Consider the following 82,196-nt stretch of genomic DNA (forward strand, 5'->3'; position numbering starts at 1 on the left):
TGACCCGGAAGTCCGCGTGATGTGTGGGGCGACCGACAGAACCGGAGCGGAGCGGTTGGCGGAGCTTATGAGCATAGCATAAGCTGGGCCAAACGCGGAGCGGAGGTGGAGAGCAGCGCACCACTCTCGGCAGAACCTCAGCGGTGCACTGCGGTCGTGGTTCACGACGAAATCTCACCGGAATTCACTTGAGGAATCCTGACACTTTATACGAGCAGTGCTTTCTCTTTCTATCAGCGGGATTTTCTGTCTTTTCTGAAGTAGTCATTTATCTGAATTGCTCTGCTTCTGCCTATTCCGGGGATCTCCATTATTTCGTCAACTGTTGCGGCGGCTATTCTGTCGGCGCTTCCGAAGTGTGTAAGCAATCTGATTCGTGTCGCGGAGCCTATTCCGGGAATATCGTCAAGCACGGATCTGAGGCTTCCTTTTGACCTTTTCTGCTGATGGTAATGAAGCACGAACCTGTGAGCTTCATCCCTGATGCTTCTAATAAAAGTAAGTGGAGTGGAATCCATAGGCAGCCTTATTTCCCTTTCCGTTATGCCCTCAAGAAGCAGTTCCTCCCTTTTTGCTATTGAGATGAAGCGGATTTGTTTTGACCACTCCTTTCCCGCTGCGCCTACAGCCGCTCTCAGCTGGGTTATTCCGCCATCTATGAGGAACATATCAGGATGCTCATTCTCCTCCAGTGATGAAAGGTACCTTTCTACCGCTGAGGCTATCATTGCCGGGTCGTTTCTGCTGATTTCATCCGGCATTGAGAAACGTCTGTACCCCGATTTATCAGGATACCCGTCTTTGAAGCTTACAATCGCAGCTACCGGCCATGATCCCTGAATCGTGGAGGCGTCAAGACATACTATCCATCCAGGTGGTTCTTTCAGACTGAGAATATCGGCAAGGCTCTCGAGGGCTGCTTCTACCTTTTCTTTTCCGCTTGAAGGATGCTTCCAGCTCAATTTGATAAGGAACTCATCAAGGTTCTTCTGAGCAAGTTCAAGCACCTCCCTGTTACCGCCCCTTTTTGGTACGATCATTCCCACGGAACCGCCACGTTTACCGGAGAGCCATTCTATAAGAGAATCTTCGTCATCCGTTTCTTCCTGTACTATGATTTCGCCCGGTATATCGTCTGTCTGTGAATAGTACGATTTCAGGAGTATGGCAAGTCTTTCGGACAGCGGGGCGAGTTTCCATCTTCCATCGAACGGCATTCTAACGACGCATGTGAACCTTCCTCCCCTTATCCGCATAATGACACCCCAGTTCTCCTTTACCGCCGCTACGTCCCTGCTGACCCTGTCACGAACGCTGTCTGGTGCCGGCCAGCCGAAACTGCCCAGCCGGGAGATCAGATCGCGCAGCCTTCCTGCTTCTTCGTAATCCATGCTCTCCGACGCGTCTTTCATCAACTGATCCAGACGGCTTCTCGCCCTGTCCCAGTCGCCCTTTAGAATTCCAAGTAATTCATTTACGTTTTTCCGGTATTCCTCCGGGCTTATTCCTCCGATGCAGGGGGCCTGGCAGCGTCCCATCTGTCCCATAAGGCATGATCTTGTTGCTGCTGGAGGTTCCGTTCCGCTGCATCTTCTCAGTGGACAGGTATCGAGAAGAAATTCCACAAGTTTCCTGAGATTCCTTGAATCGGGATAGGGGCCGAACCTTGGACGTTCTTTAGGGTTGCTCCGCTCCCTGGTTATCTGGAGCCTGGGAAAGGTTTCATCCGTGGTTATCTCAAGGTAGGGGTATCTTCCCGAAGATCTGAGGCGGACGTTAAGAGGTGGTTTTCTGATTCTTATGAGCTCGGCTTCGAGTATCAGAGCCTCAACTTCGGTTCTTGTAATCGTCCATTCAACCGAGACTGATTTCTCAAGGAGAAGCTCATGGCGGGCGTCTCCTGGATTCGAAAGGTGCCCTTTCAGTCTGTTTCTGAGATTCTTGGCTTTACCGATATATAGTACGTTGCCATCTTTAGTCAGGAAACTGTAGACACCTGGAAGAACCGGCGCCCGGCTTATCGAATCCTTAAGACTTCCTGATACGGCCACGTCTGAATGCCAATGAGAATACCGATCTGGCGCCTTTTCCCCCGGCAAGGGCGAATACAGTGAGGAACAGTGCAATAGCCGCAATCGAGACACCGAGGATGGCAAGAATGCCTCGGAAAGTTGAAGTCGATGAAGTGGCTATTACCCAGGGTGAAGTCACAAGAAGCAGCACGAAAGAGGCGATACCGGCAGGTATCATGGAGAGCCATGCGGTAGCGGACGACTGTACAACAGCTCCAATTTTACTTTTCAGGGCAATTCTGAGAAGGAAGAAATTCACAATTGCGGAAATGCTGGTCGCCAGAGCAAGGCCGGCAAGGGGTTCTGCAAAACCGGTTCTGATGAAAAATAGTGTAAATACGATGTTGAGTATTATGTTAAGCCCCATGCAACTGATCGCTATCTTCACCGGAGTTTTAGTATCCTTCATCGCATAGAATACCGGGACGGTGATCTTCACGGCTCCGTAGAACAGTAATCCTGCCGAGTAGTAGATGAGGGCTGAACTTGTAAGTAATGTTGATTCCGCTGTGAAAGCTCCCCTTGCCAGTAGAACATGGACTACAGGCCTGGCAAGGAAGATCATGCACAGGGAAGCGGGTATCATGAGAGCGGCAAGAGCAAGCGTGGCCTTGCCAAGGGTTTTCCCCGCGTCATCGAGTTTCCCCCCGGCTGCCTGCCTGCTGAGGGTTGGAAGTAGAGCCGTGGCAAGAGAAATGGCGAAAACTCCCTGGGGGAACTGCATTATCCTGTTACCGTAGGCAAGAGCAGCCACACTTCCGGGGGCCAGCATTGATGCTATCATCTTGTCCACGATTACGTTGACCTCTGCCGCAAGCAGTCCGACAAGAGCAGGAAAGGCAAGCATGCCGATCTTTCGTACCTTTGCGTTTTTCCAGTTGAAATCCAGTTTAAAGCGGAAACCTTTTTTTCTGAGAGCTGGAATCTGGATGAGAAGCTGCAGAAATCCTCCGAAGAGCACTCCTATGGAGTATCCCCATACTGGCTGCTGCGGGAATAACCACCGTGACAGAAGAAGAATACCCGCCAGTGCCGAGATGTTGAAAAGGATGGGCGCAGTTGCGGGGGCCATGAAATGCCTGTGTGCATGTAGTATTCCACCAATCACGGCTGCGCATCCAACAAACAGTATGTAAGGAAACAGGAGTCTGAGAAGGCCGGTGGCGAGTTCCGTTTTTCCAGGGATTTCTGAAAATCCGGGGGCGAATATCCTGATTATCAGCGGAGAAGCTACCATTCCAATGATGACTATGACAAGAAGGATGGCACCAGCAAGTGATAGTATCCTGCTTCCAAGAAGGAAAGCTTCTTTCTTACTGTCCTTTCCGAGTGTTTCTACGTACGTGGGAACGAATGCGGCGCTGGTTGTGGATTCACCGAAAAGCCTTCTGAGAGTATTTGGGATAATGAAACCAAGGGTAAATGCGTCCGCTGCCATTCCGGTTCCAAGTATGGCGGCCTGAGCGATGTCTCTGAGCAGACCGAGTATCCGGCTTGTTACGGTAAGGCCTCCCATGAGACCTGTAGCCCTTGCGATACGGGAAGCCTCCTGGCGCGGCGTTCCGAGATCATCGAGACTGTCAGCGTTCTCAATTCCTTGTTCAGGATTCATTGAAACATGTTCCTTGGTTCGGTTCAATGGTTTTCCGCATGCTCAAGTATTGGCATCAGCTCGTCACGAAGCAACGGGTTCAATAATATAGCTCTTCGCGCTGCTTCAATGGAGTTACCGTGTCTATCGTTGGCCCATAGGGATATTGCGTAGTTTTTCCAGAGTGTTGGAGAATTCGGGGCAATCTCAAGAGCTTTCTCGAATTCATTAAGCCCCCTTTCAGTATATCCTGAGAGTGAAAAAAGCACTGCCTTGACATTATGAAAGTCCGCCCCGTAGTACCCCCTTTCTTCAGCATCCTTTAGATATTCAGCCGATTCAGTCAGTTCACCGGAGTCTAGAAAGTGTTCGGCGGACAGCATTGACGTCAGTCCGGATCTCTCCTTCCCGGGGTAAGTTACGAACAATGAGATGATAATGATTCCAGCTGCTGGAGCCAGTGCTGTCCTGAGTATTTTCCAGTCGGGAGTGATCGAAGCTGCAAGGAACCAGAATGCGGGCAGAATTGCTGTTCTGAATCTTGCTGAAGGAAAGAAAATGAATGCTGAAGCGATACCGCTGCAGATAATCGCAACAGCGATAAGCTGCCAGAAGTTCTTCTTTCTTCCGAAACCTGCGGTCAGCCCAACTGACATGGCAAGAAGTGTAAGAGGCAGCAGTATGAAAAGCCATGTTTTTTGAAGCATCCAACCTGTTTCGAAGTTCCTGCCAGGCCCCGGAAGGGTAAAGAACGCGAGTACTTTGCTTCCCCCCATTTTCAACCATTCAACAGGTGTTTGAGTAATTGAGTTGAACGCTCTGTCAAGAAAGACCGAATCCCCTCCCGATTGGCTGTCTCCCGTTGAGACAAGCTGCTCGAATTCAGTGCCGGGGGGCGTGGTAACAAGCTCCCAGCTGGTTCCAAACCATAGGTTCTCGCCTCCGTTTGAAGCTATGACCGGCCCTGCGCCTGCCAAAAGGTTAAGAACTATCACCGGAACTACTGCAATAGCTGTAAAGCCGGTGAATATCATCCATTTCCTGAAATGACTCCTGTATGTAAAGGCAAGCAGGAATATCGGAACAAGAACAAGTTCCGCCCTGAACAGGATGGCGATTCCTGCGAGGAACCCGGCAAGGGCTGTTTTTTTTCTGTTCGCAAGCAGTAGTGTAAATGAGACAAGTGCCGCCGCGGGAATTGCAGGCATGATCTGAATGCCGTACAGTACCATGAATGGAGAAAGGGCAAGCCCCGCAGTGCATACATATAGCCAGATTCCACCTTTTTTTCTGAAAGTAAGGTATAGAGCCAGCGCGGGAAGCATCGAAAGGATCGTTATTGCTATTCTTGAGGCCGCTGTGTTGTGCGAAACGTTCATGAGCATGGCAGCTATGAACATGGCGGGAGGTCTTGAGAAACCCTCAACACCGGGGACAAACGGACTCCTTGAATAGGTTACCTCGTCAACGTAAAGCCCTTTCAGGGGCAGCAGGCGGTTTACCGAAGAGAATGTCCAGATCCGAAGGCAGATTGACGCAAGCACAATCGCTGTCAGTACAGCCGTTTTTGAAATCCTCATTCGGTAACCTTGAAAATAATCGGCAATGGGTTGTTTATCCCCGATGTGTCAGTAAGAATTACCGTATCGTTAAGGATCTCCATGATGAGAGGGAACGAAGAATGGACATCCATAGTTCTCAACAGGGCCCATGTTCTGATAGTTTCATCAGTTACGTTCTCCGGTTTCGACCAGTCGAAGAGGGGAAGGTATTCAGCAGCAAGAGAAGCGTCTATGGGTATCCACAATTTTCCGTAAACGGATAGGGTCATATTCGCACCGAGGTCGAAAGGATCTGATACTGTAAGAGAATCTGGAATGATGGTCCTTCCACTCAGCCATGACCATTCGGACAGCGTTAACAGCATTTCTTCGCTGGAAAGCCCTGCAAGCATTCTTCGGAGCATTATGTCGTACCAGCCGCTGCATTCCATCTTAAGGCTGAATGTTCCATCAGCGCAGTCTATATGCCATTCTTCACTGCTTCTATTCTCGCGGGGTTCATTGGGAGGCATGGTTCTGAGATTTCCATTCTCGATGATATACAGTGTATCAGGGCGGTAGATAAAAGATGCTGAGGTAAGGAATGCTGAAGGTTCCATGAACCATTCTTCGCCGTAGTCTGATTCGAGTTTTACAAGGAACCTGTTCCATCCTGCTGGGACCGGGATTCCATAATCAATGCCGCTGGCTGGAATGATATCTGCTTCAATGCCCAGTTCCCTGCACATTGCGGCAAAGACCAATGCCATTTCAAGTGCCGTTCCCCTTCTCTGGTCAAGTATCTCCTGAAGATCCTGAACAGCGCTCACATCCCTCCCCTGTACAGCAGAACAAGGATTGAAACTGTTGCACAGCAGGCTTCTTGCCCGTTCGGTCTGAGCGTGCTGATCGGCCCCGGCAGATGTTGCCTGTAGCGCAGCTTCCCTTAGATCGGGCGGATACGGCGAGTCGAGAGTAACGATGGCCTCCCTCATTACGAAAATCGAAAGCTCACCGTAAGTGCTGAAGGGCGATATAACAAGAATTCCGGAAGAATCGGTAGCGGTGAATTCAATTGTTTCACCTCTCCTGGATATCTCGTATCCTCTGCCCTGCCAGTTCAGCTTTTCAACCATGTCTCCACTTACTGAAAAGTGGCAGGTGTCGGGGCTGATGCCTTTAACGGATGGTGATAGAACTGCCCATGCGCCATTTTCCCAGTTTCCACTCCAGTCTGTTACAGCAATTCTGTAATCAATTGTCATGCCTTCACGGAGAGCGGGAAATGCCGTGACGAGTGCAAGCTGCCAGCCATCATTGCAGCTAAGAGTATCTACAGCCCACTCCGGAATCGGACCGGTTTCACCTTCAGAAACGCCGAAAACGGCCCTTTCAAGTAAGACGGACTGGGTTTCGGGATTGAATCCGCGGGTAATCCTGCTGAGCAGGCGGTCGCTTCCCTGAATGCCCCTGATATCGATAACTCTTCGCAGAGTGTCCTCCTGCAGTGAAATAGATACCGAATAGTATGATACCTCTGATGGAGCCGAGACGACAGGCGTTGCAGCGATAAAGCAGATAATGGCAAGGAGTATCTTTATCATCTGAATATTACCGTTCTGAAGGAAGCTGAAAGATCGGCCAGAAGCCCCTGCCTGATTTTCGCAAGTTGGTTGGTGTCAGGTTCCGCGGGTTGAAGTGAAAGGTATTCATCCATTATCAGTATTCCGTTGTCAACGCTGAATACAAGTACGGTTGGGGGAGTTCCGGAATTCCAGCTGGAAGATTACCGATAATCATCCTCAGGTGCCCTGTGTATGGAGTTTCAATACATATGTCTTTTCTGAAATGCGGCAATATGTAAGCTGCCGATCTTGAACTTACCACATCGAGCGTCGAAAGACCCGGGATTATCAGACAGACAGCCTCGCCGGTGTTCACTATTCCGCAATCCCATCTCCCGCTTCCATTGATGTTAAAGGGTGTGTTTGTGGTTGAAGGATTCCCCTCAAGGGTCAGTTCTGCACCGGGAAGAAGACCAAGCAATCTTTCAATGAGCAGTATCCTGTTCGAAGGATCCACACCAGCCAACATTGACCTGAAAAGTTCTTCCGCGGCTCCGGAAAAGCGTACTGAGATATTGCCTGAGATAATGGATGAATCTTCATTGACAGAACCTTCGATGAAAATCGAGAGAGTATCACCAGAGGAATCATCAGGGAAGTATCGCAGTAGCGATCCGGAAGGTGTCAGCGGCAGGTATCCCGTGCCTCTGAGGGTATAGGTGTATCCCTGTGGAGAGAAATAGTTCGTTGGATCAAGAAATACCGTTTCACCGAAGGAGTCTTCAAGTGCAACAAACATATGATCGAAGCTCCGAGAGCCTGGATAAGCCCTCAGTATGCCGGAGGACGATGTAAGTATCGCGCTGGGATTGTATCCTGCTCTTCGCAGAAGCCAGAGAAGAAGAACCGTTCTATCTCTGCATACACCTGAGCGTTCTTCCAGTGTTTCAACAGGATTTCGCGGGGAATAGCCCGGATCATCTCCCCAGTCGCCACTGAGGTATTCGATTTGCTCTGAAACCCAGCCGCAGAGATCTTCCGGTCTGTTTCCAGCGGTTGCAATGATTGAATCTGCCAGAACTGAGTAATCAACCATGCAGTTTCCGTCCAGAACAGGAAAAAGCCCACTGCTTACTTCTTCGGGAAGGTGGCTTGCCACGTTGACAAAGGGGCTTAAAGCGGCAGCATCGCGGGAGAAAGGCAAATTCGGAACCGGATCACATGGACCGGATTCCCATACCATGCATTCCGTTCGGTCATCAAGGGAATATGCCTGTTCTTCGAAATTCCCTTCGGACATTATGTATATTTCGCGAGAGGAAGGCCATAATACCTTGAAAGTACCGTGGTGAATACTGTCCCTTGAGGCTGCATGGAAGGTGTAAGAGTAGAAGTCAGCCATTGGAAGGTGTTCGATATTCCGGATGATTTCAACCTTCAGTGTATCACCAATCTCGATGCCCGGAAACGCAATTGAAACTTCCCTTAGAGAACTCTCCAGTCTTCCGCCTGATAGAAGCGAGCTGTGCGGGTCTTCCCTTATTATTGCGCTTTCATCCCTCCTTCCAGACCGCCAGTGGCTGATGGAAGCGGTGACTTCAAGTGATTCCCATGTATTCCGATAGGAGGCGGATATTTCACTGTAACGCCGTACACCTCTAGCGTTTAGGGGAATTACAACTTCGTTTGTGATTTCAATGTAACCCGAGTCGGGAGAGGAACAGTCAATCGTTACATGATGTTCAAGGTAGACTGCATCGGGCGCTGAAATGATCAGGAGAAGAAAAAGGGTCAATATCAGATTCCCCCGTCTGTCAGCTCCAGATCGGGTGGGATAGCGCTGGAAGTCCTGTTGGAATCCAGAAGGGTAAGGCTGACCATTGTTTTACTGAGAGCGTCAACATCCGAATCCAAAGGATCAACAACAGGTAGAGAACGGTATCTGTCGTAGGCGAACACCCTTCCAGGTTCAATATGCCTGAAGGATATATCGGCTGCGAAACGGGCCATCTTCGTCCATTTCATACCTGCTATTTCATCGTACTCAACCTCCGGTACGTTGATATTCAGAACTGTTCCTTCCGGTATTTTTTCAGCAATTCCTTGTTTCATAAGTGATTTTAGAACGGAAGATGCTGTTCTGAAGAAGGGATTCGGGTTGTTTGAGGTTACCCGAACACTGATGGCAATGGAAGGAATATCCCATAGCGCGGCTTCTGTAGCGGCAGCAACTGTTCCGGAGTAGAAGATGTTATTCGCAAGATTCGCGCCGGGATTGATTCCTGAAATAAGAAGATCCGGCGGATCGTCCTTCATTACTTCCATCAGAGAAATCTTAACGCAGTCGGTAGGAGTTCCTTCAAGAGCCCATTTACGAAAACCTTCCTCTCTCAGTTCCATTGAGGAGTAAAGACCCAGTGCATGGCTTGTGCCACTGCAGTGGTGAAGTGGAGCCACGACCCAGATCTCGTGATCATCCTTCAGCAGATTTTCAAGCTCAAGTAGACCGGGTTGATCGTAACCGTCGTCGTTCGTAAGAAGTATTCTCATTCCGTTACAGAGACTTCTGAAGGGTGAAGCGGTGTACAGTGCCCAGTGAGTAATCGGTAGGAACGTAAGCGTAGTCAAGCGTCCAGCTTCCGGCGGAGAGACCGATGCCCGATGTAAAGTCTCTTGAATCGTCGAGGAATCTCATTCCGAAGCGCAATTTCAACCATCTCTGCGGAGTGTATTCAATTCCGCTGCCGGCTGAGAGCGTGTTATCCAGAGGTTTTGATATTTCCGATGTTACAGCCGCATGACCGAATGGCAAACGAAAACAGTACCTGCCGCCAAGTCTCCAGGTGGCGGGAAGACGGAAATCCTGTTCAACCATTGTGATGGAAGGCCCTATATGCTGCAGTACGGCGGCCAGATCAAGACCATTTGCAGGATGTATGACGACACCTGCGTCAAAAGCAATTCCTGTGGCGCTTTCCATCCATATCTTTTCACGGAGGAGTTTCATGCCGATACCGAGGTCGAACATTCCCAGTCTGACAGCGGCAGCCGCATGAAAAGAAATATCCCATGAGGAAAATGTTGTGATTGGTTCGGAGGAGGCTTCCTCCCGCATTTCAAGGTTTCCAACGTATACGAATCGGGTTCCAAGAGAACAATATACGCGATCAAGGTTGAAATTCCATGAAAGAAAGCTCTGTGTCGCGTCCCCAAGCCACTGGTTATGACCGGCAGTTATACAACCAGTGTCCATTGACGCAAGCATGGCAGGATTCGTAAAACCAGCAAGGCTTCCGCTGTTAAGGAGGCCTGTTCCGCCGAGAGCTGCCGCCCTTGCGCCGGGGTCTATTTTTAGGAAGCTGAAAGCTCCCGCACCGGCGTCGCGGTAGACATCATCGGATGAAAAGGCCGGGAACACCAGAAAAAACACAACTGCAGCAAATAATATTGATTTCATTTATCACCATTCTGAATTAGCCGTTCAGTGTATTATTGTTATCTAGCTTCTACCGCGCAAATTGACAATAGTTCCAGTTTCGAAGAGGAAAATATAGGAACCGGAGGCACACTTGAAGGCTGCACATTTCTCTACCGGTAAACATGAAGGGGCCTGGAACATGGCATTCGACAGGTTGCTTATGGAGCTTGTCAGGGAAAACAGGTGGGATTTTGTTCTAAGAACCTACGGATGGGATCCTGCATGCGTTTCGATCGGCAAGCTTCAGTCAGTCCGTCGCGAGATTGATTCGGAGAAGCTTTTTGGCGACGGTTTCGGATTGGTGCGAAGACCAACAGGTGGCAGAGCGGTATGGCATGAAACGGAATTGACCTACAGTATAGTTGCCAGATTGGATCATCCGATGGTGTCAGGTTCCATAAGCGAAGCACTTAAGAAAACAGCCGCGCCTATGGTAAATGCCATGAATTCCCTTGGAATAGAAGTCGCTGTAAGTCCCCTTGAAGAGCACCGGGCGGGCGGCCCGAGAACCGCAAGTAATCCATGCTTTACTTCACATGGTAAATGGGAAGTCGGAACCACTGACGGAAGGAAACTGGTTGGCAGCGCACAGGCTCGAAGCCGTGGAGTATTCCTTGAGCATGGTTCCATCCTTTTTGAAAATGACCAGCTGAAGATGCTGAAGTATCTTCCTAAGGATACTCCGCAGCGGTTGAAAGAGATCATCAGGCATCACCTTACAAACGGTATAGCCTGTATACACGAGTTCAAACCAAACCTCGAAACTGCTGATATGGAAAACGCCCTTCACGATTCATTCAAAGCGATACTGCCGGTAGATCTCGAATATCTGTTCTGCGAACAGTTCGAGGAAAAACGTTTGAGCGAACTTGAATGCGAGTGCGTAAATGACTTATAAAAAGAAACCCTCATGGCTCAAAATGCCATCGCGAGGATCGGAAGAGGCAGCTGAAGTAAGATCGATCCTTAGAAAATACAATCTTAATACCGTTTGCAGACAGGCGAAGTGCCCGAATCTGGGGCATTGCTTTCAGCGTGGAACCGCGACTTTCCTGATTCTTGGTAATCTTTGTACCAGATCGTGCCGGTACTGTGCGATTGAGCATAACGAAGGCATTCTTGATCCGCCCGATGCCGGTGAGCCAGACAGGATTGCCGAGGCTTCAGCGGAAATGAACCTCAGGTACGTTGTAATTACATCGGTGACAAGGGACGATCTGCAGGATGGCGGAGCAGACCATTTCGGGAAAACCGTTGAAGCTGTAAGAAAAAAAATCCCTGGAGTGCGGATAGAGGTTCTCACCCCGGATTTTCTGGGAAGCGAAGATGCTCTCAGGACAATTGCGAATTCAAAACCGGATGTGTTCAATCACAACCTGGAAACCGTTGAGCGCCTGTTTCCCGATGTAAGGCCCGAAGCATCCTACGGAATGTCACTTGACTTGATTGAACTCTACGGCAGGCTTTCTCCGGATACCCCCCGCAAAAGCGGACTGATGCTGGGATTGGGAGAAAAGGAGAGGGAAATCAGGATTGCCCTTCAGGATCTCAGGAAAAGAGGTGTTACGATGCTTACTCTCGGGCAGTACCTGCAGCCTTCGCGGATGCACTGGCCCGTTGACAGTTACCTGACGCCGGATGAATTCAGCTCATGGAAAGATGAAGCTCTGAGAATGGGTTTTGTTTCGGTTGCGTCCGGACCACTTGTGAGAAGTTCTTTCCATGCTGATGAAAGCTTTCCCGCATCGGGTGCCGGGCCTGATATCTAAACATTTTTATTGTTACAAAAGTAACTAATGTTTAGATATCAGGCCCGGCACCTGACATCATGTTATCGATATATCTATTTGATTGCATTGATGTTAAGCTTTTTGTTAATCTAATTTCTTGTAGATATATCAGTTTAAATGTTTAGATGTTAGGCCCGGCACCTTATTCGAGTTTGTAGCTTCTTATTGAATGCACCGATTCACGGTCGAAGGTTAGAAGGCCGATTTCTTTTATCCATCCCTTTATTGGAAGATCGATTATATCCATGCAGGTATTAATCGCTTCCTGTACTTTTTCCGGCGGAAGCCCAAGGGTAAGTGAGCAGTGAGGTACCCAGGAGCCCGGTCTGTAGAGCCACTCAGAGAACTCCTTCATTTCGTTAAATATCCTGTACAGCTGATCGTGTACGATTATGAGTGACGGCGTGAAAACCGGACCGAGAAACACCGTTCCGCTTTCAGCCCCGAAAGTTGCTATAGAGGAGAAGGTGACCGGAAATGATCGGTGGGTTCTGGCAAAATCCTCAAGGTCATCGAGTATGAAGTCAGGTTCGAGTTCTTCCCATATCGCCAGTGTCAGATGCGGCTTCCCGCCGGACCGAAGAAGAGGTGATGAGAATCCTCTGGTTCGCAGGATGCTCCATGTCCTTCTAACGGCGCTTTCGGTTTCTTTGTCAAGGAAAAGACATACGTCACATGCCATTGTATTTCACTACCCTCAATTTTTCGATAATTGCCCTGCCGGTCATTCACTGAATATGTTTGCCTTCATGGGAAACAATGCTTTAACTGAATATACGCACGGAGTGGTCCTTGCGCCGATGGCCGGTTCCACCGATTCGGCGTTCAGGCGGATATGCCGCCGCATGGGGGCTACAGCGGTAGTGACTGAAATGGTCGCGGCCGCGGGATTATCAAGAAAATCGGTTAAATCACACAAGCTCCTTAATTTTCACGAAGAAGAAAAACCAATAGGGGTACAGCTTTTCGGGAGCAGACCCGGAGATTTTGAGGAGGCAAGCGAGATCGTCTCGGGGCTGGGTTTTGATTTTATAGATATCAATGCCGGCTGTCCGATGAAAAAAGTAGTCAGAAATGGTTCGGGTTCAGCACTTCTAAGAGATATTCCAACTCTGACCGCCATTGTAAGGGCTGTTTCATCGCGCACATCACTGCCTGTAACTGTGAAGATCCGCACCGGCTGGTCACCGGCGGAACCCGTTCCGGACAGTCTGCCTCGCATAATTGCTGATGATGGTGCTGCCGCTATTGCTGTTCATGGCAGGTACAGAACGGATATGTTCTCAGGAGAGGTAAGAAAATCGGAGATCGAGAGGATTGTCCGTAACTCGCCTGTTCCGGTTATCGCCAACGGTGATTCAGGAAATGTCTCCGATGCTCTTGACCTCAAAAATTCAACCGGGGCAGCGGGGTTGATGATTGGCAGAGGAGCTCTGGGCAATCCCTGGATATTCAGGGGACTTACAGGGAGTCCTGAAGATGCCTCTCCCCTTCAAGGGGAGGTCGTATCCGTAATACTGCAGCAGTACGAGATGATGAGCGAGTACATTCCGGAGTATCACCTTTACCATATTCTGAGGGGGCAGCTTCTGCACTACATTAAAGGTTTCAGAGGTGCTTCTGAACTTCGCAGAAAAGCGGTAGGGGTGGATTCCAGGGATGATTTGTCAGATATTCTGCATGAACTTGGGGAACTGCTTAACATTGAAAGGCAGAAGCGAAATGATCAAAGCAGCTGAAGTTCTTATTGTACTACATGTAATTCTGGCTTTATCCTGTGGAGTTTCAGAATCCGTTATTCTTCCTGATAATACTCAATTCATGGCTGATGAGCGCTGCACATATACATGGCAGGATAACGACGGATGGGCTTTCATGGCTTGGGCGATAGATATTGAAGGTGGAGCCGAGATACTTGCGATACAGTCAGGTTATGCTCCTTCAGAGAGACCGGAGACTGGAGAGGAAATAACATTGCCCATTCCGGAAGAGCTTTCCGAAGCCCTTGAGAACCGCCTTGAATCCGCACGAATGGTAAGGGAAGCAACCGTTGTAATTGAAACGGGAGATACGGCGCTGGTCAGGAATCTTCTTGAGGAGGCAATTGAAGAGGATCCTTCATGGTCTATTCCTGCTTATAACCTGTCTCTTATCCTACTAAGACAGGAAGGTCCCGGAGCTGTTCTTGAGCTGCTTCAGCCCATTGCCTATAAGTACGATGCGGCACTGATCCAATCGGAGATCTTCTGGAACAGCGGAGATTCTGATAAAGCGCTGAGACAGCTTGAGATATGCCTTATGGATGAATCTCCTCCCTTCGAAGTACTTGCGGCAGCTGCCCTGATTTACACAGTCACAGGTAATTTTTACCAGGCTTCTGGAATCTGGGGGGAGATACTTGCCAGTCCTGAAGCTGACTCATCAATCAGGCTCATGGCTGCAAAGTATGCTATTATTTACGAGCGGCGTAACAGATAATTAACCGTTATCTAAAAGACATCGATGAAAGCCATTTCGGTACCGTAGAAATACTGTGTTTCACCAATTGTGCTTACGATTTTCACATCCAGCATTGAATCATCGTTGTAATCGTTTATTTCAATGATATCAGGTATCCAGTTGATTCGGAATACACTTTCTCTTATAGCATATCCGGGCTCCTGCATCGATATTACGAGTTCTTTCATTTGATTGGAATCGAGTACAACTATCTTAACCAAGGTTCCGTCTATTTCCATTTCTTCGGTGAAAATAACTCTGTTTATCGCACAGGAAAAAACCTGAAAGCTTAGAAGAGATAAGATAATCGCGACGCAGAATATAGAGTTGCAATTCATAGTATTTCCAGAGTGTTTGAGTATTTCTGATTAAGATTATTTAGCAAACGGTATATAATGCTTCTTATCCGGATGTAGCAACCGCTATCAATCTTCCCGATTCCGAATCGTACGGTCCTCCTTCAAGGTTACCGTAAATCTCTACATTCGAAAACCCGGCTTCTTCAAGCATGCTTTTAAGCTCTGTTGCGCTGTATATCCAGTGTGAAAATTTCCACCTTCCGAGAATTCTCTCATTTTCAATCAGAAGCCAGTCATTTTCAATTCGATTCCAGCCATCAACGATTCTGTGTCTCTGGATAAGCAGCAGACCTTCATCCGTTTCCTCAACTGTTACCGGATGGAAAATGGAGGCAAGTGTTTCTTTGCCCATTATTTCTATTACGAGTACTCCATCCCGCCGCAGGGATTCGTTCAAATTCAGAAGGACTTTCATATTATCGGAATGTTTTTCGAAGTAACCAAACGATGTGAACATGTTCAGTGCAAGGTCGTAAACTCCTGGTCTACGGAATACCCGCATATCTTCATGTATCAGTTCGACATCGATTTCTTCAAGTAAAGCCCTGTTCCGGGCAATGTCCAGCAGAAAAGCAGTTGAGTCAACTCCTGTGACACTGAATCCCATTCTTGCAAGTGGAACGGAGAACCTTCCAGGACCGCAGCACAAATCGAGAATGTGCCCTTCGTTTATTCCAGACAGGTTAAGAACTGAAGGAATATCCTGCTCAGCCTTATCTATCCTGGTTTCGGGGAACATGAAAGGAAAGGTCAGTTCCCAGAAATCACTTTGTTCGAACCATTTCATTATTGCTCCTGAATTAAGGGATTGCATCTTCGGCAGAAATTACAGATACCTGTCCTTCTGGAGCCCGGGCTGCCCCAGGTATACCATGCATCGATTATCTCAACAGTAAGGAAAACAGGATCCAGTTCAATGTAACCGCAATGTCCGACCATCACCAAAGTGGAAGGGAGATCGGAATATTCACCACACAGCAGGGCTATTTCCTGATAGCCGGATTTATCCGGTGATATCACATAAAGATCAAGAGAAGCCACTGCAGGAAGACTGTCCATGGATGAGAGAATGAGTTCCGCCATCTGAAGATTGGATGTAGAATCATCTCCCGTTACAAGCAGGAGGCCAAACCTTGCAGGTGTTGCTGTATTATCAAGATCGATGAAACCCTCTACTGGTATAAACTGCTCCGGTATAAAAGCGGCTGATGCGAGAATAATAAATACAACTGTCATTCCATGAACCTTCCCACTGATACTATTCTGTTTGAGTAATATTCTTTTGAGAGTGACTCCCGTACAACTCCCCGGCTGGAAGAAGCATGGGCGAAGAAACCGTTGCCGATGTAGATCCCCACATGAGAAATGCCGGATCCGGATGTGTTGAAAAATATGAGGTCGCCGAACTTGAGAATCGAGGGATTAATGGTTTCTGCAGCGGCGGCCTGCTGGCTGGCGGTACGTGGAATTGTAATGTCTATGGAACTGTAGACTGCCTGCGTAAAAGCTGAGCAGTCAACACCTGAACGGTTCTCACCACCGTACAGGTAAGGTGTTCCCATCCATGAGTCTATTTCGTTCATCATCTTGTTATCGGTTGAGGTCCTGGGACTTCCCCCTGTGGAGGCAATTTCGGACCAGTCTCCGCCAGAACAATGTATGCCATCTCCCCTGTATACAGGAGTTGAACCGCAGGATGCAAACATCAGAACAGAAAACAGTGAAATCAGAGAATACAGTGTATTTTTCATAGTACTATCTTGATTATAGTATCCCTTGGAGGCTGCATGGTATTGGGGCAATCAAGGCTGTAATGCAGGCCTCTGCTTTCCCTTCTTCGCAGAGCGGATCTTACAATAGCTCTGCTTACAGTGCAGATATTCCGTAGTTCCAGCAGCTCAGTAACGGGAAGAAGAGACCAATAATCCTCCTCTATCTCATCTGCCAGGACATCTATTATCCTGAGGGCTCGATTTAGTCTTCTGTCGGACCTCACTATTCCTACATAATCCCACATGACGCTTCTTATGGCTGCCCATGCGTGATCAAGAAGCACGTTTTCCTTTAGTGGTTTAGCTCTGCCGAAGGACCAGTCTCTTGCGTGGAAATCACTCGAGTGTAAAAATGTGTCGGGAATAGATTCTGCTGCCTTAAGCCCCATCACGCCGGCTTCAAGAAGACTGTTACTGCCAAGACGGTTTGCTCCATGAAGTCCTGTGCAGGATACCTCACCTATCGCTCTCAGGCCGTTCATTGTGGTTCTGCCGTCGGTTCTGGCCTCAATTCCGCCAACGATGTAGTGGGCGGCGGGAACAACAGGTATTGGTTCTTCCCAGGGAATGATCCCGACAGAGGTGACGCCCTCGGTAACTTCGGGGAAGGAATTTGTCAGCCTCTCCCTGCCAAGGTGCGATGCGTCAAGCAGGACATGATCGTTGCCGAATCTTTTCATTTCCGAATCAATAGCCCTTGCAACTATATCCCTTGTAGCCAGTTCCATTCTCACCGGATCGAAGTTTTCCATGAATCTTTCACCATTGAGATTGATAAGCACCGCCCCTTCTCCCCTCAGGGCTTCAGTAATCAGGAAATTACGCTTATCAGGATGGAAAAGGCAGGTTGGGTGGAACTGATAGAATTCCATGTTCTTAAGGGGCAGTCCTGCCCGGTAGGCCATGGCTATTCCATCTCCCGTAGCGGAATCCTGATTGGAGGTATACCGGTATACTTTGCCCGAACCGCCGGTAGCAATTACAGTTTCTCCCGCAAGGACAGTGGTAATCGTTCCGTTGTGAAGAACATGAGCGCCTATGCATCTGTCCACGGCGCCTTCAACGAGCTCAGGCATCTCTCTGGAGGCGGTAAGGAGGTTAACCGCAAATGCCGGTTCAATAATCGTAATGTTTTTCCGTTTGGCACAGCATTCGCTCAGTGTTTCGCTTATGAGCTTTCCGGTTCTGTCTTTGTGGTGAAGTACGCGCCGTACACTGTGTCCGCCCTCTATACCTCCCTTCCCGTTTCCGTAAGAACCCTCAAGCTCTACGCCCCAGAGTGACAGTCGCCTAATAAGTTCCGGACCGTTGGATATGATATCCATTGCCACTGTTTCGTCTACAAGACTTCCTCCAGCACTTATCGTATCCTTCAGGTGCAGCTCAAAACTGTCATTTTCGGAAACTACTGCCGCAAGTCCTCCCTGCGCGAGGGAAGTACTGCCTGTGGGCATAGGTATTTTACTGATCAGAAGGATATCAATATCCTCCGGAAGGGCGAGAGCACATGTCAGCCCTGCCATGCCGGCCCCAATGATCAGAACATCGGTTTCTATGGCTTCATTATTCAATCTTGCTTCCTTATTTTCTATTCCTATTTCTGTACATATCTATATTATTTTGGATATCGTTCATCAGTTCCTGCACAGCTCCCTTGACCTCAAGATTCATGGTTTGTACGAGGATATCGCCGGTATCCGGGATGCCCTGAAGCTTTACGGCATCCTTGGCCGTTGTTATAAGCGCTGAAGCTCCTGTCCTTTGCATAACACACTTCAGATGCTCAATATCACTCTCTGAGTAGACATGATGATCAGGGAAAACCTCAAGATCCTCAAGCCTTATTCCGGCTTCCTCAAGGGAATTGCGGAAACTCTCCGGTTTACCTATACCGCAGAAAGCCAGAACCGTTCTCTCTGGAATATTCGTCAGAGCTTTTCCGTTTACAAGTCTCACTCCAGTATGTTTGATCCTGCTGAACTCAACGGGAGCCTTCCAGTTATAATCTAAGACCCGTCTCTTTATCCATTCCGCGGACATGCCGGAAGGTATGCGGTTTATCCAGATGTGGTCGGCCCTGGAGATGACAGATGGGAATTCTCTGAGTGTACCCGAAGGAATGATGCCTCCCTGACCGAAAGGACTCGAGAAATCGAGAACGAGGAGTTCAATATCACGGTAAAGCTGCAGATGCTGAAATCCGTCATCAATAATAATTATATCGGGTTTCTCACCGCGATAGGCTTTCAGCGCTGCTTCTGTTTTTGATTTTCCAGCGTATACGCTGCTCCTGCCGATAAGACTTTCGGCAAGGAGAAGAACCTCGTCGGTGAAATCGTCTCTGACCGCGTCGCTGTCCAGTCTAACCCTGCAGGCATGAGCGCGAATGCCGAAGTTCCGTGCTACTACTGATACATTGTACCCCATTCCCGCAATACGGTTGGCAAGCCATATGGTAACAGGCGTTTTACCGGTACCGCCCACTTCAATATTACCAACGCTTATCACAGGTACCGGAAGATGAAACTGTCTATTTCCGGATTCGTACCATCTTCTTCTTATGGAAGCAAGAAGACCGTAAAGCCATCCGAAAGGCATGAGAAACCATCCCGCCCATGCGTATCTGCCCTCCCTGGATACTATCTTCCCGAATAGCGCATCAGGTCTTTTCATCCGCTTTATCCATTTCTATAATTCCCGCTCGTCTGATCATCGATGCGAAGTCATCAAGTATGCTTTCTCTGATACTTTCGAATTCCGCTTTGACCGTGTTTTCCTTGATGATAAGTGTGGACAGCTTGACAAGTATATCGGTTATCTCTTCCTGTGATGAGGCGATGTATGTCATACCCGCTGCAGACAACTTATTCACGACTTCCATAAAATTGCTGTAATAAGGGCCTACGATCAAGGGTATACCACGCATGATCGGTTCAAGCACATTATGCCCTCCAATCGGGACGAGGGTACCTCCAACGAATGCCGCTTCAGCGACACCGTACATTTGAGCAAGTTCTCCATGAACATCTACCAGAACGCTGTCGAAATCAAGCGCTTCAAAAGATGATGCAGTCAATTCCGACCATTTAACCGGCTTGAAACCCATACCGGTCATCAGATTTTTTACGCTATCTATCCTGTCAAGGTGACGCGGCGCTATTACCGGGAAGTAACCTGCCGATTCGGCAGCCTTCAGAAGGATTTCCTCTTCACCTTTCCTGGTAGAGCCTGCGACAAGGACAGGTTTATCTGTATTCAGTGCGGTGCGCCATTCCAGCGGAGGGTCTCCATGGTCTGTCAATATTTTTGAATCCCCCGAAAGGTTCAGAATTCTCTCGTCGACACCCATCGAAATGTACCTTTTCATGTCGGAAGCGCTTCTCACGAGAATACCCGTGAAGCAGGACAGCAGTTTTCCGGGAAATGAGCCCAGAAAACGGTATCGCGCTGAACTTTTTTCGGAAAGCCTGGCGTTAATCATCATGCATGGAATTCCAGACTCAATCGATTTCAGAATAGTATTGGGCCATATCTCCGTTTCCGCCAGAATGAATGCCCTGGGACGTATCCGCTGGATGAACCGCTCCGCGAATCGAGAAACATCAAGAGGGATATAGCTTCCGTCCAGCCCCGTTTTATCTATGAAAGAACGTCCGGATGGCGTAAAACAGGTAATCCATACCGGTACGTTCTTCCCTTTAAGGAATTCCGCATAAGGAATGAGTCCGTTTAACTCACCGAGCGATGAACCATGAAGCCAAACGGGTCTGTCGGGGGACATTTTCACGTATCCTTTTCTCTCCTTCCGCTCCCTGTTCGGCCTGAATAAGAGAACTATGGATATTAATGGACGCAGAACGGTTCCCAGAAGTTTCAGAATACCGCTTGTGAACTTTGCGGAAAGCGATGCCAGAAGATCGGAAGAGGCAGTGACCCTGTTCAGTTCTGCCTCAATTCTTCCAGTCCAGTGCTGCAGATCGTCTTCCCTTTTCATCGGGGGTACAGGTCTGCCCTCAACAACATAGACCCGCGCGAAGGGCAGAGGAAGCATAAAACCATCCCAGGATGAGAATCGAAAAGCCGGCCAGGCGGAAGCTCCTACAGGTATTACCGGACGTTTTCCCAAACGCGCGATGTGGGCAATGCCGTTTTTTGCTTCCTCTGCAGGCCCTCTGGGACCGTCAGGTGTTATGACGCAATCGATACCGTTCCTTAGTAAAACTGCCATGGATCGAACAGCCTTCATGCCGCCTCTTGAGCTTGACCCTCTTACAGTTCTGAAACCCATGGAATGAAGAACATTCGCTGCGTACTGGCCATCCCTGTTGAGACTTACAAGTATTGTAATCCCCTCGTTTCTATGCGTATGGATAAGCGGCAGCTGTCTTGCATGCCATAGTGCGAAGAACGCGGGCATTTTTCTGGCTCTGCCGGCCCTTCCGGAAAGTGGTCTGATGTAACGTACCCTCCATGTGAGACCTTCCAGTCTGAAGAATATCCTCCCCAGAAACAGCGAAAGCTTAATCAGGTCAGGAGATTTCATCTGAAGTTTCTTCAAGTATGTACCGGGCTGCCCTTTCGGAGGAGCCTTCCGATCCAAGTGCTTCCCTGACCAGTTTCATCCCGCTTAGCGATCTTCTTCTGGCCTCAGTATCTTCAAGAAGCGGTTTTACATAGCGTACGATATTCTCAGGATAAACTTCTTTTTGAATGAGTTCCGCGGCTATCTCCGAACCCGCCACAAGATTGGCCATCCCTATCTTCGAAACGCCCCTGACGAGCATTCTGGCAAGAAAGTAGGTTAGCGGAGATGTCCTGTACGTTATTATGAAAGGTATTCCCCACATGGCCGTTTCAAGCGTCGCTGTGCCTGAACAGACTACAGCGGCGGACGCGTTTTCAAGGGCATCTCCAACAGAGTAAACCAGTTCTACGCCCTTAATGCTGCCCGCCGATTCGTAGAGGTCTGAAGGAACGTCAGAGGATACCGCAACGGTAGCGTTTGAAACAACCCCTGAGTCCCTTAGAATTATGAAGGAATCCATCATAGGTTTCAGGAGAAGCGAAATTTCCTGTCGGCGGCTTCCTGGTAGAAAGGCGATTTTCCTGCCCGGTTCGGATTCAAAATGTATCGGGATTGAATCAGCGAGTGGATGTCCGGAACAAAGAGCTCGAACGCCGTATCTTCTGTAGAAATCAACTTCGAACTTAAAAAGAGTGATCATCAGATCTACTGACTTTCGAATCTTCCTGACCCTCCCCCTCCCCCACGCCCAGAGTTGCGGAGAAATGTAATATACGACCCTGTAACCTCTTTTCTTTGCCCAGATGGCAAGGGGAATATTGAAACCCGGATAATCGACAAGAAGAACAATATCAGGATCGACTGCGAGAATATGCGATTTCATGCGACTGCGAAGACTGCGGAATTTGGCAAGAGAGGATATCACCTCAGCAAAACCCATGACAGAATAGTCGTAAAGACTGAAGATAATCTTACCGCCGGCTTTTTGAATATTCCTGCCTCCCAGCCCTGATACTTCCAGGGGAGTCATCTTCGTAAGCTCTTCAAGGAGTTCTCCGCTCCTGATATCACCGGATGGGTCTCCAGCTGAGATTACGATTCTCATCCGTCAGAAATATCCTTCATTACTTCATCCAGCGATTCCTTTATTCTGCCTGAGATAATTTGTGCTGATCTGAGGGCATTAAGACCATCCTGTCCCGTTACAGTGGGAGAACAGCCTGTTTCGCAGGAGGATCTGAAATCGTTCAGCTCGGCAGTAAGCGCGTCGCCTTCCGATACTGTTACCGATATGGGCATGATTTTCCTGTCAACCACTTTAAAGGCTTCAACTTTCCTTGACGCGAAATCAACTGATACGTAGTTCCTGTGCTGGAAGAACCTGAGCTTTCTGACCTGTTCCCTTGATATTCTGCTGGCAGTCATATTTACCACACAGCGATTCCGGAATTCTATCCTTGCGCTGGCGATATCAACATTATTGCTGAGTACCGGCACACCGGAAGCATGAACTGAAACAACAGGAGAACGGACGAAGGAAAGCACAAGGTCGATATCATGTATCATCAGATCCAGAACAACCGAAACATCGGTTCCCCTTGGATTGAAAGGAGCCATTCTGTGACCTTCCACAAACAGTGGTTCATCGATAAGTTCCGCAGCAGCCAGTATTGCAGGATTAAAACGTTCTACGTGGCCCACGGCAAGAATCAGATTTGCCTCTTCTGCGAGGTCAACCATTTCCTGCCCCTCTGCGGTCCCTGAGGCAATAGGTTTCTCCACAAGGACATGCACACCGGCCTTAAGGGTTTTCATCACAACCTGATAATGGCTTGAAGTTGTACAGGCAACGACTGCGGAATCACATTCCTCAAGAAAGGAATCCAGCCTTCTGAAGGGTCTGACGTCCAGTTCAGTGGAGAGTATTTTCATTCTCTCATTGTCAGTGTCGAATATGGGAACGGTTCTTCCAGTTATTTCTCCGAGAATTCTTGCGTGATGGTAACCCAGATGACCTGTCCCGATAACTCCTGTAATCATATTATCCTCCAAATGCCGACAGAATGTCGGCAGCGTACTTGACCGAACGTTCGGAAAGTGAAAGATGTGTGACGAATCTCAAATTGGATGGCGAAATCGCCAGACAACCTATTTCAAGGTTTGCAAGTGCATCTGCTATGAACCCGGCCTTGCCTTCCGGGGTTTCAGCTATAACTATGTTGGTTTGAGGGTCCGGATTCAGCATCTTCAGAATCGGTGAATGGGCTATACCCTTTGCAAGCTGTTTTGCGAAACGGTGTGTTCTGGAGAGCTGAGTGAGATTATGTTCGAGTGCGTAAAGACAGGCCGCTGCAAGAATGCCGGCCTGACGCATTCCGCCTCCATGCTGCTTGCGCAGGCATCGAACTTCATATTCATCCTCTGTCGAACATGCAAGTATTGAGCCAACAGGACATCCAAGCCCCTTTGAGAAACACATGGAGACCATATCGTAGCCTGAAAGTATTTCACTGAGTGTTTTTCCTGTTGCTGATATTGCATGCCATACCCTTGCGCCATCAAGGTAAACTGAAACGTTGTTCGCGCCGCAAATATCTACGATTTCTTTAACCTCGCTGTCCGGCAGTACAAGACCCCCCATGATATTCTGTGTATTCTCAAGCGCGACAAGTGTTCTTGGAGCGTAATGCTGGTCAATGCGTCTGGATAAAGCCTTTTCAACATCAGCAGGTGGAATGCAGCCACTTTCTGATTCATCTATCCTGTGCATCTGCAGGCCGCCCAGCATAGCGTATTGAGCTCTTTCGTAGAGATATACATGGCTTCTGCTGCCGCATACCACCTCGTCTCCCGCAGAAGTAAGAGCTCTTATGGCCACTCCATTGGACATTGTGCCCGTGGGCATAAACACAGCCCTGTCGAATCCGGTCATTTCAGCCATAACGCCTTCAAGATGATTAAGGGTAGGATCTTCGCCGAATACATCGTCTCCCACCTCTGCCCTGGCCATAGCGTTACGCATCGCGTGCCCTGGTGTGCTTACGGTATCGCTGCGAAGATCAACTCTAATTCTTTTCACGTATTCACTCAGGTTCCGCTGAACGGCGGTGATACCTGACAGCCTCATCAAGGATTCTGTTAATAACCTCTGAGGGACTTACTCCGGATGCATTCCAGAGCTTTGGGAACATGCTGATTTCTGTAAAACCGGGTATCGTGTTTATCTCGTTGAAGTAGAATTTACCATCTTCATCAAGAAGAAAGTCAGCCCTCGCGAATCCGCTTCCCTGAAGCAGCGCAAAACAATTTTCTGCACATGATCTTATCTTGTTTGAAAGAGTATCAGGAATAGGTGCGGGAATCAGTAATTCTGACCCTTCGCAGTTGTATTTCGCCGAAAAATCGTACCATTCATGACCGGGAAGAATTTCGCCTGCTACAGAAGAGGATATCGTACCTGATTCGGAAAGAAGGGCTACCTCAATCTCCCTCGCGTTCTCAAGTCCGTTTTCAATGAGAATCAGGTTGTCGAACCGAAATGCCAGATCAGCTGCATCCTGTAGAGTTTCAGGGGAATCGACTCTTGAAATTCCAACACTTGATCCCATCCTTGCCGGCTTTACGAAAACAGGATACAGCAAAGGAGGTAACGATTCAGGTGATGGAGGAGATTGAATGGTATAGCTCTTCCATGGCAGAACTGGAATATCGCGAGATGAAACCAGTTCTTTCGTTGTTATTTTATTCATCGCTAAGGCTGAAGTCATAACGTCTGCCCCGGCACAGGGCCATCCGGCCATACCGCATAGCCCCTGAACGGTACCGTCTTCACCAAATGGTCCGTGAAGAACCGGGAAGATCGCGTCAAAGGTGATTTCAGAACCGTTCCGCAGCAGTTTCCATACGGAATGTCCTGTTTTGATTTCAAGAAAAGCGCCTTCCAGAGACCACCGGCCGTCAATGCTGATCTCAACCGGGATTACTTCGTGTCCTGATTCCTCAAGTACGTTTCTGACGAAGGCGGCTGATACTAATGATATTTCACGTTCGGCGGATTTTCCTCCGGAAAGTTGAAGAATTTTCATAGTTCCTCCTGAACTGATCAGCCCGGTATGGGTCTTGACCGGACAATTCCCGTTGGTAGTTTTACCAGGACGTTTGTTGAATACTAATATACGATTACTTTGTATATCCGGCAGGGACACTTCACCGCAGATAAGCACCGGAGGCTTTATGAAAGTATTGATCACGGGGGGAGCCGGCTTTATAGGCTCCAATATCACTGATTACCTGATAGAAAAGGGCTGGGAAGTTCATGTAATGGATGACCTTTCAACAGGATTCATGGAAAATGTTAACGAAAAAGCTGTATTTCATAAACTGGATATAAGAAGTGAAGGGGCATTTGAACTGGTCTCAACCGGAAGCTTCGATATCGTATGCCATCACGCAGCCCAGATGGATGTCAGAAGGTCCGTAAGGGAACCTCTTTTCGACGCGGATGTGAATATTAAGGGAATGCTGAACATTCTTGAAGCTTCGCGAAAAGGTGGTGTAAAACGGGTTGTTTACGCATCTACAGGCGGCGCCGTTTACGGTGAACCTGATACCATTCCTGTTACCGAAGACCACCCGATCAATCCAATCTGCCATTACGGTATAAGCAAGCACACAGCTGAACACTACCTCTTCCTTTACAGGTACCTGTACAGTCTTGATTACGTTGTACTCAGGTATCCCAACGTTTATGGTCCAAGGCAGAATCCCTACGGCGAAGCCGGTGTTACAGCCATTTTCACACTTGCTTACCTCACCGGCAAGCCTCCGGTTATAAACGGGGATGGAATGCAGCAGAGGGATTACGTGCATGTAAGAGATATCGCGAGGGCCAACTGGATGGCGATGGACCTCTCAAGAGATGATATCTCAGGAGAGATATTCAATATTGGATTCGGTACCGGGAAATCCGTGATCGAACTGGACAGAATAATCCGAGGTTATATTGGAACTGACCTTTCCCCCTCTTTCGGTCCTGCCCTGCCGGAAGAGATAGTCAAAATATCTCTTGACAGTACAAAGGCCAACAAAATTCTTGGTTGGAGACCGGAGATCGAGTTTGAAACCGGATTAAGGGAACTGGTTGAATACCACCGCTCAAGACTGGCCATGGGCTGATGGCGGCAAAACCTGTTTACATTGACAGGGACGGGGTTATAAATATAAACAGAAGTGATTACGTTAAATCACTGGAAGAATGGATTCCCTTTCCCGGAGCTGTTGATGCCATCACGGATCTCAGTAATGCAGGGCATCCTGTAATAGTTATTACGAACCAGTCCGCAATTGCCAGAAAATATTGTCGTATTTCCGATGTCGAGGAAATACACAGGCACCTCATTTCTCTTGTCAGAAAGGCCGGGGGGATGATAACGGGCATTTACTACTGCCCTCACCATCCCGATGACGGATGCGATTGCAGAAAACCCCGTACAGGTATGGTAGATTCCGCAAGGCGCGAACTTGATCTGCCCGATGGAGGATACATCGTTGGTGATGCTAATTCTGACATGGAACTCGGCCGAAGAACCGGATTGAAGACAGTCCTTGTTCTCACAGGTCGCGGCAGGGATCAGCTGAAGAGAATAGTATCGGAATATCTGCCTGAACCCTGGAAAGTTACAGAAAACATCTCTTCTGCCGTAAAGTTAATCCTTGAGAATTCAGCGAATGACTGATCAGCTGTCCTCGATAATCTCGAGATTCTCAAGGTAATACTCCAGCTTATCGATACCTTCCTCGATTTTCCTTTTACTCTGTGATTTTCCAGCTTTTTCGAGGAAGGCTCCTATCAGTGTGATTCCATCGAACCCGTAGCCTGATCCAGAGCCTTTCATACTGTGACCGCATCTCTCGATATCTCTGTACTCACGCTTTTTAAGGAGATTGCGCAGTTTCACGATATCTTCCCTTCGATGACTGATATAGCCTGGAATCAATTCCATGAGTTCCGGGTCAACGATGACTTTTATTCCTTCTCCCGCTCGTTCAGGTAATTCAGCCGGGTCATCGTTTCTATCGTCAATGTTCTCAACCTCACCGGTTAGTTCTCCTATAAGTCTGATAAGAGCAACCTTGCTGACAGGTTTCGCAAGGTGAACATCACATCCGGCATCAAGACATCTCTTAATCTCAGTGTTTATAGAATGTGCGGTAAGGGCAACAATTGGTGTATGCTCAAGCTTATTCTCGCGTTCAATCTTCCGGATTCTCTCTGTTGCGCTGTATCCATCCATTATGGGCATCTGCATATCCATCAGAATAATATCCCAGTATTCCTGGAGATATTTCTCAACCGCTTCGCTTCCGTTCACAGCTTCGACTACAAGGCAGGGCTCTTTTCTGAGGAAGGCCTTAACCAGGAATCGGTTATCAGGTGAATCATCTACAAGCAGTATTCTAAGGTTTCTGAGGCTTTCCTTCGAAATCTCATACTGCTCCTTTGAAGCAGTTTTTGATTTCTTTTCATCAGTTGATTCACGATGAACACCAAACTCAGATGTAAAAGAGAATTTACTGCCCTGGTCAATCTGACTGTCGACTGTAATTGTTCCGTTCATAAGGCGTACCAGTTTTTTTGATATTGTCAGTCCAAGTCCCGTGCCGCCGAATTTTCTGGTTACCGAAGGATCAGCCTGGGCGAAACTGCTGAAAATACTCTCAAGTTTTGCGGGCGGGATTCCGATTCCTGTGTCAACAACTGAGAAACTAATAAGGACTTTCCCATCTGATATTCCGCTGTTTTCAATGAAGACTTTAATACTGCCGGATTCTGTAAACTTGATAGCGTTTCCTACCAGGTTGATAATTATCTGCATTAACCTGTTTGGATCACCCTCAAGGTATTCAGGTACATCGTTTCTGAACTCGCACGAAAGTAGAAGTTCCTTTTTCTCAGCCCGCAGTATAAAAGTATCTATCACCTTACGGAAAGTATCTCTGATATTGAAAGGGATGGTTTCCAGAATGACCTTTCCAGCTTCGATCCTTGAAATGTCAAGTATATCGTTTACAAGTGCAAGAAGGCTCTTTCCTGAGGATCGCATGAGTTCAAGATACTTTTTCTGTTCATCGTTCAGTTCCGTATCAGCCATGAGATCGGTGGTCCCTATTATTGAATTAAGAGGTGTGCGGATTTCATGGCTCATGTTCGCCAGAAATTCGGATTTCGTGCGTGATGCGTTCTCTGCGGCTTCACTGGTTTCAATGATCCTGTTTTCCGCATTTCTTCTTTCTGTAATATCCCGTATTATGCCTATCGCATGCCATTTACTATTCAGTTTAGTTGAGGATACTGATAGTTCAACCGGAAATATGTTGCCGTTCTTACGTTGGGCTTCTATTTCAAGTGTACGCCCCACCACGATTCCTTCACCTGTGTTTTTGAAATTTTCAAACCCCTTTCCGAAAGAATCGAGGTATTGTTCGGGAGCTATCATTTCGTGAAGGTTCCTCCCCATCATTTCATCTACTTTATAGCCAAACATTCTGCAGGCTGCCGAGTTCACAAACGAAATACTTTTTTCATCGTTCATCATGATGATTGCGTCCTGGATTGATTCCGTGATTACTCTGAATTTCTCTTCGCCGAACAAACTGGAGTCTATCTTGTTTGCATGATCTATATACTGATCAGTGTGCGTTTCCACACGTATTTCCTCTTCAGCCGTTTCCGGTAGCCTGATGAAGGAATGGATGAGGCCTTTATGTTTTCCAATAAAACACTCAGACGTTGAAATAATAACGGGGATTGTCCGGCCCCTGTATATTTTAAGGCTGCCGTGAACGGCTTCATCTGAAGGCAGAAGAGGTTTATTATCGGCCGATTTGAGGAAAAAACCGCAGAGTTTTCCGATCACAGCGGTTGCAGGCATTTCCAACATTTTCAAAGCTGCATTGTTGGCCTCAACGATTCCGGCGGAGGCAGAATCGGAAACAAATACACCTGCGCCCTGAGAATCAAAGAAAGTTTCACCCATTGTTGTCGCAGTACGCTCAATACCGCTTGAATCTGACATATGAAACTCCTTCGTATTCTACCTGTAGAATTATCAATGTATAGAATCTATTGTAAAAAGGGATGAATATGCAACAATGGTTTATTAGCCCGAATTTCAGCGTGAGTCTTATTGTTGTTTTCCTACGTATACCATATGTTACTATTAAGAATTTTAATGAAATGAAGGTATTATGGCACTAATAATGATAGTTGATGATGATCCTATGATAAGGGAAATGCTTACACAGGCATTCAAAAACGAAAATTACGATGTAATTGACGCCCCTGATGGCAAAACCGCGCTTAATAAATTCAGCACTGAAAATGTTGACGTTGTAATCACGGATATCATCATGCCGGATATGGAAGGTATTGAAACCATACGCGAGCTCCGGAAAATAAAACCTGACGCAAAGATAATTGCATTCTCAGGAGGCGGTTCTATCTCACCTGAAGGTTATCTTAAAATAGCGTCTTCAATGGGAGCGCAGTACACTTTTCAGAAACCGATATCCATCAAAGAACTCAGTGAAGCCGTAAAAGATCTTCTGGATTCATGAAAGTGAAGAGAACGATAATATTTAATAGATGATGAAAAAAAGACACAAAAACAAGTATCTGAAGTTTCTTGGTCTCGTGCTTCCATTTATCCTCCCAGCCGGCGTTTTTGTGTTATGGTTTTCTTCACAATGCGACGGACAGGAACAGAATCAACTTCACATTGTTGCCTCAATGAATCTTGAAGGCGGCAGAACCACAACATTTTCAACAATCCGGAGCGATGGCAACGAGGCAGTATGGGAATGCTCAAAGGGAACGTTCATAGAAACCGGTGATATTACTGCTGATGGAAGAAGTGTTACATGGCAGCCTACACCGGGTCTTGAGGATTCCGTCTCAATAATTATCACTACTCCCACTGTTTCAGACACGATCAGATTTCTCCCTGTAATTCCTGATGTTGTTCCATCCGTGACTGTTTCCGCTGCTTACCATCTTGCAATACTTGAACGAGCCAGAAGCATTCAGATGGCTCCCGGTATATACCGGGCAATATCAAGAGGAGATGCTCTGAGAGGTTACGATGGCCTTGTAATTCTCATAGTAACTTCAATGGGAAAATACCGCGAAGCCTACGGTATGCTTCCGGGCGATACACTCATGCTTACCCTTCCGCTTGGCGGGAGAATACAGGCTACAGGTCTTGATAATATGGAAGACGCCATGAACAACGAAGGCAATATCCAGATAGTTTTCGAGATACTTGAAGAAACGCCAGATACAACACCTGCAGAAGAAGATACATCACCGGAACCTGTGCCGGAAACCTCTTCTTCTGGAGAGGAACCATAAAGTAATAAGGCAGACTGGCCAGAGCCAGAACATCCATTCAAGAAACACTATCCTGCCGGATTTCAGAATCTCAAGAATTGCGAGCCAGGTGAATACGATCCATTCAGTCAGTATCGATGCGGCCGAAATAAATGGAAACAGCAGTGTCAAAAATCCTGTAAGCATGGTTCCGAGCATGAACGGGACCGAGATTACCGTTGCAATGGGAGCTACAGGCCTAATACCGCCGTATGTGAATGAGACAAGAGGAGCCAGCGCTACAGTCACAACGACTCCGGCATATGCGATAGACAGTATCCAGCCTGGCTTTCCCGCAAAATTCTTACCCAGAACTATAAGGCTTAATACCGCGCCAAATGACATCTGTGCACCAACATCGTTCAGAACACCTCCCGATGAGACGACAGTGAGAATCAGCACAGCAACCGACCAGACGAAGAGCAGATCAGGGGTTCTGCCCGATAAATGCAGAAGGACAAGTACAAGTAGAAGCATTACACCAGCCCTTACAGTAGATGCCCTTGCTCCCGAAACAAATACGTAGATGAAGGCTACCAGAATAACTGCGAGTATCGATAACCAGCCTTTTCCGAAAAGTTTGCGAAAAATCAGGAGCATTACAGTTGACAGAATTCCTACATGAAGTCCCGAAAGAGCCAGAAGGTGTGATGTGCCGGTTTCACTGAAAACATTGCGAACAGATCGCGGAAGATACCCCCTCTCTCCCACAAGAAGAGCTGAAGCCAGTGAACTGGTTTCTTTTGATGGTATACTCTCGGTGAGACTGAATGAAGAAGCCTTCCTGATACGATCATGAAGTGAAGTTGAGGGAATAGATCGAAACGCGGAGCTTTCGAGGAACGCACCATCAATAGAACCGATTATCACTACCGAATCACCCCTGCTGACCGATCGGGCAAGCCCTCTGTCAGATGACCAGACAGTATATCCCATTGGAGTAGTTAAGAGCGCCCCGGCGGTAGTAGTTGTTTCTACCCTGCAGCGCCACACACCGGATGTTGAATCTTTATATGAGGGTGGCTGTCTTTCATTATCGTCAAGGTATGAACCGGCAAGGACTGAGACGATACACAAAAGGATGATCCCGCATTTCCGGAAACCAAGGGCTGCCAAAGCCATTCCTGCGGGAATAGCCGCAAACCATATTTGAGAAGAGCAACGAAGTGGTGTATAATACCCTGCCAGAAACAAAGCAGTGAACAGGAAGAGCGTTTTGTTTAAAACCATTGTACCTACAGTTTACTCAGAATCTTTATGCAGTTCAAGTGGTATGCCTTTATTCATACTGGACAACCTGCGCAGCGCTTTCAATGTGGGATCGGTTTTCAGAACTGTAGAAGCTGTTCTTCCTGCCGCAGTATTCCTGACCGGAATATGCTGCAGGCCGGGAAACCGAAAACTCAGTCATTCCTCGCGCGGAACTCATGCAGTTGTTCCCTGGAGGTATTTCAATGAAGCCGCAGAAGCTGCTATATGGGCAAAAAACAGCGGAAGGATACTTGTGGCTGTAGAAAATTCAGAGGACGCTGTCCCAATCTGGGAAGCCAGTTTTGACCTTTCAAGCGCTTTCATGCTTGGTAACGAAGCGGATGGATTGAATCCTGAAATCGCTGAAATGGCTGATATCAGCGTCTATTTTCCACAGTCTGGAAGAAGGAAATGTATAAACGTATCGAGCACCGCAGCTATTGTCGCTTCAGAAATTCAGCGCAGGAAATGGCTTAAATTTGATGAAATAGCGGAATAACCCGCATTTATCAGCCTGTTCTTCAATAACACTATCTGATATATCCGATATCCCTGAGCTGGTGGTTTGCGGCTTCAGTGAAGGATACGCGCGGTGCTTCTGCGACAGGCGGTGTTGCCCAGTAGAACTCAGCAGCCTCTATCATCGCAGCGTCAGCGTCAGGAAGCGGGATCCGTTCACCGGGGTCCGATGAAAGGTTGTAGTACTCAACTCCGCTTCCATCGGAATTCCATATCACCTTTAAACTGTCTCTTCTTACCGAAGCCTGTTGTATTTCACACCAGAGAAGGTTGCTGGCCGGAATATAGAACTCCGTATATTCTGAGTTCAGCAGGTCTCGTCCGGAAAGCCCGTCGGGAATCTCAAGATTCAGGTACGAAAGGATTGTCGGAAGAATATCAATATGTGCTGCGGGTGCATCTATAGCAGCACCTGCGGGAACACCGGGTCCGCTGATAATAAGTGGTACATGAGTAACCTCCTGATACAGGGTTCTGCCATGTTCGATTCCCGAGTGTTCCAGGAATTCCTCCCCATGATCGGCTACTACAATTACAAGGGTGCTGTCGGTAAGACCGTTGTTTCTCATTTCATTGAGAAGTCTGCCAATTTCCGCGTCTGTGAACGCAATTTCACCATCGTACAGGTCTATCAGATATTTCAACCCTTCATTTGTGATCTCAGCGCTGTCATTGTTTACTGAACGCATAATACTCAGCTGCTGTTCACCGCTGCGGAGAGCGTAATTGAATGGATCAGCGTACAGGGTATCGTAAGGAGATGGCGGGTCGTAAGGCATGTGAGGATCATAAAAATGCAGTACAGCGCAGAAACGAGATTCATTATCGAGTTCGTCCAGCCATTCCAGCGCGTCATCAACCGTCTGGTCAGCCCGTCTGCATCCGATGTCTTCCGTAACGCCCCGGCAGTCAAAATGATCGAATCCTCTGTGAAACCCAAAATCCTCATTTAGAAAAATTACATTGAAAATACCGCAGGTCTGCCAGCTCCTGGAGTGAAGAATAGACTGCACCGTGGGAATGGAAGATGACAGTCCGTACATTTGACCGTGAGAAGATCCAGCGCTGTGCTCTCTTGGAGAAAGACCGGTCAGCATCGATGCTACGGAAGGAAGCGTCCATGAACTCTGTGCCTGTGTTTCCATCCATGCGGTACCTGAGGTGGCCAGGCTGTCAAGTGTTGGGGTAACATCTCTTTCGTATCCCCAGTAACCAAGATGATCCGCTCTCAGTGTATCTATAATTATCAGAAGCACGTTCATTCCAGAAACCGTATCATCAACCTGTCTGCCGCACGTTGGCAGTGTAAGGATGACAACGGACAGTGAAACTGTTTTGATGAGACCCATCAGTGTTGCGCCTCCATCCAGTTTCTGCCCCAGCCGGTATCAACGACCATAGGAATGCTCATTTCGAAGGCCGATTCCATCTCATCCCTGATTATTCCGGAAATTTCAACGGCGTACCTTTCAGGCGCCGTTGCCACAAGCTCATCATGAACCTGGAGAACAAGTCCGGCATTTATTTGCGAATGACGCAAACTGCGGTCAACGTTAAGCATCGCTATTTTTATGATATCCGCAGCGGACCCCTGAACTGTTGTGTTAATCACCATTCGTTCCATCGAATTTCTTCTTGCTCCCTTTGCCGATTTAAAACCCTTGAACTCGCGTCTTCTCCCGAGAATCGTTCTTGTTTCATTGTGTTCCTCAGCATATTCAACGCATCTGCTGAAAAAGGTTTTCAGTTCAGGATAGTTATCGAGGTATCTGTCAATGATACCCGCAGCTTCCCCTCTGCTGATGTTCAGCCTTTTACTCAGTCCCCAGGAGCTGATGCCGTAGAGTATTGAGAAATTCACTTCCTTGGCCTTTCTTCTGTGCTCGGGAGAGGCATCGCCAAAAAGGGCCTCGGCAGTGGAACTGTGGATATCCAGGTTCCGTTCGTACGCTCTTCTCAGGTTACCCGGACCGGCCAGATGCGCCAGAATGCGCAGTTCGATCTGGGAGTAGTCAGCCGTAATAAGAACATGACCGTCTTTCCCGGGTACGAAACACTTTCTCACCTCGCGGCCCCTGCTGGTCCTCACGGGAATATTCTGAAGGTTAGGGCTGCTGGAACTCAATCTGCCGGTTGCTGTGACTGTCTGGCTGAAACTGGTGTGTATCATGCCGTCTTTCTCGCAGACGTATTCAGGCAGTTTTCTTATATAAGTGTTAAGCAGCTTGGATAGTTCCCTGTGTTCAATTACGGTTTCTACGAACCTGTGCTTTCCCCTGAGTCTTTCAAGAACTTCCATACTTGAGGAGTTGGCTCCGGTTCCGGTTTTTCCCGCAGGAGTAAGTCCGAGACTGTCAAAGAGTATTCTGGAAACCTGCGCCGGACTGTTTAGATTGATAGGAAAACCGGCGGTTTCCGCGGCTTTCGCTTCAAGTTCTCTGATAGAATCGGAGAATTCTATTTCCAGCAGATGGAGTGACTCGATATCAAGGCCGATTCCCCTTTTCTCCATATTCGAGATTACTTTAACCAGCGGAAGTTCGAGTGTATCATATATTTTAAGAAGTTTCTCATCCTTCTCGAGCTCTTTTCTCAACACACCGTTCAGATTCAGTGCAGCCGCTGAATCGCAGCAGCAGTACTCAGCGACTGTTTCCGTCTTCACATCGGCCAGAGTTGCTGCGTTCCCAAGAACGTCGCTGTAGTCGATCATATGCCTTCCCAGCCAGGTTATGGAAAGGTTGGAAAGTGAATGTGACCTGAATTCGGGTCTGAGAAGATAATCCGCTATCATCGGGTCACCGCTCAACCCCCGTATTTCAAGGCCAATGGATTCAAGTATATGAATGTCGTACTTCCCGTTCTGAGCCACAATCAGCCTGTTTATAAGAATGGTTCTCAGAATTGTTACAACCTTATCTATCGGAAGGGCATCGGGGCCGGAAAGGGGAATGTAGAGTGCGCCGTCTTCCGATGTAGTCAGTGATATCCCGACAGGAATCGCCTGAAATGGAAATTTTGATGTGGTTTCTGTATCAAGCGCAAGAAGCTCATTCTCTGAATGGTTAAGGCAATATTCTTCAAGTTCGTTCAAACTTTTAATGATGGTTGTCGAACACCATTCCGTTGGAGATGTATTTCCCCATCCGCTGAATAGATCGGTTGCGGGACTGATACCCAGCTTTAAGAGAACGCTCTGCATTCCAAGTGAAGTGAGTAACTCGGAAGCAAGTTCGGCATCGGGAAGCTTCATTGAAAGGTCATCAAGATAAATATCCATTTTCTGAGCAGGTTTAAGGGATATGAGCTTTCTGCTGAGAAGTACCGTTTTCCTGCTGTTTTTAAGCTTTCTCCGAACAGAATCAGGTAATACATCATCGATTGATCCGTAAATGCCGTCAATACTCTGGAATTCATCAAGCAGTTTAACGGCGGTTTTAGGGCCTATACCCTTTGCGCCGGGAATATTGTCGGAAGAATCGCCTGTCAGTGAAAGAAGATCCGCAACCTGGTCAGCTCTTACACCCATGATACTATTTACATCGTTCTTCCTGACAATGGTTTCAGGGCTGTTTCCCCTGCCAGGCCGGATAATCGTCACACCGTCATCAGCAAGCTGAAGAAGGTCTTTGTCGGATGACAGAATTTCAACCGTATCACCTCTTGAAACAGCCTCCTGTGTAAGCCATGCTATAATATCATCGGCCTCAAGTCCCTCCTTCTCAAGAAGAGGGATTCCCAATGCAGGTATAAGTCTTCTGGCATACTCAGACTGGCTTCTAAGCTCATCCGGCATAGACGGACGGTTAGCTTTGTATTCGGGATACATCTCCGTGCGGAAAGTTGGTGACGGGTGATCGAATACAGCGATAGTAATAGTATCCGGTGAACGGGATTCTCTGTGGTCAATTATCTCCCTTACAAGGTGAAACAGACCACTGGTATTAGTTCCATCCAGAGCCCGCAGAGGATTCCGTAGCATCGCGAAATATCCTCTGTAGAGCAGCGCATGGCTGTCGATGAGAAAGTATTCTTTTTTAGTCATATGCGATCAGCCTTTTCCATTAGTTCCTCGCAGGCTGTAAGAACCACCTCAGAGGAAATATCGTTCAGACACTCAGGAATTCCATAGGGGCATCTGCGTTTGAAGCATGGTGAACATGCCCTGTCAGACGTAACTGTTTCAGTGAAACGCCCCAATGGAGCTGTCCATACCGGAGAGCTTGAACCGAATACGGTAACTGTCGGAATTCCGATCGCGGCTGAGACATGCACGCCCCCGGAATCGTTTCCAACCGTGAGAACAGCGGAAAGCAGATGGGAGACCAGGTCCGGAAGAGCGAGATCGGTTCTGACGCAAGCACCGGGTACTTCGGAGGAAACCGCGCGTAGAACATCATCCTCCTCACTGGAACCGTAAAATACGGCCGGAAGGTCTGTGCTTTCGCATAGGTGTCGAGCAAGTTCCGGAAATCGGGACCATCTTTTTGCGCTTCCATACCTTGCACCCGCAAAGTAAGCAATATGCGGAGAACCTTCAGCTTCAACCGATGGCTTTGGAGTCACGGCATTTCCGGTCGCGCCGGTTTCCGATGCAAGAAACATGTAATCATCGGAATGGTGATGACGGCGATCTGAAGGGTGGCTGATTGCCTTTGTCAGAAGAAGGCTCCGCATGTCTGTTCCGTACCCGATTCGTTCAGGTATCCCTGACATAAAGCCCTGTAACGCTGATCTGAAGGAATCGGTCATAAGAAGAAGGTTTGTGAATCCAGCCCCCTTTATTCTATTATCTGTATACAATTTCAGTGAAGGAAAGAAAACGGGAATTAGTCCCGATACCCTTGAATGACTCCATAAACTCATCTGTGGGTATTTTTTCTCGAGCAACGAGATCGAAGGAAGTGACATGACCAGATCACCTAGCCAGTTGGGAGTTCTGACTACCAGATTCAATTCACCATCCTTTTTTCAGCAGTTTAACCCAGGCCTCAACGAAATCACTCTCATTCGATGCCGGTTCTCCGCCTGTCCATTTGATGAAGCTGTTCGATTTATCAAGGCCTACAACGGGCACGCCGAATGCGCATGCGTCTCCCCAGATATCATCCGAATCGGTTATCACGGCGGAAGCGTCGGCGATAATCGCAGTCTTCACATCTCTGTCCAGTGTAGTGAAATCACAGTTCCTGCCGGATAGAGAAATCGTTCTCAGTGGTATTTCAGCCCTGCTCTTCTCAAGAATTGAAATTGCAGAAGATGTGGTGACTATATAAGGCAGCATCCTTCCTGAAACCGGAGCCATCATTCTTTCCGCAGCCTTTTCTACCTTTCTCGGAAGCGAAGGTTTCCAATTGGGATCGAATGTAATCCCTACAGCGTTGCACATCTCCAAAAGAATATCCGGATAAATATCCGATTCAGTCTTTATTCTGAAATTTATGTACGGCGACGAATGATTGACAGGAGCCATCCTTATTCCGCAGGAAGTACTACCCAGTAATCTTTCCATTTTACTGTTGACGTTCGCGTATGGGTATACGAGGACTGTTCCATCGGAAAAAGATTTGCCTTCTATCGTATCAGGTATTTCAGGGTGCCCTGAGTATGAATGAACTGAGGGGCGAAGCCGCAGCATGTTGAAAAGCTCATTGTCTCTTCTGCTGCAGATGACTGTGAGGATCTTTTTCGGAAATTCCGTCTGAAGAGCGTTTGCCATGTATACAGCCGGCCAGATGTCCGATTCCACGGTTCCCGCGATTAGCAGAAAACCGTCCGGATTAAGCAGATCATCGGGCAGGTGAATGATCCTGCTGTTAAGCTTTCTTAAGCTCAGCGGTTTTCCAAGTGTGTTTCTCAACAATTTTCCCATTGCGAGTTTCATTCCAGATCCTCCAGGAGTGTTGCGGCAAAATGCTTCGTAATTGAAGTGTATTTATCTCCCCCGTAAAGCGACTGCAGTACGGACATGGACTCGCCAAACCTGTTCTGCTCATGAAGGCTCAGGGCAAGGGAGATAACCGGTAAGCCTTCTCCGGGAAAGCAGCTGGAAAGAAAAACTGCTATATCCTCAGCCTCTTCGTATCTGCCGGTTTGTACAAGTGCAAAACTCAGATCAAGCGCGGAATAAAACCGCTGCCTGGTCGAAGCAGCAAGGTCAATGGAAAGCCTGAAGTACTCAGCCGCGCTGTTTCCGTTACCCCTGAACTGGGCGGCAAGCCCCTTTGCTCTGCTTTCCAGCCATCGGCTTCCATGAATGGAATCCAAAGTCATACAGGCGAATTCAGAAAGTCCGCAGTTCCAGCTCAATCGCGCATACCAGAAATCAAAGAAGGAGGATTCAATTGGAAAACACTCAAGCTGCAATAATAGATCAAAAGCATGAGTATTGCTGCCTGAATAAAGGGCTTCCTCAAGAAATCCAGTGAGTATTCTTGATTCACCTGCGGTGTCGTTATCTTCGAAATATGCACGTCCTGCTTCAACAAAATCGCCGGATAGTTCCAGTTCCGCTCCCGATGAAAGAAACAGTGAAAACAAAAGAGAATAGTATATAAGCATTGTTTACTCCAGAAATCGTGAAAGCAACCTTCTCAGTAGACGAAGATAACTGAGAAGGCCTGTAAAAGCTGATAGCAGAGCTATTATTGTCAGTGGAGTATGAAGTGATTGGAATATCTGCTTATGGGGGAATGCCAGCCTTCCGGCGGCTGTCATCAGAAGAAGGTAACTGAACAACACCGCGAGACGCTCACCCGTAGTGATTGTTACAACAGGAACATGAATACTCCAGGATATAGCCGAAAGTGAAAAGAGCAAAAGAAGATGATATCCGACCAGTATGCTGGCTACAACAGTATCAATGGCGCCAAGGGAGAAGGATAATGCTATCAGTGAAACGGAAATGAAAAGCTTGTCGGCCGTAAAATCCATGACCTTTCCGGGATAGGAGGTTTTTTTTAATCTTCTTGCAAGCCATCCATCAAGGTAGTCTGAAATACCACACACAAGAATGACCCAGAAAAGAAAGTCAAGGGACAACGAACCGTAAACCATCATAATTACCATGCCGGCTCCAAGAAAACGTAGCCATGTTATCGCTGCGGGAAGAATCGCGAAACTGTCGGCTATCTGCTGAGCTTTTTCCTGAACTTCCCGATTCAGTTGTCTCAGAAAAATCCTGTTCTTACCAGTTGCTGGATCAGTGTTCATCGATTTCTCTCCCTGGCGCCTGCAACAAAGAGGCTGTCAAGGGATTTTATTCCGATCCAGTCCCTTTCCCAGTGAAATGACACAGGGAAAAATTCATGCGAAACAAGTTCGAGTTCAGACGATCCCACAAGAAGGTTCGGATGAAAACAACCATCCGGTGAAGTGTTCATCCATCCCTTGTAAAGGATGGCGGCAATTGTAGGAGCGTAATCGTCGTCTTCGATGTCCGGAGGAATGCTGATATCTATGGATATTACGTTGTACAGATCGAAGCGTCCGTACCACGAAAGAGCTATTCCAAGATCCCTTCTTGTAACTGGCAATACTTCTCCCCGGCCCTCCATCCATATTTCAGCATCATCGATTCTGCCGGATGAGACGAAAAGACGCACAAGAGGGATTAGCGCTTTTCTGTTGCCATTTTTTAACTGCTGCAGAAGAAATATCTCACTCGTATACGTTGAAGTTACCGAATCACCCATGATTCCGTACCCTGAAGCCAGAAGCCAGAAATCCTGTTGGTCGTTAACTGAAGCTGTGACAAGAGAGCAGAACAGAAGAAGCGCGGAAAAGAGCATAAACATGGAGCGGGTAACGGGGGTCGAACCCGCGACATTCAGCTTGGGAAGCTGACACTCTGCCAACTGAGTTATACCCGCTCCGGACCGACGAGATGAATATGCTTTCATAAAGCTACCGTCAAGTCTTCGTTCGGGGGACTTTCAAGAACACCTTCGTATACTGTTCTTGCCTCACCCTGGAGCCACCATCCATGGCTGCTCTTTCCTACCTTCAATATTCTTCCGCTTCTTACGGTAATATTCAGTGGAAGGCACATTTTATGGATATTAGCAGCACAGATTGCTGAGGCTACCGCTCCGGTTCCACAGGCAAGAGTCTCTCCCTCAAGACCCCTCTCCCAGGTTCGGATTGAAAGATCCGACTTACCGGTTATCCATGCGAAATCGACATTGGCACCCTCTTTTCCGAAGAGAGCGTGATTTCTGAGAATCGGTGCCAATTCTTCAAAGGGGAACTCCTCTGATTCGGCAAACATGACAACGATATGAGGTACGCCTGTATTCAGAAATGATAATCGTAAACCTACGGAATCCAAATCGATGTACCGATCCAGATAATGTACTTCCGGGGCAGTCATCCATAGTCTGACGCTGTTCTGTCCGGTTATCTCAGCGAAATGAACTCCGGCATCGCTTCTGAAACGGAAAATGCCTCTATCAGGCACAATGCCTGCTGAAGCTGCGTATCCAGCTATGCATCTTCCGCCGTTCCCACACATTACAGCAGCTTTTCCATCGTTGTTATAGAACTTCATGCGAAATGCGTATTCAGAATCATCTTTAAGTTCCAGGAGACCATCGGCCCCGACTGACAGACCCCGTGCGCACAGTTTTCTGATAAGGTCAGGGGTTATGATATCGTCAAGCGATGAATCCATGTTATCAAGAAGTATGAAATCATTTCCTGCGCCGCTCATTTTCACGAATTTCAGTTTCATTCCATTTCCCTGTCGGTAATCATTTGAAGTTCTGCCTCCGCCTGAGTATTTTCGGGATCTTCTTCAAGTACAAGCACATATTCGATTACTGCTTCATTGAATTTGCCTTCCGACGCGAACAGCCTTGCTAGAAGAAGCCTTAATTCAGGTCTTTCACCGCGCCAGTAGATAAATGTCTCAATATCTTCAGCAAGATTATCTAGATCGTAACTGCACTGAATATACAACTGAATAAGGTCGTTGAGCATCTGTTCCGTAACATCCCGCGGGCCATCTCCGGATAAACCTATGAGAAGGGCGCCTGAAAGCATATCCGGATCGTTCATCTCGATACCTGTATCGGCAAGATACCCCGAGGCTGCCCTGGGATCTGCGAGAAGGGCTCTGGCTGAATCGTAACCGTCGTAGCAGTGCCTGTAACGGTCAACAAATAGAAAGCGCCTTTGCACAGGTTCCGCGTTTGCTTCTCCCAGTTTAAAAACGCGAAGAGATGAACCCTGAAAAACAGGTGTCAGTGAAGATAGCAGCTCCGGTGCGAACTGCATTTTCAGTGCGACCGCATCGTCCGGTACATCCTCAAGGCCTGCCAGATACAGAAGGCCGCAATAGCTGTCGTCCAGCAGGAAATCCGCTTGATAAACAACAAGTTCGCATTCCTTTTCTTTCATGAATGCAGTAAGGCTGTCCTCAGGCATGAACATTACACTGGCGAATCTAACGATGTTCCTTCTATTGCTTCTGTTTTCAAAGAAGGTATGTGTAATTACAGGTCGATGCGCATAGGCGGAAACGAGTCCCGAAATATGCCAGAAACTTAGTACCGCCTCATCACTGCCGGTTTCTCTCTGCATCCAATGAAGAAATGAATCCAGTTCAATGTCATTCAGTAATGATGAAGTATTCCTGAACTGAAGCCCGCTTTTCGAGATTATTTCCGCAACATTTCCCGGGATAATCGATTGCATCAGTAATAACGCAATGGCCGGGATGAATAACCATGTTTTACGAAGTGAGAGTGTAATCACCGGAATGAGAGCGATTACCAGAAATACAAGAAGCCTGTCGAAGAAAAGGTATCCTGCCAGTGAAAGAAACAGGAACCAGAATACCAGTCTGCCCTTCTTCTCCCTGAAAAACGCTGGCATTCCCGGAAGTGCAACAGCGACGGGAATACCGAAAACAAGCAGGAACTGCGCAGGAGTAGGACTGGTATATCCAGGAACCCAGAACAGTCTTGCGTCACTGGAAAGCAATGATGGGTCGGAAGGATGCGAGAACATGAAACGTATCTTCGCCGCAATTACCGCAGCAACATGCCCGCTGGAACCGGATCCTGCGAACACTGAAAGAACGGCTAGAATTGTTCCGCCAATTGGAACCCAGACATTCCTGAAGCGCGGAAGAACAAGAAGGACAGCCATTACTGTTGATGGGCTTAGAATGGCTCCATCGTGCCGCATATGAGAAAGCAGAACTGCGGCTGCAACCTGTGCGGCAGCAAATGAGATCCGGAGAGAAAAAGGAACATCACCATTTCTATAATTCCTCCAGAAAAGGTAAACCAGAAGGAAAAATACAATGAAGGCGGATACTTTCCAGGCGGCAAGTGTAAGAAAAAGAACAAGTCCTGCCGCGATTGATGTAATCAGTGCTTTCCTGTCAGTTGTTCCGTCCCGATGATCGTCCGAAAGAGCTATTTCTGTAAGCCAGGCAAGTGTAACCAGAAGCGGAAGCGCAACCGTCTCTCTATAGAATGATTCCCCTCTTGCTCTTAAAAGCGCTGGAAAGATAAAGGCATAAAGGGATGAACCCGCCAGCGCGAATCGAATGCTGTAATCGGCAGAGCGCATCCATAGGAACAGCGCAGGAATTGTGAGGAGAGGAAAAAGAAAACAGAAAGCTTTTATGAAATCATCAAAATCCCCGCCAATTATCCTGTGAATACCTCCGGCAAGATACTCCTCAAAAATGGAATTCTCGGATGTATTCATGCCTTCAGGATGCATCACGAGAGAATCTAATTCCGGAATACTACCATTTTGTGAAATCATTTTCGCGTACCTGTAGGATTGCGTTGTTTCTGTCTGCATCCTGATGGAAGGCGGCATGACCTTCCGCGCGAAGTATGTTCTGAAAAGAAAGCCTGAAGCAACGGCTGCAAGTAAAGCTGAAATGACAAGCGTTTTCTTCATTCCATTGGACATTATTCAGAAGAATCTTTCATCTGACAGGGAGTTTGCCCTGTGCTTTCAGGACAGCAGGCCCGAATGCTGCTTCGCGATTATGGAGGACATCATCTTAAGAGTTTCCAGAGGACCCGAACCCCCAATGGCAACCGATTCTATACCTGGCCAATCGTATCGGTTCAAAAGATTCTCCATATGTTCAACAGATGAGATTGAAGGAAGATCACGCTTGTTGAACTGAAGTATTGTCGGAATTCCGGAAAGCTCCAGCCCGTACGATTCAAGGTTGTTGTCGAGGTCTTCGATACTGTCCAGATTAGCATCCATACGTTCGGTCTGGCTGTCTGCTACAAAAACAAGCCCATCGACCCCGTCCAGTATCACCCTCCTGCTTAGGGAGTAATATGCCTGTCCGGGAACCGAATAGAGGTGAAGCCTGACTCTGTCATTTCCTATTGACGCGTAATTCACTGGAAGAAAGTCAAAGAAGACCGTTCGCTCTCCTCTTGTGCAGAGTGTTACAAGCCTTCCCCGGTGTTCCGGCGCAATAATGTCTCTGATCCTTCTCAGGTTAGTTGTTTTTCCTGAAAGACCCGGTCCGTAATAAACGATTTTATACGCTACCTCATTGACAGATCGATGCATTTATCCCCGTTTCAGAAATTCATTAAAAAACAAACTTAGAGTATATAATTACCATCTTCTCGACGATCAGCAAGGTCAAGCAAAATCTTCGAAGCAATTGCACCCGTAATCTTCACATTTCCCTGGACAAGATCGGGTGCCCCAAATAATTGTTCATCCAGTAGATAACTTAGTACCGGCCTTAGTCTCCTTGCCCCTATATCTTCGGTTTCATCGTTAAGGTAATTGGCGACTCTGGCGACTTCCAATGCAGCTTTTCGATTCAGTTTGAGTTCAACGCCGTCCGCCTCAAGAAGTGCAGTATACTGTTTGAGAAGAGAATTTTCGGGTTCAGTCAATATACGAAACAGGTCCTTTTCCGAAAGTGGATCGAGTTCGACTCTCATTGGGAAACGGCCCTGCAACTCAGGTATAAGGTCAGAAGGGCTGGATCCATGAAAAGCTCCCGCGGCAATGAAAAGTATATGGTCAGTATTCACTGGTCCGTAGCGTGTTGGTACGGTACATCCTTCCACAATCGGAAGCAGATCCCTCTGAACCCCCATTCTGGAAACCTCAGGTCCTTTGCTTTCACTTGTTCCGATGATTTTGTCGATCTCATCTATGAAGATTATCCCTTCCTCCTGGGCGAGTTTGAGACCCCTCGAGATATGATCGCTTCCTTCCAGAAGCCTTCTCATTTCTTCTTCGTAAAGACGTTCCCTGGCTTCAGATACGGTCAGCTTCTTCCTTTTTCGTCTGCTGCCAACCATTTTCTGCATGAGTTTCTTCAGGTTCTCGCCTGCTGGATTATCGAAGCCTCCCCCGCCTGGTATCAGTGGCATTATCTCCATCTGCGCGATGCTCTCCGGAAGTATCAGTTCGATCTCGTTATCGTCGAGAAGACCCTTATCAAGCATCCGGATAATTTCACTGTTTGATATGGAATCGAATCCGGTTTTTTTAAGTGTTTCAGCCAGTTTACTGCTTACAACGTCTCTTACCTGCTCCTCACGTTCTTTTGCAGCTTTTTCAGCCTCGATGTTCACTGCCTGACGGACAAGGGATCTGACCATTGACTCAACATCCCTGCCGACATAACCGGTTTCAGTATACTTTGAAGCTTCGACTTTTACGAAAGGGGCTCCTGTCATATTGGCAAGCCTTCTGGCAATCTCGGTTTTACCTATGCCTGTAGGTCCCATCATTATAAGATTACTTGGATATATTTCGGACTTGATCTCCTCAGCTGCTTCCCTTCTTCTGAAGCGGTTGCGAAGGGCTATAGCTACAGAACGTTTTGCGCTATCCTGGCCTATGACATGACGATCAAGCCATTGAACGATCTGTGCCGGGGTAAGATCTCTTTTCATCAGTGAAGCTCCTCGATCTGTATTTCTCCGCCTGTGTATATACATATCGATGAAGCTATTTTTAAACTCTCACGGGCTATTTTCGCCGGTCCCATTTTCGTATGTTCATCGAGTGCCCTTGCCGCTGCCATAGCGTAAGACTGACCGGAACCAACCGAAACAATTCCGTCCTCAGCCTCAACGATTTCTCCCGAACCTCCTATGAGCAAGGCATGCTTACTGTCAACGGCTGCTATAAGAGCCTGGAGTTGTCTGAGGTATTTATCGGTTCTCCATTCCCGAGCCAGTTCCACTGCAGCCCTGGGAAGATTACCTCTTGCTGCTTCGAGTTTCTCTTCAAGTCTTTCAACAAGGGCAAACGCATCCGCTCCCGTTCCGGAAAAACCCACAAGTACGGTATTGGAGTACAGCTTCCTTATTTTTTTTGCCGTACTCTTGATTACCGTTTCACCAAGGGTGACCTGACCGTCGGCAGCCATCGCGGCTTTGCCGTTACGGACTATCCCGAGTACGGTTGTTGCGTGAATATCTTCGATTATGATCCTCCATCAAGAGTATTGACCCAGGAATAACTTCCTGAGCCTCCGCCCGGTTCAGGCAAGGATTCAGCATACGATGCGGGATCCTGAAGAATTTCGGACAGGGTTAAATCAGAAACATGGCTGCTTCTACAGAGGGCTGCATACATTAAATAGGGTTTCCCGCCCCTGGCAGCCATCCAGGCCAGTGCTTCCGGAGATACCCTTCTGCCTTCAATAACGAACCATTCTGACCACCGCCTGGCCTCTTCAGGACTTTCTTCAAGCAGCATCAAGGCAAATCCCTCTACTGTCTCGGCTTCAGCTTCATCCTCAATATAGTCGGACAGGACAAGTCCCGCGGATATGGATGACATGATGCGTCCCCTTGAAGCCAGTTCAACCATAGAGTCAATAATATCTCCGGCGTTCGCGTCTTCTGTAAGGCTAATTCTATTTGAGCTGTCCTGACTGATGAATTCAAAGAATATTGACAGGCCGCTGTCACGGGGATTAACTCTTGCTCCCGTCCTTGAATTATCAAGAATATCCTCGAGCGTACTCCGTGCGAGCGCAGCCAGTTCAACCGATTGAAGGTTATGTTGCACATCCATCCCGTCGAGAATACTCCAGGCTCCAATATAATCGGAGAACATCAGTGATACTTCAATCTTCATCCATGCAAATGGTATTGAACCCTCATCGGAGGTTGTCCATTCAAATGACACTGAACTGTCATCAATAATGTTAAAAAGATTTCTGTACTCCATCTCCTGCCGGTATCCGAAAGTGTTCTCCGAACCTGTTGCCATGTTTAAAATCGAATAGGACAGCTGCAGGAGTTCCCGATTGCCAAGTCTCTCGGCAGCTTCCATCGCTTCGGCAGCAAGAATCTCTAGAGTATCCGCGGCAGCAGCAGGTCCGTGAAGACCATCGATCAGCTTACCAACTATCATGGCTCTGGACGGCAATATCTCAGCCCAGTCGTCGGGAAGTGTTAGTCCAGGGCCATCTGTACACTGTCCGGCTCTCCGGCTGCCATGTAATGATAGGCGAGCCTGTGATATGCTGAAACGTAGTTCTTCAGAAGCTGCACGGCCTGATCACATTTGAATATGGATGGATCTTCGATTCCGTTGAACTGATACTCGTTCATAAGCTGCCAGCCCCGAACTCCGTTGACGGCATCCACGACGGGATGATCTGTTATGCTGAATGCTATACCTTCCATTTCCTGGTAATGCTCAAGAAATCTCCGGCTTTCGGGGGCAACCGTGCCAGCGAAGTAAATTTCGCGACCATGAACAGGCCTGTTCTTGATCATGTTCAAAAGAACGAGATCCTGCATTGCAAGCGCGCCCTGATTGGATAAACCCTCTGTGGGCATAGCCATGGCCATAGAGCTGCTGGTTATTGCCCAGGGCCACACCTGGTTAAATGTTACCCGGAGAATCGCCCCGTCAATTGGTGATGATTCAGCCTGTCCGTTTTCATTCAAATGGAAATAGTGCGGACCCCATATGTAAACAGGATGCAGCGAATCAACAAGTCCATAGTCATCGTAATCAAGAAGGAGAGAATCCTTTTCTACAAGCTGCTGCACGTACCAGTTCGTGTTCATCAGGCTAAGGTTGCTTACAATGACATCTCTGCGTACTCCCAGAACTCCCTGCGCGAACCACAGGGGGAATGTGTCGTTGTCACCGTTGGTAATAAGAACAGCGTTCTGAGGACAGCTTTCCAGAAGATTTATACCGTAATCCCGCGGTCGCACCTGTATGAGTTCACACCAATTGATAAAGCGGGTATCAGCAATGTTACCCAGGCCAGTCTCGATTTGTTCGTAAGGAAATCTTTGAAAACGGAAACCAGCCCTATTCCCGAGAATATAGCAAAAAGGGCGAAGGAAGCTCCAAAGAAATAGTCCCTCTCCCTTACTTCTCCTAAAAGCGTAGCCTCTGTACCGGTTTTAAAATTGAGAATGAAGAAAATGAAGAGGATTGATGACATCAGAAATAGTAAACCCAGATATAGAAGCAGTTTAGGTCTATTCAAGCCCAGAACCACCAGTCCGTAAATCGCTCCGAAAATCAATAATATCCTTACGACCATGGATGCGGCTGAACCAGCCGTATCACCCAGATAACGATCCCATCCGTCATTCACCCTTCCGGACTGCCAGGATAGATATTTCATATAAAGCTTCATCTGATCGATGAACGGACCCTTCCGCTCAAGGATCGATGTTCTGCCGTACTGCTCTCGAGTGAAAGCCTTCTCAAAATCGGTCCAGTGGGAACTGTCACGTTCGTTTATTTCCGGATTCTGCACAGCGCGAAGGGGCATATAAAGATGAATACTGAAAGCCAGAACTACCAGGCCGACTATTGTAAGAACGAACCAGGATCGTTTCCATATATCCGTCTTCTTCCTGAAGGCGTAAATAAGGAACATCAAAAGTATAGGGGGGCCGGTAACGAACGGTACGCTGCCATGGTTTCCGACAGCAAGGATTATCAGATAGGAAATTAGAAGCAGATACCTCGCTTCTCCCCAGCCGCCATGATCCTTTTTTCCCTTTTCATGCTTTTTCTCTGCGTATTTCTCTATCCAGCAGTCGAATGACCACATTATGATAAATGTCAGCAGTAACGCCGTGGCGTAGGTTTCGGTGGCATTGCTGTTACGCCAGATGGTGTAGCTGAAAGCGGCAATAAATCCGGAAAGAACAGCCATTGGCCTGTACCAGTCCGGCGCGAAATCCATTCTGTTTCCCCATCGCTGAACGAGGCGGACAAGAAGGCCGATGGTGGCTGCTCCGGCCAATGCGCACAAAGTATTAACCCTTGCCGCCACTGCCGGGATAAAGGAAAACACGATAGTACTAAATCTTCCAAGGAGAACAAACAGGGGAACACCGGGCGGGTGTGGAACACCCGCAGTCCATGAACAGGTCACGTATTCTCCGCTGTCCCAGAAACTTACACTGGGAGCGAGAGTTAACAGGTATGCTAAAAGGGCAATCAGTCCTACTATTAAGGCAATTGACCTGTCAATTCTGATTCTTCTTATTTCTTCAATACTATTAGTCAATCTTCCCCCCTGGGATGTGCTTTCCTGTATGCCTTCCTCAATCGTTCCATTGTCAGGTGCGTGTAAACCTGGGTTGTAGAAAGAGTAGCGTGTCCCAGCATATCCTGAACCGCTCTCAGGTCGGCTCCATTATCAAGCAGATGGGTTGCAAAGCTGTGCCGGAAAGTGTGAGGCGTTGCTCCCGCTGCCCGGGCAGCTTTTTTCACTCCGCATGCAACAATACGCTGGATATCTCTGGGGTCAAGCTTTCTTCCATGGATGCTGATAAATACGGTTCCCGGATCAGCGGTAGAATCCACTGCAAGCTCACTCCTGCTGTCAATCCATAATTTCAGTGATCTGCAGGTTAATTCTGGAAGAGGTACTATTCTTTCTCTCTTTCCCTTACCCATGATTTTTATCTCTCTTGCCTGCAGGTTCAGTCCGGAAAGAAGTACCGAAACGGATTCTGAAGCTCTTAAACCTGCTCCGTAAAGAAGATCAACTACAGCTCGGTTGCGTCTGCCAAGAACCGATGATACATCGAAACTGTCGATTACCTGCTGCACCTCCCGGACGCTGAGAAACCCGGGTAATCTGGTTGCTGTTTTAGGCATTGCAATCAGTTTTGCCGGATTCGAGGGTAATCTTTCAGTTTCAAGCATCCAGTTCCCGAAGGTCCGCAAAGATGAAACCTCCCTTGCCAGAGATTTCGGATCAAGTTCTCTTGACGCTTCGTGTCGAAGAAATCCCCTCAACCCGTTCAGTGTAAAGCCATCAAGAATACTCTCGGATTTCTGCCAGTTATTGAATCTGTAGAGATCGGCTCTGTATGCCTTTATTGTGTTCTCGGAAAATCTCCGGCCAAAAAGCAGATCCCTGCAGAAATTTTCTATCAGTTCACAATTTTCTTTCTGCAACTGGGGCACCAGATACCTTTCTTTTTTTCGACCAGTATTGGAAAGCCACACCTGGGACAGGTTCTATCGACCGGCCTGTTCCATACTGCGTATTTGCATTCAGGGAACCTGTTGCAGGCATAAAAAAGCCTTCCCTTTCCGGATTTCTTCTCGACCAGTTCTCCACTGCACGTTTCCTCGGGACACATCACACCAGTTGGCACAGGTTCTGTATGTTTGCATTCAGGATGGTTCTTGCAGCTTAGATATCTTCCAAACCTGCCATTTTTAAGTAACAGGTTACCGCCACATATCGGGCACTTCCTGCCTGAGAATTCTGTTGAATTCTCTTTTTCAAGAGGGCTTGAGTACCTGCACTTGGGAAAATCGGTGCAGGCTTTGAATTTTCCATATCTTCCCCACCGAATGACAAGAGGAGAACCGCATTCAGGACATGTCTCCCCCGTATCCTGCTGCAGTTCATTCCTGTACTGATCGGTACTTTGCAGCGCCTTTTTCAGAGAGGATTCAAGTGGAAGGTTCAACTGTTCCAGAACATTCATATAGGATTCAGTGCCATTTGCAACCGAATCGAGGAGGTCTTCCATTTTTGCCGTAAAATCAACCTTGAAGATATGTGGAAACATTTTTGTAAGTATTCGCACAGTGGTTGTTCCGAGTTCTGTGGGCCTGAGGGTCTTTCCGTCCTTCTCTACATACTTTCTGTTTTTTAGTGTCTTTATTGTACTAACGTATGTAGAAGGTCTTCCAATACCTGCTTTTTTCATTTCAGCTACAAGCCTCGCCTCGGAGAATCTGGGAGGCGGTGCTGTGAACTTCTGTTCTTTGCTGAATGATTGCAGGGAAACATTACCCCTCTTCACTTCGGGAAGCCTGTTCTTTGTTTTAATGAATGCAGGATCGATTATCGAAAAACCCTGTTCAAGCAGTATTTCCCCGGTAGATTTGAATTCAAGGCCTGCTCCCGATACGCTTACAGTCGTATTCATTATTTCAGCATCTATAAGCTGAGTAGCCGCGAAGCGATTCCAGATGAGTCTGTAAAGGGAAAGCTCAGGTGTACTGAGAACAGATGTGAGTTCATCCGGTGTAAGCCGAATGTCGACAGGCCTGATGGCTTCATGGGCATCCTGTGAGCCCTTTGAACCTCTGTACCTTCTGGTTTTAGGGTACAGCAAACCCGAACCGTATCGTTCAGTCAGATATTTCCTGCAATCCTTCAGACTATCCGGACTCATTCTTACGGAATCCGTACGCATGTAAGTAATAAGCCCTTTTCTGGTGCTTTTACCGAAGGATATGCCTTCGTACAATTTCTGGGCAATTGACATTGTTCTTGAAGGAGAGAACGACAATCTGTTGGAGGCTGTCTGCTGAAGTGTGCTTGTAATGAAGGGAGGAGGAGGATTTACAGCCTTCTTTCTGGAATCTACTTTCGAGATTTCCCAAATGATATCTGGTTCATTAATTCTTTCAATGATATTCTCCGCTTCTTCTTCGCATTCCGGAAACTTTCCCGGTTTTCCCGATGTTTTTCCATCAATTTTATGAAGATTCGCGGTAAATGAATTCTTTCCCTGAGTAAAACGTGCGTCAATCAGCCAGTATTCAACAGGCAGAAAACTGCCGATGGTATCCTCGCGCTCCTGAATCATCCTGAGAGCTACAGATTGCACTCTTCCAGCGCTTTTGCCCTTCCCCATTATCTTTTGGAGCCACGAAGATATTTTGTAGCCCACAAGCCGATCCATAACCCTTCTTGCCTGCTGAGCGTCAACAAGCTGCATATCAATTGAACTGGGGTTTTTAATAGATTTAAGAACTGTGTCTTTCGTGATCGCGTTGAATCTCAGCCTGCTGAATACGACACCCTCTCGTTCCAGTATCTGCGAAAGGTGCCAGCATATTGCCTCTCCCTCTCTGTCAGGATCGGCTGCAAGATAGATTCTGGAGACCTCGCTGGCTTTCTTTTTAAGCATGGTTACAACTTTCCTTTTATCCGGAAGTATTGTATAGGAAGGTTTAAAACCTTTGCTTTCGTCAACTCCAAGGTAGTTCCTTGGAAGATCTCTTACGTGACCGTACGAAGCGATCACCTCGTAACTGTCACCAAGATAGCTGCGAAGACTGCTGGCCTTCGCAGGTGATTCGATAATTACAAGGCTTTTTTTCTTACTCATATATCCTTCATGATTATAAACTCTAATATGTGATATTGTTTTGGAGAATGTTCTCAAAAAGTGATTGATCAGTTCAAATCTGTCATCCAGTCGAAGATCCTGCCGGTGACCAACTCCGCTGTTTCAGGTATTATTGCCTGTTTCCTCTGAAGGAAATATGGGCTGCTGGATCCTGAAAGGATACTGAAACTGTCAGCGGTAAACGAGAATATATTAGTTTCGTAATACTGGTTTTCTCTGTAATACAGAACCATCTGGTCAACCATTGTCGAATCGAGAAGCATTCCCAGTTTTCCTATCAGTGCCGTTCTTTTTTCAGCAGGTTCAGGATGCAGTATTGACATAATAAGAATGTCAAAACCGTCATCAGTACTGACTAACGAAAAAGCATCGAACTTTATTGAATAAATCGCCGCAAGCTTACCCATGGGTTCGACCAGTAATTGTAAGGAATCGATCTGTATTTCTATGTTCGAAACGGGTGATGAAGTCAGCATCAAGGGAAGAGAATACTCTTCCGGCGTTCCGAGGGAATCGGGTATTGAAATGTCTCTCAGTGATATGTATCCGTTAACAATCAGGGAATCTGTAAGCAGAGAATCCTCAGAGGTGATGGTTGTATCCACAGAAAGAGTTGTGTCAGCAACTGCCACCGAATCCGATAGAACCGTGTCAGGCTCATGAATAACTGCGGTATCGGCATATACGGTTTCGATTTCATCAATGCTGTTATTTGATGAAACGAAAAGATTCAATGGATCGATAATAGTGAAGGCTGCAATAACAAGAACCAGTGCGATAATGACAATAAGTAAAGGAGAGATTTTTGAAAATAGCCCGGGTTTTGTTGTTCTTGCTTTTGTTTTTGGAGATACTTTTTTCGTCTCGGTGTGCTTGACCTTCTTTTTCTGTTCTGTGGGATGAGGCGCTGAGTCAAGCGGCTTGTCAACTACCCTTCCCTCAGAAGCGCATTTCTCGCATACGTGATATTTCCTGTTGAAACAATCTGAACAAGTAAGTTCTTCGCAAGTTCGACATGGAACAAGCTTCTGTCCGTTTGTCGGTGTTCTTCCACATATGTGGCATCTTTCGACTGACAGCATCTCTTCGGCAGCGGATGTAATTATAAGTGAATCATCATCGTCATCGTTGAAGTGCTTACGAGGATAATCATCATCTTTTACAGAACTCTGATCATGGTATATTTCACCAGAATCCTCGGTGTCAGGATGCAATTCATCTTCTTTATCCTCAACTACGGGAATATTATCGGTAATCAACTCGTAGGATGATTCTTCAGATCCGCTTTCTTGAACATCCGGGTTGACAGCATTATCGCCGTATTGTCTTGGGAGCAGGTCTACGAATGGATACATCCTGTCCTGGAGTATTCTGGCCTGCTCCATCTCAACGCCTTCGCTGAGAATGCTTGGAGAATTCTCAACATTATCCCTGGCTTCTTCGATGGACATTCCAAGTTCGCTTATAAGCAGTTCTTCTACCTTTTTCTTCTCTTCTTCCCTGCTTAATCTTACAAGAAGGAGATCGACCAGCCTGCTCTGATTCAATTCAGCCTCGCTTTTCATTAAGTGCAAGAGAGAATTGTCTATGCAATCTGTGCATTACAATTCGGCTGGCTTTTCTCAGAGTTTCAAAAACACCTGTACCTTCGGTAGCGACTGATTCAATACATGGGACCCTATCAAGACCAAGACGTTTCTGTATCACAGCCGTTGGAAAAATATCCGGAAGGTCTCTTTTGTTGGTTTGGAGTACAAGGCTGAACCCTTTTCGTTTCGTATTCCTCAGGTTATCCTTCAGATCGCGCAGGCTTGCTATGTTAGCGTCCATTCTGGCTCTCTGTGAATCGGCAACGAAAATGATGCCGTCAACGCCCTGAAGAATCAACTGACGGCTGTCAGTATACATTGCCTGTCCTGGAACACTGTAGAGGTGAAGCCTTACCTTGAAGCCGTAGATCGTACCTGTATTAATTGGAAGGAAATCGAAAAAGAGTGTACGTTCGTTACCTGTTGCGAGAGAAATGAGCTTTCCCCTGTCACTGGAAGGTATCTGGCTGTGAATATATTTGACGTTGGTTGTCTTCCCGGAAAGCCCAGGACCGGCATATACAAGTTTGCAATCGATTTCTCTTGAACTGTAGCTAACTGTCGCCATTCGTATTTTCCCCGTTTCCTGAATCTTCTTCGTCGTTATCCATGTCTGATATATCTTCTTTCATTCCTTTTCTGAACATATGCAGCGCCTGCCCCACTGACCTGGCGAGGTCCGGAATTCTTTTAGCTCCGAAAAGGAGTAGAAGAACAACAACAATCAGTATAATTTCACCAGTGCCCGGACGAAACATCATAATATCTCCTGCCTGCAGATCCTGTATCAGAACCAACGGTAAAGATAACCTACAAACATCAGTCCCGCAAAACTCATGAGATTCAGCTTGAAAGCAATCTCTTCAAGGGCGAACCTGAACACGATCAAATCAAATCCTATAGGACCCACTGAAAATTCAAGGGATCCGGCAAAAAACGACTTGAGAGCCATAGAAGATTCAGGAACTATTAATGCTATCGCTTCGCCAAACACGGTTCCTGTCATCATTCCGAGGAATGAGATGGTAATCCAGAATCCGGTCGAGCGAGAGTGAAGCAAAATTCCTCCAGTAATTGTAATCTATTCTGGCATACATGCCGAATCAACCCCCGGATTGTAGATCCAGGGAAAACCTCTCCTTAATAATACAGTAGCAACAATACCTGTTATAGTTCCAGAAAGGAAACCCCATATTGTAAGGGGCAATACAAGGTTCTCCGTAGGAAGTCCGGGAAGCAGCGCGGATGCTGTAAGCAGCTGTATTGAAAGACTGGAAAGACTGCCTGAAACGGACATCCCGGTAACCGAAAAACACTTCTTCGTACAACCCATTACCACAGCTGAGGCAATCCCCCCTGAAACGGAAAGAAGATATGTCGGAGTTGCGAGTGTTCCTATAAACAGAGCCGCGCCGGTGGATCTCAGTATATTCACCCTCAGACCTGTCCAGAAGCCGTATTTCGCTATTGCCGCAACCGTTATTACATTAGCCAGACCCAGTTTGATGAAAGGCAAAGGTCTGGGAATGAGATTCTCTATAACACCGGCACCGATTGCCAGTATTACTAGAAGTACTTCAATTCTTACGCAGTCTCCACGATATTTCTCAGTTGATTTCTGCATTGACTGCTTCTTCAAGAAGAGATTCTACCCTGGAAAACAGACGTTCGGCGTTGAAGTGGCATACCGCCCTTTCCAACGCTCCGGAGGAGAGCCTGGAATGCATATGTGGATCCTCCATCTTCTTCACCGCCTCTGTCATGGCGATGGAATCACCCGGCGGAATAACCAGACCTGATACATTATCAGAATTTACCCAGGGAACTCCGGTTGGAAGAGCTGTACTTATTACAGGAATACCGCAAGCCATGGCTTCGGTCTGCACCATACCGAATGCTTCGCTTCGCAGTGTTGATGGCAGAATAAGACACCTGGCCTGCTGATAGAGTTCTACAAGCTTTCGATCGTCCGGGTTACTGACAATCTCTACATTCAGGCTGTTCTCACGGATTATTTTTCGGACATCGCACTCGAGGGGGCCTCCCCCCACCATAACAAGTTTTCTCCGTGGAAATTTCTTCCAGGCATCGAGCAGTACTCCGATACCCTTGTACTTCCGAAACCTTCCTACAAATAGAAAATAATCGCTTTTCGGGGAAGCATCGGAAGGTCTGAAGACATCAAGATCTGAACCGATAGGAACAACTTCAGTATTATCAAGGTCTGAGAGATAGAGGGAAGTATCAAGATAAACAGGAGAAGTAGCTATTACCTTGCTCGCGCCTTTGAGAAACCTTTTAAGAAGCGGGCCGTAGAAAGGAAGGAATAATGCCTGTCTGACTATATCGCTATGGTATGTTACGATGTAAGGTGTGTTTCTTCGGGCAAGGAGCCATGCAATTACAGCAGATGGAAGTGGAACATGGAAGTGCAGTATATCGGCAGGAGTGTTTTGTAATATCCTTCGAAGTCCGGGGGATATAGGATTTGAAAGGATTCTGCATATACAGGGGTATTCAATGACATTGAATCCTGACACCTCCTTTTCAGAACATCCCCTGGCATTGCCTGCCACAAGAACACTGACTTCATGCCCTCTGCCGACGAGATACCTGGAAAGGTCGTGCAGATACCTTTCAATTCCACCCCTCACGAATGGATGGATATCCTTGTAAACCTGAAGGATATTCACGTTCCAAACTCCTCATACACTGTCAAAACCTGTCTTGCCATTCGTTCCGTTGAGAAATCTGAAGCAAAATTCATCAATGTGTCAGCGTCATGATCGGTATCAAGAGAACCAAGGATGGATTCAGAAATGGAATCGGGATCAAAGCCTCCCGCGACGGTCGATATCTCCGAGTAGATCTCCCTGAGTGCGGAAGCGGGAGTAACAACAGATGGAACTCCCGCTGAAGCTGCTTCAAGCGGTGGCAGTCCAAAACCTTCGTACAAAGATGGGTAAACAAGCAGTTCAGCGCCTGAAATGCAGCTTTTCAACATACTTTCCGGGAGGGATCCAGTAAGAAGAACACCTTCCGTAGTGAGAAGCTTTTTCCTGAGGGATTCCGGTCCCCAGCCCCACCTCCCAGCGATAACAAGAAGCATATCAGGATGAATCCTTCTCACATTCGCCCAGGAATCAACAAGAGCTGAAATATTTTTTCTTGGTTCTATTGTCCCGGCAAACGCTATATATCTTCCCCGGACGGAGAATACGCTCCTGAATTCGGAAGGATCAGCCAGAAAGGAATCTGTAGACAGGTAAACCTTTCTGATTCTACTCGCTTTTATACCCAGAAGCTCCTCCGCTTCACTTCCCGTTGACTCGCTGTCAACCATAACCACATCAGCTTTTCCAGCGACTTCCCTGAAATGAAGGCGGTAATAGACTGATTTCAAGAATGGAAACCATGACGGATTCCTGCAGAATGCCAGGTCATGAAGGGTAACCGCGCAGGGAACATCATGAGGCGCTCTGCCGGAAAAGGCGGGAAGATGTACTATGGAAGGTGAAATTGTTGCGACTGCTGAAGGCAGTGTAATATTCTCGTAAAATACCTTCCTGATACCACCCGCAGAATGCTGATAGCAAAGAGCTTCCGAAGGAGAGATCAGCTTCCCGCCGACAGCGGCAACAACGTTGGCTTTGGAACGAATGAATCCTTCAAGAAGTCTTTTAAGGTAAATACCTGTTCCGCCCCTGTTGGAGAGTGAATCAGCGTAAATAACTGCCGGTGCGGAGCGGTTCGAATATTCAGTACATTTATATTTCAATTTTGCACGAGCTGCCGGCGTTGATCCTCACAGCACTGCCCGATATGTCCGCTTCGTTACCGATTATTGAATCGTGGAGATTCACATTGATGAGTTTTGTTCCACAACCTACAATTGTATTACGGATGATGGAATCTCTAACTTCCGAACCGGATGCAATGGAGACGTAAGGTCCAACAACAGAGGATTCGATTGTTACATCATCATCAATGCTTACGGGCGGAATTATCACGGTGTTTCTCAATTCTCCTTCCGATGAACCCTTTTTCAGATCAAGGAGAATCCTGTTGGTTTCAAGAATGGTTTCCGGTTTACCGCAATCGTACCATCCATCAACCTCAAAACATCCAAATGGGTGCCCCTCCTCAAGCATAAGCTGCATGGCGTCAGTCAGCTGGAATTCCCCGCTGGTCTTTTTTCCGCTTTCTATCAGACGGGACGTGGCATCCATAAGTTCATAACCTGAAATGAATCCGTAAATACCGACTATAGCCAGGTCGCTGATGAATTCCTGAGGTTTCTCCACAAGTTCCTTAACTCCGTTGTTATCTTGCACGACAACACCGAATCTTCGTGGGTCCTTTACTCTCTTAACCGCTATCATGTTCGATTCACTATTGAGGGCCAGAGACAGGTCAGCGCTGAAAAGAGTATCTCCGAGAACCACAAGTGTCTGTCCGTCATTGGTCATTGGTGACGCAAGATTCACGGCTGCCGCGAGTCCATCCATCGTCTTCTGCATTGCGAAATCAACTTGAATTTCCGGATAGTTCTTCCTGGCCCAATCCACGATTTCATCTCCGAGGTATCCAACTACAAGTGTGATGTGATCTATTCCTGAAGCTGTAAGTTCATCTATGATATGTCCCAGCATGGTTTTTCCAGCAAGGCGAATGAGAACTTTGGGCAACGACCATGTGAGGGGCCTCATTCTTGTGCCTTTTCCTGCCACCGGGATTATGGCATGCATTCATTCACCTCCATCGTTTCTTTCCCGATGTATCTCGTCCAGTATGATCTCGGGATATCTGGATTTAACGTAATCAAAAACGAGATCTCTTATTTCATCTCCTGATTTCAAGGTCAAAGCTTTTTTTGCGATAGGCTCAACTTCACTCATGCGGATAACGCTTATCATTTCCTTGACGTCAGGGATGAGTGTAATAGGTACACTGAGTTCGTTCAGGCCGAATCCTACCAGAAGAGGAACTGATAACGGATCGTTGGCCATCTGTCCGCATAGGCCAACCCATTGTTTCACTTCCCTGCATTTTCTGGCGACGATATCGATCTGCCTGACAACTGCGGGATGCAGTGAATCAAACAGCTTGGATACGTATGGGCTGCCTCTGTCAACCGCAAGAGTGTACTGAGTAAGATCGTTTGAGCCAATTGATACGAAATCGGTATGGGGAAGCAGAAGATCAATGCCAAGAACGGCTGCGGGAGTTTCAATCATGATACCAAGCGGTGGAATGTCTCCTCTTGGAGTGCCTTCACGATCAAGTTCTCCGGCAATATCCGCAAGCATGGTTCTGACCTGAAGAATCTGATCGTATCCGGTAATCATCGGAAGCATTATCCTTCCGTTTCCGTACCTTGCCGCTCTAAGCAATGCTCTCAGCTGTCTGATGAATTTTTCCGGACGGTCAAGGCAGATTCTTATAGCCCTCCACCCTAGAAATGGATTTTTTTCCGTTGAGGGAATTGAATCCAGGAACTTGTCGCCCCCGAGATCCAGTGTCCTTATTATCACAGGATCAGGATTAAGAGTCTCGAGTACATGCCTGTAGGCTCTATAGTGGAAATCTTCATCGTCTTCCATCTCCGGTGTGAGAAGCCTTATGAATTCCGTTCTGAAAAGACCTATGCCATACCCTCCGAAACGGCGAACCTGATCGGCTTCCTGGGAGAATTCAATATTCGCCGAAAGTTCCACTTCTCTGCCATCTTCGGTTGCGGCAGGGCTTTCGGCGTTCATCGCTATCTCCGCCTCGGCTATGTTGTACCGATTTTTTATTCTGGAATAGTACTCAAGTTCATCGTCGTTGGGATCCAGTATTACATTGCCATGGATTCCATCGATAATTACAGTCTGTCCTGGAACCACATATTCCGCTACATCCTTAAGGGCAACAACGGCCGGAATCCCCATACTCCTGGCAAGTATCGCGGTATGTGAAGTTGAACCGCCAAGATCGGTAACTATTCCAAGAAGCTGTCTTCTTGACAGTCCCGCAGTTTGTGAAGGGTCGAGATCCCGCGATACAAGAACTACAGGATCAGTCAGATTTGACAGGGCTTCCTGCTCGGTACCCAGCAGATTTGCCATTATCCTTTTGCCTACGTCCCTTATATCGACAGATCTGCTTTGAATGTACGGATCCTTTATCAGGTTGAAACGTTCAAGAACCTCATAGAGAGCCATGCTTAAGGCATACTCGGCACTCACCTGTTCGTTCCGTATCCGCTTTTCAACCTCTGAGATCATGGCCGGATCGTTCAGAAGTAGGATATGAACTTCGATGAGCTGTTTACCCTCAATAATATCGCTGACCTGATCCGATATCTGCTCAAGTTCCACCCTCGTATGAGCAAGAGCTGCTTTGAATCGATCGAGTTCCGCTTCTACCTCTGCGTTGTTTTTCAGGCTTCTCTTCTTTACCCTTATCTCTTCGATGTTCAGCAGAAATGCCGGCCCTATAGATACACCGGGAGACGCAGGAGTACCTGTAAATCTAATGCTCAACTGTTCTATTCCTCTCCAAATCCGCCACGGATGATATCGACAATTGTTTTAACAGCCTCGTTTTCATCATCGCCTTCAGCTGTAACTTCGATTGTAGTCCCACGGCATGCCGCAAGCGTCATGACACCCATAATACTTTTTGCGTTAACCGTATCGCCATCAGCGGTCAGTGTGATATCGCAGTAAAATATTGAGGCAGCTTTAACTATCTTTGCAGCTGGCCGTGCATGGATCCCCAGTTTGTTTACTACTTCAGCATTTTCAGTTTTCAATAAAGTCCCCCAGCTTTTACTTTTTTCCCGATCTCAGCTCTTTTCTGATTATTCTATTGATCAGGTCTTTTTCAATCTCCTCAGGAACGTTTCTTCCCTTCTGAAGAAGAAGATAATTCATTACCGCGACTTCAAGAAGAAGTGTAAGGTTACGGCCAGGCAAGACAGGTATAATCGTTATGGGAATAGGCAGATCAAGTATAGTGCTGATCTTTTGAATAAGGCCTGTTCTATCGAAATCCTGATTGTGCCTTGACCATTCCTCCAGTTTCACTTCAAGGTTTATCTGCTGTCTGTCCTTTACCGATCTTATTCCGTAGAATGCTGAGACATCCACAAGTCCAAGACCTCTGATCTCCATATGATGCGCCATTCTGGAATCTCCAATACCGAAGAGCGCATTTCCAATTCTTCTTACATGTACTCTGTCATCAGCGATCAGCCTGTGTCCTCTTTCAAGAAGACCCAGTACGGTCTCGCTTTTGCCTATTGCGCTTCTTCCCGTACATAATACTCCTGCGCCGAAAACTTCTACGAGGCTTCCATACACATCGGTTTTAGGTGCGAATACCATATCAAGGAAACCGCAGAGTTTTCGTATCAGCGGCGTCGTGTCCATACTGGAACGAAAAAGAGCTGAGGAACTTGATTTGGAAAAACGGACAAGTTCATCGGGAGGGTCGAGACCCTTAGTTACAATAGAACAGTAGACAGGCAATTCAAAAAGCAGTTCCAGCGAAGCCTCTCTGCGCTTGGAAGAAAGTGAATCGATGTAAGATATCTCCGTTTCACCGAAGATCTGCACCCTTTTGTGCAGGAAATTATGAAGGTATCCGGTCAGCGCCATTCCCGGCCGGCTGATATCCTGGGATTGTACAAGTCTATCATGCCCGGTATCTTCGTTAATTGTCTCCAGTTCAAGACTTTTACTTAGTAATCTGAAAAGCTCACCTGTCGTAAGCTCTTCCCTGCCGGGAATGTATTCCATCGGGATAATCTCCGTTATTTCTGGTCTCTCACCAGTTCAACAACCTGTGTCTTGCCGTCCGGGGTTGTATATACAACACTGAGCATGCCGGTTTCCGTGTTCTGGAAAACAAAATGCTCGTCCTGCTTAATTTCGTAATTCATAATGGCGTCTTTAGTGTTCTGCCTCGGCATTATTTCCGAATCGTCGATGAGAATTCCATCAGCGAACTCGGATTCCCCCGCGGGAACGTAATAAGTTAAAGAAATGTCGTCTGAACCGTTACTTTCCCGGTGGGGATGATTGTGCATTCTGTCTTTGAATTTCCGAACCTGTGTTTCAAGCGAGTCGAATGCATCATCAAATGCTGAATAGATATCATGGGATTTTGATTTGGAATCCAGTTTTATATGATTTCCTCTAACCTGTATATGAACATGATTGGTTCCGGAGGTTACTTCGAGTATCACATGCACGTCATCTATTCCATTGTAGAATCTATCTACGGTTTTGAGTTTTTTCTCAACATGTTTTTTCAGAGCATCCGTTAATTGAAAGTGTCTTCCACTGATTTCAATATTCATTCAGAACTCCCTTCGGTTAATTGTCTATTTCTCAATGGAAACGGTGAACATGGATAAAAAATACTGTTCCACATATGCGATTGAGCATATCCTGAACAGTTAACGCTTACAAGTGTATTTATCACAGAACAATAATATTGTTCCTTTAGTGCGTGGTCAACACCATTAGAAAACCAATCCTTCCGCAGCTTTCTCTTTTATCGATTATTCCTGCCGATGAACTCCTCAACTTCAGGAATACCGCCCTGGAATATCAGATAGCCGTTATGTGGTTCTCTTTCTGTAATCTCACCCGCTATCGGTGTGAGCATTATCTTTTTAACCTCTTCCCTGTCATGGCTCTGACCAAGTGCCCAGCATAGTTTTACATATGCAACTTCCGGAAGCATATTGGAAGCTGGAATTACACCAAGATCCATGATATCCCGCCCGGTATCGTATACGAACATCTGTACGTATCCCCACAGGGTCTGAACTGTCATGTAAACGTGTACTCCCTGATCGCAGGCTTTCTTAAGAACAGGATAGAGAGGCTTGTTCACATGTCCAAGTCCCGTTCCCGCGATTATGATGCCATTGTAAGCGTTATCAATAAGCGATTCAATTATATCCGGCTTCATATCAGGATAGTAATACACTATAGAAACACTTGAATCGTAATCCGTATTGATCTTCACATTACGGTCGGTGCGTCTTTTCCTGTAATCGCTCTTCAGGGGGGTTATTTGTCCCTTTTCAACCATAGCCAGAGGAATGTCTCCGATTGTTCGGAATGTGGACCTGTAGGAGGAATGCATCTTTCTGACCCTTGTTCCTCTGTGCAGAAGTCCATACTGATCACTTGTAGGGCCGAACATACAGACCATAACCTCAGCAATGTCGCTTTCAGCGGCTGCATAGGTAGCGTTCATCAGATTTAATGCCGCATCGCTTGAAGGGCGGTCACTGGATCGCTGGGATCCGACCATTACTATAGGAACAGGTGTATCCTGAACCATGAATGAGAGTACAGCAGCTGTATGATGCATCGTATCGGTTCCATGGCCGATGACTATTCCATCTACACCATCGGCTATTGCCCTGCCTATCGCTTCCGCCGTTCCTTTCCACTGTTCAGGTCCCATGTTCTCACTGAATACTCCGTAGAGTTTTTCTGTTTTTAGGTTGCAGATATCGGCCAGTTCGGGTACCGATCCATAAAGCTCACCGGGGGAAAATGCGGGAATGACAGCGCCGGTTCTGTAATCAAGCCTTGAGGCAATGGTACCCCCGGTGCCGAAAAGCCTCACATTCGGTTTTAATGAATCGTAAGGGAATTCCTTTTCAGGTATCTTGTAATGTGCTTCGTTCCTTCCCAGCTCAGTGATGGATTCAATAGTTTCAACATCAAGGCCGACATTGTATCCGTTATGGATTTTTAACACTATATGCACATCGTCAGCGGTTTCCGACCGGGGAAGAATTACTCCCTTGAACCCCCCCCTGGTTGATTCTATACTTACATCGGACCATACGCCGACACTGAATTTTTTCAGACATTCCAGGCTTTTACCCCGGTATCCTTTGTATAGATCGGAAGACAGCTTGGATCACCTCCTATGTATCTGCTGGGACGTAGAATCAGTAACCTCGTGAAGGATTACATTTCGCACTGCTTCCAGTACTTCCCTTCCGCCCGGAATCCCGTTAAATTTGTGCCTCACACCCCCGATGATGAATAGTTCCATCAGATCGGTATCGAACGGATCAAGTCCTTCCATCAGGTTGAGGGCAGCATTTTCCATTTCTTTTCTGCCTGGTATCGTTAAACCGCTTACCATCGATTCGATTCCCGCGTTTTCGTGTCCGCGGGATTTTTCCAGAATATAGGATGCCGCTTCAACGGGAAGATCGCGGTTGCCGGTTGCAGATAGTACTTCTATAAGTGCTTCATCAGTGATATCACCTGAGCTGCCGTTTTTCTTCAGATGGTTCAACGTGCTAAGAAAATAATGCATTAGAACGCGTGGAGAGTACGGGCATTTCTCCACAGCTTCATCGTACGCGAATCTCATGTGAGAGATACTCATTTGACGGGCAGATTCTGCAGGCACCCCTGCGGAAATGTATCTCTCCATCCGTTCCCAGGGTCTTTCGGGAAGATCAGATTCTATGCGTTCAATCATTTTCTCGGTTATTGCTATGGGAGGCAGGTCGGTATCTGGATACATCCTGTTAGGTCCGGGTAGAATTCTTTCGAATCCGTTTGTTCCGTCGGAATATGATTGTCTGGTTTCACTGCAGACGCCATCGATGGCTTCCCTTGCTCTTGTTGCGATTTCACTCGTCGCCATATCGAGGTCTTCGGCAGATCCCCATACAACAACGACAGCATCAGCAGTCTCAGCACCGGTTCTCTTTTTTATTGTCTGCCATTCGCCAACAGTGAAACTGTATCCTTCCTCTCCATCGTGTACGATATTGGGGAGGGTATCAAGACATGCAATCACACGGACTCTGTCGGAGATCTCCCCGGCGAAAGTGCAACCTGGCTGTGTAACCGTAGAAAGAAGCCCTTCGTATCCCCGCAGTAAAACAGCTCGAAGCTCAAATCCCTTCTCAATCGCGTCCGCGACCGGGCTGAAGGCAGTTCCGGAGAGTTCATCCGTGATATCAAAGCATTCCGAACTGAAAGTCGAATCTGTAATGCCCCTGCTGGAAAGTTCTTTCTTGATCTCCAGAAGAGACACCTGGCGGAATGCCTCAATGTGAACGAGCAGTGGTATCGCTGGAATCCTTGAAACGCCTTTTATCTCAACACGGCATCCACCCTTTACAGAAACGTTCACATCCTGCCTTGCGGCGCCAATTCCACGTCTTACTTTCCCGGAGGCTCTTACAAGATCGCTGAGTATCCGGGCAACCTCAGCCACATCGCGTGGAGTAGTCATTTCGGGAGCCGTTACAGTCTCAATAAGCGGTATTCCAAGCCTGTCCGTCAGGTATACGCGTTCATGGCCTTTATCGCTTACTTCCCGGCAGGCATCTTCTTCCAGTCCAAGCTGAATAATATTGATACGCCTGTCTTTAAATGGGATCCAACCGTCTACTCCCAGTATTGTCGTTCTTTGAAATCCCGCGGGTATTGATCCATCGAGGTACTGCTTCCTCTGAATATGTATCTCACTAACGAGTTTGCAGTTAAGAAGCATCGTTATTTCAAGCGCGATATCGAGAGCCTGAGGATTCAGTTCGAAGGGCGGGGTATCATCAATTTCGTAAGTACAAATGGTATCTTTGTTTATCCGGTATGTAATGTTCTTTTTTGTTTTGAATTCCATAAGAGCTGTGCCGTCGTATTCACCTAGTTCTGAAAGAGTAGGCCTCATATGACGTATTATCTTTGCGTCGAATTCGTCAGAGTAAGGAAGCACCGGGCAGCGACAGAATAATTTTTTCCTGGTATCTATCTGCTGGTGTATCTCAAGTCCGCTGCGCAGCCCGATAGCTTCGTAATCGGAGGCTGTCGTCTCCTCCATTCTTTTTATCACCTTTAGATAATTCTCCTTTCTCTTCGCATGTTCATACTCATTTCAGATAATTCATTGAGTATGAAGTGAGATCAGATTCCGCAAGAACAGAACTTGATTATATTTCATGGTATTCCACAAAACAACGCCCGGCACCTTTAAAGGCACCTTTAAATATCAAGGTCCTTCAGTCTTGAAAGCAGTGTCCTGTAGCTGATCCTTAAAATCTCAGCGGCCTTCTTCCTGTTGCCATTGGTATCTCTGAGAGCTTTTCTTATCATCTCCCCTTCTCGAAGTTTCGCCGCCCTGGCCGATTCCTCCAGAAGTCCTTCCTCATTGACCGCTTCATCGATCTCCAGTATTTCAGTATCTATGATTTTATCATCAACGAGCGCTGCAGCTCTTAGTACGATACTTCTGAGCTGTCTTATGTTTCCCGGCCAACTGTACGCCTTCAGTTTGTTCATCGCATCCTCAGTAACGGTTACTTCCCGGTAACCGGATTGTCTGAGAAAGTACTTTGTAAGATCAGCTATATCCTCCGACCTGTCCCGAAGAGGTGAAAGGGTAACAGGAAACTCCCCTATTCTGAAAAAGAGATCTTTTCTGAATCTTCCTTCTTCTGTTTCCAGTTTGAGTTCTCTGTTACTAGCTGAGATAACCCTTGCGTTGGTATGGAATACTTCCGTCCCTCCGACTCTTGTGTATTCCCTTTCCTGAAGTACTCTTAGAAGTTTTCCCTGCAGTGATGTATCAAGATCTCCAACCTCATCGAGAAAGATGGTTCCTCCCTGAGCATACTCGAATCTGCCCTTGCGTGTTCTGTCCGCACCGGTGTAGGCACCTTTTTCAGCGCCGAAAAGTTCACTCTCAAGAAGGTCGGGGGGTATAGCGGCGCAGTTGACAGGTATAAAAGGCCCATCGGAACATACACTGTCCAGATGGATCATTCTTGCTAGAAGTTCCTTTCCTGTACCGCTCTCTCCCAGTACAAGGATGTTCAAATCGGTTCCGGCACCCTTGGATGCCCTCTTTATTGTGGAAAGAAGGGATGGCGAGGAACCTATTATATCGGTACCTGCCGAATGCGAATACCTTCTCAAAAGCGCGAGAAGTTCATCCAGATCGAAGGGTTTTGTTATAAAATCCCTTGCGCCTTCTTTCATTGCCTCAACCGCAAGATTCACCGTGCCGAAAGCCGTCATCAGAATAACAGGTGTCCAGTGGTTCAATTCCCTTGATTTTTTAAGAATATCCATCCCGTTGATGTTCCCTGGAAGACATATATCACTCAGCAGAATATCAAAAGCGCCGGTCTCGAGCATCCTGACAGCATCGGTTCCGGAAGAAACCGCAGTCACTTCCCATCCATCTTCCGAAAGGGCTGTTGTAAGCATGTTTCGCATGGCTCGTTTGTCCTCGATAAGAAGAATCCTTTCGATGTCAATAACCTCCCTGGTTTTCCTGAATAGGAATCAGAATGGTGAACAAAGCTCCGCTCTCGTCTCTGTTCTCACCGCTCAGTTCGCCTCCCATAGACCTGATTATTCTCCTGCTGACGGAAAGACCCAGCCCCATATTGCCACTGCTTCTGTTCTTTGTTGTCCTGAAAGGCCTGAATGCTTCATCACTGTCAATGGATAAACCGGGGCCGGAATCTGCAACCGATATTAAAAGATTTGTGCCTTTCCTGTTTATTGAGATACGCACTGAAGACGATGAATCAGCCTCAACGGCGTTTCTTACGATATTGTAAATACAGGATGAAAGGAGTTTCCTGTCAGCGTTTATGAAAAACTCGTCAATAGAAGTACTTACCGAACATCTATCTTCGTTCAGCCTGCAGGCTTCTTCGCATATTGAAACCACATCATCCCTCCCAAGATTAGCTTTAACCGGCTCCGGTGATCTGGCGAAACTCCCGAAGGAAATGATAAGACCCTGAGCCGATTCGACCTCCCTTTTTACTTCGGAGATGATATTCTGTGTTCTTTCATCGGAATGCCCCCTGGTCAGTAAATCAACGTAACCTGATAGTGCACATAGCGTATTTCCCATTTCATGCGATATACCAGCAGATGCAGCTCCTATATCTGCCATTGCCGTCTGATCGGCTATTTTCCTCTCCAGTTCACTGATTCTGGTGACATCGGTAACAAGTACCGCAATCTCGTTCACCCCCGAGCGTGAAATAACTACACTGTACATTCTATCCTGTTTAACAACGTCGTCTCTTATCTGAAATTCCGAGGAGGTATTTCCCGATTTATCCTGTGAAAGAAGAATGGGTTTGAGCTTGCGTCCAGCTTCAGTTTTCTCCCATGGGAACTCTTTATCGATATCGCCATCGCTGAGTTCGAACATCTCCTTCGACTGTCTGTTAAATAGTGAAAGATTTCCGTTTCCGTCAATTGAGAATACTGCTGATCCGAGTACAGACAGCATGGCAGCAGATCGTTTTTCCACTCTATCGGCTCTTTTCTCAGCCCTCTTTCTTAGATCGTTCAATTGTTGATCCCGATCGTGAAGCAATTCTACAAGACGATGAAAGGATGCACCGGCAGCTTCCGGATCTATTCCGCCGCCGCTGCTGAAACGATCGGCTTCAAACAGTATCTCTCTCAAAGGAGAAATAACAGTCCTGGCAAGATATCTCGGAGTAAAGAAAGCCAGAACCGCGAGAGCGGCTGTAAGAGCAGCAAGGCCGATAATGAGTGACCTGTATATAGCTGAAATAGACGATCGACATGGCCTGACTCCAACAATGTGATCAGTTTCAGCACACCCTGCGAAATACCAGCCCTTAGTCTCTCCTGGTACGGGTATATCTTCAGATGATATCCCGGATCCGGCTATCATGTTCCCCGAATAATCAAGCATCACTGCAGCTTCAAGGCTTCCGCTCCGTACGAGTGGGGCTGTGATAGTATCGAATTGATTTGAAGTATCTGATGCTTCAATCGTTCTGCTTATTGCATACGCGGTTATCGTGGCCATATGCCCTGATTCAGCTTCAATGTCTTTGTCTACAAGAAATACTATTAAAAAGGAAACCACAGTAGCGGCCGCGGCTGCTCCTATTGCCAGCCCTGTCAGAAGCTCAACACCTATTATGAATCTTTTTCGCAAAGGATCTCCTTAGTACTGCCAGTCATAAAAACCATTGCCTGCCCTCAATCGTACTGGATAATCTTTATTATATACTGTTTTTCGTAGCAGCGCATTGTGACAGCCGTCTGTAAAACCTGTCTGTAACTCTATCCCAGGTCCATTTTTCAAGTACGCTCTTCCTGCCCTTCTCACCCATTGTAAAACCGAGTTCCGGATTATCAAGCAGTATATCGATTCTATCTGAAAGAGTGGCAGTATCACCCCATGAAACTAGGAATCCGTTAATGCCATCACTAATTATGTCCGGCATTGCTCCTGACCAGCATCCTATAACCGGTTTCCCTGTCATCCATGCTTCCAGCAATACGATTCCAAAACAATCAAGTCTTGATGGAAGAAGTACTATGTCCGCTGCGGAGATGAGATCAATTCTCCCCTTCATACTTATATAATCAGTTAAGATAAGCCTGCTTCCGAACTCCTCAGCAAGATTCTCCCGCGAATCGATGTATTCCTCCGAATCGGGAAGAACCGGCCCCGCAAGAACAAGTGTAAAATTCCATCCTTTTTTCAGTAGATTCCCGCATGCTTCAATTATCTGTGCGGTTCCTCTATCTAGTGAGTGAGCGGTAAGGCTCAGGATTACAGGTCCTGAAACACCAAGCCTCTTCAGACCTCTTTCCCGGTTGCTCTCACTAAATTCCCCCGGATCGATTCCGCTGCCTGATACGTGAACCCTTTCATCCGGAACGCCCATCCCGGTGTAAAGCTCCCTCTCAAAATTACTCTGGGCAACGACAAAGCTGCTGTTGTTAATGACCTTCTTCAAGCATCCGTCGAAATAGTGCATTGGCTTTATTCTTCTGTATTTCTCGCCAACACTCGCATGGGGTACTGAAACGAGTCCTGTTTGATTTCTCCGACTGTAGCGCCAACCTTCGTAAAGCATGAACGGCATCGCGTTGGCATGCACAAAATCGAATTCCCTATCAACCGAAAGCCAGCGGTGCAATGATGGAATGAATGGATTGGGATAGTAGTATCTGTCAGTCCCGCATCCGGTCAGCCGCCTCAACGTTCCACGGAGGATATTCTGAAAAGGAGGATGTATAACGGGAAAGCGTTTAATCCTGACACCGTTGTACAGGTCATCTCTTCTTAGAATACTGGATCCCGCTCTGGAAACGAACCATGACATGTCCCATGCGTCAGTAGTGTAAATAGCGGATTTGTGTCCCCACCTTTCCCCTGCAAGGGCATGTTCGAGAACGTACCGCTCAGCACCTCCATGAAAAGGCCAGGATCTGTGAACAAGGTGGAGAATCTTCATTGTACCGATATCCTTCTATAAAACTCGCATATGCCCCTTGCTATATCCTGCCAGTTCTTCCTTCTGGCTGAAGAGGACATTCTACGGAGTTCTTCCACTCTGGCAGGCTCCTCAAGCATTGTTATTTCCCTTATCCAGCCTTCATGATCGTTGGGTTCGAGGAGAATTCCGTTATTTCCCACGGTATCCGGAAGAGCGGTAGCGTTGCTTGAAATAACCGGCGTGCCGCAGCCTAATGCTTCAAGTACAGGTAACCCGAGTCCCTCGAACCTGCTGGGGCAAAGCAGTGCCCTTGCTCCACGATACAATTCCACTATAGCAGTGTCCGAAACGTTCTTCATCATTCGAACACCCGGCCCCTGTTTAACTTCCACATCTCCCCATCCTCCGGCTCCAACCAGAATGAGGGGTATTTCAACACCCTTTTCCCTGGATTTTCCGTATACATCAAGGAGAAAGGGAATGTTTTTTCGTGGAACGAAGCTGCTCACATGAAGTAAATAGTTTCCCTGCTGTAGATTAAGTTCATTCAGTATCTCTTTTGAAGACGGCCCCGGAGAGAATTTCTCATCCGCGGCGCCTCCGGCGCAGAAAATCCTATCCTGCGGTAACCCGAAATAATCCCTTACTCTCTGTCCTGTCCAGTTTGATATTGCCATAACTGAAGAGCCAGCCTTTATCAGCCGGGCTTCCTTTTTAGCGAAGTCAACGGTTTCCTCAGTATGCCATTGGGGATTTTCGAGCGCGGAAAGATCATACATTGTTATAACAGATTTGCAACCGTGAGGATATTCGGGCTGAACACCACTGTGGTGATATACGGCGTTTTCGCCTGAATATGTGTACAATCTTGAACTCCTGGATCTCTCTTCCCATTTTTCACGGATGGGAATCCTCCGTAAGAAGGGTATTCTCAGGTAGAAAGGAGTTTTCAGTATCTGGCAATCAACCTCTGGCCCGGGGACCCCCGGATGCGCTGCGGGAACATCAATCGGAATAAAATCGATCTCAAACTCGGATGCGACTTCTGAAATGGCCTTTACTACGGAAAGAAGGTATCTTGACACACCACCCAGCGCATGTGGAACAACACTGAGATCAAAATACACGCGGAGCTCGCCTATGGCGCACCTCCGTTACAGAATATCCATACCGAATCTTCGAGAACCTGGGATTGGCTGTAAGGTATTCCTGTCAGTACTGGTGAATCGAATGGCGGAACCAGTACGAAAGGAAGAAGAAGCACAAGGATAGACGCAACGACCGCAATCGGAAACGGAGTTCTTTTAAGATCATTGCGACTGTCATTTCCAGAGTACATTTGAAATCCATCCATTACCGCTGAAACGCAATACTCTGTCATCGATTCTTACAACCGATGGCTCACTATCAAGTTCGATGCTTCCGACGGAACCATCTCCCCATATCGTGATAAGAGCTCCATGAGCATCTTCAGGACCTTCAAGCATCGCACCTCCTGAAAACTTCCATGTTACCGGTACTGTGCATAGATCCCTCGTGAAGCCTTCCGGAGTTTCATGTAATGCGGGTGAAAGTGAAGCACTGTTCCAATCGGTAGAACTAACTTTCGGAAGGTTCTCAGCAAGCCGAAGCACTCTTTTCCAGTCTCTTACAAGTCTTTCATCGGAACCCGTATCCTCGGCGTAGGATACTGCTCTTCTTGATAGTTTCTTCCTGAGATCAGGCCTTTCTTCAAGTAAGAGAACTGCCGATCTGATACACTGAACAATACTATCAGGTGGGACCCTTATCACCGCATCTGATGGGATGTTATTGAACGAACCTGTTGCTGTTACTATTGATGGTATCCCTGCCCTCATTGCTTCAAGAAGACTGCCGGAGGTTTCACCGCACGTGGGATGCCTTACATCGAACACATAGTCAAGTGTTCTTATCCAGCCCTGATATTCCTTCTCATCAAGTCTGCCTGTTCTGGTTATCCATTCTGGCAGCCCTTCAGGATAACCGCCGCCTATCAGAACCATCCCTGAGTCAGGGAAATCATTTCTCAAAAGCTCAATTGCTTCAATCAGTCTGTCAAGATTTCTTCCGGGATGGTTTGTTCCTATCATTCCAAAACAGATACGGTACGGTTTAAGAGGGATTTTCTTCTCGGTCAGTTCACTGAGTGGATGGCCTATAGAAATAACCCTTCCTTCGGGAAAAGAATCCTTCAGTTTCGCAGCCGAATAGGAATTCAGGCATACGGCCGAATTTGATGAGTGGAGGATCCTGCCGATAAGGGGGTACAACTTCAGTTTTCTATCAAATTCAGTAACAGTTAATTTTCTATTTGAAAGATCTTTTTCCACAGTTTCAGCAGCGGGCCCATAGCAGAATATCAGCTCCCTTCTGTAATCCTCCATCATGTTATTCTCGAGGTAGCAGTGTCTCAACATATGATGCATGACTATTTCGTGGAATAGCGCAGTTCCCCCGAATTTGTACAATGCCTGGACAATCGGGAAGCAATGGGGGGAATTGCCAATCTGGAATATCCTTGAATCTGGCAAATCGTACTTCCTAATGTTTTCAATGGGCATGCTTTTTACATAACCGGGCAGCGTTTCCGGATCACTTCCTTTTGGGTAAGCTACGGTCCATTCCACTAAACTTCCTGTACTTCTTATTACTCTCAAAGCATACGTTGCCAAACCGGTTTGCATAGGAGGAAGTGGAGTTACAAGAAGCGCTTCAGCTTTTCCTTCAGACATCTCCCCTCCATAGCCTCAATCGCAGTTGCAGAAGCTGAACGAACATCTCAATGATAGGAGCTATTCTGACCCATGCGAAAACTCCCTTTCTGTAACTCTCGCAGGAAACGATGCCCGCTCTTCTCGGGTAGTGGGAGACAGGTAACTGCCGAATCCTGTAGCCGCGCTTTTGGGGTAGAATGAGAAGCTCGAGGTCTGCCACACTCGAGGATGACCTGATGCTTATGTCTTCGAAAATACTTCGCCTGAAAAGCTTGAAGGACGAGTCCACATCTTTGAATCCCCCTGCGAAAATGATGTAGGCTATAGTATTGTAAGCAAAGGAATACATGAGCCTCATCAGAGGATCCTGTCTTTTTCGCCTGAAACCGGAAATCACATCAGCGCTATCTCTGATTTGCCAGAGCATTTCAAGCTCATCAAGGTTGAATTGCCCATCGCAGTCAGTGTAAAATACCCAGGTTTTGCATGAATTGGATATACCCGTATTTACCGCGCTTCCAATCCCTTTGTTTTCTTTGTGCCTGACGAGTTTTACACCCTCGTATTCTTCCGAAAGCTCTTTTGCTATCTCCGGTGTTCTGTCGGAAGACCCGTCGTCTACCACTATTATCTCCCATTCAACTGCAAGACGTGATAGAACATCGATAGCCGTTTCCACCATGTACTTCACATTCTCTTCTTCGTTGAAAGCAGGAAATACTACAGTAATTCCTTCCTGATGATATTCTTTTATTGATCTACCCCCGCGGTATCTGTTGATAAGATATTGTTAAGAGCAAAAATACCAAAAGAACAGCATGAAGTCTACTTCATGGGGGATTCAGGCGGCAGATACACCTGTTTTCAGGCTGAAGTGACGAATCGTGCGGGAGTTTCTTTTCCGCAGAGTACGAGGCATCCGCTTCCAGCCGCGTCAACTGCCCACTGAAGATTGAATCTTATCTGCCCTTCTTCATCGTTTCTTTCTTTCAGAAACCATTTTCCGTTTCTTCCGGTGTAATCACCGCTGAGTTGTTCTTTTTCTATAACCATTATTGAGTATCTGTTTCCGGCTGTCCCGAATACGTTCAGCGAAAGTACAGCGGTTTTTGAACCGGGAGTAATTTCCCAGCTCCCACTGCTATACTCCTGATTAATCGAAAATGATCCTTCAGAAATACTACCACTGCATGAATCAGAAATGATATTCATAAATACCTCCGTGAGTTACTATAGCATGAATAGAGGGTGATGTAAACACCTGTTTACACTTACTACTCAAGCTTATCACGAAGGTCGTACAGAATTTGCAGCGCAGCTCTCGGGGTCAATGAATCCGGATCTATCGTTTTCAAGTGTTCGAGAACAGGATTATTCTCTTCGTTTTCAGGTTCCGCCAGACACAGTTCAAGCTGATTATCATCTTCACCGCCCGGCTTAAGGTGTTTTCCGGCTTCAAGATCCGAAAGCACTTTCCTTGCCCTTCTTACTACCTTCGAAGGCACACCAGCCATGGAAGCAACGTGTATTCCGTAGGATTCATCGGTACTTCCCTCTTCTATGCTGTAAAGGAACACCACTTTTCCTCCGGTATCCCTGACCTTAACATTCACATTCATAACAGCAGGAAGCAGGCTGGCAAGAGCTGTAAGTTCGTGATAATGAGTGGCAAAAAGCACCATAGGCCTGTGTTTTTCACTGTTATGAAGATATTCGACCATCGCCCAGGCAAGTGATAACCCATCGTATGTACTCGTGCCCCTGCCCACTTCATCAAGTATTGCAAGACTATCGGGTGTGCTTGAATTAAGAAGAGCGGCGGCTTCCGCCATCTCAACAAGGAATGTTGACTGCCCCCTTGTAATGCGGTCTGTGGAGCCTATCCGCGTGAATATCCTATCAATGGGTGAGAAAACCATTGATTCAGCAGGAACGAATGATCCTGCCTGCGCCAGGATAACGAGAAGGGCAGTCTGACGGAGATAAGTGGACTTGCCCGCCATATTGGGACCTGTTACTAAGAGAATGCGTCTGCCCATGTTAAGTTCGATAGTGTTTGGAACACATTCGCCCTGTGGAAGTATCTGCTCAAGTACCGGATGCCTGCCATTTTTTATGGAAACACCGGGAATATCTGACAATTCCGGTCTTACGTAACTTCGTTTCATCGCAATTTTACCAAGTGACACAAATACATCAAGCCTTGCGAGCATTTTACCCGCATTCCTTATACCTTCGATATTCCTTGCGACTTTTTCCCTGAGATCGTAGAAGATCTCCTGTTCAAGTTTCTCAATTTCTTCACCGGCTCTGAAAATCTTCGATTCAACTTCTTTGAGATCCGGGGTTATGAAACGTTCAGCGTTTACAAGGGTCTGCTTCCTAATATAATGCTCTGGAACTTTGTCCAGATGACTCTTTGAAACCTCAATGTAGTAACCGAAAACCCTGTTGTTTCCTATAGACAGGTTAGGAATACCTGTTTTTTCCCTCTCCTCGTCCCTTCTGGATTTTATCCAGTCATGACCTCCCGCGTGAATGAGGCGATATTCATCAAGCTCATCCGATATCCCTTTCCTTACAACACCGCCATCGGACAGTTTAGCTGGCGGAATCTCCGACAGAGTGGAATCTATGAGTCTTCCAGTTTCCTCAAGAAGGTCTGTTGACGCCATTTCCGCAAGTATCAGTGATTCTGATTTTTCAAGAATGCGGGAAATCTCAGGCAGCCTGGCTATCGTATCCGCAACTGCCCTCAGGTCCCGGGGAGATGAACGAAGCGTACCGAGTTTTCCTGCCTGTCGCTGCAGATCCGCGGTACAGTCAAGGATATCGTGAATTTTTAGGCCAGCTTCTTCATCTTCTATCAGCCATTGCACAGCATCGTACCTTTTTACAATTTCGTCTCTGTCCCTCGATGGGGAGGAAAGCCATTTTCGCCATTCTCTGGATCCCGCCGGGGTTTTTGTTTCATCGGTCATATCTGACAGAATGCCGGATTCCTCACCAGGGGGTGCTTCCGTAATACTCAGTGAACGGGAGCTGCCCCTGTCTACAATCAGGCTGTCCTCACGCAGATACATTCCGCTGAAGTAAAGATGCGAAACATCCATTCTCTTGGTATCCATTATGTAACTCAGAAGGGCGCCAAGTGCTGATATAGACGGACTTTCAGTTTCCATTCCGAGACCTTCAACAGCTGAAATATCAAGAATCAACTCAACACTGGATTCAGCGGTGTCCGTATCGAACTTCCAGGGTTCAAGTTCTGTGAGTTCACAACCGGCCGGTGGTTCAATTCCCGCGTTTTCGGGCAGAAGGATCTCCGATGGCGCTTTTCTCGCGATTTCCGCGGTGAGAAGGTTCCCATTCATCTCGGTAACTTCTATTTCACCCGTTGAAAGATCACAGAATGCCAGCCCTCCCCTGCTTTTCCTGATTACAGCGGAACAAAGAAGGATAGTCCTGCGCTCATCAAGAGCCGAACCGCTGACAAGCGTTCCGGGGGTTATTACTTCTATCACGTCTCGTTTCACCAGCCCCCTGGCCTTTGCGGGATCTTCCGTCTGCTCGCATATGGCCACTCTGTAACCCGCTTTTATCAGCTTTGAGAGATAGCTGTCCAGCGCATGGTATGGAAACCCGGCAAGCGGTATCTTCTCGCCCGTCTCCCTGCTTTTGCCTCTTGCCGTAAGCGTTATTCCAAGAACTTTTGAGACGGTTTTCGCATCCTCGTAAAACGTCTCATAAAAATCCCCCATCCTGTAAAGGAGTATCTCATTCCTGTGCTTATCCTTTATCTCCAGAAACTGACGCATCATGGGGGTTTTCATGTCTCAAGCAGTTCCATCGCGTTTAAAGCGAGATCAAATGGAAGAATTCCCTTTCTGCAGGTCTCAGTCCCTATAGGGCAGGAGTTGCCTCCATGCCTGTGGCATGGCCTGCAGCTGAGGTCACTGACCATAAAATTTCCCTTCCGATCATTTTTCCAGAAACCAAGCGCGGGAGATGTGGATGTAAAGACAACAAGAACAGGAATGCCCAGCGCTGAAGCCAGGTGAGCGGGTCCTGAATCAGGTGAGATCAGGACGTCCAGGTTCTCTATCGATTCTATCAGTCCCTGCACGCCTTCCTCGCCAGCGTAAAACTGGATTATGTCCCTTCCTGTTGATTCAGCGGTTTTCAGTATCACTTCCCTGTCATCCCTGCCGCCAATAAGCATAATCTCAGCACCGTTAATATCCACGAGTATTCTTGAAGTTTCTGAAATGACCTCAACGGGAATGGACTTCAGATGCCAGCGGCCCCCCGTGATTATTCCAACTCTCAGCCCTTCGGAAACCGATTGACCGCTTTTCTTCAAAATGGGATCGGCATCCTGCGCGAAACCGGCGGCTGCCATGAAATCGCAGGTTCTAAGGGGCATGGATTCAGCCGTGTGATCCATTACCCTCTTTCTCATCTTTCTGTTCATGTGGAATCTGCCTCTGAGAGGCATCCCCATGGTTGCTGCTCTTGAAGCGAAATTATTCTGAAGATCTACCACGGAATCCGAAGCTGTTTTCCGAAGCAGTTTCCTGAGTCCGGCAGGACCTGTATTCGATTCAACGAGAACAGGATGGATATTACCAGGCATACGAACCACCACAGGTTCATATTCTTCCGAAGTAACGAAGAAGACTTCACCGCTCTTTGAAAGTTCCGAAGCAACAGGCTGAGCCAGAACAACATCACCAAGTGAATGAAGACGAATAACCGCTGTTCTATTCACCTGCGAACTGCATATCGTAGAGTAACCTGTATTTACCATTCTTCTCGAGTAACTCCGGATGGGTCCCGCTTTCAACTATCCTGCCGTTTTCCACGTACAGAACTCTTGAGGCCTTTGTGACAGTGCTGAGCCTGTGCGCGATGACAAGTGATGTTCTTCCCTCGATAAGCCTGTCAATTGCCTTCTGCACAAGACGTTCGGAATGCGTATCGAGAGCCGAGGTTGCCTCATCAAAAATAAGTATGTCAGGATCCTTCAGAACGGCTCTTGCTATTGCTATACGCTGCTTCTGGCCTCCCGAGAGCCGTGCGCCTCTCTCCCCTATTATCGTGCTGAAACCTTCCGGGAACTCTTCGATGAACTCAAGAGCGTTAGCTACCTTCGCTGCAAGTCTTACTTTCTCCGTTGGAATGCTTTTCTCGCCGTAGGCGATATTGTTCCGGATAGTATCGTTGAAAAGGACAGTTTCCTGCGTAACCACTCCCAGATTTTTCCGGAGTGTTTCAAGATCGATGTCCCTCAAATCAAAACCGTCTATCAGTACTGTACCGGAATCCGGATCGTAAAAACGGGGAATAAGGTCTGCAATCGTGCTTTTACCGCCTCCACTTGGCCCCACCAGAGCTATTATTTCACCCTTCTCCAGTTTAAAGGAAACATTGGAAAGGACAGGCGTTCCGTTTTCGTAACTGAAACAGACATCGCTGAACTCGATATTCTTCTGAAATGTATTGAATGGGACAGGATTACGGGGTTGTTCTATCGCCGGTTCTCTGTCCATCAGGTTGAAAACCCGATCTGCCGAGGCAAGGCCGGTCTGTATCCTGCTGTTCGCTTTGCTTATGGTCTTTATAGGTTTCATCATTGAGAGGGCCGCGGCAAGAAAAACCAGGAATCTTCCTGCCGTAAGTGAACCTCCCGACAGAATTGCGCTGCCTCCGTACCACATGATGAATCCACTCGCTATTGATCCCATGATTTCTGTAACCGGGCCTGCGAATGCCCTTTCACGCTGCAGTGATGTTTCGGTTCTCCTGTGAACATCCACTATACTGCCGAACCTCGAACTTTCGAATTTCTCCATTGAAAACGCTTTAACAATTCTGATTCCGAATATCGTTTCCTGAAGAATAGCCGAGAAATCAGACAGTCTTTCCTGCGCGAAATGGGTTTTCTTTCTCAGTCTTCTGCTGAGAATGAGAATGAAGAGCATTGCCGGGGGAAAAACAAGAAGTGTGATAAGCGCCAGGTGCCATGAAGCCCACAGCGCCAGACCGAGGTAAACCATCAGAAGTACGATCTCCCTCGGGATACTCATCATCATTTCGGTCATCGCCCAGTTCATATTTCCAACATCGGAAGTGAAGCGTGCCATTACATCACCAGATCTGGCGGATGTATAAAAACCCATATCAAGCATCAGCAGATGGTTGTACAGCTTTCCTCTTATATCGGCAACCACTCCCTGCTCAGCCTTTGAAAGAAAAAATATCTGCATGAATCCAAGAAGGTTCTTTAAAAGAACGATGGATAGAAGTCCTGCGATTACAGCTATCAGCACCTGCCTGGGGTCAGATTCCCTGAAACTTTCCCTCAGCCCGTCTACAACATCTCCAGCTGCTGAAATAACTCCATCCGGACTGAACGAAACAAGTTCCGAACCCATTCTGCTGAACGCTTCCCCAGTGTTCTGCCTGATAAGAGGCAGAAGATCTCCATGTTTTTCCACTGTGTGATCGCGCATAAGAACATCATCGAACAGCGGAAGAATCATTCCGAGTGACGCGCCGCTGAACAGAGCGAAGAGTATCATGCACAGCATGGCGCCCGTCATCCACTTCCAATAGGGACGCACATACGATAGAATTCTGAATACGGTACTTTTCTTTTTCATAGTAAACACTATCTTTGCCATAAATCAAGTTCAGGTCAAGTAAAAGAGACTGGAACAAGACCGGCGGTATTGGGTATATTACATGTGAAGATACTCATTCCTACCCTGAAAGGTGTAGTTTTTTGACCGGAAGAATTGTAACAGCCAAACGGACGAAAAAGGATCCAAGGTCCGATTCTGAGCTTATGATCGACCTCTGCAAAGGCGATGAAGACGCTTTCTCCGAAGTCATCAGAAGATTCCAGGCTCCTATTTTCTCCCTGCTCATAAGAATGCTTGGAAACGAGGAAGATGCCCAGGAGATGCTTCAGCTCACTTTCTGCAGGGTTTACAGGTACAAAGACAAATTCGACCCTGAAAGAAAACTGGTAAACTGGATATTCACCATCGCCAGCAACCTGGCAAAAAAGGAATGGCGGAGAAGGTCCAGATGGGTCAATGTTCCGCTTGAACATGTAAATCTGACAAGCTCAGGAAAGACAGCACCACATTACAACGCCGGCAGAATTGAGCTTAAGGCATCGATAGAGGAAGCCGTAGACAGGCTCGCTCCCCATTACCGTGAACCATTCATTCTCCGGGAACAGGAACAGATGTCTTACGAGGATATCTCGGATATACTCAATATCCGCCTGGGAACTGTGAAATCAAGGATCAATCGCGCAAGGGCAAAACTGAGAGAGTTGCTCGATGAAGTATGGGAAGAGTGGAAATGAACTGTACAAAAGCTCTCAAGATAGTTAGCCTTGTTATTGATGGAGAAGCGACCGAATTCCAGAGAAGGCTTCTTGATTTTCATCTTCTAGGTTGCAGTTCCTGCAGAAAAGCCATCCGAATGTCCCGTGATATTTCCAAGATCGCCGGAAATCTGTCGGCACCCATGCTGCCCGTAAACCTTGAAAACGATGTAAGGGATATGCTTCGGACCCGCACCGACATCAAGCAATCCGAACACCGGTTCCGCGGTGCTTTTCTCACGATTCCCGCAGCTGCCGCGCTTCTTATCTTCGCCTTTACTTTCCTTCCCCACTCATCCTGTCCGGAATCCATCACTGAACCTCAGAACATCGGCATGACAGTATTCGAGTCGAAGAACAGCGATATGCAGATGTCCTTGAAATCCGGTATAAGAACTGCCCCTCTATCAGAATATTCCAGGCAAGCGAGCCTGATCTCCTTTTAAGGCGCGATGATATCTTATCTTCTGGTAATTACACTACTCACAACTTCTTCATCAATAATGGAGCAGGTTCACACTGTAAGAATTGAAACCTCTCCAGGCACTATCGAACTTGCCACCGCAGTTGCCATTTCCCCGAATCATGCCATAGCACTCTGCATCTTTACCGACGATAATTCTGTTACCATTGAAACCCCTTCAGGTATACTGCATCCGGACTCCCTTATAATCTCACCGGATCTGGGATTGGTTATCATGTTCTTTGAGGATGAGATATTCGATGAATATCAGATTCCATCCGATGCGGTGCCTGATATTGGAGATCCGCTTACGATAATTGGTAATGGATTAAGCGGTGTTCTTGCTGTTGAAGGCAGAGCAAGGGAACAATACCCCGACGGTTCATTCCTTCTTACATCGAATATCAGGGATGGGCTTATGGGGGCTGCTGTCTTCAACGATGAAGATGAGTACATTGGAATAATTACAGGAATACTAAGAATGGATGATCAGTTCCAGGACAATAATAATCGTGAGTATATTGTTCTATATCCCAGCCAGATATGGTACATGTGGTCAAAGCTCGTTGTCATGTCTGATGAATACACAGAGTATTCCTTCGGTGTAACAGCTCGTTCCAGCATATCCCTTACACATTCAAGGCCCTCCGGGATATACATTTATTCCGTTTCTGTTGGCAGCAGAGCCTGGGAAACCGGATTGAGACCGGGTGACCTGATTACTCATATCGATGATACACCGGTTTATTATCCGGAAACTCTTCGAGGCCTTCTGATTCTCTCCGACGATACCCTCGATGTAACAGTACTTAGAAACACATTCGAGAGGAACATCTTGATCCCCCCGCTTTAACAAAGATATATATGAATACTCTATCTACAGCGATACTTACAGCTTACTAATCTCAATACAGTAACAGATCAGCTTTCTCTTCGTCTTTCTATTTCCCTTGACCCAAACTCATCTTTGTGATAAACTGTATGTGCAGGCATGAATAAGCCTGTATCAGATTGATAAGCGGGTAAGATCGAATCGAGATAGATTCTTCAGCACCACGCATGTCAAATGAAAGGACAATATTATGGCATCCCCCCAGATAAGATTAATAATTGTGATTATTACACTGATTTCCTCTTCCGTACTACTTGCGGAAACTCCCTTCGATAACACCATACCCACCCTTGCCATGAGGATAAGAGGTCCGGATATTGGTGTAAAAGACATTACACTGGAACTTCTCTGCGAACTGTCATGGCTTAATTTCGACGCGGTGAACTTTTCCGGTAGAGCTTAAAATGAAGGCTTTAGGGATTTAATGTCCCTATGTGACAGCGCGGGGGTTTATTACTCCATCTGCCCGGAGGAGGTAATGCAGTACCTTAAGGCATGGGGCGACTCTACAAAATACAGATACTGGTTCCGGAACAGCGATGAATCACTAATCTCCGATTTGTGCTTTCTCAGGTGCGGTTTGGATTATACTTCGTTGGTAGACACATCTACCGCTGAAGCGATGTATGAGGATTCCGTCTACGCGATAAGAAGAACAGTGGTTGATGAACTGGCTGCATACACACAAAATCACGACTTCCTCTGGTTTTACGAGGTATACGACGAAGCTCCTGCCCAGCAATGGTGGAATGCTCTGAAGAATGATGATCCCTGGGATGATTACATACCCAACGTTTACACACAGGCCAGAGATGACGA

77 protein-coding genes and 1 tRNA gene are annotated in these 82,196 nt (G+C 47.2%); 14 read left to right on the forward strand and 64 right to left on the reverse strand.

Annotated elements, in window-relative coordinates:
- Positions 1-233: 233 nt before the first annotated feature.
- The 7 genes from uvrC to K8S15_09235 all read right to left on the reverse strand — a co-directional run bounded on the left by uvrC (position 234) and on the right by K8S15_09235 (position 10,226).
- A complete protein-coding gene (gene uvrC / locus K8S15_09205; protein MCD4776209.1) occupies positions 234-2,051 on the reverse strand; it encodes an excinuclease ABC subunit UvrC in 1,818 nt (605 codons plus the stop codon).
- Positions 2,029-3,684 carry a murein biosynthesis integral membrane protein MurJ gene (gene murJ / locus K8S15_09210; protein MCD4776210.1) on the reverse strand — a complete coding sequence of 552 codons (1,656 nt, stop codon included), beginning with the start codon at positions 3,682-3,684 and terminating at the stop codon, positions 2,029-2,031. Before murJ ends, uvrC begins: the two co-directional genes overlap by 23 nt.
- Before the next feature lie 23 nt (positions 3,685-3,707).
- Positions 3,708-5,243 carry a hypothetical protein gene (locus K8S15_09215; protein ID MCD4776211.1) on the reverse strand — a complete coding sequence of 512 codons (1,536 nt, stop codon included), beginning with the start codon at positions 5,241-5,243 and terminating at the stop codon, positions 3,708-3,710.
- The gene (locus tag K8S15_09220) at positions 5,240-6,808 is read right to left on the reverse strand and encodes a transglutaminase-like domain-containing protein (protein ID MCD4776212.1); all 1,569 of its coding nucleotides are present in this window, start codon (positions 6,806-6,808) and stop codon (positions 5,240-5,242) included. Before K8S15_09220 ends, K8S15_09215 begins: the two co-directional genes overlap by 4 nt.
- 115 nt (positions 6,809-6,923) lie before the next feature.
- Positions 6,924-8,564, reverse strand: a complete 1,641-nt coding sequence (locus K8S15_09225; protein MCD4776213.1) for a DUF3857 and transglutaminase domain-containing protein — start codon at positions 8,562-8,564, stop codon at positions 6,924-6,926.
- 2 nt (positions 8,565-8,566) lie between these two features.
- Positions 8,567-9,319 (reverse strand): 5'/3'-nucleotidase SurE, encoded by a 753-nt coding sequence (gene surE / locus K8S15_09230; protein ID MCD4776214.1) that lies wholly within the window; start codon positions 9,317-9,319, stop codon positions 8,567-8,569.
- A gap of 4 nt (positions 9,320-9,323) precedes the next feature.
- Positions 9,324-10,226, reverse strand: a complete 903-nt coding sequence (locus tag K8S15_09235) for a PorV/PorQ family protein (protein ID MCD4776215.1) — start codon at positions 10,224-10,226, stop codon at positions 9,324-9,326.
- Positions 10,227-10,338: 112 nt separating this feature from the next.
- On the opposite strand from K8S15_09235, the gene K8S15_09240 reads away from it, so the two are divergent.
- Both K8S15_09240 and lipA read left to right on the forward strand, forming a co-directional pair.
- Positions 10,339-11,145, forward strand: coding sequence for a lipoate--protein ligase family protein (locus K8S15_09240; protein MCD4776216.1), 807 nt, complete (start codon positions 10,339-10,341; stop codon positions 11,143-11,145).
- A complete protein-coding gene (lipA, locus tag K8S15_09245; protein MCD4776217.1) occupies positions 11,135-12,016 on the forward strand; it encodes a lipoyl synthase in 882 nt (293 codons plus the stop codon). The genes K8S15_09240 and lipA overlap by 11 nt, the downstream gene beginning before the upstream one ends.
- A 163-nt stretch (positions 12,017-12,179) precedes the next feature.
- On the opposite strand, the gene K8S15_09250 is transcribed toward lipA, so the two are convergent.
- Positions 12,180-12,719: a 2'-5' RNA ligase family protein gene (locus K8S15_09250; GenBank protein MCD4776218.1), complete on the reverse strand. Its 540-nt coding sequence runs from the start codon at positions 12,717-12,719 to the stop codon at positions 12,180-12,182.
- A 118-nt stretch (positions 12,720-12,837) separates the two neighbouring features.
- Here K8S15_09250 and K8S15_09255 point away from each other — a divergent pair, with 118 nt between their 5' ends.
- Together K8S15_09255 and K8S15_09260 are read left to right on the forward strand one after the other, a co-directional pair.
- Positions 12,838-13,776, forward strand: coding sequence for a tRNA-dihydrouridine synthase (locus K8S15_09255; GenBank protein MCD4776219.1), 939 nt, complete (start codon positions 12,838-12,840; stop codon positions 13,774-13,776).
- Entirely contained in the window at positions 13,760-14,515 is a 756-nt protein-coding gene (locus K8S15_09260) for a hypothetical protein (protein MCD4776220.1), read from the forward strand. Before K8S15_09255 ends, K8S15_09260 begins: the two co-directional genes overlap by 17 nt.
- Positions 14,516-14,526: 11 nt before the next feature.
- On the opposite strand, the gene K8S15_09265 is transcribed toward K8S15_09260, so the two are convergent.
- The 11 genes from K8S15_09265 to K8S15_09315 form a co-directional block, all read right to left on the reverse strand.
- On the reverse strand, positions 14,527-14,874 hold the full coding sequence (locus K8S15_09265; GenBank protein ID MCD4776221.1) for a hypothetical protein: 348 nt from the start codon (positions 14,872-14,874) through the stop codon (positions 14,527-14,529).
- 64 nt (positions 14,875-14,938) lie between these two features.
- A complete protein-coding gene (locus K8S15_09270) occupies positions 14,939-15,682 on the reverse strand; it encodes a class I SAM-dependent methyltransferase (GenBank protein MCD4776222.1) in 744 nt (247 codons plus the stop codon).
- Positions 15,682-16,131 (reverse strand): hypothetical protein, encoded by a 450-nt coding sequence (locus K8S15_09275; protein MCD4776223.1) that lies wholly within the window; start codon positions 16,129-16,131, stop codon positions 15,682-15,684. The genes K8S15_09270 and K8S15_09275 overlap by 1 nt, the downstream gene beginning before the upstream one ends.
- Positions 16,128-16,601: a C40 family peptidase gene (locus tag K8S15_09280; GenBank protein ID MCD4776224.1), complete on the reverse strand. Its 474-nt coding sequence runs from the start codon at positions 16,599-16,601 to the stop codon at positions 16,128-16,130. The genes K8S15_09275 and K8S15_09280 overlap by 4 nt, the downstream gene beginning before the upstream one ends.
- Before the next feature lie 41 nt (positions 16,602-16,642).
- Positions 16,643-18,190 (reverse strand): L-aspartate oxidase, encoded by a 1,548-nt coding sequence (gene nadB / locus K8S15_09285; GenBank protein MCD4776225.1) that lies wholly within the window; start codon positions 18,188-18,190, stop codon positions 16,643-16,645.
- A 58-nt stretch (positions 18,191-18,248) separates the two neighbouring features.
- Positions 18,249-19,340 carry a tetraacyldisaccharide 4'-kinase gene (gene lpxK / locus K8S15_09290; GenBank protein ID MCD4776226.1) on the reverse strand — a complete coding sequence of 364 codons (1,092 nt, stop codon included), beginning with the start codon at positions 19,338-19,340 and terminating at the stop codon, positions 18,249-18,251.
- Positions 19,327-21,210 carry a DUF374 domain-containing protein gene (locus K8S15_09295; protein ID MCD4776227.1) on the reverse strand — a complete coding sequence of 628 codons (1,884 nt, stop codon included), beginning with the start codon at positions 21,208-21,210 and terminating at the stop codon, positions 19,327-19,329. Before K8S15_09295 ends, lpxK begins: the two co-directional genes overlap by 14 nt.
- On the reverse strand, positions 21,197-22,297 hold the full coding sequence (gene lpxB, locus K8S15_09300; protein ID MCD4776228.1) for a lipid-A-disaccharide synthase: 1,101 nt from the start codon (positions 22,295-22,297) through the stop codon (positions 21,197-21,199). The genes K8S15_09295 and lpxB overlap by 14 nt, the downstream gene beginning before the upstream one ends.
- The gene (locus K8S15_09305) at positions 22,294-23,232 is read right to left on the reverse strand and encodes a Gfo/Idh/MocA family oxidoreductase (protein ID MCD4776229.1); all 939 of its coding nucleotides are present in this window, start codon (positions 23,230-23,232) and stop codon (positions 22,294-22,296) included. Before K8S15_09305 ends, lpxB begins: the two co-directional genes overlap by 4 nt.
- A gap of 1 nt (position 23,233) precedes the next feature.
- Positions 23,234-24,271: a threonine aldolase family protein gene (locus K8S15_09310; protein MCD4776230.1), complete on the reverse strand. Its 1,038-nt coding sequence runs from the start codon at positions 24,269-24,271 to the stop codon at positions 23,234-23,236.
- A gap of 4 nt (positions 24,272-24,275) precedes the next feature.
- Positions 24,276-25,277 carry a D-alanine--D-alanine ligase gene (locus K8S15_09315; protein MCD4776231.1) on the reverse strand — a complete coding sequence of 334 codons (1,002 nt, stop codon included), beginning with the start codon at positions 25,275-25,277 and terminating at the stop codon, positions 24,276-24,278.
- Between the two features lie 148 nt (positions 25,278-25,425).
- Between K8S15_09315 and K8S15_09320 the strand changes: the two genes are divergently transcribed.
- Together K8S15_09320 and K8S15_09325 are read left to right on the forward strand one after the other, a co-directional pair.
- Entirely contained in the window at positions 25,426-26,367 is a 942-nt protein-coding gene (locus tag K8S15_09320) for an NAD-dependent epimerase/dehydratase family protein (protein MCD4776232.1), read from the forward strand.
- Complete coding sequence (locus tag K8S15_09325) at positions 26,367-26,927, forward strand: HAD family hydrolase (protein MCD4776233.1); 561 nt, start codon at positions 26,367-26,369, stop codon at positions 26,925-26,927. Before K8S15_09320 ends, K8S15_09325 begins: the two co-directional genes overlap by 1 nt.
- On the opposite strand, the gene K8S15_09330 is transcribed toward K8S15_09325, so the two are convergent.
- A complete protein-coding gene (locus tag K8S15_09330) occupies positions 26,928-29,267 on the reverse strand; it encodes a PAS domain S-box protein (GenBank protein MCD4776234.1) in 2,340 nt (779 codons plus the stop codon). It lies immediately after the preceding gene.
- A 172-nt stretch (positions 29,268-29,439) separates the two neighbouring features.
- Here K8S15_09330 and K8S15_09335 point away from each other — a divergent pair, with 172 nt between their 5' ends.
- Both K8S15_09335 and K8S15_09340 read left to right on the forward strand, forming a co-directional pair.
- Positions 29,440-29,808: a response regulator gene (locus K8S15_09335; protein MCD4776235.1), complete on the forward strand. Its 369-nt coding sequence runs from the start codon at positions 29,440-29,442 to the stop codon at positions 29,806-29,808.
- Between the two features lie 28 nt (positions 29,809-29,836).
- The gene (locus K8S15_09340) at positions 29,837-30,601 is read left to right on the forward strand and encodes a hypothetical protein (protein ID MCD4776236.1); all 765 of its coding nucleotides are present in this window, start codon (positions 29,837-29,839) and stop codon (positions 30,599-30,601) included.
- On the opposite strand, the gene K8S15_09345 is transcribed toward K8S15_09340, so the two are convergent.
- Positions 30,554-31,741, reverse strand: coding sequence for a ComEC/Rec2 family competence protein (locus K8S15_09345; GenBank protein MCD4776237.1), 1,188 nt, complete (start codon positions 31,739-31,741; stop codon positions 30,554-30,556). The two genes, K8S15_09340 and K8S15_09345, sit on opposite strands and share 48 nt — an antisense overlap.
- Positions 31,742-31,835: 94 nt before the next feature.
- Here K8S15_09345 and K8S15_09350 point away from each other — a divergent pair, with 94 nt between their 5' ends.
- The gene (locus K8S15_09350) at positions 31,836-32,369 is read left to right on the forward strand and encodes a hypothetical protein (GenBank protein MCD4776238.1); all 534 of its coding nucleotides are present in this window, start codon (positions 31,836-31,838) and stop codon (positions 32,367-32,369) included.
- A gap of 31 nt (positions 32,370-32,400) precedes the next feature.
- Here K8S15_09350 and K8S15_09355 read toward each other — a convergent pair whose 3' ends face one another.
- The 43 genes from K8S15_09355 to K8S15_09565 form a co-directional block, all read right to left on the reverse strand.
- Entirely contained in the window at positions 32,401-33,738 is a 1,338-nt protein-coding gene (locus K8S15_09355) for a sulfatase (GenBank protein MCD4776239.1), read from the reverse strand.
- Positions 33,738-36,434 (reverse strand): DNA polymerase I, encoded by a 2,697-nt coding sequence (polA, locus tag K8S15_09360; GenBank protein MCD4776240.1) that lies wholly within the window; start codon positions 36,432-36,434, stop codon positions 33,738-33,740. The genes K8S15_09355 and polA overlap by 1 nt, the downstream gene beginning before the upstream one ends.
- Entirely contained in the window at positions 36,431-37,345 is a 915-nt protein-coding gene (locus tag K8S15_09365) for a hypothetical protein (GenBank protein MCD4776241.1), read from the reverse strand. Before K8S15_09365 ends, polA begins: the two co-directional genes overlap by 4 nt.
- Before the next feature lies 1 nt (position 37,346).
- The gene (locus tag K8S15_09370) at positions 37,347-38,273 is read right to left on the reverse strand and encodes a hypothetical protein (protein ID MCD4776242.1); all 927 of its coding nucleotides are present in this window, start codon (positions 38,271-38,273) and stop codon (positions 37,347-37,349) included.
- The gene (locus K8S15_09375; protein ID MCD4776243.1) at positions 38,270-38,950 is read right to left on the reverse strand and encodes a hypothetical protein; all 681 of its coding nucleotides are present in this window, start codon (positions 38,948-38,950) and stop codon (positions 38,270-38,272) included. Before K8S15_09375 ends, K8S15_09370 begins: the two co-directional genes overlap by 4 nt.
- A 3-nt stretch (positions 38,951-38,953) precedes the next feature.
- Positions 38,954-39,601, reverse strand: a complete 648-nt coding sequence (locus tag K8S15_09380; protein ID MCD4776244.1) for a CDP-alcohol phosphatidyltransferase family protein — start codon at positions 39,599-39,601, stop codon at positions 38,954-38,956.
- The gene (locus K8S15_09385) at positions 39,598-40,179 is read right to left on the reverse strand and encodes a hypothetical protein (protein MCD4776245.1); all 582 of its coding nucleotides are present in this window, start codon (positions 40,177-40,179) and stop codon (positions 39,598-39,600) included. Before K8S15_09385 ends, K8S15_09380 begins: the two co-directional genes overlap by 4 nt.
- Positions 40,180-40,184: 5 nt before the next feature.
- A tRNA-Gly gene (locus tag K8S15_09390) sits at positions 40,185-40,260 on the reverse strand.
- Between the two features lie 26 nt (positions 40,261-40,286).
- Complete coding sequence (gene dapF, locus K8S15_09395; protein ID MCD4776246.1) at positions 40,287-41,120, reverse strand: diaminopimelate epimerase; 834 nt, start codon at positions 41,118-41,120, stop codon at positions 40,287-40,289.
- A complete protein-coding gene (locus K8S15_09400; protein ID MCD4776247.1) occupies positions 41,117-43,312 on the reverse strand; it encodes a hypothetical protein in 2,196 nt (731 codons plus the stop codon). The genes dapF and K8S15_09400 overlap by 4 nt, the downstream gene beginning before the upstream one ends.
- Before the next feature lie 57 nt (positions 43,313-43,369).
- Positions 43,370-43,951 (reverse strand): gliding-motility protein MglA, encoded by a 582-nt coding sequence (locus K8S15_09405; protein ID MCD4776248.1) that lies wholly within the window; start codon positions 43,949-43,951, stop codon positions 43,370-43,372.
- A 35-nt stretch (positions 43,952-43,986) separates the two neighbouring features.
- The gene (gene hslU / locus K8S15_09410) at positions 43,987-45,303 is read right to left on the reverse strand and encodes an ATP-dependent protease ATPase subunit HslU (protein MCD4776249.1); all 1,317 of its coding nucleotides are present in this window, start codon (positions 45,301-45,303) and stop codon (positions 43,987-43,989) included.
- Positions 45,303-45,839: an ATP-dependent protease subunit HslV gene (hslV, locus tag K8S15_09415; GenBank protein ID MCD4776250.1), complete on the reverse strand. Its 537-nt coding sequence runs from the start codon at positions 45,837-45,839 to the stop codon at positions 45,303-45,305. The genes hslU and hslV overlap by 1 nt, the downstream gene beginning before the upstream one ends.
- Positions 45,839-46,792, reverse strand: coding sequence for a hypothetical protein (locus K8S15_09420; protein MCD4776251.1), 954 nt, complete (start codon positions 46,790-46,792; stop codon positions 45,839-45,841). The genes hslV and K8S15_09420 overlap by 1 nt, the downstream gene beginning before the upstream one ends.
- Positions 46,793-46,818: 26 nt before the next feature.
- On the reverse strand, positions 46,819-47,595 hold the full coding sequence (locus K8S15_09425; GenBank protein ID MCD4776252.1) for a hypothetical protein: 777 nt from the start codon (positions 47,593-47,595) through the stop codon (positions 46,819-46,821).
- Complete coding sequence (locus K8S15_09430; protein MCD4776253.1) at positions 47,571-48,914, reverse strand: DUF2723 domain-containing protein; 1,344 nt, start codon at positions 48,912-48,914, stop codon at positions 47,571-47,573. The genes K8S15_09425 and K8S15_09430 overlap by 25 nt, the downstream gene beginning before the upstream one ends.
- Positions 48,911-49,813 (reverse strand): tyrosine recombinase XerC, encoded by a 903-nt coding sequence (locus tag K8S15_09435; protein MCD4776254.1) that lies wholly within the window; start codon positions 49,811-49,813, stop codon positions 48,911-48,913. The genes K8S15_09430 and K8S15_09435 overlap by 4 nt, the downstream gene beginning before the upstream one ends.
- The gene (gene topA, locus K8S15_09440; protein MCD4776255.1) at positions 49,789-51,993 is read right to left on the reverse strand and encodes a type I DNA topoisomerase; all 2,205 of its coding nucleotides are present in this window, start codon (positions 51,991-51,993) and stop codon (positions 49,789-49,791) included. The genes K8S15_09435 and topA overlap by 25 nt, the downstream gene beginning before the upstream one ends.
- Before the next feature lie 68 nt (positions 51,994-52,061).
- On the reverse strand, positions 52,062-53,561 hold the full coding sequence (locus K8S15_09445) for a hypothetical protein (GenBank protein ID MCD4776256.1): 1,500 nt from the start codon (positions 53,559-53,561) through the stop codon (positions 52,062-52,064).
- 1 nt (position 53,562) lies between these two features.
- Complete coding sequence (locus tag K8S15_09450) at positions 53,563-54,171, reverse strand: gliding-motility protein MglA (protein MCD4776257.1); 609 nt, start codon at positions 54,169-54,171, stop codon at positions 53,563-53,565.
- Positions 54,158-54,361 (reverse strand): twin-arginine translocase TatA/TatE family subunit, encoded by a 204-nt coding sequence (locus K8S15_09455; GenBank protein ID MCD4776258.1) that lies wholly within the window; start codon positions 54,359-54,361, stop codon positions 54,158-54,160. Before K8S15_09455 ends, K8S15_09450 begins: the two co-directional genes overlap by 14 nt.
- 29 nt (positions 54,362-54,390) lie before the next feature.
- The gene (locus K8S15_09460) at positions 54,391-54,663 is read right to left on the reverse strand and encodes a hypothetical protein (GenBank protein ID MCD4776259.1); all 273 of its coding nucleotides are present in this window, start codon (positions 54,661-54,663) and stop codon (positions 54,391-54,393) included.
- A gap of 21 nt (positions 54,664-54,684) precedes the next feature.
- Entirely contained in the window at positions 54,685-55,227 is a 543-nt protein-coding gene (locus K8S15_09465) for a Gx transporter family protein (GenBank protein MCD4776260.1), read from the reverse strand.
- Positions 55,211-56,296 (reverse strand): glycosyltransferase, encoded by a 1,086-nt coding sequence (locus K8S15_09470; GenBank protein MCD4776261.1) that lies wholly within the window; start codon positions 56,294-56,296, stop codon positions 55,211-55,213. Before K8S15_09470 ends, K8S15_09465 begins: the two co-directional genes overlap by 17 nt.
- Positions 56,293-57,381: a glycosyltransferase family 4 protein gene (locus K8S15_09475; GenBank protein ID MCD4776262.1), complete on the reverse strand. Its 1,089-nt coding sequence runs from the start codon at positions 57,379-57,381 to the stop codon at positions 56,293-56,295. The genes K8S15_09470 and K8S15_09475 overlap by 4 nt, the downstream gene beginning before the upstream one ends.
- Positions 57,371-58,351: an NTP transferase domain-containing protein gene (locus K8S15_09480; GenBank protein MCD4776263.1), complete on the reverse strand. Its 981-nt coding sequence runs from the start codon at positions 58,349-58,351 to the stop codon at positions 57,371-57,373. The genes K8S15_09475 and K8S15_09480 overlap by 11 nt, the downstream gene beginning before the upstream one ends.
- Positions 58,352-60,130: a phosphoenolpyruvate--protein phosphotransferase gene (gene ptsP / locus K8S15_09485; GenBank protein ID MCD4776264.1), complete on the reverse strand. Its 1,779-nt coding sequence runs from the start codon at positions 60,128-60,130 to the stop codon at positions 58,352-58,354.
- A 5-nt stretch (positions 60,131-60,135) separates the two neighbouring features.
- Positions 60,136-60,402, reverse strand: coding sequence for an HPr family phosphocarrier protein (locus tag K8S15_09490; GenBank protein ID MCD4776265.1), 267 nt, complete (start codon positions 60,400-60,402; stop codon positions 60,136-60,138).
- Positions 60,403-60,418: 16 nt separating this feature from the next.
- Positions 60,419-61,390, reverse strand: a complete 972-nt coding sequence (hprK, locus tag K8S15_09495; protein MCD4776266.1) for an HPr(Ser) kinase/phosphatase — start codon at positions 61,388-61,390, stop codon at positions 60,419-60,421.
- A 14-nt stretch (positions 61,391-61,404) separates the two neighbouring features.
- Positions 61,405-61,953 carry a ribosome-associated translation inhibitor RaiA gene (raiA, locus tag K8S15_09500; GenBank protein MCD4776267.1) on the reverse strand — a complete coding sequence of 183 codons (549 nt, stop codon included), beginning with the start codon at positions 61,951-61,953 and terminating at the stop codon, positions 61,405-61,407.
- 197 nt (positions 61,954-62,150) lie between these two features.
- Positions 62,151-63,536 (reverse strand): Glu-tRNA(Gln) amidotransferase subunit GatD, encoded by a 1,386-nt coding sequence (gene gatD, locus K8S15_09505; protein ID MCD4776268.1) that lies wholly within the window; start codon positions 63,534-63,536, stop codon positions 62,151-62,153.
- A 6-nt stretch (positions 63,537-63,542) separates the two neighbouring features.
- Entirely contained in the window at positions 63,543-65,483 is a 1,941-nt protein-coding gene (gene gatE, locus K8S15_09510) for a Glu-tRNA(Gln) amidotransferase subunit GatE (GenBank protein MCD4776269.1), read from the reverse strand.
- 149 nt (positions 65,484-65,632) lie between these two features.
- Positions 65,633-66,868 (reverse strand): sigma-54 dependent transcriptional regulator, encoded by a 1,236-nt coding sequence (locus tag K8S15_09515; GenBank protein MCD4776270.1) that lies wholly within the window; start codon positions 66,866-66,868, stop codon positions 65,633-65,635.
- A 37-nt stretch (positions 66,869-66,905) separates the two neighbouring features.
- The gene (locus K8S15_09520) at positions 66,906-68,591 is read right to left on the reverse strand and encodes a HAMP domain-containing histidine kinase (protein MCD4776271.1); all 1,686 of its coding nucleotides are present in this window, start codon (positions 68,589-68,591) and stop codon (positions 66,906-66,908) included.
- Between the two features lie 67 nt (positions 68,592-68,658).
- Entirely contained in the window at positions 68,659-69,903 is a 1,245-nt protein-coding gene (locus tag K8S15_09525) for a glycosyltransferase family 4 protein (GenBank protein ID MCD4776272.1), read from the reverse strand.
- The gene (locus K8S15_09530; GenBank protein MCD4776273.1) at positions 69,900-71,012 is read right to left on the reverse strand and encodes a glycosyltransferase family 4 protein; all 1,113 of its coding nucleotides are present in this window, start codon (positions 71,010-71,012) and stop codon (positions 69,900-69,902) included. Before K8S15_09530 ends, K8S15_09525 begins: the two co-directional genes overlap by 4 nt.
- 11 nt (positions 71,013-71,023) lie before the next feature.
- Positions 71,024-71,224 (reverse strand): hypothetical protein, encoded by a 201-nt coding sequence (locus K8S15_09535; protein ID MCD4776274.1) that lies wholly within the window; start codon positions 71,222-71,224, stop codon positions 71,024-71,026.
- A complete protein-coding gene (locus K8S15_09540) occupies positions 71,208-72,638 on the reverse strand; it encodes a glycosyltransferase family 4 protein (GenBank protein ID MCD4776275.1) in 1,431 nt (476 codons plus the stop codon). The genes K8S15_09535 and K8S15_09540 overlap by 17 nt, the downstream gene beginning before the upstream one ends.
- The gene (locus K8S15_09545) at positions 72,631-73,311 is read right to left on the reverse strand and encodes a glycosyltransferase family 2 protein (GenBank protein MCD4776276.1); all 681 of its coding nucleotides are present in this window, start codon (positions 73,309-73,311) and stop codon (positions 72,631-72,633) included. The genes K8S15_09540 and K8S15_09545 overlap by 8 nt, the downstream gene beginning before the upstream one ends.
- 173 nt (positions 73,312-73,484) lie before the next feature.
- Positions 73,485-73,832, reverse strand: coding sequence for a hypothetical protein (locus K8S15_09550; protein ID MCD4776277.1), 348 nt, complete (start codon positions 73,830-73,832; stop codon positions 73,485-73,487).
- Between the two features lie 62 nt (positions 73,833-73,894).
- Entirely contained in the window at positions 73,895-76,453 is a 2,559-nt protein-coding gene (gene mutS, locus K8S15_09555; protein ID MCD4776278.1) for a DNA mismatch repair protein MutS, read from the reverse strand.
- Positions 76,450-77,391 carry a glycosyltransferase family 9 protein gene (locus tag K8S15_09560; GenBank protein MCD4776279.1) on the reverse strand — a complete coding sequence of 314 codons (942 nt, stop codon included), beginning with the start codon at positions 77,389-77,391 and terminating at the stop codon, positions 76,450-76,452. The genes mutS and K8S15_09560 overlap by 4 nt, the downstream gene beginning before the upstream one ends.
- Positions 77,384-79,285, reverse strand: a complete 1,902-nt coding sequence (locus tag K8S15_09565; protein MCD4776280.1) for an ABC transporter ATP-binding protein/permease — start codon at positions 79,283-79,285, stop codon at positions 77,384-77,386. Before K8S15_09565 ends, K8S15_09560 begins: the two co-directional genes overlap by 8 nt.
- A gap of 122 nt (positions 79,286-79,407) precedes the next feature.
- Here K8S15_09565 and K8S15_09570 point away from each other — a divergent pair, with 122 nt between their 5' ends.
- The 5 genes from K8S15_09570 to K8S15_09590 all read left to right on the forward strand — a co-directional run.
- Entirely contained in the window at positions 79,408-80,001 is a 594-nt protein-coding gene (locus K8S15_09570; protein ID MCD4776281.1) for an RNA polymerase sigma factor, read from the forward strand.
- Complete coding sequence (locus K8S15_09575; GenBank protein ID MCD4776282.1) at positions 79,998-80,468, forward strand: zf-HC2 domain-containing protein; 471 nt, start codon at positions 79,998-80,000, stop codon at positions 80,466-80,468. The genes K8S15_09570 and K8S15_09575 overlap by 4 nt, the downstream gene beginning before the upstream one ends.
- Before the next feature lie 6 nt (positions 80,469-80,474).
- On the forward strand, positions 80,475-81,338 hold the full coding sequence (locus K8S15_09580) for a PDZ domain-containing protein (GenBank protein ID MCD4776283.1): 864 nt from the start codon (positions 80,475-80,477) through the stop codon (positions 81,336-81,338).
- A gap of 229 nt (positions 81,339-81,567) precedes the next feature.
- Positions 81,568-81,780, forward strand: a complete 213-nt coding sequence (locus K8S15_09585; protein MCD4776284.1) for a hypothetical protein — start codon at positions 81,568-81,570, stop codon at positions 81,778-81,780.
- Positions 81,781-81,855: 75 nt separating this feature from the next.
- Positions 81,856-82,196 (forward strand): hypothetical protein (locus K8S15_09590; GenBank protein MCD4776285.1); only part of this gene is annotated, 341 nt, incomplete at its 3' end.

The organism is Candidatus Aegiribacteria sp. (assembly GCA_021108005.1).
In the GTDB taxonomy this organism is placed as follows: domain Bacteria; phylum Fermentibacterota; class Fermentibacteria; order Fermentibacterales; family JCC-6; genus Aegiribacteria.

Excerpts from the sequence above, each read along its gene's own strand:
- topA (MCD4776255.1), bottom strand. The coding sequence starts at position 51,993 with ATGAGTAAGAAAAAAAGCCTTGTAATTATCGAATCACCTGCGAAGGCC.
- K8S15_09215 (MCD4776211.1), bottom strand. The coding sequence starts at position 5,243 with ATGAGGATTTCAAAAACGGCTGTACTGACAGCGATTGTGCTTGCGTCA.
- K8S15_09335 (MCD4776235.1), top strand. The coding sequence starts at position 29,440 with ATGGCACTAATAATGATAGTTGATGATGATCCTATGATAAGGGAAATG.
- K8S15_09385 (MCD4776245.1), bottom strand. The coding sequence starts at position 40,179 with ATGCTCTTTTCCGCGCTTCTTCTGTTCTGCTCTCTTGTCACAGCTTCA.
- K8S15_09305 (MCD4776229.1), bottom strand. The coding sequence starts at position 23,232 with ATGATTACAGGAGTTATCGGGACAGGTCATCTGGGTTACCATCACGCA.
- K8S15_09575 (MCD4776282.1), top strand. The coding sequence starts at position 79,998 with ATGAACTGTACAAAAGCTCTCAAGATAGTTAGCCTTGTTATTGATGGA.
- K8S15_09580 (MCD4776283.1), top strand. The coding sequence starts at position 80,475 with ATGATATCTTATCTTCTGGTAATTACACTACTCACAACTTCTTCATCA.
- K8S15_09250 (MCD4776218.1), bottom strand. The coding sequence starts at position 12,719 with ATGGCATGTGACGTATGTCTTTTCCTTGACAAAGAAACCGAAAGCGCC.
- K8S15_09255 (MCD4776219.1), top strand. The coding sequence starts at position 12,838 with ATGGCCGGTTCCACCGATTCGGCGTTCAGGCGGATATGCCGCCGCATG.
- K8S15_09375 (MCD4776243.1), bottom strand. The coding sequence starts at position 38,950 with ATGCTTATATACTATTCTCTTTTGTTTTCACTGTTTCTTTCATCGGGA.
- hprK (MCD4776266.1), bottom strand. The coding sequence starts at position 61,390 with ATGGAATACATTCCCGGCAGGGAAGAGCTTACGACAGGTGAGCTTTTC.
- K8S15_09540 (MCD4776275.1), bottom strand. The coding sequence starts at position 72,638 with ATGTCTGAAGGAAAAGCTGAAGCGCTTCTTGTAACTCCACTTCCTCCT.
- K8S15_09260 (MCD4776220.1), top strand. The coding sequence starts at position 13,760 with ATGATCAAAGCAGCTGAAGTTCTTATTGTACTACATGTAATTCTGGCT.
- K8S15_09320 (MCD4776232.1), top strand. The coding sequence starts at position 25,426 with ATGAAAGTATTGATCACGGGGGGAGCCGGCTTTATAGGCTCCAATATC.
- K8S15_09235 (MCD4776215.1), bottom strand. The coding sequence starts at position 10,226 with ATGAAATCAATATTATTTGCTGCAGTTGTGTTTTTTCTGGTGTTCCCG.
- K8S15_09380 (MCD4776244.1), bottom strand. The coding sequence starts at position 39,601 with ATGAACACTGATCCAGCAACTGGTAAGAACAGGATTTTTCTGAGACAA.
- K8S15_09400 (MCD4776247.1), bottom strand. The coding sequence starts at position 43,312 with ATGAAGAAAACGCTTGTCATTTCAGCTTTACTTGCAGCCGTTGCTTCA.
- K8S15_09465 (MCD4776260.1), bottom strand. The coding sequence starts at position 55,227 with ATGCAGAAATCAACTGAGAAATATCGTGGAGACTGCGTAAGAATTGAA.
- lpxK (MCD4776226.1), bottom strand. The coding sequence starts at position 19,340 with ATGAAAAGACCTGATGCGCTATTCGGGAAGATAGTATCCAGGGAGGGC.
- surE (MCD4776214.1), bottom strand. The coding sequence starts at position 9,319 with ATGAGAATACTTCTTACGAACGACGACGGTTACGATCAACCCGGTCTA.
- K8S15_09370 (MCD4776242.1), bottom strand. The coding sequence starts at position 38,273 with ATGAAACTCGCAATGGGAAAATTGTTGAGAAACACACTTGGAAAACCG.
- K8S15_09325 (MCD4776233.1), top strand. The coding sequence starts at position 26,367 with ATGGCGGCAAAACCTGTTTACATTGACAGGGACGGGGTTATAAATATA.
- K8S15_09355 (MCD4776239.1), bottom strand. The coding sequence starts at position 33,738 with ATGGGTCTCATCAAAACAGTTTCACTGTCCGTTGTCATCCTTACACTG.
- K8S15_09345 (MCD4776237.1), bottom strand. The coding sequence starts at position 31,741 with ATGGCTTTGGCAGCCCTTGGTTTCCGGAAATGCGGGATCATCCTTTTG.
- K8S15_09340 (MCD4776236.1), top strand. The coding sequence starts at position 29,837 with ATGATGAAAAAAAGACACAAAAACAAGTATCTGAAGTTTCTTGGTCTC.
- nadB (MCD4776225.1), bottom strand. The coding sequence starts at position 18,190 with ATGGCAGGGCTGACATGTGCTCTCGCCCTTCCGGAGGATATTGATATC.
- K8S15_09295 (MCD4776227.1), bottom strand. The coding sequence starts at position 21,210 with ATGAAATCTCCTGACCTGATTAAGCTTTCGCTGTTTCTGGGGAGGATA.
- K8S15_09535 (MCD4776274.1), bottom strand. The coding sequence starts at position 71,224 with ATGTACTCTGGAAATGACAGTCGCAATGATCTTAAAAGAACTCCGTTT.
- K8S15_09480 (MCD4776263.1), bottom strand. The coding sequence starts at position 58,351 with ATGCATGCCATAATCCCGGTGGCAGGAAAAGGCACAAGAATGAGGCCC.
- K8S15_09270 (MCD4776222.1), bottom strand. The coding sequence starts at position 15,682 with ATGAAATGGTTCGAACAAAGTGATTTCTGGGAACTGACCTTTCCTTTC.
- K8S15_09315 (MCD4776231.1), bottom strand. The coding sequence starts at position 25,277 with ATGAAAATTCTTCAACTTTCCGGAGGAAAATCCGCCGAACGTGAAATA.
- hslU (MCD4776249.1), bottom strand. The coding sequence starts at position 45,303 with ATGAAAAGAGATCTTACCCCGGCACAGATCGTTCAATGGCTTGATCGT.
- K8S15_09265 (MCD4776221.1), bottom strand. The coding sequence starts at position 14,874 with ATGAATTGCAACTCTATATTCTGCGTCGCGATTATCTTATCTCTTCTA.
- K8S15_09275 (MCD4776223.1), bottom strand. The coding sequence starts at position 16,131 with ATGACAGTTGTATTTATTATTCTCGCATCAGCCGCTTTTATACCGGAG.
- K8S15_09455 (MCD4776258.1), bottom strand. The coding sequence starts at position 54,361 with ATGTTTCGTCCGGGCACTGGTGAAATTATACTGATTGTTGTTGTTCTT.
- K8S15_09405 (MCD4776248.1), bottom strand. The coding sequence starts at position 43,951 with ATGCATCGATCTGTCAATGAGGTAGCGTATAAAATCGTTTATTACGGA.
- lpxB (MCD4776228.1), bottom strand. The coding sequence starts at position 22,297 with ATGAGAATCGTAATCTCAGCTGGAGACCCATCCGGTGATATCAGGAGC.
- K8S15_09565 (MCD4776280.1), bottom strand. The coding sequence starts at position 79,285 with ATGAAAAAGAAAAGTACCGTATTCAGAATTCTATCGTATGTGCGTCCC.
- lipA (MCD4776217.1), top strand. The coding sequence starts at position 11,135 with ATGACTTATAAAAAGAAACCCTCATGGCTCAAAATGCCATCGCGAGGA.
- mutS (MCD4776278.1), bottom strand. The coding sequence starts at position 76,453 with ATGAAAACCCCCATGATGCGTCAGTTTCTGGAGATAAAGGATAAGCAC.
- K8S15_09330 (MCD4776234.1), bottom strand. The coding sequence starts at position 29,267 with ATGTCAGATTCAAGCGGTATTGAGCGTACTGCGACAACAATGGGTGAA.
- K8S15_09280 (MCD4776224.1), bottom strand. The coding sequence starts at position 16,601 with ATGTTTGCATCCTGCGGTTCAACTCCTGTATACAGGGGAGATGGCATA.
- K8S15_09220 (MCD4776212.1), bottom strand. The coding sequence starts at position 6,808 with ATGATAAAGATACTCCTTGCCATTATCTGCTTTATCGCTGCAACGCCT.
- murJ (MCD4776210.1), bottom strand. The coding sequence starts at position 3,684 with ATGAATCCTGAACAAGGAATTGAGAACGCTGACAGTCTCGATGATCTC.
- K8S15_09525 (MCD4776272.1), bottom strand. The coding sequence starts at position 69,903 with ATGAAGATTCTCCACCTTGTTCACAGATCCTGGCCTTTTCATGGAGGT.
- K8S15_09550 (MCD4776277.1), bottom strand. The coding sequence starts at position 73,832 with ATGAATATCATTTCTGATTCATGCAGTGGTAGTATTTCTGAAGGATCA.
- raiA (MCD4776267.1), bottom strand. The coding sequence starts at position 61,953 with ATGAATATTGAAATCAGTGGAAGACACTTTCAATTAACGGATGCTCTG.
- K8S15_09450 (MCD4776257.1), bottom strand. The coding sequence starts at position 54,171 with ATGGCGACAGTTAGCTACAGTTCAAGAGAAATCGATTGCAAACTTGTA.
- K8S15_09585 (MCD4776284.1), top strand. The coding sequence starts at position 81,568 with ATGGCATCCCCCCAGATAAGATTAATAATTGTGATTATTACACTGATT.
- dapF (MCD4776246.1), bottom strand. The coding sequence starts at position 41,120 with ATGAAACTGAAATTCGTGAAAATGAGCGGCGCAGGAAATGATTTCATA.
- K8S15_09515 (MCD4776270.1), bottom strand. The coding sequence starts at position 66,868 with ATGCGAAACATGCTTACAACAGCCCTTTCGGAAGATGGATGGGAAGTG.
- polA (MCD4776240.1), bottom strand. The coding sequence starts at position 36,434 with ATGACTAAAAAAGAATACTTTCTCATCGACAGCCATGCGCTGCTCTAC.